The 115,343-nt window shown below is 32.0% G+C and carries 112 protein-coding genes and 1 tRNA gene (2 of these 113 running past the window's edge); 51 read left to right on the top strand and 62 right to left on the bottom strand.

Annotated elements, in window-relative coordinates; translation table 11 throughout:
• A protein-coding gene (locus Q0807_RS05535; RefSeq protein WP_299107334.1) for a YncE family protein crosses the window boundary here: on the top strand, positions 1-15 show its 3' end. 1,047 nt of this gene lie to the left of the window's left edge; only the last 15 of its 1,062 coding nucleotides appear in the window; its start codon lies beyond the left edge, outside the window; it ends in the stop codon at positions 13-15.
• A gap of 81 nt (positions 16-96) precedes the next feature.
• On the opposite strand, the gene Q0807_RS05540 is transcribed toward Q0807_RS05535, so the two are convergent.
• Positions 97-1,524: a S41 family peptidase gene (locus Q0807_RS05540; RefSeq protein WP_299107336.1), complete on the bottom strand. Its 1,428-nt coding sequence runs from the start codon at positions 1,522-1,524 to the stop codon at positions 97-99.
• A 166-nt stretch (positions 1,525-1,690) separates the two neighbouring features.
• On the opposite strand from Q0807_RS05540, the gene Q0807_RS05545 reads away from it, so the two are divergent.
• From Q0807_RS05545 to Q0807_RS05560, 4 genes are read left to right on the top strand one after another with little or no spacing between them, the layout of a single operon-like run.
• Positions 1,691-2,200: an RNA polymerase sigma factor gene (locus Q0807_RS05545; protein WP_299107338.1), complete on the top strand. Its 510-nt coding sequence runs from the start codon at positions 1,691-1,693 to the stop codon at positions 2,198-2,200.
• Positions 2,181-2,678: a hypothetical protein gene (locus Q0807_RS05550; protein ID WP_299107340.1), complete on the top strand. Its 498-nt coding sequence runs from the start codon at positions 2,181-2,183 to the stop codon at positions 2,676-2,678. Before Q0807_RS05545 ends, Q0807_RS05550 begins: the two co-directional genes overlap by 20 nt.
• A gap of 28 nt (positions 2,679-2,706) precedes the next feature.
• On the top strand, positions 2,707-3,309 hold the full coding sequence (locus tag Q0807_RS05555; protein WP_299107343.1) for a DUF4252 domain-containing protein: 603 nt from the start codon (positions 2,707-2,709) through the stop codon (positions 3,307-3,309).
• A 4-nt stretch (positions 3,310-3,313) separates the two neighbouring features.
• Complete coding sequence (locus tag Q0807_RS05560) at positions 3,314-3,859, top strand: DUF4252 domain-containing protein (RefSeq protein ID WP_299107346.1); 546 nt, start codon at positions 3,314-3,316, stop codon at positions 3,857-3,859.
• A gap of 34 nt (positions 3,860-3,893) precedes the next feature.
• On the opposite strand, the gene Q0807_RS05565 is transcribed toward Q0807_RS05560, so the two are convergent.
• From Q0807_RS05565 to Q0807_RS05575, 3 genes are all read right to left on the bottom strand, one after another.
• Complete coding sequence (locus Q0807_RS05565; protein WP_299107348.1) at positions 3,894-4,121, bottom strand: hypothetical protein; 228 nt, start codon at positions 4,119-4,121, stop codon at positions 3,894-3,896.
• Between the two features lie 11 nt (positions 4,122-4,132).
• Positions 4,133-5,476: an adenylosuccinate lyase gene (purB, locus tag Q0807_RS05570; RefSeq protein ID WP_299107350.1), complete on the bottom strand. Its 1,344-nt coding sequence runs from the start codon at positions 5,474-5,476 to the stop codon at positions 4,133-4,135.
• Positions 5,477-5,560: 84 nt separating this feature from the next.
• The gene (locus Q0807_RS05575; protein WP_299107352.1) at positions 5,561-6,124 is read right to left on the bottom strand and encodes an adenylosuccinate lyase; all 564 of its coding nucleotides are present in this window, start codon (positions 6,122-6,124) and stop codon (positions 5,561-5,563) included.
• A 39-nt stretch (positions 6,125-6,163) separates the two neighbouring features.
• Here Q0807_RS05575 and Q0807_RS05580 point away from each other — a divergent pair, with 39 nt between their 5' ends.
• Together Q0807_RS05580 and Q0807_RS05585 are read left to right on the top strand one after the other, a co-directional pair.
• Positions 6,164-6,637 (top strand): heme-binding domain-containing protein, encoded by a 474-nt coding sequence (locus Q0807_RS05580; protein WP_299107354.1) that lies wholly within the window; start codon positions 6,164-6,166, stop codon positions 6,635-6,637.
• An 87-nt stretch (positions 6,638-6,724) separates the two neighbouring features.
• Positions 6,725-7,957 carry a glycosyltransferase gene (locus Q0807_RS05585; protein WP_299107357.1) on the top strand — a complete coding sequence of 411 codons (1,233 nt, stop codon included), beginning with the start codon at positions 6,725-6,727 and terminating at the stop codon, positions 7,955-7,957.
• 164 nt (positions 7,958-8,121) lie between these two features.
• Here Q0807_RS05585 and Q0807_RS05590 read toward each other — a convergent pair whose 3' ends face one another.
• From Q0807_RS05590 to Q0807_RS05620, 7 genes are all read right to left on the bottom strand, one after another.
• Positions 8,122-11,688: a T9SS type A sorting domain-containing protein gene (locus Q0807_RS05590; RefSeq protein ID WP_299107360.1), complete on the bottom strand. Its 3,567-nt coding sequence runs from the start codon at positions 11,686-11,688 to the stop codon at positions 8,122-8,124.
• Positions 11,689-11,938: 250 nt separating this feature from the next.
• Positions 11,939-12,826: an RluA family pseudouridine synthase gene (locus tag Q0807_RS05595; RefSeq protein ID WP_367180237.1), complete on the bottom strand. Its 888-nt coding sequence runs from the start codon at positions 12,824-12,826 to the stop codon at positions 11,939-11,941.
• A gap of 194 nt (positions 12,827-13,020) precedes the next feature.
• Complete coding sequence (locus tag Q0807_RS05600) at positions 13,021-14,517, bottom strand: peroxiredoxin-like family protein (RefSeq protein ID WP_299107362.1); 1,497 nt, start codon at positions 14,515-14,517, stop codon at positions 13,021-13,023.
• Positions 14,518-14,559: 42 nt separating this feature from the next.
• The gene (locus Q0807_RS05605) at positions 14,560-15,297 is read right to left on the bottom strand and encodes an SDR family oxidoreductase (RefSeq protein WP_299107364.1); all 738 of its coding nucleotides are present in this window, start codon (positions 15,295-15,297) and stop codon (positions 14,560-14,562) included.
• 4 nt (positions 15,298-15,301) lie between these two features.
• A complete protein-coding gene (locus Q0807_RS05610; RefSeq protein ID WP_299107366.1) occupies positions 15,302-16,105 on the bottom strand; it encodes a haloacid dehalogenase type II in 804 nt (267 codons plus the stop codon).
• A 50-nt stretch (positions 16,106-16,155) separates the two neighbouring features.
• Positions 16,156-16,758, bottom strand: coding sequence for a TetR/AcrR family transcriptional regulator (locus tag Q0807_RS05615; RefSeq protein ID WP_299107368.1), 603 nt, complete (start codon positions 16,756-16,758; stop codon positions 16,156-16,158).
• Positions 16,759-16,855: 97 nt separating this feature from the next.
• Complete coding sequence (locus tag Q0807_RS05620) at positions 16,856-18,112, bottom strand: hypothetical protein (RefSeq protein ID WP_299107370.1); 1,257 nt, start codon at positions 18,110-18,112, stop codon at positions 16,856-16,858.
• A 202-nt stretch (positions 18,113-18,314) separates the two neighbouring features.
• Here Q0807_RS05620 and Q0807_RS05625 point away from each other — a divergent pair, with 202 nt between their 5' ends.
• Complete coding sequence (locus tag Q0807_RS05625) at positions 18,315-18,764, top strand: hypothetical protein (RefSeq protein WP_299107372.1); 450 nt, start codon at positions 18,315-18,317, stop codon at positions 18,762-18,764.
• The gene (locus Q0807_RS05630) at positions 18,764-18,964 is read left to right on the top strand and encodes a helix-turn-helix transcriptional regulator (RefSeq protein WP_299107374.1); all 201 of its coding nucleotides are present in this window, start codon (positions 18,764-18,766) and stop codon (positions 18,962-18,964) included. Before Q0807_RS05625 ends, Q0807_RS05630 begins: the two co-directional genes overlap by 1 nt.
• A 24-nt stretch (positions 18,965-18,988) precedes the next feature.
• On the opposite strand, the gene Q0807_RS05635 is transcribed toward Q0807_RS05630, so the two are convergent.
• Positions 18,989-19,666: an NAD-dependent deacylase gene (locus Q0807_RS05635; protein ID WP_299107376.1), complete on the bottom strand. Its 678-nt coding sequence runs from the start codon at positions 19,664-19,666 to the stop codon at positions 18,989-18,991.
• Positions 19,667-19,777: 111 nt separating this feature from the next.
• On the opposite strand from Q0807_RS05635, the gene Q0807_RS05640 reads away from it, so the two are divergent.
• Complete coding sequence (locus tag Q0807_RS05640; RefSeq protein ID WP_299107378.1) at positions 19,778-20,431, top strand: RNA methyltransferase; 654 nt, start codon at positions 19,778-19,780, stop codon at positions 20,429-20,431.
• A gap of 19 nt (positions 20,432-20,450) precedes the next feature.
• On the top strand, positions 20,451-21,329 hold the full coding sequence (locus Q0807_RS05645) for a YegJ family protein (protein ID WP_299107380.1): 879 nt from the start codon (positions 20,451-20,453) through the stop codon (positions 21,327-21,329).
• Positions 21,330-21,372: 43 nt separating this feature from the next.
• Here the strand turns inward: Q0807_RS05645 and Q0807_RS05650 are convergent, their stop codons facing one another.
• The 7 genes from Q0807_RS05650 to Q0807_RS05680 all read right to left on the bottom strand — a co-directional run bounded on the left by Q0807_RS05650 (position 21,373) and on the right by Q0807_RS05680 (position 28,822).
• Entirely contained in the window at positions 21,373-22,176 is an 804-nt protein-coding gene (locus tag Q0807_RS05650; RefSeq protein WP_299107382.1) for a carboxypeptidase-like regulatory domain-containing protein, read from the bottom strand.
• Between the two features lie 187 nt (positions 22,177-22,363).
• Positions 22,364-24,253, bottom strand: coding sequence for a DEAD/DEAH box helicase (locus Q0807_RS05655; protein WP_299107384.1), 1,890 nt, complete (start codon positions 24,251-24,253; stop codon positions 22,364-22,366).
• A 345-nt stretch (positions 24,254-24,598) separates the two neighbouring features.
• Positions 24,599-25,225 (bottom strand): hypothetical protein, encoded by a 627-nt coding sequence (locus Q0807_RS05660; protein WP_299107386.1) that lies wholly within the window; start codon positions 25,223-25,225, stop codon positions 24,599-24,601.
• Between the two features lie 127 nt (positions 25,226-25,352).
• On the bottom strand, positions 25,353-26,708 hold the full coding sequence (locus Q0807_RS05665) for an FG-GAP-like repeat-containing protein (RefSeq protein ID WP_299107388.1): 1,356 nt from the start codon (positions 26,706-26,708) through the stop codon (positions 25,353-25,355).
• Positions 26,709-26,982: 274 nt separating this feature from the next.
• Entirely contained in the window at positions 26,983-27,546 is a 564-nt protein-coding gene (locus tag Q0807_RS05670) for a carboxymuconolactone decarboxylase family protein (RefSeq protein ID WP_299107390.1), read from the bottom strand.
• A gap of 62 nt (positions 27,547-27,608) precedes the next feature.
• Positions 27,609-28,172 carry a TetR/AcrR family transcriptional regulator gene (locus Q0807_RS05675; protein ID WP_299107392.1) on the bottom strand — a complete coding sequence of 188 codons (564 nt, stop codon included), beginning with the start codon at positions 28,170-28,172 and terminating at the stop codon, positions 27,609-27,611.
• Between the two features lie 77 nt (positions 28,173-28,249).
• Complete coding sequence (locus Q0807_RS05680) at positions 28,250-28,822, bottom strand: non-canonical purine NTP diphosphatase (protein ID WP_299107393.1); 573 nt, start codon at positions 28,820-28,822, stop codon at positions 28,250-28,252.
• Between the two features lie 69 nt (positions 28,823-28,891).
• Here Q0807_RS05680 and Q0807_RS05685 point away from each other — a divergent pair, with 69 nt between their 5' ends.
• Both Q0807_RS05685 and raiA read left to right on the top strand, forming a co-directional pair.
• Positions 28,892-29,887: a DUF4421 family protein gene (locus Q0807_RS05685; RefSeq protein WP_299107394.1), complete on the top strand. Its 996-nt coding sequence runs from the start codon at positions 28,892-28,894 to the stop codon at positions 29,885-29,887.
• A gap of 154 nt (positions 29,888-30,041) precedes the next feature.
• On the top strand, positions 30,042-30,341 hold the full coding sequence (raiA, locus tag Q0807_RS05690) for a ribosome-associated translation inhibitor RaiA (protein ID WP_299107396.1): 300 nt from the start codon (positions 30,042-30,044) through the stop codon (positions 30,339-30,341).
• 37 nt (positions 30,342-30,378) lie between these two features.
• On the opposite strand, the gene rlmH is transcribed toward raiA, so the two are convergent.
• Positions 30,379-30,852, bottom strand: coding sequence for a 23S rRNA (pseudouridine(1915)-N(3))-methyltransferase RlmH (rlmH, locus tag Q0807_RS05695; protein ID WP_299107398.1), 474 nt, complete (start codon positions 30,850-30,852; stop codon positions 30,379-30,381).
• A 176-nt stretch (positions 30,853-31,028) separates the two neighbouring features.
• Here rlmH and nadC point away from each other — a divergent pair, with 176 nt between their 5' ends.
• Together nadC and Q0807_RS05705 are read left to right on the top strand one after the other, a co-directional pair.
• The gene (nadC, locus tag Q0807_RS05700) at positions 31,029-31,886 is read left to right on the top strand and encodes a carboxylating nicotinate-nucleotide diphosphorylase (protein ID WP_299107400.1); all 858 of its coding nucleotides are present in this window, start codon (positions 31,029-31,031) and stop codon (positions 31,884-31,886) included.
• Positions 31,887-31,941: 55 nt separating this feature from the next.
• Positions 31,942-32,928: a YihY/virulence factor BrkB family protein gene (locus tag Q0807_RS05705; protein ID WP_299107402.1), complete on the top strand. Its 987-nt coding sequence runs from the start codon at positions 31,942-31,944 to the stop codon at positions 32,926-32,928.
• On the opposite strand, the gene Q0807_RS05710 is transcribed toward Q0807_RS05705, so the two are convergent.
• The gene (locus tag Q0807_RS05710; RefSeq protein ID WP_299107404.1) at positions 32,921-33,655 is read right to left on the bottom strand and encodes a LytTR family DNA-binding domain-containing protein; all 735 of its coding nucleotides are present in this window, start codon (positions 33,653-33,655) and stop codon (positions 32,921-32,923) included. The two genes, Q0807_RS05705 and Q0807_RS05710, sit on opposite strands and share 8 nt — an antisense overlap.
• A 1-nt stretch (position 33,656) precedes the next feature.
• Complete coding sequence (locus Q0807_RS05715; protein ID WP_299107406.1) at positions 33,657-35,444, bottom strand: histidine kinase; 1,788 nt, start codon at positions 35,442-35,444, stop codon at positions 33,657-33,659.
• Positions 35,445-35,613: 169 nt separating this feature from the next.
• Here Q0807_RS05715 and Q0807_RS05720 point away from each other — a divergent pair, with 169 nt between their 5' ends.
• The 6 genes from Q0807_RS05720 to priA all read left to right on the top strand — a co-directional run bounded on the left by Q0807_RS05720 (position 35,614) and on the right by priA (position 41,013).
• Positions 35,614-36,147 (top strand): hypothetical protein, encoded by a 534-nt coding sequence (locus tag Q0807_RS05720; RefSeq protein WP_299107408.1) that lies wholly within the window; start codon positions 35,614-35,616, stop codon positions 36,145-36,147.
• A gap of 19 nt (positions 36,148-36,166) precedes the next feature.
• Positions 36,167-36,601 (top strand): hypothetical protein, encoded by a 435-nt coding sequence (locus Q0807_RS05725; RefSeq protein WP_299107410.1) that lies wholly within the window; start codon positions 36,167-36,169, stop codon positions 36,599-36,601.
• 17 nt (positions 36,602-36,618) lie between these two features.
• Positions 36,619-37,461, top strand: coding sequence for a tetratricopeptide repeat protein (locus tag Q0807_RS05730; RefSeq protein ID WP_299107411.1), 843 nt, complete (start codon positions 36,619-36,621; stop codon positions 37,459-37,461).
• A gap of 18 nt (positions 37,462-37,479) precedes the next feature.
• On the top strand, positions 37,480-38,019 hold the full coding sequence (locus Q0807_RS05735) for a DUF6252 family protein (protein WP_299107413.1): 540 nt from the start codon (positions 37,480-37,482) through the stop codon (positions 38,017-38,019).
• Positions 38,020-38,134: 115 nt separating this feature from the next.
• On the top strand, positions 38,135-38,560 hold the full coding sequence (locus Q0807_RS05740; protein WP_299107415.1) for a DUF2147 domain-containing protein: 426 nt from the start codon (positions 38,135-38,137) through the stop codon (positions 38,558-38,560).
• The gene (gene priA, locus Q0807_RS05745; protein ID WP_299107417.1) at positions 38,560-41,013 is read left to right on the top strand and encodes a primosomal protein N'; all 2,454 of its coding nucleotides are present in this window, start codon (positions 38,560-38,562) and stop codon (positions 41,011-41,013) included. The genes Q0807_RS05740 and priA overlap by 1 nt, the downstream gene beginning before the upstream one ends.
• A 76-nt stretch (positions 41,014-41,089) precedes the next feature.
• On the opposite strand, the gene Q0807_RS05750 is transcribed toward priA, so the two are convergent.
• Positions 41,090-41,785 (bottom strand): LytTR family DNA-binding domain-containing protein, encoded by a 696-nt coding sequence (locus Q0807_RS05750; protein ID WP_020894444.1) that lies wholly within the window; start codon positions 41,783-41,785, stop codon positions 41,090-41,092.
• A 213-nt stretch (positions 41,786-41,998) separates the two neighbouring features.
• Between Q0807_RS05750 and rpsF the strand changes: the two genes are divergently transcribed.
• The 5 genes from rpsF to Q0807_RS05775 all read left to right on the top strand — a co-directional run bounded on the left by rpsF (position 41,999) and on the right by Q0807_RS05775 (position 44,611).
• The gene (gene rpsF, locus Q0807_RS05755; RefSeq protein WP_299107424.1) at positions 41,999-42,349 is read left to right on the top strand and encodes a 30S ribosomal protein S6; all 351 of its coding nucleotides are present in this window, start codon (positions 41,999-42,001) and stop codon (positions 42,347-42,349) included.
• On the top strand, positions 42,349-42,648 hold the full coding sequence (rpsR, locus tag Q0807_RS05760; RefSeq protein WP_173280593.1) for a 30S ribosomal protein S18: 300 nt from the start codon (positions 42,349-42,351) through the stop codon (positions 42,646-42,648). Before rpsF ends, rpsR begins: the two co-directional genes overlap by 1 nt.
• A gap of 12 nt (positions 42,649-42,660) precedes the next feature.
• Entirely contained in the window at positions 42,661-43,122 is a 462-nt protein-coding gene (gene rplI, locus Q0807_RS05765; RefSeq protein ID WP_299107426.1) for a 50S ribosomal protein L9, read from the top strand.
• Positions 43,123-43,218: 96 nt separating this feature from the next.
• Positions 43,219-44,091 carry a glycerophosphodiester phosphodiesterase family protein gene (locus Q0807_RS05770; RefSeq protein ID WP_299107428.1) on the top strand — a complete coding sequence of 291 codons (873 nt, stop codon included), beginning with the start codon at positions 43,219-43,221 and terminating at the stop codon, positions 44,089-44,091.
• Between the two features lie 46 nt (positions 44,092-44,137).
• The gene (locus tag Q0807_RS05775) at positions 44,138-44,611 is read left to right on the top strand and encodes a DUF6495 family protein (RefSeq protein WP_299107430.1); all 474 of its coding nucleotides are present in this window, start codon (positions 44,138-44,140) and stop codon (positions 44,609-44,611) included.
• Between the two features lie 187 nt (positions 44,612-44,798).
• Here the strand turns inward: Q0807_RS05775 and Q0807_RS05780 are convergent, their stop codons facing one another.
• A complete protein-coding gene (locus Q0807_RS05780; protein WP_299107432.1) occupies positions 44,799-46,040 on the bottom strand; it encodes an ABC transporter permease in 1,242 nt (413 codons plus the stop codon).
• 257 nt (positions 46,041-46,297) lie between these two features.
• On the opposite strand from Q0807_RS05780, the gene hisS reads away from it, so the two are divergent.
• On the top strand, positions 46,298-47,977 hold the full coding sequence (hisS, locus tag Q0807_RS05785; RefSeq protein WP_299107434.1) for a histidine--tRNA ligase: 1,680 nt from the start codon (positions 46,298-46,300) through the stop codon (positions 47,975-47,977).
• A gap of 209 nt (positions 47,978-48,186) precedes the next feature.
• On the opposite strand, the gene Q0807_RS05790 is transcribed toward hisS, so the two are convergent.
• On the bottom strand, positions 48,187-53,127 hold the full coding sequence (locus Q0807_RS05790) for a LamG-like jellyroll fold domain-containing protein (RefSeq protein WP_299107436.1): 4,941 nt from the start codon (positions 53,125-53,127) through the stop codon (positions 48,187-48,189).
• Between the two features lie 378 nt (positions 53,128-53,505).
• Between Q0807_RS05790 and Q0807_RS05795 the strand changes: the two genes are divergently transcribed.
• The 4 genes from Q0807_RS05795 (at position 53,506) to Q0807_RS05810 (ending at position 57,892) form a co-directional block, all read left to right on the top strand.
• Positions 53,506-53,652, top strand: a complete 147-nt coding sequence (locus tag Q0807_RS05795; RefSeq protein ID WP_299107438.1) for a hypothetical protein — start codon at positions 53,506-53,508, stop codon at positions 53,650-53,652.
• A 158-nt stretch (positions 53,653-53,810) separates the two neighbouring features.
• On the top strand, positions 53,811-54,173 hold the full coding sequence (locus tag Q0807_RS05800; protein WP_299107440.1) for a hypothetical protein: 363 nt from the start codon (positions 53,811-53,813) through the stop codon (positions 54,171-54,173).
• Between the two features lie 582 nt (positions 54,174-54,755).
• Positions 54,756-56,333: a T9SS type A sorting domain-containing protein gene (locus Q0807_RS05805; RefSeq protein WP_299107443.1), complete on the top strand. Its 1,578-nt coding sequence runs from the start codon at positions 54,756-54,758 to the stop codon at positions 56,331-56,333.
• A gap of 113 nt (positions 56,334-56,446) precedes the next feature.
• On the top strand, positions 56,447-57,892 hold the full coding sequence (locus tag Q0807_RS05810) for a hypothetical protein (protein ID WP_299107445.1): 1,446 nt from the start codon (positions 56,447-56,449) through the stop codon (positions 57,890-57,892).
• A gap of 199 nt (positions 57,893-58,091) precedes the next feature.
• Here the strand turns inward: Q0807_RS05810 and Q0807_RS05815 are convergent.
• Positions 58,092-58,165, bottom strand: a tRNA-Met gene (locus tag Q0807_RS05815).
• A 183-nt stretch (positions 58,166-58,348) separates the two neighbouring features.
• On the opposite strand from Q0807_RS05815, the gene Q0807_RS05820 reads away from it, so the two are divergent.
• Both Q0807_RS05820 and Q0807_RS05825 read left to right on the top strand, forming a co-directional pair.
• On the top strand, positions 58,349-58,741 hold the full coding sequence (locus tag Q0807_RS05820; RefSeq protein ID WP_299107447.1) for an START-like domain-containing protein: 393 nt from the start codon (positions 58,349-58,351) through the stop codon (positions 58,739-58,741).
• 67 nt (positions 58,742-58,808) lie between these two features.
• Entirely contained in the window at positions 58,809-59,660 is an 852-nt protein-coding gene (locus Q0807_RS05825; protein ID WP_299107449.1) for an aminotransferase class IV, read from the top strand.
• Between the two features lie 36 nt (positions 59,661-59,696).
• On the opposite strand, the gene Q0807_RS05830 is transcribed toward Q0807_RS05825, so the two are convergent.
• From Q0807_RS05830 to Q0807_RS05850, 5 genes are all read right to left on the bottom strand, one after another.
• Positions 59,697-60,251 carry a YqgE/AlgH family protein gene (locus Q0807_RS05830; RefSeq protein ID WP_299107451.1) on the bottom strand — a complete coding sequence of 185 codons (555 nt, stop codon included), beginning with the start codon at positions 60,249-60,251 and terminating at the stop codon, positions 59,697-59,699.
• Between the two features lie 250 nt (positions 60,252-60,501).
• A complete protein-coding gene (locus Q0807_RS05835) occupies positions 60,502-60,774 on the bottom strand; it encodes an HU family DNA-binding protein (RefSeq protein WP_020894395.1) in 273 nt (90 codons plus the stop codon).
• A gap of 196 nt (positions 60,775-60,970) precedes the next feature.
• On the bottom strand, positions 60,971-61,930 hold the full coding sequence (gene fmt, locus Q0807_RS05840) for a methionyl-tRNA formyltransferase (protein ID WP_299107454.1): 960 nt from the start codon (positions 61,928-61,930) through the stop codon (positions 60,971-60,973).
• Positions 61,927-63,822, bottom strand: coding sequence for an ATP-dependent DNA helicase RecQ (locus Q0807_RS05845; RefSeq protein WP_299107456.1), 1,896 nt, complete (start codon positions 63,820-63,822; stop codon positions 61,927-61,929). The genes fmt and Q0807_RS05845 overlap by 4 nt, the downstream gene beginning before the upstream one ends.
• A complete protein-coding gene (locus Q0807_RS05850) occupies positions 63,822-64,364 on the bottom strand; it encodes an ATP-binding protein (protein WP_299107458.1) in 543 nt (180 codons plus the stop codon). The genes Q0807_RS05845 and Q0807_RS05850 overlap by 1 nt, the downstream gene beginning before the upstream one ends.
• A 170-nt stretch (positions 64,365-64,534) precedes the next feature.
• Here Q0807_RS05850 and Q0807_RS05855 point away from each other — a divergent pair, with 170 nt between their 5' ends.
• The 4 genes from Q0807_RS05855 (at position 64,535) to Q0807_RS05870 (ending at position 70,419) form a co-directional block, all read left to right on the top strand.
• On the top strand, positions 64,535-64,828 hold the full coding sequence (locus tag Q0807_RS05855) for a DUF493 family protein (RefSeq protein ID WP_299107460.1): 294 nt from the start codon (positions 64,535-64,537) through the stop codon (positions 64,826-64,828).
• Positions 64,829-64,917: 89 nt separating this feature from the next.
• Entirely contained in the window at positions 64,918-65,577 is a 660-nt protein-coding gene (locus Q0807_RS05860; RefSeq protein WP_299107462.1) for a DUF4290 domain-containing protein, read from the top strand.
• A 5-nt stretch (positions 65,578-65,582) separates the two neighbouring features.
• A complete protein-coding gene (gene murA, locus Q0807_RS05865; protein WP_299107464.1) occupies positions 65,583-66,899 on the top strand; it encodes a UDP-N-acetylglucosamine 1-carboxyvinyltransferase in 1,317 nt (438 codons plus the stop codon).
• A gap of 316 nt (positions 66,900-67,215) precedes the next feature.
• Entirely contained in the window at positions 67,216-70,419 is a 3,204-nt protein-coding gene (locus Q0807_RS05870) for a T9SS type B sorting domain-containing protein (protein ID WP_299107466.1), read from the top strand.
• 191 nt (positions 70,420-70,610) lie between these two features.
• On the opposite strand, the gene Q0807_RS05875 is transcribed toward Q0807_RS05870, so the two are convergent.
• From Q0807_RS05875 to Q0807_RS05965, 19 genes are all read right to left on the bottom strand, one after another.
• On the bottom strand, positions 70,611-70,973 hold the full coding sequence (locus Q0807_RS05875; protein WP_299107468.1) for a nuclear transport factor 2 family protein: 363 nt from the start codon (positions 70,971-70,973) through the stop codon (positions 70,611-70,613).
• A 166-nt stretch (positions 70,974-71,139) separates the two neighbouring features.
• A complete protein-coding gene (locus Q0807_RS05880) occupies positions 71,140-72,444 on the bottom strand; it encodes a deoxyribodipyrimidine photo-lyase (RefSeq protein ID WP_299107470.1) in 1,305 nt (434 codons plus the stop codon).
• A 51-nt stretch (positions 72,445-72,495) separates the two neighbouring features.
• Positions 72,496-72,957: an SRPBCC family protein gene (locus Q0807_RS05885; RefSeq protein WP_299107473.1), complete on the bottom strand. Its 462-nt coding sequence runs from the start codon at positions 72,955-72,957 to the stop codon at positions 72,496-72,498.
• Positions 72,958-73,012: 55 nt separating this feature from the next.
• Positions 73,013-73,477: a TspO/MBR family protein gene (locus Q0807_RS05890; RefSeq protein WP_299107475.1), complete on the bottom strand. Its 465-nt coding sequence runs from the start codon at positions 73,475-73,477 to the stop codon at positions 73,013-73,015.
• Position 73,478: 1 nt separating this feature from the next.
• The gene (locus Q0807_RS05895) at positions 73,479-73,649 is read right to left on the bottom strand and encodes a Lacal_2735 family protein (protein WP_299107477.1); all 171 of its coding nucleotides are present in this window, start codon (positions 73,647-73,649) and stop codon (positions 73,479-73,481) included.
• Positions 73,650-73,655: 6 nt separating this feature from the next.
• The gene (locus Q0807_RS05900) at positions 73,656-74,144 is read right to left on the bottom strand and encodes a glutathione peroxidase (protein WP_299107479.1); all 489 of its coding nucleotides are present in this window, start codon (positions 74,142-74,144) and stop codon (positions 73,656-73,658) included.
• Positions 74,145-74,175: 31 nt separating this feature from the next.
• On the bottom strand, positions 74,176-74,862 hold the full coding sequence (locus tag Q0807_RS05905) for an SDR family NAD(P)-dependent oxidoreductase (RefSeq protein ID WP_299107481.1): 687 nt from the start codon (positions 74,860-74,862) through the stop codon (positions 74,176-74,178).
• A 2-nt stretch (positions 74,863-74,864) separates the two neighbouring features.
• Positions 74,865-75,092: a hypothetical protein gene (locus Q0807_RS05910; protein ID WP_299107483.1), complete on the bottom strand. Its 228-nt coding sequence runs from the start codon at positions 75,090-75,092 to the stop codon at positions 74,865-74,867.
• 3 nt (positions 75,093-75,095) lie between these two features.
• Positions 75,096-75,785 (bottom strand): GTP cyclohydrolase I FolE, encoded by a 690-nt coding sequence (gene folE / locus Q0807_RS05915; RefSeq protein WP_299107485.1) that lies wholly within the window; start codon positions 75,783-75,785, stop codon positions 75,096-75,098.
• Between the two features lie 55 nt (positions 75,786-75,840).
• On the bottom strand, positions 75,841-76,113 hold the full coding sequence (locus Q0807_RS05920; RefSeq protein WP_299107487.1) for a TIGR03643 family protein: 273 nt from the start codon (positions 76,111-76,113) through the stop codon (positions 75,841-75,843).
• The gene (locus Q0807_RS05925) at positions 76,110-76,541 is read right to left on the bottom strand and encodes a hypothetical protein (protein ID WP_299107489.1); all 432 of its coding nucleotides are present in this window, start codon (positions 76,539-76,541) and stop codon (positions 76,110-76,112) included. Before Q0807_RS05925 ends, Q0807_RS05920 begins: the two co-directional genes overlap by 4 nt.
• Positions 76,542-76,643: 102 nt before the next feature.
• The gene (locus Q0807_RS05930; protein ID WP_299107492.1) at positions 76,644-78,137 is read right to left on the bottom strand and encodes a cryptochrome/deoxyribodipyrimidine photo-lyase family protein; all 1,494 of its coding nucleotides are present in this window, start codon (positions 78,135-78,137) and stop codon (positions 76,644-76,646) included.
• Positions 78,127-79,659, bottom strand: coding sequence for a cryptochrome/photolyase family protein (locus Q0807_RS05935; protein WP_299107494.1), 1,533 nt, complete (start codon positions 79,657-79,659; stop codon positions 78,127-78,129). Before Q0807_RS05935 ends, Q0807_RS05930 begins: the two co-directional genes overlap by 11 nt.
• A 25-nt stretch (positions 79,660-79,684) precedes the next feature.
• On the bottom strand, positions 79,685-80,992 hold the full coding sequence (locus Q0807_RS05940) for a DASH family cryptochrome (RefSeq protein WP_299107496.1): 1,308 nt from the start codon (positions 80,990-80,992) through the stop codon (positions 79,685-79,687).
• Positions 80,962-81,111, bottom strand: a complete 150-nt coding sequence (locus Q0807_RS05945; RefSeq protein WP_299107498.1) for a DUF2256 domain-containing protein — start codon at positions 81,109-81,111, stop codon at positions 80,962-80,964. The genes Q0807_RS05940 and Q0807_RS05945 overlap by 31 nt, the downstream gene beginning before the upstream one ends.
• A complete protein-coding gene (locus Q0807_RS05950; protein WP_299107499.1) occupies positions 81,108-82,526 on the bottom strand; it encodes an SDR family oxidoreductase in 1,419 nt (472 codons plus the stop codon). The genes Q0807_RS05945 and Q0807_RS05950 overlap by 4 nt, the downstream gene beginning before the upstream one ends.
• The gene (locus Q0807_RS05955) at positions 82,526-83,164 is read right to left on the bottom strand and encodes a flavin reductase (RefSeq protein ID WP_299107501.1); all 639 of its coding nucleotides are present in this window, start codon (positions 83,162-83,164) and stop codon (positions 82,526-82,528) included. The genes Q0807_RS05950 and Q0807_RS05955 overlap by 1 nt, the downstream gene beginning before the upstream one ends.
• A complete protein-coding gene (locus tag Q0807_RS05960) occupies positions 83,165-84,475 on the bottom strand; it encodes an AarF/UbiB family protein (RefSeq protein WP_299107503.1) in 1,311 nt (436 codons plus the stop codon).
• 5 nt (positions 84,476-84,480) lie between these two features.
• Complete coding sequence (locus tag Q0807_RS05965; RefSeq protein WP_299107505.1) at positions 84,481-85,137, bottom strand: TetR family transcriptional regulator C-terminal domain-containing protein; 657 nt, start codon at positions 85,135-85,137, stop codon at positions 84,481-84,483.
• Positions 85,138-85,408: 271 nt separating this feature from the next.
• Between Q0807_RS05965 and Q0807_RS05970 the strand changes: the two genes are divergently transcribed.
• Positions 85,409-86,254: a DUF2911 domain-containing protein gene (locus Q0807_RS05970; RefSeq protein WP_299107508.1), complete on the top strand. Its 846-nt coding sequence runs from the start codon at positions 85,409-85,411 to the stop codon at positions 86,252-86,254.
• Between the two features lie 72 nt (positions 86,255-86,326).
• On the opposite strand, the gene Q0807_RS05975 is transcribed toward Q0807_RS05970, so the two are convergent.
• The 4 genes from Q0807_RS05975 to Q0807_RS05990 form a co-directional block, all read right to left on the bottom strand.
• Entirely contained in the window at positions 86,327-87,304 is a 978-nt protein-coding gene (locus Q0807_RS05975) for a Gfo/Idh/MocA family protein (RefSeq protein WP_299107511.1), read from the bottom strand.
• The gene (locus Q0807_RS05980; protein WP_299107513.1) at positions 87,304-89,112 is read right to left on the bottom strand and encodes a sodium:solute symporter; all 1,809 of its coding nucleotides are present in this window, start codon (positions 89,110-89,112) and stop codon (positions 87,304-87,306) included. The genes Q0807_RS05975 and Q0807_RS05980 overlap by 1 nt, the downstream gene beginning before the upstream one ends.
• Positions 89,113-89,292: 180 nt before the next feature.
• Positions 89,293-91,812: a PIG-L family deacetylase gene (locus Q0807_RS05985; protein ID WP_299107515.1), complete on the bottom strand. Its 2,520-nt coding sequence runs from the start codon at positions 91,810-91,812 to the stop codon at positions 89,293-89,295.
• A 123-nt stretch (positions 91,813-91,935) separates the two neighbouring features.
• Positions 91,936-92,808, bottom strand: coding sequence for an AraC family transcriptional regulator (locus Q0807_RS05990; RefSeq protein ID WP_299107517.1), 873 nt, complete (start codon positions 92,806-92,808; stop codon positions 91,936-91,938).
• A 198-nt stretch (positions 92,809-93,006) separates the two neighbouring features.
• Here Q0807_RS05990 and Q0807_RS05995 point away from each other — a divergent pair, with 198 nt between their 5' ends.
• Positions 93,007-93,594: a hypothetical protein gene (locus Q0807_RS05995; protein ID WP_299107519.1), complete on the top strand. Its 588-nt coding sequence runs from the start codon at positions 93,007-93,009 to the stop codon at positions 93,592-93,594.
• Positions 93,595-93,748: 154 nt separating this feature from the next.
• On the opposite strand, the gene Q0807_RS06000 is transcribed toward Q0807_RS05995, so the two are convergent.
• The 7 genes from Q0807_RS06000 to Q0807_RS06030 form a co-directional block, all read right to left on the bottom strand.
• Positions 93,749-94,972, bottom strand: a complete 1,224-nt coding sequence (locus Q0807_RS06000) for a DUF4272 domain-containing protein (protein ID WP_299107521.1) — start codon at positions 94,970-94,972, stop codon at positions 93,749-93,751.
• Between the two features lie 67 nt (positions 94,973-95,039).
• A complete protein-coding gene (locus Q0807_RS06005; protein ID WP_299107523.1) occupies positions 95,040-95,765 on the bottom strand; it encodes a siderophore-interacting protein in 726 nt (241 codons plus the stop codon).
• A 235-nt stretch (positions 95,766-96,000) separates the two neighbouring features.
• On the bottom strand, positions 96,001-97,293 hold the full coding sequence (locus tag Q0807_RS06010; RefSeq protein ID WP_299107525.1) for an OsmC family protein: 1,293 nt from the start codon (positions 97,291-97,293) through the stop codon (positions 96,001-96,003).
• 80 nt (positions 97,294-97,373) lie between these two features.
• Complete coding sequence (locus Q0807_RS06015; protein WP_299107527.1) at positions 97,374-97,943, bottom strand: Crp/Fnr family transcriptional regulator; 570 nt, start codon at positions 97,941-97,943, stop codon at positions 97,374-97,376.
• Positions 97,944-98,078: 135 nt separating this feature from the next.
• Entirely contained in the window at positions 98,079-98,882 is an 804-nt protein-coding gene (locus tag Q0807_RS06020; protein ID WP_299107529.1) for a GEVED domain-containing protein, read from the bottom strand.
• A gap of 84 nt (positions 98,883-98,966) precedes the next feature.
• Entirely contained in the window at positions 98,967-99,389 is a 423-nt protein-coding gene (locus Q0807_RS06025; protein ID WP_299107532.1) for a hypothetical protein, read from the bottom strand.
• A 396-nt stretch (positions 99,390-99,785) separates the two neighbouring features.
• Positions 99,786-100,349: a hypothetical protein gene (locus tag Q0807_RS06030; RefSeq protein WP_299107534.1), complete on the bottom strand. Its 564-nt coding sequence runs from the start codon at positions 100,347-100,349 to the stop codon at positions 99,786-99,788.
• 141 nt (positions 100,350-100,490) lie between these two features.
• Here Q0807_RS06030 and Q0807_RS06035 point away from each other — a divergent pair, with 141 nt between their 5' ends.
• From Q0807_RS06035 to Q0807_RS06045, 3 genes are all read left to right on the top strand, one after another.
• Positions 100,491-102,107: a CTP synthase gene (locus Q0807_RS06035; protein WP_299107536.1), complete on the top strand. Its 1,617-nt coding sequence runs from the start codon at positions 100,491-100,493 to the stop codon at positions 102,105-102,107.
• 123 nt (positions 102,108-102,230) lie between these two features.
• Positions 102,231-104,141 carry a membrane protein insertase YidC gene (gene yidC / locus Q0807_RS06040; protein ID WP_299107538.1) on the top strand — a complete coding sequence of 637 codons (1,911 nt, stop codon included), beginning with the start codon at positions 102,231-102,233 and terminating at the stop codon, positions 104,139-104,141.
• A 187-nt stretch (positions 104,142-104,328) separates the two neighbouring features.
• Positions 104,329-104,646, top strand: coding sequence for a GNAT family N-acetyltransferase (locus Q0807_RS06045; RefSeq protein WP_299107895.1), 318 nt, complete (start codon positions 104,329-104,331; stop codon positions 104,644-104,646).
• A 66-nt stretch (positions 104,647-104,712) separates the two neighbouring features.
• Here Q0807_RS06045 and Q0807_RS06050 read toward each other — a convergent pair whose 3' ends face one another.
• Positions 104,713-105,693 (bottom strand): fasciclin domain-containing protein, encoded by a 981-nt coding sequence (locus Q0807_RS06050; RefSeq protein ID WP_299107540.1) that lies wholly within the window; start codon positions 105,691-105,693, stop codon positions 104,713-104,715.
• Positions 105,694-105,757: 64 nt separating this feature from the next.
• Between Q0807_RS06050 and Q0807_RS06055 the strand changes: the two genes are divergently transcribed.
• From Q0807_RS06055 to Q0807_RS06095, 9 genes are all read left to right on the top strand, one after another.
• Entirely contained in the window at positions 105,758-106,468 is a 711-nt protein-coding gene (locus tag Q0807_RS06055) for a toxin-antitoxin system YwqK family antitoxin (protein WP_299107542.1), read from the top strand.
• A 271-nt stretch (positions 106,469-106,739) separates the two neighbouring features.
• Positions 106,740-107,927 (top strand): tRNA 2-thiouridine(34) synthase MnmA, encoded by a 1,188-nt coding sequence (mnmA, locus tag Q0807_RS06060; protein ID WP_299107544.1) that lies wholly within the window; start codon positions 106,740-106,742, stop codon positions 107,925-107,927.
• A gap of 106 nt (positions 107,928-108,033) precedes the next feature.
• Positions 108,034-109,656, top strand: a complete 1,623-nt coding sequence (locus Q0807_RS06065) for a S8 family serine peptidase (protein ID WP_299107546.1) — start codon at positions 108,034-108,036, stop codon at positions 109,654-109,656.
• Positions 109,657-109,828: 172 nt separating this feature from the next.
• Positions 109,829-110,770: a nitronate monooxygenase gene (locus Q0807_RS06070; RefSeq protein ID WP_299107549.1), complete on the top strand. Its 942-nt coding sequence runs from the start codon at positions 109,829-109,831 to the stop codon at positions 110,768-110,770.
• 120 nt (positions 110,771-110,890) lie between these two features.
• Positions 110,891-111,943 carry an acyltransferase gene (locus tag Q0807_RS06075; protein ID WP_299107551.1) on the top strand — a complete coding sequence of 351 codons (1,053 nt, stop codon included), beginning with the start codon at positions 110,891-110,893 and terminating at the stop codon, positions 111,941-111,943.
• A 235-nt stretch (positions 111,944-112,178) separates the two neighbouring features.
• Entirely contained in the window at positions 112,179-112,697 is a 519-nt protein-coding gene (locus Q0807_RS06080) for a DUF3124 domain-containing protein (RefSeq protein ID WP_299107553.1), read from the top strand.
• A complete protein-coding gene (locus tag Q0807_RS06085; RefSeq protein ID WP_299107556.1) occupies positions 112,698-113,306 on the top strand; it encodes a MarC family protein in 609 nt (202 codons plus the stop codon). It abuts the gene before it with no gap.
• 87 nt (positions 113,307-113,393) lie between these two features.
• A complete protein-coding gene (locus Q0807_RS06090) occupies positions 113,394-114,236 on the top strand; it encodes a hypothetical protein (RefSeq protein ID WP_299107559.1) in 843 nt (280 codons plus the stop codon).
• A gap of 71 nt (positions 114,237-114,307) precedes the next feature.
• Positions 114,308-115,343: the 5' portion of an MATE family efflux transporter gene (locus Q0807_RS06095; RefSeq protein ID WP_299107561.1), read on the top strand. It continues 347 nt past the right edge of the window; the window shows 1,036 of its 1,383 coding nt (coding positions 1-1,036); its start codon is at positions 114,308-114,310; the stop codon falls past the right edge of the window.

Consider the following 115,343-nt stretch of genomic DNA (forward strand, 5'->3'; position numbering starts at 1 on the left):
ATTTATTTCAATTAATAGAAAACCTTAGTATAATAGTATAAAAAAAAGCCGCTTTCTTAGCAATAGAAAGCGGCTTTTTTATTCAGTATATTTCCTTTAATCAATAAACATATCTTGTTCAAAAGGTGCTATTTTTTGTTTCACTTCTCTAAGTTTATAAACCTCGTTTGTTTGATTAGAAGATCTATCTGCAAAAGTTATATTTTGAATAGCAGCGGCTAATAAAGGCTCGTTGATATCTCCAAGAATACCAAAGTTACTAGGTGATTCTGTAAGTTCAATATCTGGTAATAAACCAGTTCCTGGTACTAACTCATCATTTACATTAGTAGAATTAGCAATAAGAGGTTGCATAGCATAGGTGTGACCAAGGTTTATACCTTCTTGAGTAAACAAAGTAGGCGAATCATAAATTGTACTTGATGCTTGTGTTTTTCCTACAGTATTTTCTCCAATAACAATGACTTCGATGTATGGTTTTAAACTGTTTATAACAAGTTCACTGGCTGAAGCTGTTCTTTTACTTGTAGTTAAGACATAAACCTTTGATAGGTTAAGACTATTTATAGAACCACCACCAGTAATTGAATTGGTAAATAAGTAATTGGTGTCACGACTTTGTAAGTTTTCATTATGAAAGGTTTTAGAAAAGATATCACCAGTGTTTCCACCTGTTACCATACTGCCTAAATAAGCCGCAGTTTGTACAGAACCTCCTCCATTATATCTTAAATCTATAACAAGCTCTGTTACACCAGCAACATTAAATTCACCAAACGCATTATTTAAAGCATCATTAAATCCACCATTAAATGCATTATACATTAAATAACCAATTTTAATTCCGCTTATATCTAAAACTTCGGTTTTGTGTATAGGGTTCTCTGTGTATGTTACTTTTGTTAAACTAGCACTTTCGGAATTCAGCGTTACGGTGTCATCAGCAGTTTCTGTAGTTCCGTTAGTATCGTAATCAGCAAAATTTAAGGTGTAATCGTTAGTAGTTAATAAATCAACGTAGTTACTAGAGCTAAGGTTTTGACCATTGACAGCTCTAAAGATTTGTCCTCGTTCTAGTCCTAAGTCTGAAGCCACACTATTATTAAGTACTAAAGTTATTGCTCCAAAAATTTCAGAATCACTTCCTGGTACAAAATATAAGTTATATTCAATCCCATTACTAAGTGTTATGCCATCTAGTAAATCTTGTAATTCATTATAGTTACTATAAATTCGGCTAAATCGATCTACTGTATTTGGTAAATATTTTAAGGTTTCAAATAATTCTTCAGGCGTATCGTAGTCATTTAAATATTCAGTGTATTCAATATTTGTTGTAAATCTATCATCTGCCAAATTCGGAATTTCGGGCTTGTATAAATAAACAGCATTCATTCCTTTCCAAACAAAATCATTAAGCTCTAATGTGCTGGAAGGGATAATATTATCATCTAAATCATCAAAGCAACTTGTTACCGAAAAAAGTACAATACAACTAAGCAGTAAAATTTTAATTTTTTTCATAATCTCTTTTTCTTTTTTAATAGCAATTCTTTACATCTAACTGTAAAACTCTAAATTTACTCACAATATTATAAAAAATTGAAATCTTTGTAACAAAAGATAAAGTGGCTCGTCGTAATAATGAAGGCGAGTAATAATCAACTTCACCAACCAACCAAAAAAAGTAATGAAGCAGGCAGATTTTGTAAATATTGTTATGCCTTTTAAGGATAAAGTATTTCGTTTAGCAAAGCGACTACTAGTTTCTAGGGAAGAAGCTGAAGATGCTACGCAAGAAATACTGTTGAAATTGTGGAAGAATAATAAAAAAATTGAAGACTATAAAAATGTAGAAGCGTTTTCAATGACCATGACAAAGAATTTTTGTCTAGATCGACTAAAATCGAAACAAGCGCAGAATTTAAAAATTGTTCACAGTAATTATACGGATAACAATTCGTCGCTACAAAAACAAGTTGAAGCAAAAGATAGTGTGGATTGGGTTTCTAAAATAATGGAAGACCTACCAGAGCAACAAAAAATAATAGTGCAATTAAGAGATATTGAAGAATATGATTTCGCAGAAATAGCAAAGATGCTAGATATGAATGAAACAGCAATAAGAGTCAATTTATCTAGAGCACGAAAAACAATAAGAGAAAAATTAACTAGTACACATGGATATGGTATTAAATAATATAGAAGAATTAGTAGAAAAGTATAACAATGCTGAGACTACACTTAAGGAAGAAGCGCAATTAAAAGCGTATTTCTTAAGCGACGATGTAGCACCACATTTAGAACATTACAAACCAATGTTTCAATACTTTTTAGAATCAAAAAAAGAGCAGTACACCAAAGACGTTCCATTAAACACTAAGAAAACAAAATTGTATCAATGGATTTCTGTCGCAGCTGTGGCTGTTTTAATGCTTGGGATATTTATTCCTAATTGGAATAGTGGACCAAAAACTCTAGCGGATTATACGCCAGAAGAACAGAAATTATATTTAGAGACAAAGCAAGCGCTCGCCTTAATTTCTAATAATTTAAACCAAGGCTTGCATGGAATGAATGCGCTCGATATGGCTGGAGACAACTTTAATAAAGGAATGGGAAAAGCCAATTACATCGCAGTGTATAGTAATACAACAAACAAATTATTAAAGAATTAGAATCATTAAATATTAAAAACAAGAAATTATGAAAAATTATAAATCGTACTTAAAAATGGGTAAAAAAACAATTCTGATAGCTGTATTAATGCTATCAACGTTAACATCATTTGGTCAGACGGCAATTGATAAACTAGAAGATAAAGAGAATATTACATCTTTTATTCTAAATCAAAAAATGTTCAGAATGTTGGCAACAATGGGAATGAATGTTGAAGATTCTGAAGGCAAAGAATACGTTGAAATGGTTAATAAAATAACTGGATTAAAGGTGTTTACAACTGGTGATGAAGCGGCATCAAAAAGCATGACGAGTACAGTTGCTAGTTATTTAAAGTCTTCAAAATTAGAAGAGCTAATGCGCTTTAAAGATGGTGACCAAACGGTTAAGTTTTATGTGAGAGAAGGTAAAGATGAAAACCATGTTAAGGAACTATTAATGTTTATGACAGGATTAAACGATTTTACAGATGAAGAAGGTGTAAAAATAAACGGTAAAGAATTTAAGTTTGAAACTGTCGTTATTTCTTTAACAGGTGAGATAGATTTAAGACAAATATCTAAAATTACAAGTCAAATGGATATTCCTGGAGGTGAGCAATTGAAGAAAGCAGGAGAAAATAAAGATTAATATTATGATACAATCAATCAAAAAATCAATAGTAGTGTTGCTTCTGATTACAGCTTTTACGAGCTGTAATCAAGGACCAACATTGCAAACCTACTACGTAGATAATGAGTTAAAGCCAGGTTTTGTCACGTTTGATATTCCTAAAAGTATCGTTGAGGTAGAAAAATTAGATATGACTGAAGAGCAAATGGAAGCTTATAAGTCTGTAGATAATTTAAACGTACTTACTTTTTTGAAAGAGGATACTGAAGCTGAAGACTACAAACTAGAATTAGAAAAAGTAAATTCCTTATTAAAGAACCCTAAATACGAAGAGTTGATGCGTGGGGGAAATTCAAAAGATGGAAAATTTGTGGTGAAATTTTTAGGAGATGTAGATAATATTGAAGAACTCATCATTTTTGGTAGTGCCAATAATAAAGGCTTTATGATTGCTAGAATTATAGGTGATGATATGAATGCCGGAAAATTAATGTCCTTAGGTACTGTTTTAGATAAAGCAGATATTGATGAAGGTCAACTTAGTTCACTTAGAGATTTTTTTAAGTAAATAATTTAAATAAACTGACAATTTTATTTAAATGTTAATGTGAATCGTCTTGAAGCTTGTCTTCAAGACGATTTTTTTTATGTTCATTTTTAAAGGCGTAGCCTATCGCAACAGCTAATAAGCATCCAAAAAGTAGAAATATAAGGAGTTGTACTATGAAATTATTAAGAATATCAAATATACCTGCTATAAAGAAGCTAAATGCAATTATTGAAACACAAGTTAGTGCAATGCCGTCTTTAGTTTTAGGTATAAATTTCACAGTTTTAAATATTAAATACCAGTATAATTACTTGGTGTAATAGCTTTTAGTTCAGTTTTAATAGCCTCTGAAACCTCTAAGGTATCAATAAAATTTGAAATAGAACTTTGCGTAATCGCTTCGTTCGTTCTTGTTAAACCTTTTAAAGCTTCATAAGGGTTTGGGTAGCTTTCACGTCTTAAAATCGTTTGAATTGCTTCTGCAACCACAGCCCAATTATTTTCTAAGTCTTGTGCAAATTTAGGTTCGTTCAATAATAATTTACCCAAACCTTTTACAGTAGATTTAAATCCGATAATGGTATGACCAAATGGTACACCAACATTTCTTAAAACCGTACTATCTGTTAAGTCACGTTGTAATCTAGATATAGGTAATTTTGCAGAAAGATGCTCAAAAATAGCATTAGCTATACCTAAGTTTCCTTCACTATTTTCAAAATCAATAGGATTTACCTTATGTGGCATTGCAGAACTGCCTACTTCACCAGCTTTAATTTTTTGTTTAAAATAATCCATAGAAACATAAGTCCATATATCTCTATCTAAATCTATTATAATAGTATTGATACGTTTTAAGCCATCAAATAAGGCAGCAGCATGATCGTAATGTTCTATTTGAGTTGTCGGAAAAGAATGTTGTAAGCCTAATTTTTCTTGAACGAATTTTGTTCCGAATGCCTTCCAGTCAATATTAGGATAAGCCACTTTGTGAGCGTTAAAATTTCCTGTTGCACCACCAAATTTTGCTGCACTTGGTACATCATTTAGTAAATTAAATTGTTCCCTCATTCTCACCGCAAAAACACTAATTTCTTTACCTAAACGTGTAGGTGAAGCTGGCTGACCATGTGTTCTTGCCAGCATTGGTATTGCTTCCCAATCTTTAGCTAAGCCTTCAATTTTTTCTAAAAGCTCAAAATACTCAGGGACATAAACATCATTCATAGCATCCTTAATACTTAAAGGAATTGCTGTGTTATTAATGTCTTGAGATGTTAATCCAAAGTGAATAAACTCTTTATAGGCTGATAACTCTAAAGCATCAAATTTATCTTTAATAAAGTACTCAACTGCTTTTACATCATGATTGGTAACTTTTTCAATCTCTTTAATTGCAGAAGCATCAATAGCAGTAAAGTTTTTATAAATGTTTCTTAAGTCTTCAAAAATTGAATGATCTACCGATGCTAGTTGAGGTAATGGTAATTCACATAACGCAATAAAGTATTCGATTTCTACCAAAACACGATATTTAATCAGTGCTTCTTCAGAAAAATAGTCTTTTAATTTTTCTACTTTAGATCTATATCTTCCATCGATTGGAGAAATTGCATTAAGAGGTGAAAGTGCCATTTTATTTGATTTTTTTGAAGCATCAAATATAATGAAGATTGTTCGGAGTTATGGGTTTTGAGTAGAGAGTTTTTTAGTCTTTAATCATTTCTTTATCTTCTTCAAAATTTGTCTTGCTCTAGCTTTAAAGGCGGCACTTTGAAATTGAAAATCGCGTTCTAAAATGAGCGTTAATTCAGGGTAAATCCAATCATATTCTGTTCCTAATAAATACAAACTGACCATACTATAAGCTTTTGCGGCTACTTTTTCATCATTAATCATCCAGTCAAAACAAGCTTCAATAATTTTTTCTTTGTGCTTTTCGGTGAGATGAGCTTTAATTAAATGGTCGGTTTTGCCGTAATTAGTTTTTGTAATGTATTCACAGACTTTAGCTACAGGTCTTACGGCAGAATCTAAGTGAACCTTATTTATGTGCTCTGTAAACGTATCTAGAAAAGGAATTATAGCTTCTAATTTTTTACCACACATAAACTCAAAAACCCAAGCAGCTCTGCACGATATTTTATCATTTACATCAAAAAGAATTTCTAGAAGTGGTACAACTAATTCCGGATTGTCAATAACGAGGTTAGCGTATTTCAATCGTTTGTCTCGCGAATGGTTAACGTAGTTTAATTCTTTGTAGAGTTCTGCTTTGGTCAAAAGAAAATGATTAAATTAGACGTCTAAAATTAATAAAAAATGAAGATCATAAAGAAAATAGTACTCTTACTTTTAGTGGTATTTATAATTGCTCAGTTTTTTGGACCAGATAAAAACGAAGGAGATTTCTCTTCTGTAGAAGCTTTTTATGCAGATACTAATCCACCCGAAGGCGTTAAAATGATTTTAACGAATGCCTGTAACGATTGCCATAGTGATAGTACGCGATATCCTTGGTACAACAATATTACACCAGTTAACTATTGGCTAGCTGAGCATGTTGCGGATGGAAAAAAACATTTTGATGTTTCTAAATGGAATGATTATAGCGATAAGAAAAAAGACCATAAACTCGATGAGTTAATTGAAATGGTAGAGGAGAAAGAAATGCCTTTAGATAGTTATACATGGACGCATGGTGAAGCAAAATTATCGCAAGATCAAATTGATTCTGTGATTACTTGGGCAAAAAAGGTACGTTTAAAATATGCGTTTTTAGAGGAAGCTCAATAAACACATAAAGCTCAGTTTATAAATCCCAAATTCCAAAATCAGTCTTATTGGAGTTTGGGATTTTAGTTTTATCAATTATAATTTGTCATGAAAAAGAAGTTACTCGTTATTGGTTTTGTTTGGCCAGAGCCTAAAAGTTCTGCAGCTGGTAGCAGAATGTTGCAGTTAGTTGTGCAATTTCAGAAACAAGGTTATGAGGTGACGTTTGTATCTGCAGCAAAAACGTCTAATAATACGTTTGATTTAAGCAGTATTAATGTTGAAACACAACCTATACTTTTAAACGATTCTTCTTTTGATGAATTTATAAAAGACTTAAATCCAGAAGCTGTGTTGTTTGATCGCTTTATGACCGAAGAACAATATGGATGGCGTGTTGCGGAGCAATGTCCTGATGCGTTAAGGTTATTAGATACTGAAGATTTTCACGGCTTAAGAAAGGCTAGGGAAGTAGCTTTAAAACAAAATGAATCTGTTTCTATCTCACATTTGCAAAATGAGATTACAAAACGCGAAATTGCAAGTATTTACCGATGCGATTTAAGTATAATGATTTCTGAAGCTGAAATAGAGATACTAACAGAACACTTTAAAATAGATAAAAGTTTACTCTATTATTTACCGTTTTTATTAGAACCAATAGAACAAGACGCTATAAACAAATTACCAATTTTTGAAGCACGACAACATTTTGTAACCATTGGTAATTTTCTACATGCACCAAATTACGATGCTGTTTTATATTTGAAACAAACCATTTGGCCATTGATAAGAAAACAATTACCTAAAGCCGAATTACATATTTATGGTGCTTACGAATCTCAAAAAGTAACCCAACTCAACAATAAAAAAGAAGGCTTTTTAATTAAGGGATTTGCAGAAGATGTTAATGAAGTGATGGAAAACGCAAAAGTATGTTTGGCATCGTTGCGTTTTGGTGCAGGACTAAAAGGTAAACTTGCAGATGCTATGCAGAACGGAACACCTACCGTTATGACTAACATTGCAGCCGAAGGCCTATTTGGTGATTTAGAAGCAAATGGTTTTATAGAAGACCAACCTGAGAATTTTGCTGAAAAAGCGGTTTTACTTTATAATACTCCTGATATCTGGAAACAAAAGCAACAAAACGGTTTTGATATTTTGAAACAACGGTTTAATCGATTAGATTTTGAAACTGATTTTGCTGCGCATATCATATCACTTTGCAAGAATCTAAAAACACATCGCGAACAGAATTTTATTGGTCAATTGTTGATGCATCAAAGTATGCAGAGTACAAAGTATATGAGTAAGTGGATAGCGGCTAAGAATGGGTGATTTTTTTGGACTTTCGTTTAATGGTTTTGTGTATGGTTAGTTGCGTGGTTAAGCAACTAAATTAGCAAACTTTCACGACTTGCGAAAATTCCGCAGGAATTTTCGCAAGTCGTGAAGAACCTAGCAATTAATTATACACGGCGTTGCCAATAGTGTTTTATTATCTATTGTCTAATAATTTTTTTTCTTTCGTATGATTGATTATTAAATTGTAATTCAATTATATAAATTCCAGATTTGAAGCCTGACAAATTTATAGAGTCTGTATTTGTACTTGAATACAAAAGCTGTCCTAAGTTGTTAAATAGCTTAACTTTCTCAATTGAATTATTTGAATTTATCCATAAAAGATTTTTGGTTGGGTTTGGAAATAATGTTACTGTTTTAATACCAAAGTCGTTAATATTTAAAGCTTCTACAATTTCCGTAGCAGCTGTATTGGTCGTTATTGGTGGGTTTAAGTCAAAGAAAATATCCGCTGTATTGTAAAAGATATCACCTATCGCAACATTATCCAATGGCTTGATTTTATAGGCAATATAACCATGCGAATTTATTTCATCACTTGTACTGTCTGGCAAATTGATAGCATCAAAAATAAAGCTTACATCGCTGCCATTTACGATTTCCACACGACCATTATGGCTTAGACTTTCCAGTTGCATGGTGGTCCAATCGAGTTTGGCATCCAATACGTTTTCCACACGAACATTGATGGCACTTGCGGTTCCTGTATTTTGAAAACGAATAAGGTAATGCAGGTATTTATCAGTATCTTCGATCAATATCTGTTCACCTTCCAGGCAAGTAATATCATTTGGGTCGTAAGAACCTATTACTGTTTGCTCTAGTGTAAATATATTGTCGTTGTCGGTCTCATCACCAGCAACTGGGTTTACCGTTGCAGTCGTTGCCAAAATGTCGTCTATGTTAGTGGTTGGTGGTTCATAAACATTAAAAATCAAAAAAAATGTCCGCGATTCGAATAGCTCCAGATTGGTGTAATTAAAAGTTAGTGTATTTGCTGTTTGCGAATTTACAGTTTGCGTTGCATACTGAAAATTTAATTTAGAATCATTAAACTGAAATGTCACGTTTCCACTTAATTCCGTAGTACCTTGATTGGTATAGGTCAATTCATATATTGTATCAAAACCTGGCCTTGGATCTTCTAATATTGGGTATACGCTGATACTTAAATCATTAAATGTGCCATTAGGTGTTATGCAAAAATCCACATTATCTGTATTTCCGAGACCTAAAAAATCAGAAATTTGAGAATGTGGTGAAATGGTAAAATATGGCAACTGTTCTTCATTGATAAGCTCAGTTGTAAAACTTCCTTCACTTGGGAATAACTGAAACACTCCGTTTGGCAATGTGAACGTAGAGAATACGTCTGAACCATTAGTAGTAGATACCAACATATGCTCTAAAGGTGTATCAAGAGAATCGCAACCATCATCGTCTGTATCATAAGTGACACTACCATTAATTTGATTGGCAGGTAAACCGATATTTTTATACCAAGCGATTTTATCTTCAAGAAAAGCAGATACTACCACATCCATTTGTCCATCTAGATCAACATCCAATAAATGAATATCAGTTAAAGATCCAATGTCTTCAGCTATAAGTTGTTTGCTCCCAAAATTGCCTAAACCATCAATATTTTCATAATAAAAGATGTCGTCATATGCTGTATTCGATGATCCAGCCAATATATCGATATCATTATCGTTATCAACATCTACTCCATAACCAATTGAGGTCGCCAATTCCATCGTTGAAGATACTGCGTTGGGTGGTCCGAAATTTGCCTGACCATCCAAATTTTCGAACCATAATACTTTTACACTCCCATACATATTGGTTACAATCAGGTCTAAATCGCTATCGCCATCTATATCTGCTGCAGAAACTGATTCTGCACCATCTACAGCTGTTGAAATAATCTGCTGACTACCAAATGTCCCTTGCCCATCTAAGTTTTCATACCAATCTATGGTATCATTATGTTGAGATGAGGACAGTACATCCAAATCGCCATCACCATCCAAATCTCCCAAACTAACAGACGACTGGTTACTATCATCTGCATCCCAAGCAATTTCCTGCAGCGCACCAAAAGTACCTTGGCCATCTAAATTCTCATACCATACAATACGAGATACATAATCTGATGTAGCAACCAAAACATCAGCATCTGTATCACCATCTAAATCTGCTGCTGTAATATAAAAGGCACTATCCAAATTCACGTCAATGGTATATTCTATATCAAAATCACCTTGACCATTCATGTTTTTATGTAATAACACCTTACCATCAATACTAGAGACAGAAAGGACATCACCATCACCATCATCATCAATATCGACGACAAAAACAGATTGTGGTGCATTGCCAGCCATTGAAATGATTTGTTGATAATCAAAGTTCCCCTCACCATCACTATGTTGGAACCATGATACCTTATCATCAACTGCCGAAGTAGCTACAATATCCATAATGCCATCACCATTAACATCAGCTGGATAGATTGAGGATGCGCCATGCGCACTATATGAAACCATGCGCTCCAAGCTAAAATCTCCCAAGCCATCTAGGTTTTTGTACCAAACGACCTTATCGTCATCTGAAAGAGATGAGGAAAGCACATCGTTATTTCCGTCGCCATCAATATCAAAAGACACTACAGCTTGTGCTCCTATCGTATTGTTGGTAATGACTTGTTCAGCACCGAAATTGGCTAAGCCATCCGTATTTTCATACCAAGCAATTCTATTATTACCATTAGAAGCCGAAAGCACATCTATGTCGCCATCACCATCAAGGTCTGAAGCATAAACGCCTCTGGCACTATCAACATTTGAAGCAATAAGCTGTTGTGTACCAAAATTTCCAAGACCATCTGCATTTTCATACCAAGCAATCCTATTACCGGAAGCCGATAACACATCCATATCACCATCTGAATCTAAATCTATTGCAAAAACCTCTCTAGCATCAGTTACGGTATCTGAGATTATTGTTTCTGCACCAAAAGCTCCTTGGCCATCAATGTTTTCGTACCAAGCTATAGTATAATCGGTGTTTGATGCTGAAAGTATATCCATATCACCATCACCATCGATATCTATAGAAAATACTGAATATGCACCATCGGCATTGGTAGTGACGATTATTTCGGAACCAAAATTACCTTCACCATCCAAATTTTCGTACCATGCAATTTTATCATCATTTCTGGAAGCAGACATAACATCCATATCACCATCGCCATCGACATCGCTCACATAAACCGATCGCGCATTATCTGCATTTGTGGTGATTATAATTTCTGAACTAAATTGTCCTTCACCATCCAAGTTTTTGTACCAAGCAATCTTATCATCATTATAAGATGCAGACAGAATGTCCATATCACCATCACCATCTAAATCTGCACTAAACACAGAAATCGCGCCATTGGCACTACTTGAAATCACTTGTAACCTACCAAACTTGCCTAAACCATCTAAATTTTCATACCAGGCAACTTTATCGTCACCACTAGATGCCGATATAACATCCAAATCACCATCACCATCCAAGTCTGTTGCCTGGATACCTATTGGATTATCAGGGAAATATGTGTTATCAATTATAACGTTTTCCTCAAATAAAATCTGCCCAAAGCCAAATTGTAAATAGAAGATAAAAAAAGTTATTAAATAATGCTGTTTCATAATAATTTTAAGCTTTATTGAAGTGATATAGTTTATAATATTTTTTAAAATCGTAACAATTATTTTTTTGATATACATTTTAGCTCGATTAAATCGACATTTAGGTTTTTGAAAAACCTCTGTTAAGTTCGAGCATTGTTGGCAATGGTTCGATGATATAAAAGCGTTTCAATGTTTTATATCATACGTTAAACGAAGTTAGGGTTTTAAATCTACAAAGTCAAGCACTAGCTTTCTTACTAATGGTAAATTAAATGGAGCTAAATATCTTCTTAAACCGCTCAGGTAATTCACTTTTTAAAGACGCTTTTTCATTTGTAAATGGATGTGTGAAGTCTAAAGAACAAGCATGAAGATACATACCCTTACCATTTAAAATTAAATTTTCAATACCATAATCCTTATCGCCTAAAATTGGGTTTCCCATTTCAGATAGATGAATTCTCAATTGGTGTCGTCGTCCTGTTAATGGTTCTAGATGCACTAAGTTGAGTTTGCCAAAGCGTTGAGATAAAACTGTTTCTTCAACTTTATATTTAGATTGTGAGGACTTATCATCCACATCAGAAGTGATGATACCTTCAGTATTAGTCATATCACCAATAGTTATGGCAACGTATGTTTTCTTAATGGTTTTGTTTTCAAATTGCTTGTTTAAAGCTCTTATGCTGCTGCTTGTTTTACCAACTAATAAAAGACCTGTGGTTGCAAAATCTAAACGATGAACAGGTTGTGGTTTTGTAGCATCTGGTAGGCTACTTGGTGTTATGTTCTGAACCAATGCATTGGTAATGGTTTTAAAGTGATTACCACTTACCAAAATACCTGCAGGTTTATGGATTACAGCTAAATAGTCATCTTCATAAATGACCTTAAGTTTAAAGATTAACCTTTTCTTAGGTGTAACATGTTTTGGAATAGATAATGTAATGGTTTCACCTCCTTTTATAAATGTGGCAGAGGTTGCAATTTCACTATTAACCGAAATATAGTTTTTCTTTAAGGCTTTCTTTAAAGCAGACTTTGTAGCACAAGCGTCAAAAATCCCAACACCATATTCTTGAAGTCGAGTAGGAGTTGAACGTTTAGGGACACTATGGGTTTCGGTTAGTTTAATAGATTTTAGAATAAAGACAATGTTATTTCATTGCATAAACGAAGTTAGTTGAAAAATTATGAACGCCTTGGTTCTCTTTGTTTAATTAATGTAAATGTTGTTCTTGAATTTAACAGTTTGGAGATTAACCATAAAAAAAGCCATTAAAATAAATTAATGACTTTTTTAGTAAACAAAAACAAACTATTAATAAACAATGTATTTAAAAAGTCATCTTAATTAGATGCCTTTAAAAATGCTGTAATCTCAGAGGGTTCAGCTCTGTTTCGATAATCGGTATCTAAAAATGCGTATTCAATTTTTCCTTCTTCATTTATTATATAAGTTGCAGCTAATGGCAGTTCATTAGAAGCATCACCATTGTGTTTATTTAATTCAAATGATTTGTTGTAAATATTGGCAACATCATCTGTAAGTTGAAATACAATGCCATAGTCTTTTGCTACTTTATTACTAATGTCACTTAACACTTCAAATTCTAAATGATGCTTTTCTTTGGTGCTAATAGACTCATCTGGTAATTCTGGTGTTAAGGCTAGTAGGTTTGCTCCACTGGCTTTAAAATTTGATAATTCTTGTTGTAATTGGTTTAAGGTTAAATTACAATAAGGACACCAACCACCTCTATACCATGTTAACACTACAGGTCCTTTTTTTAAGTAGTCTTCTAATGTAACCGATTCACCTAAAGCATTTTTTAAAGTAAAGTTTGGTGCTATATCACCAACATTTTTAGCTTTACTTAGGATGTCGCTGTTTGCGACGTCAGCAAATCCTTCGTTATAGATTTTTTTTTTAGTGTCGTCTGCGTTTTTTTCAAAATTGGCCTTTTTTTCTTCTAACTGAGATTTTAAAGAGGCCGCAGTATTATCTTTCATAGTATTTTCTTTTTTAAAGTCTTCCTTTTTTAAATTATTGTTGAATTTAATGTTAGTCCAAGTGACATAAATCCAAGGTTGGTCTGATACCTCTGCATCCCAATTCGATTTTTTATATTGTCGCTTTGTTGGAATTAATAGGTCATCAATTTTTTCATATTCTAGTTCCATTAGAAATGGCGTTTCCATTACACCAAAGTCAGCCACAGTAAATAAAAATTGGTCGACTAAGCCTGTTGCTTTATTTATGTAGAGTTGATAAATATCTGTAGGTTTATCGTTTTCTGAAACAAAAGATACTTTTACGACATCGTAATCCTTTCCGTTAATTGTTTTATCTCCTAAATGTTCATAATTTAAACCTGGATCTAAAAGTTTTTGAAACATGGAAAACCAATAAAAATTTGTTGGTCTATTAAAAGCGACTCTTTTTAAATACGCTTCGTCATTTAAAACGCTACCGTTATGCTTAAGCCAGTATTCATTTCCGTCCCAACCTTGTTCAATAGATCCTTCAAGATTAGCTAATGTTCTTTCGTGTTGGTTATATAAACCATAAGATAATTCACCATCGAAAATATATTTTTCTGTGGTACTATCTGTCTCTCCTGCAGGTGTTTTGTACGTGTAGGTATAAACAACATCTTTCTTATTAAGAAGTGTTTGATAATTCCCAGTTTTTTTTGTGAGGTTGTAAACTAATTCATGTCCTTTATTATCAAATGACATGGTTTCCGTTTTAACGATTTCTGGCTCTGTTGAAGTTGGCTTTTTAGTATCGTTACAAGATGCTAAAACAACGCAAAGAATAAGTGTAAAAATGTTGGCTTTCATATATTATTTTAAAAATTGAATTTTAATATTTTTCTATTAATTCTAAACTAAAGCACCATTTGCTCCTATAACTTGGCCAGATATCCATTTAGAATCATCACTTGCTAAAAACACAGCAACTTTTGCAATATCTAATGGTTTGGCTAATCGGTTAAAAGCATTCATGCTGCTCAGTTTATCAATGAATTCTTGTGATTTTCCGTTTAAAAATAATTCTGTTTCTGTAGCTCCAGGAGCCAACGCATTTACGGAAATACCTCTACCAATTTCTTTAGAATATACACGTGTCATTTGTTCTACAGCAGCTTTAGATGCAGAATACAAAGCGTAAGTAGGAAACATTAATTTCACTGTGCTAGATGATATATTTATAATATTACCATTATCTGCTAATTTGTGATAAGCTTCTTGCAATGTATAAAATATACCTTTTACGTTAATATCGAATTGTTTTGTAAAATCATCTTCAGTATTATCCTTAATGGCTTTACTAATCATAACACCTGCATTATTGATAAGCACATCCACTTTTCCGTATTTAGAAATACTTTGATCAAACAACTGTGTAACATCGGCTTTGTTGCTTACATCGGCTTTTATTGCTAAAGCCTTTCCGCCTTCACTTACAATAGTATTAACTGTTTGCTCAGCTTCTTTTGTACTGTTTGAATGATTAACAATAACAGTCGCACCATTTTTTGCTAATTGAACAGCGATTTCTTTTCCAATACCTCTAGAAGAACCGGTAACAATAATCACTTTGTTTTCTAATTTTTCCATACGTTTATTTTATAGCAATTAACTTTTCTGCAATGCATTTTAAATTGGGTTCAGCAATTTCTGGAGTAGGTGCTAATGGGTATTGTTGTGCACCTGGTCGACTGACAAAAGCACCTCTCCAGTTTGCCCAAAGCGCACCAGCGATGTCCCAACCATGTGCAGCGACTAATAAACACTCATTAGGTTTTACACCCATTGTTCTCGCTGCCCAATCGTAGGCGTCTGTATGTGGTTTAAATTTTCCGATATCTTCAATACTTAGGCGCTGATCAAAATAATCTAATAAGCCTGCATTTTTAAATTGTGTTTCTACGCCTATATTAGATGAATTTGTAAATGAAACAAGTTTGTAACCTGCCTTTTTTAAATCGGTTAAAGCTTGTTTAACTTCAGGATGTGCAGGAATTGAGCGTAATGGTCCTAAAATCGCTTCTTTAGCTTGGTCTTCAGTTAAGGTGATACCGTGGTTTGCAGCAACCATTTGTAAGGCTGCAGAGCCAATAATCCCAAAATCATTGTATTGTCTACCAACTGTGGTTACCAATGAATATTGCAGCATTGTAGTAAACCATAATGGTAATAAATCGCTTCTGTTTCCTAAAACCTTTCCAACACTTTCTTTCATTGCTGTGAGATCTAGTAAAGTTTCATTAACATCAAAAAATAGAACTTTTGGTCTTGTCGTTGTATTATTCATAACTTTTTGTTCTTTTTTGTTTGCAGAAAATCCGAATTGTGGCAGTGTTGCTCCTGCTAAACCTAGCATTGCTGATTTTTTTATAAAGCTTCGTCTGGTATTGATATTCATCGTTTTGGGGTTTAAACATACTATTTAGTATGTTTATAGTTAAAAAAATATTATGCTTTTAATTGGTCTATGTATAACGAAAGCCCATTAATATATTCATCAAGAATTTGGTCATCGTTATATAATTTTCTAATACCTCTTACACCTTCAAACGAGCTAATTAAATAGGTAGCAATGGCATTGCTAGAATAAGATTTATTGATGGTGTTTTCTTTTTTTCCACGTTCTAATAAGTGGACTAATGCAGCCTTCCATTCTTCAATAATGCGTTTTAATGCGATTTGATAAGCTTCCTCTTCATCAGCAATTTCATTAATGAAATTATTCATAGGACAACCATGTTTCTTAGCGAAAAGTGAAAATGATTTTAGTCGTCCAGAAAAAGTGCTCTCTAATATATCTAAGACATTCCCATCTTGGTATAATGGTGTGATCATACCATCATAAACACGTTTTTGTAGTGTTGAACTAATAATTTCTAGTCCGAGGTCTTTTTTACTTTTATAGTGATGATAGAAAGCACCTTTAGTAAGGTTGGTAGCTTTCATAATTTTGTCTACACTAGTAGTTTTAAAACCGTTTTGATAAAACAATTTAAAGGACTCGTCTAGAATTAACTGCTTGGTGAGTTCTGATTTTTGTTTTTGCTCCATACACAAATATAATATAAAAAATACTAGACGGTATGTTTTTAAAATTTTTAACTATTATTTAAGATTACGAATTCATGCAAAGCTTAAAGGATAAGTATTACTTCATCTCATAAATAGGAACTGATGCTTTAGAATCTGAAATTAAAATAGCATAATCTAGAAAATCTAAAGTCGACATGCCTTTTACAGCTTCACTATTAGAAGCTTCATCTTGCATAATAACTTCTATTAAGTCTGGCTCATTTGTGAAGTAAGGTGAATCTGATTGGTTTAATCTAAACAATGTTTTATCTGATATTTTTGTATCCTTTAAATTTTGAATTCCTCTGAAGTATTCTTTTTCATAATCGCCAATACCAAAACCAGCTTCAATTGAATAACCAGAATAATCCCCGTTTTTATCATACTGTTCTGACCAAAAGACTTTGCTGTCAGTAAAATATCCAATTACTGAGATGATTTTTTGTTTTGGATAAATTTTGTTTTCTATAAGTCTTGCATATAGGGAAGGATAACCATCTTTGCCTTCTCTAGATTTTTCAAGATGAAAAAAACCAACACGCATAAATTGAGGATTATTGCTAAAATTGTATTCAGATTTAAGGGTTAAATAATTATCGTAAATGATTTGTTCACGTTCTGGTTGCTCTTCAAAGGAGTGTTTGATATTCTTTAGAATCATTTCAAACACTTCTACATTTTCAATTTTTGAAGTGTAGCGTTTTTTATCGTTTTCGTAATCAGTTATTAATTCTTTTAAATTTTTATTGACTAAATTCGGTTTGTCAATGCTGTAGTTTGTTGTATCTGCTGCAATTGTTTGTTTTAAGCGTCTAATAGGTTGTAGTTGGTTATCTTGGTCTTTTATTAGTTCAACGATATGTTTAGTAACATATTTATAATTTCTTATCCATTCAATTCCTAGAATTTTTAGTTTTTTAGTTTTAGGAAGCCTATCATTTAAATGTTTGATTTGTTTCCATTTTTCGTAAACTTCAATGGTTCTTTCTTGAGTAATGTGATAACCGTTATAAATAATTAACTCCTTTAATAGTGTAGTGTCACCCGTTTCTAAAAATTCATTATAATAATAGGCTGTGCTATAATCTACTTCAGGTAAATAATACTTTATGGTTCCGTTTTTAGTGAGCGCATTAAGTAGTTTTATTTCTACATTTTCAGTTTTGGCACTACCATGATAAGCACCAAACCCTATTATATTAAAATTTTTTTCAGGAAAATCAAAGTCTTGTGATGTCAGATCAAATCTGTTTTGTTCTAAATATGATATTTTGGTTTCTTTACAAGATTGTAAAATAAGAATCGAAAACAAGAGGGTTACAAATTTGCTCATAGTTGTATTTTGTTATTAAGATAGTTTTCATTTAGTAATGTTACAGTGATTTTTATTTATATACTGTTTCTGTTGTATCGTGATTAAACAAAATTAACCCAAAATATATTTTAATTAAATAATTTGTTTTATATCTATATGTAAAGTATATTTGACATATAGTAAAATATATTTTACTTAATGTAAATTTAATTTGTCAATTATGAATACAGAGAAAATTATGAATTGTGAGCGTAAAAGCTTTCAGAAGATTATTAAATTTAGATTACCACATCGATTTATGATGATTGGTATCTCTATTGTTTTATTATCTATTGTGGGTATGTTTGTGCGTGCTTTTGCGATGGAAGGTGATTCAGACTGGTTAAAATTACTATTACAAAAAACACTTTTAGTAGGTATGCTTATTATGTCAATGTCTAAAGATAAAATAGAAGATGAGATGACAGTAGCTCTAAGGGCACAGTCTTATGCAATAGGCTTTGTTGTTGGCGTTATTTATGCTTTGGTGATGCCTTATGTTGAATTTGGTGTTTCTAATTTAGTACACTCAGGAGGTGAGAATTTTAAAAACTTAGGCGATTTTCAGGTGCTATTATTTATGCTCATGATTCAGCTTATGTTTTACCATAACTTAAAGCGTTATAGATAATGGAAAATACTATAAAAATAGAACGTGCTATTTTAAGTTTAACACAAGATGATTTAGCGAAACGAATTGGTGTATCTCGCCAAACTATAAATTCAATTGAGGCCAATCGCTATGTACCTTCTACGGTTTTATCATTAAAATTATCTAATGTTTTTGGTAAACCCGTAAATGACTTTTTTAAATTGAATGCTGAGGATTAGTGTTTTTTTACAGCTAACACAGTTTTAAGATTCTAAAATCTTAATTAATTCTTCCATGCCTTCCGTTGCAGATTTAGTAATCACAGTAACCATTCCACCACTTTTAATAGCTGGTTTAGGATCTATATAGTAAATAGGCGTGTTGGGTTGTACATAATCTATTAGGCTTGCAGCAGGATAGACTTGCATACTTGTGCCAATAATAACTAGGATATCTGCAGCATAACAGATTTTAACCGCAGTTTCAATTTCAGGTACAGCTTCGCCAAACCAAACAATATGAGGCCGTAATTGATAACCTTTATCGCATAAGTCGCCAAGGTTTAAATCTTCGGTCCATTCTCTAATAGCGTTGTCGTTTCCTGTACTTCTAATTTTTCTTAATTCACCATGTAGATGAACAACATCAGTACTGCCAGCACGTTCATGTAAATCATCAACATTTTGCGTTACAATAGTTACTTTATATTGATCTTCAAGATTGGCTAAATCTACATGTGCTTGGTTAGGTTTTACGTCTTTTAATTGTTTTCGTCTTTCGTTGTAGAAGTTTAAAACTAATTCCGGATTACGAGCAAAACCTTCAGGAGAAGCCACTTCCATAACATCATGTCCTTCCCAAAGTCCATCTGCATCTCTAAATGTTTTAATACCACTTTCGGCACTCATGCCAGCTCCTGTTAATACAACGATATGTTTCATGCCTTAAAATTAATATATTTTCAGTCATTTATATGGAACCAAATGACTGAAGAATTCATTTGTCTTAAAATTCTTCGCTTTGCTCTGAATGACATTTTGTATTTTTGAATCATGCAAGACCTTAAACTTTTAGAATACTTAGAAACGTTTTTAACTGAAAATAGGAGAGATCGTTTTAAAGAAATATTGCCATATCGTACTAAACACTTTACAGTAGCAACAGAAGATGTATATCAATTGCATAATACAAGTGCTGTGATGCGCACTTGTGATGTGTTTGGAATTCAAGAATTGAACATTGTAGAAGAAGTGAATTCTAAAAGCATAGACCGCGAAATTGCCATGGGTGCGCAAAAGTGGGTTGATCTTAATCGTTTTCAGTCTATTACAGATTGCATTAATGATGTTAAGTCAAAAGGGTATCAAATTGTGGCTACAACGCCTCATATGGATGATTGCGAATTAATAGATTTTGATATTACTAAAAAGTCGTGCTTTTTCTTTGGACGAGAATCCCAGGGTTTGTCTCAACAAGTATTAGACCAAGCAGATTGTTTTCTAAAAATCCCAATGGTTGGGTTTACGGAGAGCTTAAACATTTCGGTTTCTGCAGCAATTATTCTTCAGCATGTTACAGCACAATTAAGAAAGTCTGCAATAGACTGGCAATTAACAGATGAAGAAATTATAGAAAAACGATTCGATTGGATTAAAAAAACCATCAAGGATTATGACGCTATTGTAGAGCGTTATCATTCAAAATAATATAAATATTAGCATAAATATGGGCTTACTAAATAGATTATTCGGTAAAAATAAAAATATAAGAAAACGCGAGGGGAATCCTGATGTTTACGATATGCCAGACGAGAACGAACGCATGAATTGGGCCATGGAGAAAGCAAGATTAACTTTACATTATTTTGAAGAATGTGTAGCCAACCCTAAAGAAGGCCAAAGTTATATGTCTTTAAAAGCTAGAATTGAGGACAACGGAAAAATTGAGCATATATGGTTAATGGAGCCTAGTTTTGATAATGATGGCAATATTTTTGGTAGAATAGGAAACGAGCCTATTGATGTCACTAATGTGAAGATTAATGAAAATATTGGTATCACAATTAGTGAAGTCTCAGATTGGATGATTGTTGAAAATGGAAAGTTAATTGGAGGTTATACTATTAGAGCAATTCGCGATGGAATTGCCCCATCTGAATTAGCTAATTTTGATAAGAGTTTAGGAGGAATGTATATTGATGAAGGGGAAGATTATTTTGAAGTAAATTTTGAAACTCCAGAAGGAGCTATTTTATCGCTTGAAGAAGCGTACAATAATGATGATTTAGAAGCAGCTGTTAATAGTAAGAATTTTTATAAAGAAGCCGAATTTATGCTTCAGAAAACGGTGAAGTTTGAAATAGATGAAGATTTAATTACAAAAACGGCTGATTTATTAAAACTATCATTTGAAAATAGTATGAATGATGAAGGCATGCCAAAATTTACAGGTATAAAAAGAGCTTTTAGAAGACAGTTTATTACAGACAATCATTGTCTTGTTACTGAAATTTGCTTTTATCCTGATGGTGGAAAATCCATTGAAAAACTAAATACTTTTAGAGATAATGATGAATGGAAAGTATTAGGGTTTTCAGAGGAGTAGAATAAGAGTTAAGATAAAATTCTATAGAAAAAAAGATTAATACTTAATTCTTACCGCTCTTCTTACGCTCCTTACTACGTTTAATAACCTTGTATTCTTCATAACATTCACTAATCGCATCTAAAATTTGAAGATCGTTAGCTGTGTTTATAAAGTCTTTAGAATAGTCACATTGGTTAACAATTTCGTCTAAATCATACTTAGTAACCTGAAGTAGTACCAATAACATTTCTCTATCAAAACGTTTTGCTAATTGATTTCTAATTTCATCATCCTCCTTCATTTTCTTTAACTTATGCATTTCGTTGGGCTTTTTGCCAAACATATTGTATAAGAAATCTGCAGGATTAAAAATTGCACCCAATACCTTAGTTGCTATATTAGGTTTACCAGCTTCGTAAGCTTGACCTGGTAAGCCAGAAATACGATAACGATTATTACTTGTCACCGGAATTTGTTCCATGTCAACTTCTAAATAACCTGTTAATTCTAGTCGTTTTACTGTAACTTCTTCTAGCGCTAATGCTAATTCTGTCATTTGAATTTCAGTATCACCAAATTTTAACCAGTCATTAGTAACACGCACTCTTATAGATTTGTAGCCTAAATACGACAAATGAAGTGTATCGTTAACATTCGCTTTAATTTCAAATTCACCTTCATCATTAGAAGCGGTTCCCACAACTTGGTTGATATTTACAATGTTTGCTTCACTTAACGGAAGTTCTGTAGACGCGCTAACTAATGTTCCTTTAACGGTAGTTGGCGTTTTTGTGGCTGTGCTGTCTTGACTATAGCTTTGAACTGTAGTTAAGCATAATAATAATAGAATTAATAAATATCGCATGTACTTGTGTTACTTTGTAAAGGTAATAAACTAAACGGATTTAACATATGGCACCTTTATTTTTGACTTAATATTAACTTTTTACTTGTTTTTGAGCTCGGACAAAAAAAATCCAAAACCTAAAGTAAGACTTTAAGTTTTGGATTTTGTTGTTATTTATATTGAGATTTAATGCGTGTTTTGCAGCTTAATCTCTTCGTCTAGAACGTCTTGGTCTTTCTGATGAAGATCCACTAGATTCTGAACGTCTGTCTCCACCTCTAGAGTCACTTGATCTTCTGTCACCTCTATCGCTAGAACGTCTGTCACTTCTGTTACCTGATCCTGAACCTCCAGAAGAGCGTCTATCACTAGAGCGTCTGTCTCCTCTATCTTCTCTTCTGCGGTTTCCACCACCTCCAGAGCGTCTATCACTACCACCACGACTTCTTCCGCCACTTCTGCCACCACGACTTCCGCCACCTCTGTTTTCGCTGACTTCAACGTTTACAAAACGACCTTCATATTTATAATCGGTAAAGAATGCTAGTATTTTTTCTTTTAATTCATTTTCAGTATTAAAGAAAGAGAAACTTTCCTTAACATCTACTTTAAAGACATCATCACGTCCCAGTTCTAACTGCTCTTTTAAGAAATCTTTCATCTTCATCCAGTCAAATCCATCTTTACTACCAACGTTTATAAAATAACGTGTGTCGTTAGATGATTTTCCGTAATCGCGTCCTCCACCATCTCTATCAGATTCTCTAACTTGTACAGAACCTAAATCTTTAGACTTCTGGTAATAATTAAAGAAACGGTTAAATTCCGCAGAGAAGAATTTCTTGATTAATTCATCTTTATCAGTGTCTGCAAATAATTCATTAATTCTTTCTAAATGCTTATCAATTTCGTGATTGGTTTCAGTAACATGCACTTTATTCGCTAAAGCCATTAATTGTACTTCAACAATATCGCTTCCAGATGGAATATCTTTCTTCTCAAATTGCTTTTTAATAATACGCTCAATACCTTTAATCTTTCTTACTTCACTTTTAGAAACAATAACCATTGAAATACCAGTTTTACCAGCACGACCAGTTCTACCTGATCTGTGAGTGTAAATTTCTGGTTCATCAGGTAATTGATAATGTATAACGTGTGTAATGTCATCTACATCAATTCCACGAGCAGCAACATCTGTTGCTACCAACATTTGAATTTGTCTGCTTCTGAAAGATTTCATAACAATATCTCTCTGGTTTTGACTTAAATCGCCATGTAAAGCACCAGCAGAATAACCGTCTTCAATTAAAAGTTCGGCTACTTTTTGAGTGTCTCTTTTTGTACGACAGAAAATCACAGCAAAAATTTCTGGATTAGCATCTGCTAAACGTTTCATCGCTTGGTAACGATCTCTTGCATTTACTAAATAATATTCGTGAGATACGTTATTAGTACTTTCATTTTTATTACCTACTGTAATCTCCGTAGGGTCTAACATGAATTTTTTTGCAATGGTTGCCACTTCTCTAGGCATAGTTGCAGAAAATAACCATGTGTTTTTATCTTCAGGTGTATGAGAAAGGATATCAGTAATATCTTCCTTAAAGCCCATGTTTAACATTTCATCAGCTTCATCTAAAACGCTGTATTGTATTTTAGAAATGTCCACCATTCTACGGCTAATCATATCTTTCATACGTCCAGGAGTTGCAACAATAATTTGTGCGCCTCTTTTTACAGCTCTTGCTTGATCGCTAATACTTGCACCACCATAAATGGCAACTACGTTTAGTCCTTTGCAATATTTACCGTAAAGTTTTAATTCGTTTGTAATTTGTAAACAAAGTTCACGAGTAGGAGATAAGATTAAACCTTGTGTGGTTCTGCTATCAATATCTATTTTTTCTAACATCGGAAATCCGAATGCTGCGGTTTTCCCAGTGCCAGTTTGCGCCAAAGCCACCAAATCGATGTCTTGTTCTAATAAAAGTGGAATTGCTTTTTCTTGTACTTCACTAGGTTTTTCAAAACCTAAATCTGTAATTGCGCGTAAAAGGTCTTCATTAAGACCGAGTTCTTTGAATGTGCTCATTGTTGAGTATATGTATTCGATTATGTTCTGTTGGTGTTACAAGAGAAGCGAATCGACATACTAAACACTTAAACTTCTAGGTAACACATCCTCACTCTGAGGAATATAAAAATCCTTACATGGATTTTTTTTTTGCAAGGTGCAAAGGTAGGTTAATTTATTTAATAAACAATTTTATGTTTTATTTGAAGAATTTGAGTGTATTTATCTCATGGTTTTATCTTTAAATAGATTCTGTTTTTTAATTATAACTCGAGGAAAATTTATGTATTTGTGGGATTCCGCGTCTCATCATAATTTTTTAAAGGATATGAGAATTGTTGGTTTAAGGTGATTTTGCTATTTCTATTTAATGTGAATGAATTTTTCAGATGCTTTTATTAAGCTATCATATTTTTTAATAATATTTTCTAATGTTTTAATATCTGGTTTCTCGTTATTTTGATAATTTCTAATCATTGACTCAGTTACGTATAGTTTCATTAAAATTAATTGGTCGTCTAAGGCTTTTGATTTTTTTGTTATTATTTTTTGTTTTTCTACTAAAGCTTCAATTTTCTTTTTATAATTAGTTTCTATAGTATTAAATGCGGCTATTGTTGATTCTTTAAGAAGAGAATCTTTAATTCTATTAGCATAAGTTTTGGCACTTGCATAATATCTGGCATTAACGCTTACATATTGAGAGTACTCAGAAATACTATCATTTTCTATTTCACCCATTTTAATGATTTCTTTGTGAAGTTTTTCTAGATTAGCGTTCTTGTCCATAGCTTCTTTATATAACTGCGAGATTATATCAGAATCATATCTTTTAGAGAATGAAACACTCTTATAGTTTGATTCATCATCAAGTACTTCTGGTGTTTCATTTTGTACTTCTTGTGTTGTAGGAGTTTTGTTTGCCGATTCATTAATACAGCTAGTTATTAATACTTGTAATAGAAGTAATTGAAATATTTTTCCTTTCATATTATTTTATAGTTTCTTAGTTCTATATTGGCTTGGTATTGTTTTACTTTAAAAAGACAATAAATCTACCTGTTGTCCTTTGGTTATTTTTTTGAAGTATTTTCTTATTGCTTTGTGGATGGTAGTTTTATATTTTATAAAATTTTATAGTTTTATAAAGGTTCTTTTTTGATAGTATATTAATAAAATACATTCCTGCTTCAAGATTACTTACATCTACTATATTTTGGTTAGAATTAGTAATTATTTGTCCAACGGTATTAAAGATATTTATTTCTATAACATCAGTATTTACAGAAATACTATCAGATGTTGGATTTGGATAAATTTTTATTTCATTTTCATTATTATAAGTTTCAACACTTAAAGGACTTTCATTAGATATGTATCCTAGGTTAAACAAATTATTTGTAGTGTTTAATCCGAGCCAAATAATATCATTATCTCCATCATTATCTAAATCATCTGAATAAACGATTTTATACACATAGGAATCATCTATTAATATTGAATTACCAAATACACCAGATTGGTTATTCGCTTTCCAATATAGGTTAGCGTCGTTATTATCAATATAAAGTATATCATAAAAAGCGTCTGTATTTAATTTAGAATGATGAAATTGTGATAACGGTACATCTACATTATTAATTTGAGAAACTGTATATATCTTATTAAATGTATTTAAATTATTATTAAAAAAGTCTATGCCTTGGTTAGCTAAAGGGTTACCAGCTATAACATCGATATCTCCATCATTGTCAATATCAAAAGAGCTAAGAAATAAACGAATACCATCATTAATAATAACTGTTGGTGAATTAAAAGATCCTGTTGTATTGTTGGTAAATAATTCCATACCAAAAGTACCGGTATTAAGAATTAAATCCTTAAAACCATTTCCGTTAAAGTCAGCAACAGTCATAGAATAATACTCGGTAGCACTTTCAATTAGAATTGGTGCTGTAAAAACGCCAGTACCATTATTTTTACACATTGTGATTTTAGTATCACTATTAGTAACAACGTCTAAATCTCCATCATTTTCTACATCTATAAGGAAAGATTTGAAGGCTCCAAGTGGTAAATTGCTATTTAGTACAATTTCGGACCAAGTTAAACCTCCGTTATTATTAATAAAAACACTTACACTACTATTGTTATCATTATTATTAGTTGCAAGTAAATCTATATATCCATCTCCATTTACATCTCCAAAATTTAAATGGTAAGGTGCTGTAAATGCTGATGTAATACTTTGTGAAGCGGAAAAGCTAGTTCCTAAATTTTTGTACCAAACTATATTGTTAGAAAAACTACTTAATATAATATCTTTTTTGCCATCATTATCTACATCAAAGGTTACAATATTTCTTTTGTTAATTGAAAAACTATCATCAATTATGATTGGAGAACCAAACTGAGCATTTAAATTAAAGTTTATAAAGAATACAAAAATGCTTAGTAATTTTATGATTTTCATATAGTGTGTTTTTAAGATGGCTGACTTTTACTGATAAAAGTCGGTTTCCATAATTAACATAAGACAAAAAGCGAAGTTAGTTTTTTGAAAGCATATTGTCAAATAGTACAGAATTAAACGGTAATTTGTTTTTAAACAAAGCTTTATGGTTGTTACAACTTAAAACTTTATATAAGGTAATGTAAAATGACATCTTAACAGGAGTATAAATAAAAACCTTCCATATAAATGGAAGGCTTAAAGCAATCAATCAAAATGTGATTCTTACTAGTAATTAAGAATTCACAGTTTCTTTAGACCATGCAAATTTTTCAAAAGGGGCATCTACAGGTGTGCTGGCAATGTGATTTGTATAATTGCTTATTGTTTTTTGAGATAAACCTAAGATGATATCTAAAACATGTTTTTCTTCATAACCTGCTCCGTAAAAAGCATCCAAATCTGCTTGAGAAACGTTACCACGATTTCTAACAATTGTTAAAGTCATAGTACGTAAAGCTTCTAATTTTGTGCTTTCTAAAGGTGTTTCATTACGTAAAGCTTCTGTAATAGCATCATCAACTTTCATCATTTTGGCAATGCCTGTATGTGCAGGAACACAGTAATGACATGCGTGCTCTACATTAATAGCTTGCCAAACAACAGTTAATTCTTCTTCGTTGAATGAAGATTGAGTGAATAACTCATGTAATGTCTGGTATGCTTGTAAAAGTTGTGGTGAACCTGCTAAAACGCCATGCAAGCCAGGAATCATTCCGTAAGCTTTTTGAGAGTTTTCTAGTAAAGGTTTTGCTTCAGAAGGAGCAGATTCAATGTTGTGAATTTTTAATGTTGTCATAATTTTTGTTTTAATGTTAATTATTTCTAAACGCTCGTTTAGTTATTGTGTAAAAAAAATGTTTATAAATTTGTGAAGGTCATTTCTATATAATCTTCAATTTCTTGTTGTGTGTTAACTCTCGCGGCTGCGGCTAAACCGTGTTTTGCTAATAATAAATAGTTAGCCTGTTTAATCACTGTTTGCTCATCTTTAGATGCATCCATTTGTAATTTTTCAATAATAATGGATTTTAAATTGTCCATAAACGAATTCATTTGGTCTTGAATTAATTCGTCTTCATTTTCAGAAAACTCATTATAAGTGTTGGTTACAAAACATCCTTTTAAGTTGTCGTCTTTAAAATTAGAAGTTACAGAATCGTAGAAAAATTGTTTAATATCTTCAACACCTTTAGTTCCGTTTTTAAATTTCTCTAAAACAGCATGCACTCTAGATTTGTATTGTTTTAAACTTTCAAGAAATAAACCGTGTTTATTACCAAAACTAGAATATATAGAGAACTTGTTAATGCCCATTTCTTGTTCTAGCATTTGCATGGAAGTACTCTCATAGCCATTTTTCCAAAAAAGATTCATTGCTTTTTCGAGAACTTCCGCTTCGTTATATTGTTTTTTTCTTGCCATTATTTTAAATACAAGACAAAACTAAACGATTGGTTAGTAATAGAAAAGTGTTTTAACATTTAATTTTGATTATTGTATTATTTATTTAAAAAATCAACGAGCTGAGTCACTGCTTTTCCACGATGACCAATTGTGTTCTTTTCTTCTAAAGAAATTTCAGCAAATGTTTTCTCACAACCTTCAGCTTTAAAAACAGGATCGTAGCCAAAACCACCTTCACCATGTTTTTCTTCTGTAATTTCCCCTTTACAGATGCCTGTAAAAGTGTGTAGTTTCCCGTTAAGGTGTAAGGCAATTACAGTCTTAAATTGTGCATTTCTATTGGGTTTGTTTTTTAATTCTGTTAGTAGTTTATTTGTATTATCTTCTGCATTACGTTGAGGTCCTGCGTAACGTGCAGAATAAACACCTGGTTCTCCATTTATGGCTTCTACTTCTAAACCTGTATCATCAGCAAAACAATCGTAACCGTAATGCGCTTTAAGGTATTCTGCTTTTTGTATCGCATTTCCTTCTATAGTGGCTTGTGTTTCAGGAATATCCTCAGTACACGCAATATCTTTTAAACTTAAAAGTTTGATATGTGGCGGAACTATAGCTTGTACTTCTTTTAGTTTATTCAAATTATTTGTGGCGAAAACGAGTTGCATAGTTTCTTTTTATAAATGAATTCAATGTATTTTAGCTATTGTAAAAATATGAATCTAATTACATAACTATTGTCAAATCAAAAAAATATTGAAAAAGCCTTTATTATAAGGTTTCTTCTTCTTTTAAGCTTATGTTTTTCTAGCATTGCAATATATGCTCAAGATATGGAAGACTTGGATTCCTTATTGGTAGATAGAGATTTAGATAATTATTCTGTTCGAGTATTTACAAATTTTAAGTCTAACAAATTTAGTGTTCAAAACGATGACTCAAAGGTAAGATTTGTGCCTAATAATAGACATGGATTAGGTGTTGGAGTTGCTAATAAAAAAATCATTTTAGACATTGCATTTAATATTAAAAATGCGAAGAAGGAAGCAACTAAAAAAATTGATTTACAAGGCACAACAATTATTAAAAACAGACATTACGCTAATATTTATATACAAACTTATAAAGGTTTTACAGCCAAAAATAATTTTGATGAAGATTTTGAGTTTAGAAGCGATTTACGTTCTACGAGTTTCGGTTTAAATTATTTATACACCTTTGATGATATTGAATTTTCGTATGCTTTGCTAAAAGCAGGATTGGCTGAGAAGAAAAACGAAAACATTTTTATTACTGGAGGTATAGGTCTTTTTACTGGGTTTGATTATTTTTCTTCAGGGTCTAGCATTTTAACAGAAGATACAAAGCCTTATTTTAATGAAGAAGCCGATATAAAAAGGTTTCAAGGTTTTACTGTTGGTGTTCTTGCTGGATTTATATCGTATTTTAAACTGCCAGAAAACATTACTGCAACTGTTAATATAATGCCAGGAATGGGATTAATGTATAAAAAAAATACTTTACAAGATGGTCATTATAAACCCGAAAACCCAATGCTTTATAAATTAGATTTCTTAGTAGGTTTAGGTTATAATTACGATAGATATTATGTCAGTTTAACTTATAGTAACGGATTATATACCACTGATTTTGATTATGATAATAGATACCGTTTAAACCTTACCAATGCAAAATTAGCGATTGGCTACAGGTTTAAAAGTAGAAATAAATAATGATTATTTAATTCGAAGATATATTCAATATTCTATTTATTTAGATACAAGTGACTTAAAAATTTTATCAATTATTTATGATATTTATCAGTCAGAAAATTGGCATTAATCTTTATCTTAGACAAAAGAATTATTAATTAAAACTAGATAGATTATGACTGTGAATTTTCAATACGTAAACATAGATACAAGCGAAACGCTTTCTGCATTAACAGAAGAAAAATTAGAAAAACTAGCTCAAAAATTTGAGTTTTTAATTTCAGCTCAAGTATATTTTAAGCATGACGAAAAAGACCATGAAACTGGTAAAATTTGTAATATAGAATTAAGCTTACCAGGACCACGTCTTTTTGCAACGTCTAATAAAAAGAATTACGAAACGGCAATGATTGAAACTATTAAAGACTTAGAGCGCCAACTTAAAAAACGTAAAGAAGTTTTTAGTACACATTAATAAATACTGACGTTTGATTGCAGAGGGTTTGTAGTTTTTAGCGATGATGATAAGGTTCATTTCTAAGAATTGTAAACCCTCTGTATAATTGTTCTATAAAGAATAGGCGTACCATTTGATGCGAAAACGTCATTTTAGATAATCCCAATTTTCCGTTTGCTCTATTGTAAACCGCATCGGAAAATCCATAAGGTCCACCAATAACAAAGATTAAAGTTTTTATCCCAGAGTTCATGTGTTTTTGCAAATAGCCAGAAAAAGCAACAGAGTCAAATTGCTTTCCGTTTTCGTCGAGTAGGACTAATACATCAGACGTTTGAGTTTTTGCTAAAATAAGTTCTCCTTCTTTTTCCTTTTGTTGGGTTTCAGATAAATTTTTGACCTTTTTTAAATCAGGAATCACTTCAAAGTCAAACTTTATATAAAAGCCAAGACGTTTTGTGTAATCTGCAATTAAAGCAATTAAGTTTTTATTATCGGTTTTACCTATGGCTATGAGTTTTATATTCATTGTTTTGTCACTTATGAGTGATTCTTGTTTTTTGCGCAATTGTATTGAGAAGTCTCTAGTTAGATGGTTCTCTACACAAATTTATTCGTTTTACTCATAAATTCACTCGAACTGACCATAGATTTATTTAAATTTTCAAATTTCAATCCCTATTTTTACATCAAATTAGTATTTATATGATTTCAAAAGCACAATTCGATAAAGAAATAGAATTAATAATCTCTAATGCTATCAGAGAAGATGTTGGTGATGGTGACCATAGTTCATTAGCTTGTATTCCTGCTTCAGCTCAAGGAAAAGCGAAATTATTAGTTAAAGATAAAGGGATTATTGCAGGAGTGGAGTTTGCAAAGCAAGTATTTGCTTACGTTGATGCTGATATGAAAGTAGAAACTTTAATTGAGGATGGTAGTAGAGTAAAACATGGTGATATTGTGTTTTATGTAGAAGGAGCATCACAATCGATACTAAAAGCAGAACGTTTAGTGTTAAATGCTATGCAACGTATGAGTGCAATTGCTACTAAAACAAGAGAATTTGTAGATATTTTAGAAGGCACAGGAACCAAAATTTTAGATACCCGTAAAACAACACCTGGTATTAGAGCGCTTGAAAAATGGGCTGTGAAAATAGGTGGTGGTGAAAACCATAGGTTTGCTTTGTACGATATGATTATGCTTAAGGATAATCACATTGATTTTGCAGGTGGTGTTTCTAAAGCTATTAATTTAACTAAGCAATATTTAAAGGATACTAACAGAGATTTAAAGATTATAGTTGAAGCTAGAAATCTTGAAGAAATTAAAGAAATTTTAGATTGTGGAGGTGTTTATAGAATTTTAATTGACAACTTTAATTATGAAGATACAAGTAAAGCTGTAAAATTAATTGGCGACCAATGTCTGACAGAATCTTCTGGTGGAATTAATGAAAATACATTGAGAAAATACGCAGAATGTGGTGTAGATTTTATTTCATCTGGTGCGTTAACCCATTCAGTTTATAATAAAGATTTAAGCTTAAAAGCAGTATAGAACAATAGGTTGTTATAAAGCTAAAGGTTGTTTGCCAAAAGCTAAAAGCTAAAACATGACTAAACACATAGAAGATAAATTAGATAAGATTCCGGTTTTAAATATAATTGTACGCTTTTTTAAGCAGATTAGATTACCAGGATTCGAAGGTTTATCTATTTATGATTTGTTGGAGTTATACGTTATGGGAATTGTTAAAGGTGCTTTAACCACAAGAGCAAGTGCTATTGCTTTCAGTTTCTTTACAGCCATATTTCCGTTTTTATTATTTGTGATTATTTTAATACCTTATATTCCAATAGATAATTTTCAGGCTGAATTTTTAGATTTTCTAAACTCTTTTTTACCACCACAAACCTCAGATTTTTTCTTTTCTAATATTTTTGAAAATATAAATGGAAATGGAGGAGGACTCTTGTCTTCTGTGTTTTTGTTATCTATGTTATTAATGGCAAATGGTGTCAATGCAGTTTTTTCTGGTTTTGAAAATTCGTACCATGAGCAACTTACGCGTAACGTTTTTAAACAATATATTTTTGCATTAGGGATTGCTTTAATTTTAGCGATTTTAGTTTTGTTGACTGTTGCTTTTTTAGGGTATTTTCAGATATATATAATAGAACCTTTGTATGAAAGTATCAATAAAGAAATGGTGTCTGAGGACAATTCTGGTGTCGGTTGGGTGATTTTTGCTAAGTATATGTTTTTTGTTGTAATGACTTATTTAGCAACAGCTACCCTTTATTATTTTGGTACTAGAGAAGGACGTAAATCTAGATTCTTTTCTGTAGGTGCTTTATTAACCACCCTTCTTATCATTTTAACGTCATTTCTCTTTGGAATTTACATTAATAATTTCTCGCAGTACAATGAGCTATATGGTTCAATTGGAGGTTTGTTAATTCTACTGCTTTATCTATGGCTCAACTCTAATATTTTGCTTTTAGGTTATGAGTTAAATGCTTCACTTCAATTTTTAAGAAAACACCCTAAGGCTAAGAAGGCATTTAAATTGAAGGATATTGAGGATTTAATTAAATAAAATGTTTCAAAAACGCTTCTCTTTTTCTCACTGAAATTGGAACTTGGGCATCGTTAGACATAAGTACATAACTTTGCTTTCCTTTAAAGTATTTTTTAACATGTTCTAAATTAATTAGATGCGATTTATGTGTTTTAAAAAACATGGTGTCATCTAGTAAATCCTCATAAAACTTAATAGGCTTAGAAACCATTGTTTTTCCACCTTTTGTAAAAATATGAGTGTAGTTTGTATCTGCTTCTAAATGAATAATATCTTCAATTTTTAATGTTTCGAATCCAGTTAAAGACGGAATTGTAATAATTTTTTTTTGATTTGATTTTAGATTTTTAAACAAGTTCTGGAGTTGTTGCTCCATACTTTGATGTGATATGTTTTCTTTTAAACGTAAAATAGAAGCATTAAAATCATCTGAATCAATTGGTTTTAATAAGTAGTCAATGGCACTATATTTAAAGGCTTTAATAGCATAATTGTCAAAGGCAGTTGTAAAAATCACCTTGAAATTAATAGTCCCTATTTGTTGTAAAAAATCAAATCCGGTTTTATCATGAATTTTAATATCTAGAAAAACTAAATCTGGTTGTTGTTGAGGAACTAGTTTTAAAGCATCAGAAACGTTATCAATAACTTTGAGAACATTAAACGTGTTTGGATGTTGCTCAATGAGGCTTAAAATACGGTCTGAACAATGCTTTTCATCATCTATAATAATAGTGTTTATCATTTTAAAAAGCGAGTTGTATAGGTAGTGAAACGTTTATTCTTGTACCTTCAGTTTTGTCTATTATTTCAATATTTCCGTTGGTGTTTTTTAATTTATTTATAATTTCAATTCTACTTTTAGTAATTGACATTCCCATAGATTTATTATCTTCATTAGTCTTATTTGTTGCCGATTTTTTTCTGCCAATTCCATTATCATCAACCCTACAAATAAGCATGTTGTTTTCCGTTTTATAAACGATTTTTAATTGGCCCAAATTATCCTTTTGTGACAATCCATGTATGATGCTGTTTTCAATAAAAGGCTGTAAAATCATTGGAGGAACCAAAATGTTATCTTCATCTAAATCAGAATCTATTTTTATAGTATAATTAAATTTATTGTTGAAGCGTTTACGCTCAATATCCATATAGGTTCTTAGTAGTGAAATATCTTCACTTAGCAGTATTTCCTTTTTTTCTGAATTCTCTAAAGTCAGTCGCATTAGTTTGGCAAATTTGCTCAAATAATCACTAGCAGACTGTGTGTCGTTTTTAAGAATATAATCACCAATAGAGTTTAAGGAGTTAAAAATAAAATGTGGATTAATTTGAGAGCGTAACGCTTTTAATTCTGTATCTGATACCTTAGCATTAAACTCAGCTTCTTTAGATTTTGAAACGGCTTCTTGTTTTCTTCGGTATAAAATAAAACCAATTATTGAGGCTAATACAAGTCCAGAACCTCCAATGATAGATGTGTTTTTTATGGATTTTTGTCTTTCAATTTCTATTTGAGCAATGGCTTTATCTTTATCAGCTTGGTATTGAATTTCTTTTCTTGAAATTTCAAGCTTTTGGTCAGCATTGATTAAGCTATCTCTTAATATTATATGCTCTTTATATGTAATTAATGCGTTTTTATAATCTCCTTTTTCATTATATACGTTTGCTAATGTTGCCAACGCACTGTTTTTTGTAGATAAAGTTTGGAGTCCTTTATTTAGTTTTAAGCTATTGGTTGCATAGTATTCTGCTTTTTCAATATCGTTATTTTTTAAATAGACTTCTGCTGCATTTGTATAGGCTGTAACGCGTAGACCTTCAATGTTATGGGTTTCAATTAAATCTAAACTCTCGTTCATTGTTGTTAAGCCATCTTTTAAAAAACCAGCATTAGTTTGTATTAAACCTAGATTAGTTTTAATATTTGCAATGTATAACGGACGATTAATCTGTTCTGCACCTACAAGAGCTTTTTTATAATAATATATAGCCGAATCTAATTTTTTTTCTTCACCAAAAACGTTAGCAATATAAAATTCTGTATTGAATTTACTTTTGTTTTCTGGGTTATGCAATAAGGCTTTAAAACTTTTTAGAGCTTTGTTGTATTCTTGTTGTTCTAAATATATAAGCCCAATATTAGTAAGTACTCCAACTACATATTTTTGAAATTTTGGTTCATTTTCAAATACGGCATAACTCTTTTGGTAGTAAGCTAAACCTTCTACTGGTTTAGATTGAAAGTAGTGTTTAATTATCCCTAAATTATTATAAGATATGCCAATGCCTTTAGGATAATTAAGTTGCTCAGAAATCTTTAAGGTTTTAAGATTGTATGCTCGCCAGGTACTATCTGTTGGAGTTAAAAACATTTTTCTTGCAACATACTTAATTCTAAGGTTTACATAATTAGTGTCTTGTGTTTTGTAATTATCGATAACATTTTCTAACGAGTCTAGCATCTTATTCTGAGAAATACAAAATAGTGAAGTCATTAAAAAGAGGATGGTTAGGAGTCTTCTCATTTATAATTTTGGTTAATAGCTAGGTTAAAAATAGTAATTATAAGTCAAAAAAACGCTACAAGTTAAACGTTAATATATTCAGAACCAACGATAATAGGTTGTCTGTTGGTTCTAAACGAGATATGAAGTTACTTTAAATTATTAAACAAATAGTAAACCAATTAGAATTATGAAAATAAATAGCTTTGGCAATTTTTTTATGCTCGCTTTATTTGTATTACTCTCCATTAATTGTTCAAGTAGTGATGATTCGGATTCTGATGTTTTTGGGTCAATTCAATTATCAGGAACAGATACTTCGTTAATCGGAACCGCTTTAGTTGTTGGCAATATTGATTCTGACGCTTTAGATACAACAGGTACATCTAGTTCAGTAGTACTTTTAGATAAAAATACAACGATTGAAAACGGAGAATTAGAATCTTCAGATTATGCAAATGCCTTTATTATTGTTGCCGCACAGTTTGATGCTGATGACAATGCTTCAGCAGAAAAAACAATTTCAATGACCATTTTAAAAAATGGAGTTGAGTATAGATATGTCTGTGCTACACCAGCAATTAGCGCTGCAAATAATACAGATTGCGGTTCTGGTTTTAGCGTAGATAAAGTAAACAAACAGGTGTTATTTAGTAATACAACGGTAATAAATGTAGACAATGAAACCATTTTAACTATGGATGGTATTATAAATTATGATTAAGGTATTAAAATCTCTCAATATGAAAACAATTAATTCAAAATCGTATAATCTAATCGCCTTTTTTTTAATGGTTATGTTTCTTTCTGTGAGTACCGTTTGGTCGCAAGAAAATAGGCTAAAACCACCAAAACGAAGCTCTAAGATTAAAAGCGTAGATAATTTTGTAAATCATTCTTTTGAACTTTATCATAAGGTGTTTGTATACGATAGTTTAACAAAAGCAGGCGTAGAAGTACCAGTAGAAATTGAAGATGAATTGATAGAACGTGCAGAACGAAATGTTGATAGTCTATGGCAAGAAGTCCCAGATATTGTAGATGATATTAGTGATGCTTCTTTTATGAAACAAGCTAAGGCTACGCTAAATTTAAATCGTTCAAAAAAAGCGTTAAGGTTTTGTATGACAGCTGTTAAGACCTATTTTGTAGGCACAAAAGATGAAGAGGAAGACTAATTTTAATTAAAAATTAAATGAAAACTAATATCATTTATATTCTTTTAGTATTGAATTTATCATTTGTTAATGCGCAAAATTATAAAAGCGCTTTTAGGTCAGATGTATGTAATTGTTTAGAAGAAGAAAGTCTAAAACGCGTACTTACAGAAAATGCATTTAAAAGGTGTTTAAGAGAAACATTGCCTAAATATGCCACACAAATTGATGCATCTATTATAGAAGAAGATACACAGCAAAAATTTTTAAAAGGTCAATTAGCGCGTAAAGATTTATTATTAGCAATGCCTTCAGAATTAATATATAGCTGCGATGTTTATTACAAACATATTAATTTTTTAAGAACCAGTAGCTTACTCATTATGCGCGAAAATGCTAAAGAAGATGAAATAGAAAAATACGACCAAATGGTAGCATTAACGCCAAGTGCAACCGCTTATTTTATGAGAGCAAAAGTACATTTTAAGTTAGGAAACATTAAAGAAACAGAAGCAGATATAGCTAAAAGTTTAGAATTAAATCCAAATAGCGAAAATACAATTTCAACCAGACATGAACTCATGTTATTGGCATGGGTATTAGAAGAGCAAGAACGCTACAAGGAAGCCATTGAAATTTACGATAAAGTTTATTTTGGAGCATTAGATTCTGAGGTCGCAAAATTAAGGGCTTTAGCAGATAAAAAATCTGGTGGGACAATAGCTAATATTCCAGTCAATGTCACTGTAGAAAACAAAGAAAATTCAAATGTAAATTCTAGGATAAAAACTGTTAAAGTTAATAGAACGGACAATAAATCAACGCCAAGTACTAAAGTAAAAAAAGACTCGGCTTCACTAAAAAAAATATTTAAATTATAAATTCTAACATTTTGCATTATGAAAAAAATAGTACTGTTCTTATTGGCCATTACATTAATTAGTTGTGATGTAGAAGATGCTGTTAACCAATTTATTGAAGATGCAGGTGTGGTTAAAGCAGATATTAATGGAGTAACAAAAACATGGGAGTTTGGACCTAATTCTTTAGGTGCTTTACTAAGTACGGAATCTGTGGGTACAGAAACTATTTATGCCTTTAGTGTAGCAGCCTCTACAGATGGTGTTTCAGATAATTCAGAAACTACTGCTATTGGAGTGGTTGTTTTTATTGATAGTCCAGAGGATATCATATCTGGCGCAACATTTACTTCGTCTGCCGATTTAATAGTTGGCTCATATGCATTTGAAAGTGATAATAGCACTACAAATATTGATGCAGATCAAACGGTAAGTGCAACATTGCATATTTCAGCAATTAATGCATCTGCAGAAACAATTTCTGGAACATTTAGTTTTAAAACTACAGATGACGATACTAATATAACGTACAATATTACCAACGGAAGTTTTTCAGAAATTCCTTATTACAACGACTAATAAATATTAAACTTTGTAAGCCACATGCTTTTTTAAATCGAAAACCATCTCATAAAGGGATGGTTTTTTAATTAAACCTATTACTTTTGGTATACAAAGCTTTTAATTTTTAATTATGAATAAAAATATTTTAGTACTTTTTTCAGTTTTCTTTATGTTTTCATTTCTTTCAGCGCAATCTGTTTTAGGTAAATGGAAAACCATAGATGATAGTACAGGAAAAGCAAGGTCTATTATTGAAATTTATGAAAGCGATGGAAAAATATATGGAAAAATTATAGAATTAATAAATCCAAAATCCAATAACCCACTTTGCAATCAATGTAAAGGTGATAAAAAAAATCAACCAATAATTGGGTTAATTATTATTGATGGTTTGTCTAAGAATGATGACGTTTACGAAGATGGTACCATTTTAAATCCTGAAAACGGAAAAACATACGATTGTCGTTTAAAATTTGAAGATGATGAAGACACTTTGCAGGTAAGAGGTTATTTAGCTTTTTTCTATAAAACTCAATATTGGAAACGTATTAAATAATGCTACATTTTATAGACGTCATTCTACCAATTCCGCTTCAAAAGGCATTTACATATCATATTACCGAAGCAGAATCCCAATTCCTAAAACCTGGAATGCGTGTGGCTGTTCCATTTGGTAAAAGTAAAATTTACACAGCTTTAGTGTATACAATTCATCAAAATCCACCAACGGCTTATGATGCTAAAACCATTCATCAAATTTTAGATGATTCGCCGGTAATTACAAAAAATCAGTTAAAACATTGGGAGTGGATTGCAAATTATTACATGTGTAGTATTGGTGAAGTTTTAAGAGCAGCAATGCCAAATGCTTTTTTATTAGAAAGTGAAACGGTCATCTCTAAGAATGAAAAAGTAACTATTAACGAATCGGAATTAAAAGATGAAGAATTCTTGATATATGAAGCCTTACAACGTCAATCGTCTCTAAAAATTAGTGATGTAGTTTCTATACTAGATAAAAAGCGTGTATTGCCTATTATCAATGGTTTAGTAGAAAAAGGCGTTTTAAATCTACAGGAAGAGCTTTACGAAAAATATACACCAAAGCTGGTGCGCTATGTAAAGTTGCATCACAATCATAAATCGCAAGAAAAGCTTCAAGAATTATTAGAAGAATTAAGTAGAGCTCCAAAACAAAGAGAGGTTATTTTATCGCTTTTTACAATGGAAGCTTCAATAAAACAACCAATTAAAGTTTCAGATTTATCTGAGAGAAGTGGTGCATCCACTAGCATTATTAAAACTTTAATTGATAAACAGATTCTAGAAGAATATCATATAAAAGTTGATCGTGTTCAATTTGATGGAGAAGGTGATGCAGCTGCTAAGCGATTAAGTGAAGCACAACAAAAAGCATATGATGAGGTTGAATCTATTTTTGAAGAAAAGTCAGTCGCCTTATTGCATGGTGTTACATCGTCGGGTAAAACCGAAATTTATGTGCAGCTGATTCAAAAACAACTAGAAATAGGAAAACAAGTGTTGTATTTATTGCCCGAAATTGCATTAACAACGCAGTTGGTGAATAGACTTCAAGATTATTTTGGAGAGAAAGTAGCTGTTTTTCATTCTAGATATTCTGGAAACGAAAGGGTAGAGGTTTGGCAAAATATGCTCAATAACTCCGAAAAAGCACAAGTAGTAATTGGTGCACGTTCGTCTTTATTATTACCATTTCAGAACCTAGGATTAATTATTGTAGATGAAGAACATGAGTCGTCTTACAAGCAATTTGATCCAGCGCCACGTTATCATGCTAGAGATGCAGCTATTGTTTTAGCCAATATATTTAAAGCAAAAACGCTATTAGGTTCTGCAACACCAAGTTTAGAAACTTATTTTAATGCTAGCCAAGGTAAATATGGTTTGGTAGAATTAAACACACGTTACAATAACGTGGTAATGCCAGATATTGAATTGGTAGATTTAGCAGATAAGTATAAGCGAAAACGCATGAAAGGTCATTTTAGTGACAGACTTATAGAAGAAATGACTGAAACTTTAGAAGAAGGGTTTCAGATTATTTTGTTTCAAAACAGAAGAGGGTTTTCGCCTATTATAGAATGTACAACTTGCGGAACATCGCCTCAATGTCCTAATTGTGACGTGAGTTTAACGTATCATCAATACAGAGATCAGTTGCGTTGTCATTATTGTGGTTACAATTCGGCAATGCTTAAAGCGTGTCAAGGTTGTGGAAACTCTACTTTAGATACTAAAGGTTTTGGTACAGAGCAAATAGAGCAAGAAGTAAAAACGTTATTTCCAGAAAAAAAAGTCGCACGTATGGATTTAGATACTACGCGAGGAAAATACGGCTTTGAAAAAATAATAAATAGTTTTGAGCAACGTGAAGTTGATATTTTAGTTGGTACACAAATGTTAACTAAAGGGTTAGATTTTAGATTTGTAAAATTAGTTGGTATTATGAATGCCGATAATTTGCTCAACTTTCCAGATTTTAGGGCACATGAACGTAGTTATCAATTAATGGCACAGGTTTCAGGTAGAGCAGGACGAACTGATTTGCGAGGAAAAGTGCTGATTCAAACTTACAATCCACATCATAACATATTGCAGCAAGTTTCTACAAACTCATATAAAGAAATGTTTGCAGAACAAATGAACGAGCGTTATAATTTTAAATATCCACCAATATATCGATTGATAAAAATTACGTTTAAGCATAAAGATTATAATCGTGTAAATTTAGCTGCAGATTGGTACGCTAAATCTTTAAAACAATATTTTAAATCTAATGTGTTAGGTCCAGAATTTCCACCGGTATCAAGGATAAGAAATTTATATCATAAAAACGTTTTGGTTAAAATTCCACATCAACAATCATTAGTTAAAACAAAAGAGGCTATTAAGAAAATCGATAATAGTTTTAATTCTGTTAAAGAATTTAGACCAGTAAGGGTGGTGATTAATGTAGATAATTATTAAAACCAAAAAATCCTAAGCCGTAGCTTAGGATTTTTTAAAATTATAATGTAATGCTTAAAGTATAAATGTAAATGTTCTACATGTTATTTAAAGCATCAACTAATTGAGTCTTTTTATTTCGACTCAATGGAATTTCGTAAGCGCCAACTTCAACATTCTTACTGTTGAATCTGTCTATTTTATCAAGATTCACAATGTAAGATTTGTGGATTCTCAAAAATTTACCTTCTGGTAGTTCGCTTTCAAAAGCTTTCATTGTAGATAAAACTACAAGACTGTTTTCTTCTGTAACTACTTTTACGTAATCACCAAGTGCTTCAATCCATTTAATATCCTTAATATATACTTTACGTTTTTTAAGGTTGCTTTTTACAAAAATATGTTCACCATCCGTTTCATTAAAATCTAATTTTAATTTATGCTGCTCAATAGCTTTTTCTACGGCAACATTAAAACGTTCTTTAGTGATAGGTTTTTGAAGATAATCTGTGGCATCATAATTAAATGCCTTAAAAGCATATTCGGTTTTACCAGTAACAAAAATAATTTGGGGTTTGTTGTTGAGTACATCTAGCAACTCAAAACCGTTTAATACAGGCATCTCTATATCTAAGAAGATAAGATCCACTTTATGTGTATTAAGACCGTTTTTAGTTTCTAACGCACTGCTGTACTCCGCAATAAGGTTAAGTGAGGAATGGTTCTCAATTAACTTTACTATAGAGAGGCGCTGAATCGCAGAATCATCAACAACTACACAGTTTAAAGTCATAACATTATTAATTTTAGGTTAAGATATCGACAATAGTACGATAAATTCGGTTAAAAAACAAATTTTACCGACAAACCGTAAAAATTAACATAAACATTTGTGGTTTTTAGGGAGTTATATAGGTGTTATAAAAGTAGTTGTAAAACTTGTTGTCAGTTATGGAATAAATATGTATTTTTGCAGCCGTTTTAACAATAAACAAAATTATTTATTATGAATCATTATGAAACTGTTTTCATCTTAAATCCCGTTTTATCTGAAGATCAGATAAAGGAGACAGTAAAGAAATATGAGGATTTCCTCGTTTCTAAAGGTGCTAAGATGATATCCAAAGAAGATTGGGGCTTAAAAAAATTAGCTTATCCAATTCAAAACAAAAAAAGTGGTTTTTATCACTTATTTGAGTACACTGTTGCTGGAGAGGTAATTGAGCCTTTAGAAGTAGAATTTAGACGTGACGAACGTTTTATGCGTTACTTAACTGTGAAATTAGACAAACATGCTATTTCATGGGCTGAGAGAAGAAGAGAGAAACTTAAAGTTAAAGCAAAAGCAAAAGCGTAATTATGTCATCTATAGAACAACAAGCAAAAGGAAAAAAAGACGGAGAAATCAGATATTTAACACCGTTAAATATTGAGACGTCTAAGACTAAAAAATATTGTCGTTTTCAGAAATCTGGAATCAAGTATGTAGATTATAAAGATGCAGATTGGTTATTAGGTTTTGTTAACGAACAAGGTAAGTTATTACCGAGACGTTTAACAGGAACATCTTTAAAGTATCAAAGAAAAGTATCTGTAGCGGTAAAAAGAGCTAGACATTTAGCTTTAATGCCATACGTAGCTGATTTATTAAAATAAAACATCATAACAATGGAACTTATATTAAAACAAGACGTTGAAAATTTAGGATTTAAAGACGATATTGTATCTGTTAAGAACGGTTATGGTAGAAACTTTTTAATTCCTCAAGGACAAGCTGTAATGGCTACTTCTTCTGCTAAAAAAGTGTTAGAAGAAACTTTAAAGCAAAGAGCTTTTAAAGAAAAATCTATTATTGCTGAAGCTGAAAAAACTGCTGATGCTCTAAGAGGTTTAGATATTAAAATTACAGCTAAAGCTGGTACAGGTGCAACTGCGGGAGATAAATTATTTGGTTCTATTACCACTATAGATTTAGCTGCTGCATTTAAAAACGCTGGTCACGATGTTGATAAGAAATTTATTTCTATCAATGGTGGTAACATTAAGCGTTTGGGTCAGTATGAAGCTGCAATAAGATTACACAGATCAGTAACAGTTGATTTATCTTTCGACGTTGTTGGTGAAGCATAGTCTTTATTAAAATAATTTTTAAAACCGTTTAGTTTAACTAAACGGTTTTTTTATAACTTTTTTTTAAACCTAATAGGTATTAATAGTTGACTTAATATGAAACATTTTCTTCTAGTTTTTATAGTATGTGCTTTTTTTAGTTGTAAATCAACTACAGAACAAGAGGTTACAGCTAATGTTGAGACTTCTCAACTCATTGAATTGTTTAAGGCTTCACATTCCGATTATCCAAATATTAGTGTGCATCGTGGAGGTAAAGGATTGTTAAACTATCCTGAAAACTGCTTAGAAAGCATAAAGTTTATCAACGATAGTATTAATGCGATATATGAAGTTGATGTTGCGCAAACTAAAGATGGTCAGCTTATATTAATGCATGATAACTCAATAGATAGAACCACAACAGGTACAGGTAAAGTAAGCGACTTAACTTATAATGAATTAAAAAACTTTAATTTGGTGGATGACTATGGAAACGAAACAGAATTTAAAATTCCATTATTTTCAGAATTACTTTTATGGTGCGATAAAAATAATGTCATTCTTACTATTGATATTAAACGCAGCGTAAAACAAGAAGATGTGATTAAAGCGTTACGCGATGCAAATGCAGAAGATGTAAGCATAATAATAACTTACAATGTAGAGCAAGCGAAAACAGCTTATCAATTAGCACCAGATTTATTATTATCTGTTTCAGCAAGAAATAATGAAGAATTTGAAAGGCTTTTAGAGGCTGAAATTCCAACAGAAAACATGTTAGCTTTTACCGGAACACGACTTTCAGACGTATCTTTATTTAAACGTTTGCATGATAATAATGTGGTTTGTATGCTTGGGACTTTAGGTAACTTAGATAAAAGTGCTGCAGCAAAAGACGATGAGCTTTATATGCAATGGAAAGATCAAGGCGCAGATATTATGGCAACAGATAGACCTTTTGAAGCTTTTGAAGCTATAAATAATTAAAAAAATAGATTCTGAAACAAGTTCAGAACGACAAAACAATGTTGAAATGAAATATTCAAGATTAACAAAAGAACAATTTGAAGAATTACACCAAGAATTCATCAACTTTTTAGCAACCCAATCAATAACAGGTGATGAGTGGGAAGAAATAAAGAAGAATAAACCAGAAACAGCAGAACAAGAGCTAGATGTTTTTAGCGACTTAGTTTGGTTAGGAGTTTTACAAAAAGTTGAATTTTTAGAGCACATTTCTCCACAACAAATTCACTTGTTTCAATGTAATGAAAAGAACATGCGTTTAATTGCGTTAAGAATTGATAATGAGCGTGTAGATTTTACAACTAAAGAGGGATTTAATTGGTTAAGAGATAATCTATTATCTGATTCAGTTGAATTTTTTAATGCGAAAAAAGACTATTCTGACGATAAGTATTTAGATATTTTTAAAATGATTCAGTCTGGTGCGAATATTACAAAAGGAGAGTTGTTTAATTATTTTGCTAATTTGGTAAAGGGGTAAAAGATTCTGTAAGATATAGTCTTTAGATTTTAGAAAAAAGAGAAAAAGAATTAAGGTAAAGTTCTGTTTTTGAGCAATTAGTATTGAGTATTGTCCACTTTTGAGGGGACTTTAAGGGTGTTATAAATAGATTAAACTTTATAAAACTCTCTACAATAGTTATAAGATTTCTGTCTTCGCAGGAATTCTACTCATAACGTAAACTCTCAATAGGATCTAATTTAGCAGCTTTAGTCGCTGGATATAAACCAGAAACTACAGCAACAATAAATGCAATACTCGTTGCCCAAATCATTGCAACCCAAGGTGTAGAAAATTCTAGTTCAAAACCGTTGGCAACTGCCCAACCTATTAAAACACCGAGAATTATTCCTAAAATACCACCAAGTTGTCCAATGATAATAGTTTCCATAAAAAACTGAAATGCAATTGTTTTGCTTTTGGCTCCCAGAGCTTTTCTAACACCAATTTCTCTAGTACGTTCACTAACAGAAACAAGCATAATATTCATTAAAGCAATTGTAGATCCAAATATGGTAATTATGCTAATAATCCATGCGGCAAGATAAAGTGCGGAAGTATTTTCTGCGACTCTATTTAGTAAATCATCACTACGTTCAATGCCAAAATCGTTGTCTTCAACTGGGTTAAGACCTCTAATATTTCTAAAGGTTAAAATTGCTTCTTGTTGTGCAGCTTCGAGCATATCAGTCTTATCTACTTTTACACTCAAACTATAATTTATATTGGGATTTGTAAAAATGGAACGCGCTTTCTGAATAGGCATAATCACTCTTAAATCTTGATTATTTCCAAACGTAGATCCTTTTTCTTTTAAAACACCAATGACTTTAAATTTAGAACCCCTAATACTTATGGTTTTATTAATTGGATTTTCTTCGGTAAACAATGCCTTTTGTAAATCGCTACCAATCACACAAACGGTATTACTGTTTTCTACATCAAATACATTTAGTGAGCGACCATTTTCAATTTCTAAACCAGAATTTTCAATGTAATATTCATTGGCACCTAAAACAGCAACTTCTGGATCTGTTTTTTCATTGTCGTATTTAACCTCAGCAGCATAGGTTCCAAAAAATGAGACTGCTACTTTAGTAAAGGGGAAATCATAATTATCTTCAAAATCCTTAACATTTCTGTAATTTATAACCGGATTTATTTTTTGTCGTTCTCTACTACTTTGACGTTGATTGGTGAATTCGTAACGCTGAAAATTAAACGTATTAGAACCCATTGAAGAAAAATTACTTGTAATTGTATTCTCTAATGCAGAAACACCACTCAAAATCCCTACCAACGCCATTATACCAATCGCGATGATTAAAACCGTTAAAATAGTACGTAATAATTGACCTTTAATAGAGTCGAAGGCAATTCTAATATTCTCTCTAGCTAATGAAAACATAGTTTTTTTGTCGCGTTAGTTGGGTTGTTTTACGTATAAGACTACTTAATCCGTATAAAGTTACTATAAAATCCAATTATCTTAGTCAGACCTCTGAAAAATATAATATTTTTGTGATTGATTTTAAAGCGCTGTCACTTTGAGCGCAGTCGAAAAGTATTGGTAATAAATACTTAAAAAATCAATTTGACTGCGCTAAAAGTGACAAAAAGATTATAGTTTCACTAAAATAGATTCCTGCTTTTGCAGGGCATATTATGGCACAAAAACCAAGCATCCCAAAAGGTACAAGAGATTTTAACGCAGGAGACGTAGCAAAACGTTCTTATATTATGGAAACCATAAAAGAACAATTTCAAATTTTTGGATTTCAACCTATAGAAACACCAAGTTTTGAGAACTCGGATACCTTAATGGGAAAATATGGAGATGAAGGTGATCGCTTGATATTTAAAATTTTAAATAGTGGAGATTATTTGAAAGACTTAAAAAATAGTGTAGCTAATTCAGCTATCATAAATATTTATTTTTCAGAAATTATAGATTCATTGGAGTCATTTATAAAGGGTGAAGAGAATTTGAGTTATGATGAGTTTTTAGAAAGTATTCTTGCTTTATATAAAGAAATTGATATTGTTGAAAAGAAAATATTAAAGGACTTTTTTATTGAAAGAGAAGATACCATTCTTAATTTTTTTAATGAGAATAAAAATATTGATACAGTTGAATCATTTTCGAATCAGATAGAATTTAAACGAGGTATTTATTTATCCTTTTACAAAATTTATATAAATCATTTAGATTTATTAAATTCTTCAAAAGCAGCTGGTAAGATTTCAGAAAAAGCATTACGTTACGACCTTACAGTACCTTTCGCACGTTACGTTGTGCAAAATCAAAACGATATAGAATTTCCGTTTAAACGTTATCAAATACAGCCCGTTTGGAGAGCAGACCGTCCGCAAAAAGGAAGGTTTAGAGAGTTTTTTCAATGTGATGCAGATGTGGTAGGTTCTAAATCTTTGTTTCAAGAAGTAGAATTTGTTCAACTTTATGATGCCGTATTTTCAGCTTTAAAATTAAAAGGCGTTACTATTAAAATCAATAACCGTAAAATCCTATCTGGTATTGCTGAAGTCATAGGAGCACAAGATAAATTGATTGATTTCACTGTTGCTTTAGATAAGTTAGATAAAATAGGCGAGGAGAAGGTAAAAGAAGAAATGCGAGGTAAAGGTATTTCTGAAGATGGTATTTCTAAACTTCAACCTTTGTTTACGCTGAAAGGTGATTTTGGAAATCAAATAGAAAGTTTAAAATCTATTTTAAGTACTTCTGAAATTGGATTAAAAGGAATTGAAGAATTAGAATTTATAAACACAGCTATTTCAAGCTTAAAACTAAAAACAGCAACGCTACAACTCGATGTTACTTTAGCAAGAGGTTTAAATTATTATACAGGTGCTATTTTTGAAGTCTCTGCACCAGAAGGCGTGAAAATGGGATCCATTGGAGGAGGAGGTCGTTACGATGATCTTACTGGAATTTTTGGCCTTAAGGATATGAGTGGTGTAGGTATTAGTTTTGGTTTAGATCGTATTTATTTAGTGTTAGAAGAATTGAATTTGTTTCCGGATACTATTACAGATTCTACAAAAGTATTGTTTATTAATTTTGGCGATAAAGAAGCTATGTACAGTTTAGGAGCTGTAACGCAATTGAGAGAAGATGGTATTAAAGCAGAGCTATTTCCAGATGCCGCAATTTCAGGTAAACAAAAGAAAAAACAAATGAATTATGCGAACCGTCGTAACATTCCGTTTGTAGTTTTAGTTGGTGAAGAGGAATTAAATTCGGGTGTTTTTACATTAAAAAACATGACTACTGGAGAGCAAAATACAGTTGCGCTGCCTGAACTGACTAACCTATTAAAATAAAGAAAGTCTCAATTGTTTTACAATTGAGACTTTCTTACCAACTAACTTATACAAAATAAACAATAAGTCTATAATCTGATTTTATTTTACTTGTGTTCTAAAATAAAGCTGTGGCAAAGGCTGTGCTTGAACTTTATTGTTTTACAGGCAAAATATTATTTGAATTATGTAAGACTCATTTTAGCATTTATTCGGTATAAAACAATTTATTATTCTATTATAATTTTTTTAGTTACTAAAGAACCAGTTTTGGTTTTAAGTTTAATAAAGTAAGTTCCAAAACTGATATTTTTTATTTCGTATTCTGAATAGTCATTTAGGGGAATATCATCATTTGTATAAACCGATTGTCCTAGCATGTTATATAAAGTGAATGACTTAATAGCTGTGTAATTAGGATTAACAATCACGATTTTGTCAATGCTATTGGAGTACAAGATATCAATACTTGTTGCAATGTTATCTTCAATACCTAAAGCATCAGCCGCAGTATCAAAAGTAATTTCAAAACGGTTTAGATGTTCACCTGCAGATAAGATGACGTCGTAATTACTAGCTCTTAAATCGTGATAAATTTCTAATTCATTATCATGTAAATACACATTAAAATCATTTGGTACATTTTCTAGTTCGTCTATGTTTATAGTATTTGTGCCAGCTGTATTTGTTTTAATTCCTAATGGATAAATGGCAGAGGTTTCGGCATTATTACTTCCTTGTATAATGAAGGCTTGGTCATTAATTGTCCAGTACATATCATCAACCTGATCTTCGTTTAATAAACCATCATAAGCCCAATCGACATCTTGAGTTGCATTCTCGTCAATAGTTAATAATAACTGGCGTTTTATGGTGTTTACAGAGTTGAAGCCTATTCTAAATTTCATTCTAAGATCTTCCTCTTCAATATCACCATCAGTTCCTCCAATACTTGGGGTTGTATTTGTAAGTTCACTTCTCATAAAAACAGAAGTGCTATTTTCTTTTTTGAATATACGTTGACCATTGTTGAAATTAATGGTTCCTGAATTTTCTCCAATAACAAAGAAACCTTGACCTACAGGAATATAACGACCTGGTTTTTTTGTAGGTGTGCCACCTGAAGCAATATCAGGATGATTATCTGCTTTATAAGCGGCAGCAACAGCACCTGAATAATTGTAAGTAGCATAACCACCTTGGTATTCTTGAGAAAGATGAGAACCGCCTCCCCAATGTTCCCAGAAATAAAGTGTTCCACTAATTAATGGAGAACCATCTGACATTGTTGTATCGTCAAAACTTAGTTCTAGACCATTGTCACTTATAAATTTGTCTGCATCAATAGCTGATGGGTAAGGGTTTCCTACCAAATAATCGTTATTTGCAGCCAAAGTAAGATTAATGTCTCCATTGTTAGGTTGACCAGAAAAAACATAGTTTTGAGGAGTTGTAATAGAACCAGAACCTGGACCTTTCATTGTAAAACCTTCTCCAGGATATATTTTTCCTGTTTTTCTGACGTGTTGCCAAGAAGAATAATCACCACTTGTGTGGTTAGCAAATTTCCATATCCAATAATCTGCAATTTTAATAGGGCTTGTTGCTGCACCATCATATCCAGAGGATGAAAAGTTAATCGCTGCTGGCGCTTCTGCATTGGTACCATCTAGCATAACGTCGGTAATTCTAAAATTTAATGCTGTAGAGTTTTGACGTTTTACGGGCGATGACCAATAATTGTAGGTATATGTATCTGAGGTGCCTTGCTGATCACGTTCAATTTTACCTTTACTTGTGTCATCAAACATACTATCTTCTCCTTGTATAAGTTGAGATTCGCCTTCAAGGTCAATAAAACCATCGAGTTTTAAATACCAAGATACATTAAGCTCAGAATCGTTAGTGACATTGTATTCTATAGGATTATTGCTCGCATCCTTTTCGTCTATAATTAACCCTAAATGCTTTTGTCTGTTATTAAAAGTAACGTCATTGTGCTGCACTTTTATAATAGACCAATCATAAGCTATTGCATCTTCTCCATCAATACCATCGGAAGCTATAGTAACAGCATCTGCGAGATTGCCAACTTGCTGTGTAATAAACGGCATTGGTGCAGATTGAGTATCAATTTGTTTAATATTAAATAGTTGGGCTCCTACACCAGTATCAATAGATGATGTGGTTAAATTGTCTGTAATAGCACCTTTAATATTGTCTAAACGGTAATATTTTATAAGATTAGACCATGCTAAAGGAATGATATGGTCTTTGTCAATAAAGTTTGTTACCTCTCTTGGAATTACCTTACCAATTATGTTAGTACCATTAGATTCTATTTCTTGATAAACAATTTTTTGAATTTCATTATCAGAAAGAGCTTTGTTAAAAAGTCTCACTTCGTCTATATGACCTTTAAAAAACCAAGGAGTTGTATTATGGTCTCTTCTCCCAATATAAAAAGGTGTTGTGTCTGTATTCAGATTACCCGTTACTGATCGGCTTCTAACGTTTTCTCCATTAACATAAATGTTAAGGTTTTCTGTGATGCTACTGTAAGTCGCAGCAATATGAACCCATTTATCAGTAGGTAAGGGTACGGTGTAAAACAAATTAGTTGAGTTTGCTCTAACCAATAAGCGCTTGTTGCCGAGTAGCCTAAAGTAAAAGTTATTCTGACCAAATATCACCTGATTACCAATTCCCGAAGGATCAATTTTTATCCATCCCATTAATGAACTTTCTTGCCAATTGCTTATTAAAGGTTCATCTTGGATGTAATCATTTCTACCATCAAAATAGAGTTGAAGTTTTCCATCTAAATCTCTAGGAGAGCCAAATAGCGTGTGGTCTGTATCGAAATTATCCAATAACCCATCACCATCCGTATCGGAATTACCGTCAATTATACCATCATTATTGGTGTCTAAACTAGCGTAAAGTGTATTTGCGATATCAAAGGTACTAGTTACATTGTTATAGGTATCTATATAATCTGGTAAACCATCGTTATCAGTATCTATAACATAAGATGCAAAATCAGTACCTTGATTTGAGTTGCCATAACCTGCAGACATATCTGAGCCATTATTATAGTCATAGATATCTAAAATTCCATCCGCAAAGTATTCTAATACACCATCAGAGTTAAAATCTTTTTCTCTTACAGCATCAGTATCTGGCCCATCACCTACACCATCACCATCAATATCACCATCACCATTTTGAAAATTTGCATCAGCAGAATTTCCTGCTCCAGATTCGTCCACATCAAAAATACTGTCATTATCACTATCTAAATCGAGATAATTAGGTACACCATCATTATCAGAATCTAAGGGAGTTGCACTTTCTGTAGCATCATGCATACCATTGTTATTAGTATCTACCATTGTTGAAATAACACCAGAGCCATTAGTGAATGAACCATAACCGGCTTCAACAGCATCAGGTATTCCATCATTATCACTGTCTAAATCAAAAACATTAGCAATACCATCGTTATCAGTATCACATAAGGTTTGTGTAATATCTATATCATCTATCGCTAAATCGTTTCCAAATCCTCCTAATTGATTGTTATAAAAGAATACATTAAATTCACTCACAGGAAAAGTAAGATTAGCCGTGAAATTATGCCAGCTAGCTGCAGGATTACCATTTATAGAAGGTGGAATGTCGCCTGTGGTAATAGCAGCAAGTAGATTATTGTCTAAATCTCTAAACTCAACTTTAATTTGTGGTCGTAACCTCCCATTAATTCCTGGGGCTGATGTGGTATCTAAATTTAAAACCCAAAAACTATAAGTAACCGGTACATTAGGTAATGCGCCAACAATACTTGCAGTATAAAAAACACCTGGATCTATGGCTGCATTAAACATTGCCATTCTACCATTTGTGTCGCCTGGTGTGTGATCTTCTCCTGTATACCAATATTGATCAGCCCAAGAGGCAACCTCTTCGTTTGGTGTATCATTATGTCCATCACCATCAGCTGCTTTATAATATACAGTGTATTTTCCGTCGCCAAGATCAGCGTTGCCGTCACAACTGCCAGAACCGTCTTCATAGCAATAGGTAGTGAGTGCATCGTAAGTTGTATTAATTTGTGTTCTATTTCCTGCACCGAAAGTTTCTTTAAGGAACTTATAGTTTGTAGAAACTGATATATTAGAATTTTTACAGGCTAATTCTTCTTCAAAATCTGGAATTCCATCATTATCATCATCGCTATCATCATTGTCTAAAATGCCATCACCATCACTATCAAAGAAATTGATTGTTGCTTCGGCTTGCAGTTTAAAAGTAAATGGATTCTCGTCGGCATCATTATTGTTGATAGTTACTGTAGTTGCAGAAATACCAGAAGATATAGAGTTAAACTTAATTGAAAACGTTGTTGTTCCGTTTGCGGATATGTTGGTTGAGTATGGCGTTCCAACTATGGAAAAATCAGTTGTGTTACTCAGACTTATGCCCGAAATAGATAAAGTAGAATTACCAGAGTTTTTAATTGTAAACGCTTTAGTGATTGTTGTATTAACTGCAACAGAGCCAAAATCGGTGCCGTTTAAAGTTTGTGCAGAAGTGCTGCCATCTGCAATATCGTTAGAAGATCCGCTAACATTTATTTCTGGTGTACTGGGATAACCAGTAATAACAATATTATCAATGTACATTTCTCGCCAAGCAGAGTTCGTTCGGATTCTAAATTTTGAATTTGCAGAAAACGAATAGGTACTATTATCTATTAATATATGTGCAGAATAATTGATGTAATTATCGTAATCAGGAAATTGATAATATCCTATTTGTGTCCAACTTGAACCACCATTGTTAGAATATTCTACAAAATAATGCTGATGCCACCAGAAGTTATTAAACCTAAAGTCGAAAGCTATAGAAGCTGTACCGTAAGGTGTTAGGTTAATACTATTTGAGTAAGTCGAAGAGTTACTTCCAGAATCATATTGGAGTTTAACACCTTTACCTGAGCCAATTGGAGTGGAGTTAGATAAAAAGGCATTAGAACCACCATCATTCCAGTTTCCCCAACCAGAACTAAAGTTGTCTGTAGTTAGTGTTGTTTGTGCTGATATACAGTAGCTAAAAACTATAAACGAGCAAAATAATGCGCGCTTCAAAATATTGACCGTGCTGATCATGTAGGTTAAATTTAGTTTGGGACTAATTTCTTCGACAAACGTACATTAATTATCTTTAAAAAGCAAATAAATCCGATGAAATACACTATAATATGAAATTACTGTGCTTTGTTACCATGATTTCGATATATTAATTGGTCTAGTGGTTGGAAATTAGAAAGTATATGACCATTTATTCCTTTTGAATTTACATAAGCCTCAGCAAAAAGATTGGTTAAAAAAAGCATTAATATGGGCTAAGTTAGTTAAGGTTACCAAAATTTTACTGAATTGTTAAGAGAATGCTAAGTCTTTGGTTTTAAGGTTTTTTTAGCATTATTACAAAATCCAATTAGGGTTTTTCCATCGTATCTTTAGTAACAATAAAATACATGTGCTATGAAATCATTAGAAGAATTAAAAAACAAACTACAGCAATTTAAATTTGGCCAAGCAAAAAAGACGCAAAAGAATCAGAATACTAAAGCTAGCACTTTAATAACTAAGTCGTTTTCTAATGATGAGGATTTATTTATGTTTATATAAGTAATTACTTCTTCAATTTTTATAAGATTACGAGTATAGGGTAGTGGTATTATGTATAGTTGAGATCTGTATTGAGCTAAGATTCTAAAAATAGATATGTCCTTTTTATTTAGAAGCTATAATATCTGCTAGCTTTGTACCAAACAGATTAAATATCCATGATTATAAATGAATTGGTTGGTAGTTTCAACATCACAGGAAGGAACCAAGATGAAGAAGGCATAGCTTATAAAGGTATATTAGAACTTTCTATAGACCAGAACAACAGAATTAATGCAAAATGGCTTATTAATAATAGCCAGGCGCAATTTGGAACAGGCTTTTTTAAAGATAACATTTTGGTGATTAACTTTAATTATAAAGGTGATAACACTGAAACTTATAAAGGTGTTGTTGTTTATAAATGCATGACGAAAGATGTGTTGGATGGCTTTTGGTCAGAGAAACATGGAAATCCGCTTTATTTGGGAACTGAACGCTGTTACAGAATAGGCACTCAAAAAAATGAAATGCTTAATTAAGAGATATTCAGTATATACGAATTCACGTTTTAGTAATTTGAACTCATTTTTGAGTAAAAAAAGTATAATCACCTCTTAAAAAACGACTTAAAACCGTCTAATTTTTCTAATATATTTCATAATTACACTGACGTTAAAACTTAAATCGTGGTTGAAATCACTAAAATTGACGAAATGACGATAATTTATGTAAGAAAATAACACAAGTGATTTATTTTATTTTTGTATGTATTTTATTACAAAATCAAGTTTCCTATTATTTTTGTTTCAGCGCGCTAAAAATTCTAATTTATCGAAATAATTCTTAAAATTATATTTAATTTCAATGGTAAGGTTAGTCCTCGTTTTTATAAATTTTTAGGGTATTAATCGCACAATGTTATTCAAATTTTATCATTGAAATGGTAATAAGCTTTTAAGCTAATTTTAATGATGTAGCTTACAAAATTAACTTTTGAATTATCCTACAAATACGTTTGTTTTTAATCGAAAGAATACACTATTAATTCATCGAAATTTTAAAATAAATATCTGATAGTTAGGAATTAATACGTTACTTGCGAATCCCTAATCTTATTAAACATGAAAATCATTTACCCTACGCTGTTAGCGCTGGTTTTTGGTGTAAGCACCAATGCTCAAGATCTAACAAGTACAATGCACGTTAGTGCAGGTACATCAGTCTACGTGTCGTCAGCGACAACCGTTTCTGCTGAACAAATCAATTTAAAATCAACCTCTAATCGTTTTTCCACATTATATCTCAATGAGGACTTAGATGCGTCACTCATCGTTAATTACGATCGCTATGTGAATGTCATCGGTTCTTCGGGGCAAAATGGTGGCAACGATTTAATCTCCATGCCAGTAAAGGCCTCAGGAACTGTTACGGTGAGTGATTTTTTAAACTACACAGATGGTACAACTGCCAATGCTTTGGTCATTCCGAGTTCACCTTCAGTGACAACGCTTTATGCTTTTGGACCTTATAGTAATACCACGCAGAATTATATAAATTATAACACAGCAACAGATGCTAGTATAGAACTTAAAAGAGGTGCTGGTTATAGAGCTGCAAGTTACACTGGGCAAACAGTACGCTTTACAGGTACAGTATCTACAGTAACGGAAACGGTAGATATTACTACGGATACCAACCGATGGAATTTGGTAGGTAATCCTTACCCAACATATATAAATTCCCTTCAGTTTTTATCTCAAAACTCAGCGGTTTTAGATCCAGATGCAACTGCAATTTACGGTTATAATAGTGGTACTAATGTTAGTGTTGGTCCAGGTTCTTTTGGGAATTTTACAGTTATTAATAACTTAACGAATAGCAGTGTAAACATTTCTCCTGGTCAAGGGTTTTTAGTAGCAAATAACCCTAGTAATGCTACTGGTCAAATAAGTTTTACAACGGCAATGCGAACTTTAACAGGTACCGACGATTTTATTTTAGGAAGAAATGCCAGCCAAAATGAAATGTTGCGTTTGCAAGTTGAAAATACTTCAACAACATATGCCACAGAAATTTACTTCAATGAGAATTCTACCCTTGGATTAGATCCAGGATATGATGCCGCACTTTTTGATGGTTTTAATAACAATTTAGTATTGTATTCTCATTTAGTAGAAAATAATCTTGGTCGCAGTATGTCCATACAAAGTCTTGGTTTTGATAGCCAGAATGATGTTGTTATTCCTTTGGGTCTAAAAGCTAATCAAGGAGAAGAAGTTACTTTTAGTATAGAAAATAGTTCATTATCAGATATGTATGATGTGTATTTAGAGGATAACCTCACAAATACATTCACATTATTAAATACCAACGATTACAGTATAACACCTAATGCAAATATTGATGGTACTGGACGTTTTTATCTTAGAATAGGAATTCAGTCACTCTCTATGGATGACTTGCACAAGGAGAGTTTACAAATTAAAGCAAGCGAGCAAACCGTCTATATCAATGGATTGCTTTTAGCAGATTCGCATGTTTCAATTTACGACATTCAAGGACGTTTAATTTCAACGACATTTCTAAAGGAAGGCTCTAATTCAAATACAATTGAAGCCAATAACCTAAGCAGCGGAATCTACGTCGTTAAGTTAAAAAATGAAGCGCAAGAACGTACTACTAAAGTAATTCTTCAATAAAAAATCACACATTTTAAATTTATAAGTAATGATGATAATGTAAAAGTTATTATCAGGATGCATGATATTCATTGCCATTCCAAATTTTTATTAACCTCTCAATACCCTAACCTATGAGACATTTTAAATTATTAGTATTTAGCCTATTAGTTACCGGATTATCCTACGCACAAGTAGGTATCGGTACAGAATCTCCAGACGCGTCGTCTTTATTAGATTTAAGTTCAACATCACAAGGATTGTTAGCTCCAAGAATGACAACCTTAGAACGTACAGCAATTGCTAGTCCTGCAGAAAGCCTTATGGTTTTCGATACAGATGAAGCTGCTTTTTTCTATTATAATACAGCATCAACTTCATGGATTGAATTAGCAAACAATACAAGTGTTAAACGAGATAACTATAAATTAATAAAATCTGAAGCGGATTTAGCGCCAGAATTAGCAGCTGGTGGTTCTAGTTATTTATTAGATACAAATACATTGTATGAAATAAATGGGACTATAGTATTAACAAATCCTATTAACCTAAATAATGCCTATATCTCCGGACAAGATGTCGGTGAAGATATACTGACTTCATCTGGTGTTATTTTTGAAGGCAATACAGGCGGAAGTATTAGAAACCTAACTTTAAAAGGCGCAAAAGCTTTTAATATTACAGGTCCAGGTATAGCATCTAGTTCGTCCCTTATTGTTCAAAATCTTATTGTAGACGGAATGACTACAAGTGTGGGTTCTATTTCTGGTATAGGCTTATACTTTGGTAATATTAATCAGTATATAAACAATGCAGATGGTATTACGTTTTCAAACATTGGAAATTTATTATTAAATACCCAAGGATGGTTAAGCAGTAATGAAGGAACTTTTGAAACTTTTACTGGCAACTTCGGGTTTATAGAAAAAGCGAGTGGTTTTAGTACTGTAAATGGTTCAGATGTAGCCTTAGACGTTAGTGATCCAAGTCTTAATGTAGGTGAAGCCGTTTTAACAGGAACCGTGTTTTCTGGTACAACATCAAATGCTTCAGGATATATTAATGGCTATAGTACAGGATCATACGATGGTTATTATTTTAGTGCAGATTGGACTGTAGATTCTCCAGGGATTCCTTTAGAAAGTGACGCAGTAGCTACAGGAGATATTAATTTAGATAAAGCAGTAGGTAGTGGAGAATTAACAACTTTTTCGGGTACAAGTACAGCATCTAGAATTAAAGTTGCAGGAACCACGACATCTAATAATTTACTTCGTTTTACTAGAGATGGTGACAATAAGATTATCTATAAAGGACATAAAACCAGGTATTTTCAAGTAGCTAGTTCTGTGTCTTATCAATCATCTTCTAATTTTATATTGATTCTATATATTGCTAAAAATGGTGTGGTTATTCCAGAAACTAAAGTTTATGGCTATTACACAGGTTCTGGAATTTTAGCTTTACCGGTTATTGGTACAGTAGAATTAGAACAAGATGATTATATAGAGATTTACGCAGAGCGTTATTCTGGATCAGGAAATATGCTAACCGTTTCTTTTAATTTAACGGCTAGATAAAACAAGGCTTTTAGAGTCTAAACATTTTATTAATTTTTTAAGGTTAAAACCTTCAGTCTTTAGATTGAAGGTTTTTTTATTTCTAATCAAAATTTATATGCTACTGTTAAGAGCTTTTTTTAAGCTTTTGCACGTTTAAGCGCACTTCAGTGCAAGGCATAAAAAAGTCCAGCACTTTCGTGCTAGACTTTTACTCTTGTAGCGAGAACGAGATTTGAACTCGTGACCTCTGGGTTATGAATCCAACGCTCTAACCAACTGAGCTACCTCGCCATTTTCAATTACCTTGCATTTGTTTTACAATATTAATTTCAAAACCTTGTGCGTAATTGCGGCTGCAAATATAAAAACAAATTCTATCACAGCAAACAATAAAAACTAAAAAAAATAATTTTAATTTAATCTTCAAATCTCAGCCATAAAATGTATATATTGAGCACATAATACAATGCATTTATGGACGATAAAGTAAAATTTGAAATGGAGTTTGTGATCCAAGCATCACCAGCACTACTATATACATATATATCAACACCTTCGGGCTTATCTGAATGGTTTTCAGACAACGTTAATTCTCGTGGAGAATTCTTTACTTTTATTTGGGATGGCTCAGAAGAGCAAGCCAAATTATTAAGTAAGAAAACAGGAGAACGTATTAAGTTTAGATGGGTAGAAGACGATGAAGATGGTGCGTCTTATTATTTTGAAATCAGAATTCAGGTCGATGAAATCACAAAAGATGTCTCTTTAATGATTACAGATTTTGCTGAAGAAGATGAAATTGAAGAAGGAAAAATGCTTTGGACCAACCAAATCGGAAGTCTTAAACAAGTTTTGGGATCAAGATAGCTAGTAAATAGTTATTCTAATATATCTTTGTCTCGATTTAATTTTAAAACTAAATCGAGATTTTTTTATGGTAAATTTTAATGGTTCACTGCTTTCTGAAGCAGATTCTAAACTTACGGTTAATAACAGAGGTTATAAATATGGCGACGCACTTTTTGAAACTCTAAAAGTAGTTAACGGCAAAATATTCTTTTGGGAAGATCATTACTTTAGGTTAATGTCTTCTATGCGAATTCTCAGAATGGATATTCCAATGAGCTTTACCATGGAATTCTTAGAATCCGAAATATTAAAAACCCTTGAAGCTAATAACCTATTGCAAGCTTCTGCTCGTGTAAGACTTAATGTAGACAGAGGTGAAGGTGGTAAATATACACCAACAGAAGAAGCAACGGTTCATTACAATATTAGCGCAGAAACACATCTAAATCCGTTTTATACTATTGATGGAGATACCAAATATTTGGTTGATTTATACAAGGATTATTTTGTAGCACCAGGATTGTTGTCTGGCTTAAAGTCTAACAACAAAGCCATACAAGTTATAGGGAGTATTTACGCTAAGGAAAATGATTTTGATAATTGTTTGGTATTAAACACTAACAAAAGTGTCATAGAAGCCTTAAATGGGAATTTATTCATTGTTAAAGATGGGAAAATAAAAACACCACCTTTAGAAGATGGTTGTCTTAAAGGTGTAATGCGTAAACAAATTTTGGAGTTATTATCTAAAGACGTCAACGTTTCCATAGAAGAAGCGTCTATTAGTCCGTTTGAACTTCAAAAAGCAGACGAGTTATTCGTCACTAACGTAATTAAAGGTATTATACCAATTACAAAATATCGTAAAAAAGAGTTTGGAAATGAGTTTGCACAGAGTTTAGTTAAAAAACTGAATGCAAAGCTGAGGTTGGTTTAGTCAGTGAAATCCGTGGTCTAAGTAGTTCTAAGTTATTTAATTATAACTAGGATTCTCAGGTGCATTAGACCAAATACTATAATCACCACCAAGTTCTAACATTTTATCGCGCCAAAAAGAATTACAAGGCTTAGATATAATCTCTTTATTATAGATATTTTCAGAAACTAACCATGCGTTAGATTTAAGTTCATTGTCTAATTGTTGCTCATCCCAACCAGAATAACCTAAAAAGAAGCGAATATCGCTAGTTGAAATTTCGCCTTCGTTTATAAGATCAATAACCACAGAAAAGTCTCCTCCCCAAAAAATACCATTAGATATTTCTACACTATTGGGAATAAGCTCTGGTGATTTATGAATAAAATACAAATTATCTTGTTCTACAGGACCTCCATTATATACAGGAAATTCAGATTCGGTACCTTCAATAAGGTCTTTCAAATTATATTCTAAAGGTTTGTTTAAAATAAAGCCAACAGAACCCATGGCATTATGGTCCGCTAAGAGAATCACAGCACGATTAAATGAAATATCACCGATAATGGATGGTTCAGCAATAAGTAAATTGCCTTTTTCGGGTTTGTTCATTTTAGTTTTTCTGTTTTAAAGATTACTAAATCTATGTTTTTTTTGTTAAAAAAACAACTAATTAGGCTTTAATATGCGACATAGCTTAAAAAGATAGCTTTATATCGGGTTTGTTTTAGCTTGGGTAATTATTAAAAAGGAGAAAGAAAAGTGTCCAAGTTTAAAGGTGTAAGAAGAAATATTTAAAAACAGGCACAAAAAAAAGCCTACTCAATGAGTAGGCTCTGTATTTTTTTAAACAAAAAATGTCTTAGTTTACTGCGCTACTTAAGTCAGAACCTGCCTTAAATTTTACTACATTTTTAGCTTTAATTTTGATAGTCTTACCAGTTTGTGGGTTTCTTCCATCTCTTGCAGCTCTTTTAGAAACTGACCAAGAACCAAATCCTACTAAAGATACTCTGTTACCTTTTTGTAAAGATCCTTCGATATCAACTAATAAAGAGTCTAATGCTTTTTTTGCTGCTGCTTTAGTAATTCCAGCATTCTCTGCCATTCCGTTGATTAAATCTGTTTTGTTCATAAATATTAATTTTAAATTGTTAAAAATTTGATTTTAAAAATTGTGATGTTAAAATCTGTAGACAAAATTATTAGGAATATTAAGCTACGCAAGGAATAGCGTGGGAAAATCGGATTTTTGTTAATAACTTGGGTCATTTGTTAATAAACACGATGCATTTTGTCGGATTTTTTGTAAAACCAATGATAATAAGGGTTTACAGCAGTTTTGCTGATTCAGAAAAATTGTATCCATTTAAAAGTGATTTCACTTCCATTTTTCGCTTTCCAGGTAACTGAATTTCTAAGACTTTTACGTAACCACCTTTACATGCGACCTTTAGCTCGTCTTTGGTTGTTATTAATTTTCCGGCTTCAAAATTATGTGCTTCTTCAACTTTTTCTACACCATATATTTTTACAGATAATGGTTTTTCTTCTGCGTTATCTAACAAACACCAAGCTGTTGGGAATGGGTTTAAACCTCTTACCTTATTATATATAGAGTCTATAGGTTGCGACCAGTCAATTTTACAATTGTCTCTATTCAGTTTATAAGCCGTTTTTAAATCTTCGGTTTGTGGTTGTATTTTAGTTTTAACGGTATCGTTTTCAATTTGTTCAACCGTTTTAATTACTAAAGCACTTCCTATACTCATTAAGTCGTCATGTAATTCGCCAACCGTTGTTTTGTTTCCTATGGCAGTTTCTTCACTCTTAATTATGGCTCCAGTGTCAATTTTTTCATCTATAAAAAATGTCGTCACGCCAGTTTTTGTTTCACCATTAATAATAGCCCAATGGATTGGTGCAGCACCTCTATATTGCGGTAGTAACGATGCATGAAGGTTAAATGTGCCATATTCTGGCATCTGCCAAACTACTTTTGGTAACATTCTAAAAGCAACAATGATTTGTAAATTGGCATTTAAAGCCTTTAATTCTTCTATAAAAGATTCTGCTTTTAAGTTCGTTGGCTGTAGAATATTTAAATTGTGTTCTAAAGCAAATTCCTTAACAGCAGATGCTCTTAGTTTTTGCCCACGACCTGCAGGTCTGTCTGGCGCAGTAATAACACCAACTACTTTATAATTATGATCAATAAGGGCTTTTAGCGTAGCAACGGCAAAATCTGGCGTTCCCATAAAAACTATGCGTAAATCACGTTTTTCTGTCATATAAGTGTGTAAGTATTAATTGGTGTTAATTTTATTTTTTTGAGTTCTATTAATTCTGAAAGACTATCTAAAAGTGCTTTTTCAGAACATTTAATTTGAAGTAATAATTGTCGCGAAGATAATGCTTCAGGTCTTAAGGCTTTTATAATTTGAATTGAAATAGCATCGTTTGAATTATTTTCTATGCTTAAAGCTTTAGCCACACAAACAGAACATATACCGCAAGGCTGCTTCGACTTTTCTCCAAAATAGTTTAGAAGTTGCAGACTTCTGCAAACCCAATCATTTTTAATATAGTCTGAAACCGATTCAATTTGTTGATGTTTTAAGGTGTGTTGTTGCTCTATGGTTCTGGCAATAGGGTTAATGGTAATATCATCTTCACGCGGTTTTAAAAACGTAATTTCAGAATCGGTATTAGCCATTTGTAAACTAATCACTTCGTCTTTTTCTAAACGTTGTAATTGAGCTATCACTTGTTTTTCGGATAAATTAGATTTTTTAATAACCAAGCTAAGGTTCACTTTAGTTTCATAATCAAATATACCACCATATGTTCTAAGCAGTACTTTTACCAAAATGTTTAAATCCATATGTGTTTCTAAATATTGAAACAAAACGGCATTGGTCGATACAAACTGAATTTTAGTCCTAAAATTAAAATGCTGTGTAAGCGTAATAATTGTATTTCGGTCTAACAGCAATAAGGCATTATAAGTAATACTAGCACTTAACTTATACTGATTGCAAAAGGATTTAAAATCGAATTGATGCAAGGTGTCTTCGCCTTCTCCATAAGAAATTTGAAAATAATTACATAGCTTATTGTAAACCGTTTTTACAAAGGCTACGGACGGTAACGTATTTAAAAATTGACTTCGTAAATGATTTTCATCGATATGCTGCTTTAAAATAATGGCATGTGCTAATTCACCATCTCTTCCTGCACGTCCAGCTTCTTGGTAATAACTTTCTAAACTTTCTGGTAAATTAATATGAATAACAGTTTTTACGTTAGCCTTATCAATTCCCATCCCAAAAGCTGTAGTGGCTACCATAATATCTATCTGTCCGTTAGTCCATTGGTACAAACGTTCTTGCTTTTCTTTATTGGTAATGCCACCATGATAAAATGTAGAAGAAAACCCTTTTGCCTTTAATAAATTATGAATATCAGTTGTGGCACGTCTATTTCTTACATATATAATAGAGGAACCTTTGTGTTTTTTTAATAAGTGTTCTAGTTGAAATAGTTTATCGTCAGTATGAATAACATCATAGGCTATATTAGGTCTTGCAAATGAAGCTTTAAAGATTTTTGGGTTTATAAAATCTAGATTCTCCACAATATCATCAACCACATTATGTTTTGCGGTGGCCGTTAAGGCGATACAATTAACATGCGGATGTAACTGCCGCAGTGCTACAATATTTTTATAAGCTGGTCTAAAATCATTTCCCCATTGACTGATACAATGCGCTTCATCAACGGCAATTAAATTCACTTTCATTTGTTGAATACGCTCTTGCACCAAGGTCTGTTGTAAACGTTCTGGTGAGAGGTATAGAAACTTGTAATTACCGTAAATGCAATTGTCTAATTGCGTATCTAAATCTTTATAAGACATGCCAGAAGTCAGCGCAATCGCTTTTATACCTTTTTCTTTTAAGGTATTCACTTGATCTTTCATTAAAGCAATTAAAGGCGAAACTACGATGCAAATACCTTCTTGTATTAAAGCTGGAATTTGGAAACAAACCGATTTTCCGCCTCCAGTTGGCAATAACGCAAAGGTATCTTCTTGGTTTAAAACCGAAGCGATAATCTCTTCTTGTAACGGTCTAAAAGATGTATGTTGCCAATACCGTTCTAAAACTTCTATAGGATGCATTACTGCAAATTTAAGGACTCTAAGATAAAGTTTGCTCTAGTTTCAACTTTTCCGAAGGGGACATCAATTAAATCGTAACCAAAGCGCTTATATGTATTTAATAAATGCTGATGAATTTCAATAGCTTCTTCAAAGTTTTCATAACGTTCATTATCACTAGTAAAAATCTCTTGCCAAGGTGCTAAAACAAAGATATTGTCGTATTTGTGATTTTCGCAAGCTTCTGTAAAATGACTAGGGTAGGTGTCACCAATATAATCCATATAAGCGATGACATCAGGTATGCCTCTGTCTAAAAAAACGACTTGTTCAGTTTCTTTAAATGCATTATTAAATTGTTGAATTCTACCGTCTAAAAGCTTTTTACTGAAGAGAAGCGGTTCTGTTAAAAACATCTGCTCTATACCTTCTTTTCTGGCTTGTAAAGTAATTTGTCTAGAGATTTCATCATAACAAATAAAACCACGCTTTTTTAATTCGTTTATGATTGTGGTTTTTCCAGTTCCTGGACCACCTGCGATGACGACTTTTTTTGAATTCAAATTGTTTATTAATTTTGAAATAATACAGAGGATAAAAATAAGGGAATAAATAGAGAATATAAAAATCCTTATTATATTTTGATTGTTCATAGATTATACAAAGGACAGTTTGCTTAATTTTTATCATGTTTTAAGTTTTAAATGTATCTTTGTAACTCTAATATTATATTATGGATAGTTCTAAAAAAACAGACGAATTTTACGAAAAATTAAAATCTCAATTATACGATACAGCCCTTTGGCCATCAGAGTATTTATATAAATTTATTGTCCTTACGGAAGGCTCAGGAGTGAATCATATTGAAGCACTTTTTGACAATTTAGGTGCTGTTATTACAACAACAGAATCTAAGAATGGAAAATACACAAGTGTTTCTATTAACGTAAAATTGAAAAATCCAGAAACCGTAATAGCTAAGTATAAAGAAGTAGCTGAAAACGTTGAAGGCGTAATTTCTTTATAATTTTATAATAGGCTTCGTATTTTTTTGTACTTTGCAACAAAACCTAGAGACTTCGGGTTTTACAACAATATACTACACACTTTACAATTTTGATTGACGATTTAGAATACAACACAGAGCGCGAGCATTTAATTATACCAGAATATGGACGTCATCTACAAAAGATGATTAATCACGCTAAGACTCGCGAAACTAAAGAAGAGCGTAATAAACTAGCAAATGCTATTATTTCCGTAATGGGAAATCTGCAACCTCATTTAAGAGATGTGCCAGATTTTAAGCACAAATTATGGGATCAGCTATTTATAATGGCAGATTTTGATTTTGATGTAGATTCACCTTATGGAGAACCTTCAAAAGAAGAAATTGAGGCAAGACCAGAACCGTTAAAATATCCGCAGAATTTTCCAAAATATCGTTTTTATGGTAATAACATAAAGACTATGATTGATGTTGCTGTGAGTTGGGAAGATGGTGAGTTAAAGGAAGCTTTAACGTACACGATTGCTAACCACATGAAAAAATGTTTCCTTAATTGGAATAAAGATACTGTTGAAGATAGTGTTATTTTTAATCATTTATTTGAACTTTCGGGTGGTAAATTAGACTTAAAGGAAAGTGATGAAAATCTTACAGATTCTACAAGTTTAATGCGTACAAAATCTAAGTATGGCGCAAAAAATAATTCTAACAAAAAGAATAGCAATTCTAACAAGAAGAAATATTCTAATAACAGAAAACGTTACTAAAACGTATGAGTACATTTAAAATTGAAGGTGGTCACCAACTAAAAGGTAAAATTCAGCCACAAGGAGCAAAAAACGAAGCTTTACAAATCTTATGTGCAGTGCTATTAACTGCCGAAGAAATTCAGATAGATAACATTCCTGATATTATTGATGTCAATAAACTCATTGCTTTATTAAAAAAGTTGGGTGTTAAAATCAATAAAATAGCTAAAGGGTCTTATACTTTTAAGGCTGATGATGTTAATTTAAAATATTTAGAATCTGCCGAATTTAAAGAAGACGGTAAAGGTTTAAGAGGTTCTATTATGATTGTAGGACCATTATTAGCGCGTTTTGGTAAAGGATATATTCCAAAACCAGGAGGTGATAAAATTGGACGTCGTCGTTTAGATACACACTTTGAAGGTTTCATTAGTCTTGGTGCAAAATTTCGTTATAACAAGGAAGACTTGTTTTATGGCGTAGAAGCAGATAAGCTAAAAGGAACTTATATGCTTTTAGATGAAGCTTCTGTTACTGGTACTGCAAATATTGTAATGGCTGCTGTTTTAGCAGAAGGTACAACTACAATTTATAATGCCGCTTGCGAACCGTATTTACAACAGCTTTGTAAAATGTTGAATCGCATGGGAGCAAAAATCTCTGGTGTCGGTTCTAATCTTTTAATTATAGAAGGTGTAGATGTTTTAGGTGGTACAAATCACAGAATGTTACCAGATATGATTGAGATTGGTAGCTGGATTGGTTTAGCTGCGATGACAAAAAGTGAATTGACCATTACCAATGTAAGTTGGGATGATTTAGGTCAGATTCCAAATGTTTTCAGAAAAATTGGTATTACAGTTGAGCGTCAAGGTGATGATATTCATATTCCAGCTCATACAGATGGTTACGAAGTACAAAGCTTTATCGATGGTTCTATTTTAACGATTTCAGATGCGCCATGGCCTGGATTTACACCAGATTTGGTAAGTATTATTTTAACGGTTTTAACGCAAGCTAGAGGAGAGGCTGTTGTACATCAAAAAATGTTTGAAAGTCGTTTGTTCTTTGTTGATAAACTGATAGATATGGGCGCAAAGATTATTCTTTGTGATCCGCATAGAGCAACTGTTATTGGTCATGATTTTAAGTCCACATTAAAAGCGACAACGATGACGTCTCCAGATATTAGAGCTGGTGTTTCTTTATTAATTGCGGCTTTATCTGCAAAAGGAACTTCTATTATTCATAATATTGAACAAATAGATCGTGGTTACGAAAATATCGACGAACGTTTAAGAGCTATAGGCGCGAAAATTGAACGTGTAGAAGGGAATTGAAATTATAATATATTAACAATATAAGAGGCCTCATTTAATGAGGTCTTTTTTTGTATTAAATTGGTTTTATTAACACAATGACATAGTCTTAAATTGTAACTTCAAAAGTTTTTGTCCTTGTATTTATTTTATGATAAAATAGTTTTTTTAACTTTAGTGCTTTAAAATCGGTGATCCATCGGTTATATTGTTAATTATATCGGATGAGTTGAAGGTTAAATATAGATTAATCTTATCTTACTAAAAACTGTGAAATTTTAATTCAATGTATCCCGTTTTCCCTCTAAAATGCTACATTCTATTTTGTCTTTTTTTAATGAGCCAGCTTGTTTGTGCACAATTGAATGATTTTAATTTTTCAGTTTCTACAACAGATGAATCCTGTTCTAGTAATGGTTCTATTTCAATGAATGTTTCAGGTACCACATCTGGTTCCGAAATCACTTATATCCTCTTTTTATATCCAGATATTGATACACCAATAGCACAAACTTCAGCAAATACATTTAGTAGTTTAGAAAGTGGTAATTATTTGGTGCAAGCTATACAAACATTGAATGAATTACAAAACTCGCAAAGTGCTGACGCTACAGTTAATAATGTCATTTCTGTTTTAGATTTTGAAGTCGGACAGGGTTTTAGCGGAGAATGTAATGGTATAAGTTTAGTTGTTAACGTGCTATCAGGCAATGCGCAATCTTTTGAAATAATATCTGGTCCGGTAACTGCACCTTTACAATTAGATAATAGCTTTAGTGACCTTACTGAAGGTACTTATGTTGTTCGTGTTTTTGATGATTGTGGCAATGCTTTATCTAAGACCTATACGTTATTACTTAGTGATAGTACATTTACATTGTCTGCCATTGAGCAGCCTAATGTTCTCATTAGTTGTGAAGAAACCACTATAAGTCATGCTATTGCAGCAGGTGTAGGGAGCGAACTTTCTTATCCAATAACTGTTGATTATACTGTAAGTCTTTTAGACGGAAGTGAATCAACAAGTTTTAGTCAAACCTATGAAAATGGTTCCGAAATGGAACTCGAAATATCAGAAACTGTTGCGAATTATGATGACCAAGCTTTTATGATAGAAACTGTAGTGCAAGATGGATGCGGTGATATTGTTACAAACACGGAAGTTATAAACCCGTTTCCACAAGTGACTTTAACACCTGTTGCAAGTGTTTGTGGTAGTGATTTAATTATAGTCGTGGCTAATATGGTACCTCCTTATATTTTAGAATTTATTGAAGCTCCAAGTGAATTTGATCCATTAGATTATAATGATAATGAAGGCGTTTACACGGACCCTGTAATTGTTTTTGAGGAAGAAGATTTGGGCTTACCTTATGGTATATATAGTGTTAGAGTTGTAGACGCATGCAATAGAATTGGCTTAGCTACAATTGAGTTAATTGAGCAACCAATAGAACCAAGTATATCTGCAACAAATGGTGGTTGTGATTCACTTACAGGTGAATTGTCTGTAAGTATCGCAAATAGGGAGATTGTGTACGCTGTATTTAATGAGGCTCCAGCTACTTATGTAAATGTAATACCTGACGATATCTCTGCTTTTATTGAAAACGGTTCCTTAGAAGCTGATGCGCTTCCAAAAGGCACTTACATTTTAGAAATGATAGATAATTGTGGTAAAGTTTATAATGAAGAAATTGTAATTCCAGATTTCGAGGAATATCCGCTTAATGTTGTAACATCTGTTAGTTGCAATTCAGATACTGGTAGTCTGAGAATCGCAGGTTCGTATGGAACAATTACCTCCGTTTTTATTGTTGAAGCACCTAGTGCGTTTTCTGAGACGTTGCCCTTTGATTATAGTTCTGCAATTTTACCTGCAGGAATTTTCTTTGTTAATGATCTACCAGAAGGAAATTACACAGTTGAATTTACCGATAGTTGTGGTAATGAATTTGTGTTTAATCAAAATATAGAAAGTTATAATTTTAATAGCGACGATTTAATTTATGATTTACAAAGAAATTGTGGCTCTTTTGATTTAAGTATAATGGATACTGACGATTCAGTTGTCAATCAATCCTATTGGTTTCAAAAGTACTATCCAGAAAGTGATGTTTGGGGACATCCTGATACTGGTGTTATTTATACAGAAGGCGAGTTACCTAATTCTTCAAATTCTATTTCTATTGAAAATGGCGAGAGCCTTCTTAATATTTTTTTTATTGGAACATTTAGAATTATAAAAGCATTTCAATCTAATAATAATCCAAATATGGATGACTATTGTTTTGACATCTTTGGTGAATTTGAAGTAGGTTCAGATTTAATTATAAATGATGTGTTTAACCTTAATTGTGAAGGAGGATCAGGACCATCGGATATTTTGGTTGATGTCATTGGTGTGCCTCCATATAATTTTTCTATTGTGTCACCTATATTTATAGATAATGGTAGTAATAATATCTTTACAGATTTAAGTCCTGGTATTTATGAAATAAGAGTGGAAGATGTATGTGGTAGTATTGAAGGCATTACAGTTAATACATTAGATTTACTTCCATTAGTAAACCTAGGTATAACGCCAGATTTGGTGATCTGTAATGAAGTGTTTGGGGCTCAAGCCGTTTTTGATTTATCACAACAAAATGCACAGTTGTTAGGTAATCAAAATCCCGAAAGTTTAACAATCACTTATCATTTATCTCAAAGCGATGCGGATTCTGGTAATAATCCTATTTCAGAAAGTTATGAGAATGTCATAAATCCGCAGACTATTTACGTTAGGATGATTCACAATACATTAGATATTTGTTATGAAACGGGTACTTTTCAGCTCATAGTTGGCTCGATTCCTCAGTTAGGCTCAGATGAGACCAGGACTATTTGTGAGGATAATGCTCTGTTATTGACAGCAGAATCAGGATATTCTAGTTATTTATGGTCTTCTGGTGAAACGGCTAGAAGCATAGTTGTAGAAACGGCAGGCTCATATTCGGTTACAGTTTCAAATGATTATGGTAGTTTTTCTTGTGATGCAACAAAAACTTATACTGTAAACGTTTCTAGTGTTGCTGATATTTCTGCCATTGTATCTGAGGACTTTACTGCTAATAGTAATTCAATAGATATTGAAGTATCTGGTCTTGGTGACTATGAGTATTCATTAGATGGTTTAAGTTATCAGCCAGAAAGTGAATTCATCAATTTATCCTCTGGAAATTATACGGTTTTTGTTAGAGATAAAAATGGTTGTGGTGTAAGTACAAAAGATATTTCCTTATTAAATTATAAAAGGTTTTTTACACCGAATGGAGATGGAGATAATGAGTATTGGCACATTTCTGGAGCAGAATTAGAGCCCGATTTACAAGTCTACATTTACAGCAGATATGGAAAGTTATTGACTAGTTTTTTTGGTGATCAAATAGGCTGGGATGGAAGTTATAATGGTAACCTTATGCCTACTAGTGATTATTGGTTTGTTGTAGAGCGCACTAATGGATTAATTCATACTGGTCATTTTACTCTAAAACGATAATATTCATTAGTATAACAAATTCTAATACGTTGTTTAATACTTAAAATTTTAAGTTAAGTATTGAGTTTTTATGTAGGTATAAATAGGAGTGTATAATACTATGATTTTATAGCATCATATCTATGAATTGAAACAAAAAAACTTCAAGTTTAATTTGAAGTTTTTTATTATATAATTTCAAAAGGTTTAGTTTATTCTAATGAATATAAAAATTGCTCAGATGTTATTTTTCCATCTGTAACTTCAAAAACTGCAATTTCTTCCATTTGTTGTCTTCCTCTATCTTTAAAAGTAAGATCAAAGTGCATCTTGGTAGAAAAATGATTTCCTGCTACAATAGGAGCACTGATAGAGCTGCTATGAACTTGTTCTACACTATCTAGCCATTCCTTGTTTTTGTTCCAGACGTTTTGTTTTCCAGTAATACTTTCTCCAGGCATGCCAGGCATTTCTTTGCTTACTACATTTTCTGCGTAAAGCTCATTAATGCAATCAAGATTTTTACCTTGCTCACACATTTCTTTCCATTTTTTAGCAACTCCCCAAGTATTCATAATTATCGGTATTTTAAATTAGTGCTTTAAAGTTAATGAAAACTTTTACTAAATTAAGTAAATGATAACTACGTTTTTAACTTTTTAATTAAATATGGACTAGTAGTTTTTTAAAAGGATTAAAAATTCTGTAATGAGGTTGCTGTTTTGTTTTAGGATAAAATAATTAATTCAATGCAGCTTTATAGGTTTCCAAACAACGTTCTCTTGCTATTTTGTGTTCTACAATAGGTTTGGGATACGTAAGCTCTTGAAAATCTGGAACCCATTTTTTTATGTATTCTAAGTTTTTATCAAATTTTTGAATCTGTGTTGTAGGATTAAAAATTCTGAAATAAGGCGAAGCATCTACACCAGAACCAGAAACCCATTGCCAATTACCAACATTACTTGCCATATCATAGTCATGCAGTTTTTCTGCAAAATAGGCTTCTCCTAATCGCCAATCCATTAGTAAATGTTTACAAAGAAAACTACCAACAAGCATTCGTACTCTATTGTGCATAAATCCTGTTGCATTGAGCTGACGCATGCCAGCATCTACTAAAGGATAACCCGTTTCTCCTTTACACCATGCATTAAATTCACCTTCATTATAACGCCATTCAATACGGTCGTATTTAGGTTTAAATGCTTTGTCTTTTGTGTGTGGAAAGTGCCAAAGAATTTGAGTAAAAAACTCACGCCAAATGAGCTCTTGCCAAAATATTTCATTCTCTTCAGCAATGGCTTTTTTTACCATTTTTCTAATACTTACAGTTCCAAATCTTAAATGCGGACCTAAACGAGACGTAGAATCTTGTGCTGGAAAGTTTCGGGTAGCTTCATAAGTTTGAATTAAAGTTGGCGTCACATCATAATCCGCTATATCTTGATTCGATTTTTCAAAACCAATATTGGCTAAAGTTAGATTAGGTAATTTGGTATGTTCTATTAAATTATTTAAATAAGAATTGGTATAGAAAATCTCTAAATCAATAGTCCTGAATTTTTCTTTCCATTTACGCATATATGGTGTGTAAACCATATATGGCTTTCCGTCCTTTTTGACAATATCGCTCTTTTCAAAAATGACTTGATCTTTATACGTTTTAAATTCTATTTGATGTTTTTCTAAAAGTGTTTTAATTGCATTATCACGTTCGGTAGCATAAGGTTCATAATCGTGATTTGTATACACCTTATCAATATCAAAGTCTGCAATTAACTGTTTATAGATATCAATTGGTTCGCCTTTGTACAAAGCAATACTGCTTTTGCCCTCATCCTGTAATATCTGTCTTAAATTTTGAAGTGTTTCATGAATAAAAGTAACACGAGCATCATCTTTAGGTAATTTATCCAAAATTTTATCATCGAATATGAAAATAGGAAGCACTGGATGTTCGTCTTTTAAAGCTTCAAAAAAACCAAGATTGTCATCTAATCTTAAATCTCTTCTAAACCAGAAAATGTTTATTTTTTTATTCATAATGTATGCTGTAATTTCAATTTTAGACTATAAAGATTTGTTGCGAACGATTTAATATTTTCCAAATAACTCTTCTAACTTAGTTGTTCTGTATTTAAATATTTCTTCCAATTTAGGCTTTACTAATATAGGGTGCACAAGTTGACCTAAAATTCCCATAGGAAGTTTATAATCTATAATATCTTCCATTTCAACACCACCTTCAATTTCCTTAATAAAATGTTTGTGATGCCAAAGCGCATAAGGTCCAAAACGTTGTTCGTCTACAAAATACTCCTTGTCCTTTACATGCGTAATTTCAGTAACCCATTTTGTTTTTATCCCTAAAACAGGTGTAACAATATATTGAATAATTTGACCAGGAAACATTGGTCTGTCTGCACCAGAAAGAATATCAAAACTCATATAATCTGGTGTGATGGTTTTTAAGTTAGCAGGACTAGATAAAAATTCCCAAGCTTGTTCTATAGAGATTGGTAAATTTTGTTTTTTGTGTAACGTATATATTTTCATGTGGTAGTTAGTTAAAGTGGATAAATGGTAAACTTAACGGTTTATACAGTAGATGTTAATTATTAAAAATAACATAACCATTAAGCGATGTTGCAATACATAACCAAACGATGTAAGGCAATAATAAATGCTTTATGTTGCTTAATTTATCGTCACCAAACGTGATAAAGAAATAGATGATAAGCAGGGTTAGAGCTATAATATTTACAAATGCCAATGTTGTGAGGTGCTGATTAAAAAAGAGATAATTCCAACTCACATTGAGTATTAAGGCTATAACATATAGTGTAATTACAAATTTTGAATTTCGAATTGAAAACAAGTAACTGAGATAAATTGAAAAACATATCATTATTAAAGTCCAAGTCGCACCAAATGCCCAACCTGGTGGTGTCCATGGTGCTTTATTTAAATTGGTGTACCATTCTCCTGTTACAGCGTCTCCCATAAACCAACTTCCGAGAGCAAGACCACCAAAATTGATAATAAGAAATAATATAATAAAGTATATTGTCTTCAATTTAAGATGCTTTTAGTTGTTCAATTTTATCCATTATTAATTGGGCTTCAGCATATTTTTTGTCGCTCTCGCTTCTGTTGCTAGAAGAGAGCTTGTGCCAATCTGCCATTAACTTTTTATATTGCTTTTGAAGCTTTTCTATTTCCGAAGGTTTTTTAAACAGTCCAAACATAATTTTTTATTTTAAATATTTTGTGATTCTTGAGCTTAGTGGTTTTGTAATTGAGAAATAGTAATTTAAAAAATCGCCGTTTTCATCAATTAAGTATTTCTGAAAATTCCATCTTACGTTAGAATTTTGCTTTCCATTAAGTGATTTCTTAGTAAGCCACGCGTATAATGGGTGTTGTGTATCTCCTTTAACATCAATTTTTTCTGTCATTAAAAATGAAACACCATAATTAACTTCACAAAACTCTTGTATGTCGTTAGCGCTTCCTGGTTCTTGGCTACCGAATTGATTACATGGAACGCCAACAATAACTAAAGACTCTTTGTAAGTGTCTTGAAGCTCCTGTAGTTCTCTATACTGAGGTGTAAATCCACATTTAGAAGCAACATTTACAAACAGTATTTTTTTACCTTTAAAGAGACCTAAATCAATCGGATTACCCTGAAGGCTTTTAATCTTTATATCGTACACGGATTGCGTAGCAGTTGCTATCATATCATTAATTTTAAAATAATTTATATGTGTTTTACAATTTGAAACTTACGATTCCGCAGTCCATTTCAAATATTTGTCCTGACATAGAAGCGGCTTTTTCTGATAATAGAAAACCAGCCATATCTGCAACTTCTTTAGGTTGTAAATATTTTTTAAGCGGATGACGTTCATTCATATTATCAATCATCCTTTCATTACGTAGTAATTTTGATGCCAACTCAGTGTCAGTTACTGTTGGCGCAATCGCATTTACGCGTATGGTTGGTGCTAATTCTGCACCTAAAGATTTGGTTAATCCTTCAATTGCAGATTTTGATGCTGCAACACTTGCGTGAAAAGGCATTCCTAATTTTGCAGCTACTGTACTAAATAGTACAACGGAAGGCTTATTTCCATTTTTTAAAGCAGGAATGTATTTTTGAATCGCTTTAACTGCTCCAATGACATTAATGTCAAAATCATTTTTAAAATCATCAACACTAAGTCGGTTAATCGGTTTTAAGTTAATGCTTCCAGGACAATAAACTAATCCATCAGCTTCATCAACTTCGGGTAATTCATCAACAAGAATATCACAGCTATAATGTTTTAAATTAGGATGCGATTCCTCTGGTGCTGTCCGACTAATATTCACTATTTCATCATAAGAAGAAAGCAAAGATGAGATAATTGCATTACCAATACCTTTGCTTCCTCCAATAACAATTAATCTACCCATAACTATGATGCCGTTAAAGGTCTTCCTTTAAGTCGTTTTTCTATTTTTTGTTTTATAGCCGTCAAACGCTTCATTAGATCCATTAATTGAGCGTCTTTTTTCTCTTTATATAATTCGTTGACTTCTAATATTAAATCTTTAGCTTCTCTTGCTGCTAAAATTCTATCACTTGTTGTTTTAAATGAAAACTTTCTGTTTTCAAATTCTAAAGCTTTTTCTACTGTATCCATAGCTTAATTATTTATATAATTTTGTAATTCTAAAATTTTTGAGGCATCATTAAATTCACCTCCATAAAATGTTGTTACTGTTGTAGAAGTATCATCTTGTACACCTCTAGATGAAACACATAAATGCTTGGCATCTATGATTACGGCAACGTGTTCAGTTTCTAAAACTGACATAAGTTCGTTAGCAATTTGATTTGTTAAACGCTCTTGAACTTGAGGTCGTTTGGCGTAATATTGGACGATTCTATTTAACTTTGAAAGTCCAATTACTTTTCCAGATGATTTGTATGCAATATGTGCTTTTCCTATGATTGGTACAAAATGATGTTCACAATTAGAGTAGAAGGTAATATTTTTTTCTACTAACATCTGATTATATTGATATTTATTTTCAAAAAGTGCCATTTTAGGCTTGTTTTTTGGATCTAAACCCGAAAATATTTCTTCAATATACATTTTTGCAACACGATCAGGTGTGCCTTGAAGTGAATCATCGGTTAAATCTAAACCCATTACATCCATTATTTCTGAAAATAAAATTGAAATGCGTTTTTTCTTTTCTTCATTAGACATATCAAAAGCATTTGGCTTCATTGGTGTGTCTAAACTTGTAAATAAATGATCGTCTCCTATAGCCTCTGTTGTGAAACCATTAAGTTTTTCATTTGTTTTGGAAGTCGTTTCAGTATTCATAAAGTCTTTTTAATGTGCTGTCTTTAAGTACTCCAAACTTAAATCAAAGCACGGTTTAACGTTTTGAAATAGAGTTATTTGATATTGTTCTTTGTCTAGAGCATTTAAATCTGCCTTCGTCAAACGTTCTTTTTTTACTGTGTTTAGTAGCTCTGCCTTGTACTCTGGCTCTCCATAATCTGAAGCTACTTGGTTTTAATTCGCGTCGCATTAAATTAATAACCTCTTGTTCTTTTAATTTGAATTGAAATGTAATTGCATCAAAAGGTGTTCTATCTTCCCATGCCATTTCAATAATTCTGTCAATGTCGTTTAGCTCTAAATTCATAGCTCTTGAGGCATTGCGTAAAGCATGTCGTACTTTACTTTTTGGTCCATCAACTTATCAAAAAACTTCTTATTCTCTTTAAAAGTTTTATTAGCTCTAAAATGCACAAATTTTCCTTGTGCATGTATACTAGACCCATTGATTTTATATATAACGAGATGGTAATAAGGTATTATCCATGTAAAATTTTGTAATCCTTTATTAATTCTAATTAATATACCTTTTGGTCTCAATTCAATATTTCCATAATTAATATCAGACACCAAATTCATCATCGATTGCATATTTGGACTCACTTCGTCAATTATCATGCGTTTAGAACCTATACCATTCATTTTCAATTTCTGTACCAAACTAAAAGGACTGCCAACTAAATCGGCAATGATTTGCTTGTGCTCAGGATTGTTATGTGTGGTATTTAATATCATATATCATCAAATATATAAAATGTTTAACTATTTATAATAAATGTTAAACAAAAATTAACAGATAATTATGACTATGGAATTTGTTGTGTATTGGAATAAAAATCAATCACTTCTGAACATACGCTTCCTATCTTGTAAAGTATGTCGTTTTAATATTCTGAAACTTTCACTGATGACTTCTGTATCTTTTTTCATGTTCCAAAGAATATCACTAGCACGTTTACGATTTTCCTTTATGTCTACTATTGGCATTGGATAATCTTCACCAAGTTTAAAGTTGTAAAAACCCTGTTCTAGTTCTGTCATTAAATAAGGTTCATGGATAAAAGTTGTATCTAAATGTGCTAATTCTGGAACCCATTTTTTAATGAATAAGGCATCTGGATCGTGTTTTAATCCATTAACTGTAGGATTGTAAATTCTTAAGTTATTAATACCAGTTTCGCCTGCTTGCATTTGTAATTGTGGAAAATGAATGCCAGGTTCGAAATCTAAAAATAGTTGTGATAAATGTGTAGTTGCAAACTGCCAAGGTTGCCATAGAATGTGTGTAAAGAAAGATGCCAACATGGCACGCATTCTAAAATTAACGTAACCAGTTTCAATTAAACAACGCATTGAAGCATCTACTAATGGGAAGCCAGTCTGACCTTCTTTCCAAGCATTTTGGTAACTTATAGATAATGTTTTTTTTAGTTTATGATAGCCTTTGTTTACACTTGCGTTTTCCATGGTATGTTCCATTTCAAACTTTTGTATAAAATGAGCTTGCCAGCGTAAACGTGATATAAAAGGACCAATATGTTTAGGTTCCGATGTTTTAGCTTTTAATTGCTGAGCTTTTTGAAAAACTTGTCTAATTGATAAATTTCCCCAAGCAATATACGGCGAAATACGGCTGCAACTGCTTCTCGAAGCTTCAGGTTTTGAAATATTAGACATGTAATCTTTATGTCGACTTTCAAAAAATGAATTTGCGTATTTCCAGCCTATAGTTGTTCCGCCTTTTTGAAATTTTGTAGCTTCAGGTGTGTGCAAATCTGTTACGGAAAACAATTGTTCTAAGTGTTCAATTTCTGAAATATTCAACAGTTGATTTTCTAAAGGTTGAAACATTTCTAAATGACTCGTCATATAGGTTTCCCAATTTTCAAACCAATAGTCTCTGTTTACAATGCCACGTTCAACACCATTGTTCTTAGATTCTTCCCAGGTTATAAAATTATTTCTGCAATAGCGAATAAATTCTTTGTCTCTATCGTAGGTCACTAATAAGCCTGTTTCAACATGAGAATAAATAGTTTTAATTCTATAAAATTCTTGTAATTGATTAAACGTACTTGAAATGTCGCTAGTAACGGTTAGAACTTTAGAATTATATACTGATAGTTGTTTATTAATATCTTGAATAGATTCTTTGATGAAATTAAAATGACGTTCGCTATAATGCACGTCGTTTAATAATAAATGCTCAAATATATATATAATAAGCGTGCGTTTACCAGATTTTAAAGCATTAGAAATAGCTTCATTATCCTGAAGTCTTAAATCGCGTTTTAACCATACGACATTGATATGTTCTCTATTAGTATTCATCTGGGTTTTCTATAATGGAAGCGGCGCGTTCTTTCATATTATTGAGTTGACTTTTGTCCATTTTGTCTAATAAACTATACATCATTGCCATGCGTCTATTATTTCCTAAAATAGAGCGTTTATCATCTAAGAAATTCCAATACAAGCTATTAAAAGGACACGCATTTTCTGTTATTTTTTCTTTTTTGTTGTAATGACATTTATCGCAATAGTTACTCATTTTATCAATGTAACTACCTGAAGATACATAAGGTTTTGTGGCAATTTTTCCGGCATCAGCAAATTGACTCATACCTCTGGTATTGGTTAATTGTACCCATTCTATAGCGTCTGCATATATACCCAAATACCAAGCATCTACTTCGTCCGGATGAATTTGAGTTAATAAAGCATAATTGCCAGTAATCATTAAGCGTTGTATGTGATGTGCATATGCATTATCCAAGGAATTATTGATACTCTGTTTTAGGCAATTCATTTTTGTGTTGCCTGTCCAGAAAAAGTTAGGAAGTTTGTTGGTGTTTTTTAAGTGATTTTCAGATTTATAATCTGGCATTAAAGTCCAATACATTCCTCGCATATATTCTCTCCAACCAATAATTTGTCTCACAAAACCTTCAACTTGAGAAATATCGATTTCAGATTTATGGTCGTAATAATAATCAATAACTGCATTTACAACCTCTTTTGGACTTATCAGTTTTATATTCATGGCAAATGATATGCGCGAATGAAATAAATAAACTTGATCTGTATGCATGGCATCTTGGTAATCACCAAACCTAATTAATAAATGCTCACAGAAATAATTGAGTTGCTCAAGTGATTGTTCCCTGTCTACAGGATAACTAAAAGTGTCTGTTTTAAAGCGACCAATTGTTTTTATGTCGGCTTTTTCTATGTCTGACACAATTTCTGAAACATCATTAATAAACCATTTGTAATGTGGGATTTCGGGCTTGCCTTTCCATTTTTTTCTATTGCTTTTATCGTAATTCCATTGACCACCCTCAGGTTGTTTGCCTTCCATAAATACCTCGTGTTTTTTACGCATGTTGCGATAAAAATTTTCCATGAGATACGTCTTTTTACCTTCAAAGAATTCTTTTAATTCATATCTAGAAGTGTAAAAATGTTCGGAATCATAAGTATTTGTTTCAATGTTTAATGATTTGCAAAACGCAGTGAGTTGTTCATCTAAGCGGTATTCATCAGGTAATTGATATTCAAAAGATTCAATAGTATGATCTTTAATTAATTTTGAAAGATTATCGACTAAACTCTGAGTATTATTGGTGTCATTAATTTTGAAGTAAATGACGTTGTGTCCTTGCGACTTTAGTTCTTCAGCAAAACTTCTCATTGCAGCAAAAAAGCCAATGACTTTTTGAATATGATGTGTTACATAATCGGTTTCTTGTCGCATTTCAAAAAGGCAATAGGTAACGTTCTCGTTGGTTTCTGAAAACCATGAATGCTGAGAGTTAAGTTGGTCGCCTAATATGAGTCGTAATGTGTTCATTGGATTCTGCTATCTTTTTATACCATTAAAATAAACTAGGTTGTAACCATAGGTTTCTAAATTTTCCATTGGCATCATAACGGTCTGCTTGCAATTCTACATTAAAAGTACGGTCCCTTGGGTCATTGCCAACTCCAGCAACATACATCCAATTGCCATAATTACTATGTACATCATAATCGAGTAGGAGCGATTCAAAATAGGCTGCACCAATGCGCCAATCGAGTTCTAAGGATTTTGCAAAATAGGATGCAACATTCTGTCGTCCTCTGTTGCTCATCCAACCTGTATTTTTTAATTCGAGCATATTGGCATTTACAAAATCGGATGTTGTTTCTCCATTAATCCAGTTTTGAATAGAATTCTGGTCAGTTTTCCAAGTATAATCTTTTTGAAGAATGCCTTTTAATTTGAAAATTTGGTTGCTATGTTTTAAGGAAATATATTTAAAATAATCGCGCCAAATCAATTCAAAAATTAACCAATAGGTCGATTCGTTTTTGAAATGTTCTTCTTCAAATTTTTTGATGTTCCAATAAATCGTTCTTGCAGACAAACTCCCGTTAGCGAGCCATGGTGAAAATTTCGAACTGTAATCTTTACCAACCAAACTATTTCTGGTCTTCTTATAATATCCTAGTTTTTTAGTGTTGAAAACATAATCTTGAAGACGATTTATGGCATGAGTTTCTCCACCTTGAAAAGGAAATGCAGAATGTGTGTGGTGATCAAAATCTTCAAATCCTAAGTCGTGGAGTGACGGAATTTTGGTGTTATTCTCTATTCGATTGTCTTCTGAGTATTTTGATATGTTTAACTCTGGACGAATGTCTACATGTTTTTCAAGTTTTTTTTTAAAGACTGTAAATACTTGTGGTGTATCAGAAATTTTAAAATTAATATCATCAGGATGATACAAAAACTTATTGTAAACAGAATGCCAGATACAATTTTTACATTTCGATTTTACAGCATTTTCTATAGTTAGCTCTTCTGAGGTCCATTCCTTTTGAAGAAAAACAGTATTAATATTGTATTCTGTAAATATGTTAGGAATGATATCCTCTGGTTGCGCATGAAAAACTAATAATTCTATATTTAGTTTATTGAGTTGTGCTTTTAAATCCGTAACCGTTTCAATTAAAAATCTAGCTCTGTGTTTTTCCGTTTTCTTAAACCCAAATTTATTAAAAGCAAAGGGTCGTGGGTCAAAACAATATACAGCAATAAGTTGGTTACTGTTTTTTTGAGCTTCAAATAAAACGGCGTTATCAATGGTTCTTAAATCATTTCTAAACCAAACTAAATTGTTATTGTTTTTTGTCTTTTGCATTTTTCGCTACAATGTTTTACGTCGTTCCAATTGTTTTCCCATTTTTTACGCCAAGAGAATGGTCGGTTGCAAACAGGACATATTTTTGTTGGAAGATTTGCTTTTTTTACACCTTTCATTTTTTTGATAAGGCGTTAATCATGCCATTAAATACAAAGGCATGAAACGGTAATACAGAATACCAGTACAATCGTCCCCAAAGACCTTTCGGTCTAAAAACGGCACGTTGGTGTAATTGGCCTTTCACAATTTTAAACTCTAACCAAGCCTCACCAGGTAAACGCATTTCTGCAAAAAGCAGAAGTCTTTTTTCTTCTTTGCTAGCATATAAAACACGCCAGAAATCTAGAGCATCACCAGCTTCTAAATGGGTGTCACTTGTGCGTCCACGTCTTAAGCCTACACCTCCAAAAAGTTTATCCATATAACCTCTAATTTTCCAAAGACCATTAAAACTGTACCAGCCGTTTCGTCCTCCTATGCTCCAAATTTTATTTATGGTAAATTCTTCATCAGTGACAGGTCGTTTTTTTTCATCTGTAAAACAACCGTATTGTGGTAGTTCAATATGTTTAGATAGTTGGTCTTTAAAGCGTCCGCTACTTACAGCATCTTTCCAACTAGATATTACAGCATTTTGTTCTATTTTCTGAAAAGCTAAATCCACAGCTGTTTTATAATCCATGGGGTTTATGCCAATAATTTCATTGATATTACTTGCTTTGCCTATGACTTCAACTTTCATACTATCGACTAAGGCAGCTGCTAATTGAAAGGATGTTGATGTTACAAAATATAGCCAATACGAGGATAGTTTTGGGGTTAAAACCGGAAGTGTAACGATATAACGTTTTAATCCTCTGACTTCTGCAAATTGCAAAAGCATTTGTTTGTAAGTCAGTACTTCTGGACCAAAAATATCGTAAGCATTATTGTATAATTCTACTTTGTCTAATCCACCAGCTAAAAAGTTTAAAACATCTCTAATGGCTAAAGGTTGTGTTTTGGTGTTGAGCCATTTTGGAGTAATCATAAAAGGTAGTTTCTCTACGATATCTCTTATGATTTCAAAAGATGCGCTTCCGCTACCAACTATAATTCCCGCTCTAAAGGTTGTTAAGGCGTAAGATTTAGATTTTAATGTGTTTTCTACTTGTAATCTCGATTTTAAGTGTTTAGAAAGTGAAGCATCATTTACGATGCCACTTAAATAAATCACCTGTTTGCATTGCGTCGGTTCTACAAGATTTTTAAAGTTTTGTGCACATTGTCGCTCTAAATCTTCAAAATCTTCCGAATCTGTAGACATAGAATGAATTAAATAATAAGCTGCGTCTATGTCTTTAGGAATCTCTGCGGAATCTGGTTTTAGAAAATCGACTTTTATAAATGAACACAGTGGATTATCTTCAATCTCATCTGGAATACGACTTAAATCACGTACACAACACACTAACTCGTGTTTGTCTTCGAGAAGTTGTAGCGCTAATCTTCTAGCGATGTAGCCTGTGGTACCTGTGATTAATATTCTCATTAGACATTTGTTTTTGTGAATTCAGATTTTGGTCTTTGGTAATCTAAACGTTTTTTTAGTTTTGGGATTCCATATCCATCTAAACCATTAATTGTTGCGATATGTCCTTTGGAGAGGTTAACAAAACCGTCTGGTTCAACTAAAGCATCATTAATGAATAGCTTTTCAATTTTTCCTATAACAAGTATCGTATTGTTTGCAGCAATAGGATATTCTTCAACGTATTGCATTGCCATTTGTACAGGTGAGTTTTTTACAAATGGTGCTAAAAATTCATCTTTATAATCTTCGGTTAAACTTGTGGTATCAAATTCAGAAATGTCCGAATCATATTTTGCAGATGTGTGATGTGCATCTTCTATAATTTCAGAATGAATATGATTAATCGTGTATTTTCCTGTCGCTTTTATATTAGAATACGTGTTCCGCATTACAGTTGTTGGCCTTACAAAGAAACCTAACAATGCAGGATTAGAACCCAAGTGTGTTATAGAACTAAATATAGCAACATTACTTAATCCGTCTTGGCTTTTTGTGCCAATTAAATTTGCAGATTTATAACCCGAACAACTATTAATTAAGTTAATTCTATATAAATGCTCCATTTGGTCAATATCTTCACTGCTAAATTCTAACATTTAAAGATTTTTGAAATTGTTTATTTGTACGTTTTTAGACTTTAAATCGAACATTAAATTATACAACCCAAAGAAGGTTCTGTTAATGTAAATAAAGTGTTTAGAACCTCTATTACCATTCATGTTTCTAAGCTCAGAGCTTTTAGAATAGCGTTGTCCCATATCTGATATTTGATTAAAAAAATCAGGATTTGAAAAGTCGAATTCTTCTTCATGAAATGGTTTTGTGAAAAGGCTTAACAATTCATGAAACATAGCACTAAAGAATTTTATTTCTTCTTCGGAATCGTCTGTTCTTAAAATTTCTAATTCATAGAGTTTTTCTGTAAATAGCTTAGGGTTTTCAATACATTTTTTTTCTGCTAATTCAAAATACGGAATGTAAAAATCTTCAGGAATCGTTTTCATACAACCAAAATCGAGAGCAATTAAATCGCCAGATTCTGATATTAAGAAATTACCAGGATGAGGATCAGCATGCACTTTACGAAGGTTATGAATTTGAAACATATAGAAATCCCAAAGTGCTTGTCCTAATTGATTAGAAAGGTCTTGATTTGTATTATGTGCTACAAATTCCGAAAGGTGTTCACCTTTCATATAATCCATAGTTATGATACGTTCTGATGAGAACTCCTCGTAGTATTTAGGAAATTTAAGATTTGGAATATGCTCACAAGCTTCAACTACAGCTTTGCTTTGTTCTATTTCTAGAATGTAATTGGTTTCTTCTGTGAGTTTGTTTTCAACTTCTTTAAAATATTTATCAGAATCTTTTCCTTTAATATTAAACATTTTAATAGCAATTGGTTTTACCAAAGCTAAATCTGAAGCAATACTTTCCGCAACTCCAGGATATTGGATTTTCACAGCAAATTTTTTCCCATTCTTCTCTGCAATATGGACTTGGCCAATACTAGCAGCATTTACTGAAGTTGCGTTAAAAGTATCAAATATGTCTTCGGGATGTTTTCCAAAGTATTTTTTAAATGTTTTTATAACCAGAGGAGGCGATAATGGTGGAACAGAAAATTGAGATAATGAAAATTTCTCTACATAAGCTTGTGGCAATATGCTTTTTTCCATACTTAACATTTGCGCTACTTTAAGTGCGCTTCCTTTTAAAGTTTTAAGACTGTCGTAAATATCTTCTGCATTATTTTTGTTGAGACGTTCTTTGGCATCTTCTTTAGAATTTACCATTTTGTCACCATAATACTTTAAATAATTTACGCCAACTTTTGCACCAGTAGAAACCAACTTAGTTGCTCTAGAAATTTTAGTAATCGGTATGCTGTCTATAGTTTTCATAAGCTCTATTTGGTTTGCATTTTTTCTTTGTATAAAAATTTACCAAAGTCAATAATGCTTTTTAAAGGTGTTGTGTCTATTAAATCGAAACTTGTTTTTAACGATTTTTCTATAAAAATATCGGTCTTTTCAAATGAAGACGAGGAGTCATCCATCCAAAATTTTAATGTTACAAGTAATTGAATCCATGCAGATTCCTTGAGTGCTTTGTTTTGAAACTTCTCTAGCTTTTCTTGTTTTAAATCAATAGTCTGAATGTCTAAATGTGTTACATAGTTTGTGAAACTGTGTTTTAAATGTTTTAAGACTTTTAAAGTTTCAAGTTTATTAGGGTTTGCATTTAAAGCATGTACTACATAACTTCTATTTGCTGTTAATATCTCAAAGAAGGTGTAATAGAAACTTAACATTTTGTTTCTGGCATCGAATGCATTATAATCTTCACTTTTCTCTAAGTTAGAAATAGTGTGGTCAAAAAATATTTTGAATATAGATTGTTCTAGAGCTTCAAAGGAACCAAAGAACTCATAGAATTTTTGCTCTTCAAAATTATTGTCTTTCGCAAATGCATACACAGATTTTGGCTTGTGGTTATGAGTTAAAACATAATCCATGTAAAAATCTATTAAGTCAGATTGTTTGATCGCTTTTTTCTTAGCCATGATAACTTCTTTTAATAATTAGTGTAAAGATAAGTAATGTTTAACTATTTAAAATAAAAGTTAAACAAAATTTAACAGGAATTTATTGCTTTAATATAATCTAAGTGAAGATAAGGATTAATTAAAGGTAATGTGTTACGAAATGTTTGCTGTTATTCAATTTGAGCCTTAATACAAAATAGTAGGCATTTTAAGTTTTTATTAACATAGACAGCTTCGCTTTAGACGTAATTTTATACCCATTACAAATAAACACTTAACACTATAATTTATGAAAAAGTTAGTACTATTTACATTTGCCTTAACCTTAATGTTTTCGGTTAATGCACAAATTGAAACACCACAACCAAGTCCTGCAGCTAAGCTTGAGCAAGTTGTTGGATTAACAGATGTCGCGATAGAATATTCGCGTCCTGCTATGAACGGAAGAACAATTTTTGGAGATCTTGTGCCTTATGGGAAATTATGGAGAGCAGGTGCTAACAAAAATACGATGGTAACATTTAGCGATGCTGTAGTTATTGGAGGAAAAGATTTAAAAGCTGGTGCTTATGCCATTTTCGTTACACCTTCTGAAAAATCTTGGGAAGTAATTTTTTATAACGATACTAATAATTGGGGAACACCAAAGGAAATAGATGAGTCTAAAGTAGCAGTGCGTGTTACAGCAGAAGTATATCCTATTGAAATGGATATTCAATCTTTTACAATTTCTGTAGATGATATTACAACGAACTCTGCTGTTATAGGTATGATGTGGGAGAAGACTTATGTAGGTGTAAAATTTGAAGTGCCAACTGATAAAACAGTTACAGCAGCAATTGAAAAAACAATGGCAGGTCCTTCTGCTAACGATTACTATGCAGCAGCAGTTTACAATTTAGCTGAAGGTAAAGATATTAAGCAAGCTAAAGAATGGATTGATAAAGCGATTTCTATGATGGATAATCCACGCTTTTACCACTTACGTAAGCAATCTTTAATCTATGCAAAAGCAGGAGATAAAAAAGGTGCTATTGCAATAGCAAAAAAATCATTAGAAGATGCTAAAAAATCTGAAAATGCTGACTACGTTAAAATGAATGAAGATTCTCTTAAAGAATGGGGAGCAAAATAATATAGATTATTTGAGTGTTTTGCACTTAAATTATTAGAATAAAAGCGTGACTCATTGAGTTGCGCTTTTTTATTAGAAATATTCTAAGCCTATTAATTTCCTAACTTTATCTAAAGTGCTAATTAACTGTTTACTTTTCTCAAAAGACATTATATCACTCTCTTTTTTATTGGTTCTGATTAAGTGATTGAAATGTTCTATTTCGTAACTATAGCCAATGGTTTTGTAGTTGAACGTTTTTAGTTCTGTATTTCCATAATTATCAGTTAATATTACAGTTGAAGGCTCATGGAACCTTCCGTTTATTTTAATACTACCATGTTCGCAATAAAAGATTGCTTCGGTATTTGTTTCTTCTAGTAAAGTACTTTTTAAATATGCTTTAGCTGAATTGTAATTAAATATGATATCGCATTTTGAATCTGCTCCAGATGCAAAAAACTCGGCATTAGCTTCAATAGAATTTGGTTGACCTAATGCAGAAAGTGCTGCAATAATAGGGTAGATGCCAATATCTAGTAAACTTCCACCACCAACAGATTTATCGAAAACTCTAGAGGTTTCGTTATAGATTGGGTGAAATCCAAAATCGGCTTCAAGCTTTAAAATATTACCAAAATGTTTTTGTTCTAATAAATCTATTACAAATTGAAAATGTGGCAGAAAAACGGTCCACATGGCTTCCATAAGAAGTGTGTTATTTTCTTTTGAAAGTTGAATCATCTCTTCAACTTCTTGCAAATTCATTGCAAATGGTTTTTCGCATAAAACAGGCTTTTTATGATTTAAACATAATACAGTGTGCGCTTTATGAAAACTGTGAGGTGTCGCAATATAAATGGCGTCAATGTTATCATCTAATACGAGTTCATCGTAACTTCCGTAGGTGATATCTGCGTTAAATTCTTTTCCAAAGTTTTTTGCTTTTTCAAGATTTCTAGAAGCAATAGCATAAAATTTAGAATTTGAAACCGTATTTAAATCCGTTGCAAATTTGGCGGCAATTTTTCCAGCACCAATAATTCCCCAATTAATAATTTTAGAATCCATTAAGCTACTTTTTTAGGCGATAAGGCTTGTAGGATATTTGCTATAAAGATGACAACAGCACAACCAAATAGATTGAGCCATAAATAAGGCATCCAATCAAACCACCAGCCCATAACAACAATTGCTTGGGTGATTAAAGCACCAATAAATACAGCATTTCCTTTTATATATTTAAAGAAGAAAGCTAATAAAAAGATTCCTAAAACATTACCATAGAAAATAGATCCAATGATGTTAACAAGCTGAATTAAATTTTCTGCAAGGTCAGCAAAACAGGCAATAATTATTGCTACAATTCCCCAACCAAGTGTAAATAACTTGGTCATTTTAACCATGTGGTCGTCTCCTTTTTCTTCTTTAAGATTTCTACCGTATAAATCAATAGAAGTAATAGTTGCTAATGCGTTAATTTCTGAAGCCGTTGAAGACATCGCAGCAGATAGAATAACTGCAAGTAATAAACCAATAAGTCCTGTTGGGAGTTGGTTTAATATAAACCGAATGAACATATAATCTCTGTCATTGGTCTGTGTGTCTTTTGCTGAATCTTTGTAAAGTGATGAAAGTGCTGCAGATTTAGTAATATAAGCTTCACTTTTTTGATTCGCTTTTAAACCTTCAACTTCTTTTTGCAGCGTATTGTATTCTGCCGTATAATCTGAGTCGACAGCCTTTTTAATTAAAAATTTAGATTCTAAACGATATGTTTTTTCAATACTATCGAGTTGAAATAATTCGTGTTTTAAACTGTTGTCTTCAGTTTTAGATAGTGCTAAACTTACTCTTTGTTTTTCTGCGAATAAGACAGATTGTTTATCTTGAAGTGCTCTATAATCATCACCGTATTCTGAAGCTAAAACGGTTTGTGTTGAAGCATCTATAAAGTTTAAAGGCGAAGGGTTAAATTGATAAAAAACAAATACCATAACACCAACCAGTAAAATAAAGAATTGCATAGGTACTTTTAGCACACCATTAAACAGTAGACCCATCTGCATTTCTTTCATGGATTTACCAGAAAGGTAGCGTTGTACTTGGCTTTGGTCAGTCCCAAAATAAGAAAGCATTAAAAATGTACCACCAATTAAACCAGTCCAAACGGTATATCTATTTTCTAAATCGAATGAAAAATCCAAGACTTCCATTTTACCAGAAGCACCAGCAATATTGATGGCATCTGTAAATGAAACTTCATCCGGAATTAAATTAATGGTAATAAATAAGGCAGCTAACATACCAGCAAAAATCACAAACATTTGTTGTTTTTGCGTAACAGTTACGGCTTTTGTTCCGCCAGAAACTGTGTAGATAATCACTAAAACACCAATGACGATGTTGAGTGTTACAATGTTCCATCCAAGTACTACAGAGAGAATAATAGCAGGAGCAAAGATGGTAATACCAGCCGCTAAGCCACGTTGAATTAAAAATAGTATGGCTGTAAGACTTCGAGTTTTAAGGTCGAACCTGTTTTCTAAAAATTCGTAAGCCGTATAAACTTTAAGCCGATGATAAAGCGGGATAAATACCAAGCATATTATAACCATAGCAATTGGGAGTCCAAAATAAAATTGAACAAATCCCATGCCATCAGAGAATGCTTGACCTGTTGTAGAAAGGAAAGTTATTGCACTAGCTTGTGTAGCCATTACGGATAATCCGATGGTCCACCATTTAGAAGAATTACCTCCTTTTATGTAGTCTTGCGCATTTTTTTGTCCTCTAGTTTTCCAAGTTCCGTAGCCAACAATAATAGCTAAGGTTGCTATTAATACTGTCCAGTCTTTCCAATCTAAAAATTGAGGCATTAATTAAGCAAATGAGGCTGTGATAAAGTAAAATATAACGATATAAAGTGCATTTGCTATTAAAACAGCAGTGTACATTTTATTCCATTTTTCTTTTTTCTGAGGGAAATTTTGATCTTGCATTTTTGTTAGTTTTAGTTAGTTATCAGTGGTTGTGTAGGTTGTTCAGCCAAAAAAACGTCAATTTTTAAATGAGGGATTATCGGTTTTTTTAGCGGATAGTAAGTTAGCAAATAATCTGTAAGAACCAAGTACTCCAGCCGGAAATTCTCTAAAAAAGCTCAATCCAGTGTAGATATAATTACCTTTTCCATAACTCGCAACAAGTAATGCGCCTTCTTTAGAAGTTTCACCTTTATCGTTAGAGGCGAGTAGTGGTGTAAATTCTTTAGACCATTCATTTGGGAAGTATAAACCGCGTTCTTGTACCCAGCCCTTAAAATCTTCCTTAGTGATTTTGTTTGGGTAATTTAAAATAGGATGATTTGGCTCTAAAATTCGTACTTCTGCATTTTCGTCTGTAACTCTATCTCTAGATAATTTTAAATTGTAAGGTGCAATATTATCTACTTTAAGTCTTCTGTTAGTATTGTATTGAATGATTAAATTTCCGCCTTCTTTAACATAGTCTAGCAAGAATTTTTGCTTAAACTTTAATTCATCTACAATATTGTAAGCTCTAATACCAACAACTATAGCATCAAAATTAGTAAGATTTTCTGGTGAAATTTGTTCGGGTTTAATGATGGTAACGTTATAGCCAATTTGTCTTAAGCTTTCTGGTACAACATCACCAGCACCTTCAATGTAACCAATGTTATTACCTCGTTTTTTAATGTTTAATCTAACCACTTTGCTTTCGCTTGGGATTAAAACGGTTTGAAACGGAATATGAGCATAATCGATTTCTATAAGTTCATCAGTGTAAAATTCACCATCAATATTTACCATTGGAGTAATAAAACCTTCACTCTGATTTTTTGGAGGAATAACAGTGAATACCACTTTTTGAATATCACCCTTATTAACGATTTCAATTTTTTGTTTTTGCGGAAATACTTCCCAACCATTAGGATATGCTAATTGCACATAACCTTCTATAATATCTTTACCAGCTTTTACGGTAACTTCAATTTCTTTTTGTTGGTCGTTTTCAAAAATGTAGACTTTATCGCTTAAGCTTGCTGAAACAATAGGTACAATTTCAAAAGGTCTATACAGTTCGCCTTTTTCTGGTTTAGAATATCTGTAAATTACAGGCTTTGTAAAACTTATTGGTGTGCCAGCAATCATTAAATTAAAATCTACAAAAACGGTTCTTGGTGTTTCTGGTAAGCCTATTAATTCTTGATTCTCTACATTGTACATGCCTAATGTACTTTTCTTGTTTAACCAATAAGGCGTTGTGTAATTACTGTTAGTAGGAATTGTAATGGATTCTTTAAAATTCAATTTTTGATTAGAAGCTAAAGCCATATTTTTAGAAATCCCTTTATTTAAGGTAGATAACTGATATGACGTTAAATCAATTTTAGCAGAACTACGGTTTAGAACTTCCATGTTTAAAATAACCTCAGAGTTTGGTGCTGCGTTTGGAGTGTTAGCTGAAACTTCGAGATATAAACCTGTACAGGCTTCAATAATGGTTTTAATTTCTTTTATTTTAACAGTTTTCCAGTGTTTATTATCTAATTTTTGAATTAATTTATAAGCTTCTAAAAGCTCTGGTAAATGTGAAGCAGGATTTTTGAAATTGAAATTGTTTTCAACTGATTTTAAAATCTCTTCAATAGGTTTTCCGCCTTTAACTCTGTTCCAAGATGTGTCGATGCCTTCAAAAATATTATCTTTTTTATCAAGAGGTTGTCCCTTTAAAAATTCGATATATTCTTGTTGAGAACCACGTAGCGATAAACGTCCAAAACCTTGACAAAGGTGTTGACTACTTGCTAAAGAGGCAACTTCATTGTTAGACATGCCTTTGCTTGGGTAGTAAACACCAACATCGAAATTGAGCATATTGGTTTTATCTACTTTATCAAATTCTTCCTGACTTCCATATCTCCACCAAGATGTATTGTAGAATAAACGTTTTGGTTGCCAAGTTTCTGTCAACTCTAATTGGCTAGAATATTTGGTGGCATCGTTAGCTAAATCAAAAGCTTCTAAACTTAAAATAGCAGACGTTGTATGATGTCCATGCGTTTGTCCTGCACGTCTATGATCAAAACGATTAATAATGACATCTGGTTTAAACTCACGAATCGCCCAAACCACATCAGCAAGAACTTCGTCTTTATTCCATATTTCTAAAGTTTCATCCGGATGTTTAGAATAGCCAAAATCGTTAGCTCTAGTAAAACGTTGTTCACCTCCATCTATTCGTCTAGCAGCTAGTAATTCTTGTGTTCTAATAACGCCTAAAAGTTCTCTTATTTCTGGGCCAATAAGGTTTTGTCCGCCATCACCTCGAGTTAACGATAAATATGCTGTACGTGCTTTAACTTCGTTAGACATGTACGAAATTAGACGTGTGTTTTCATCATCTGGATGCGCTGCAATGTATAAAACCGAACCTAAAACATTAAGTTTTTGAACTGCTTCATAAATTTCAGAAGAATTATATTTTTTTGGTTTTTGTGCTTGTAATGAAACAATAGAGCTTATAAAAAGCAATAGACAAAGTCTAAATTGGTACATGAGGTATGTTAGTTAGTTGTGCCTCAAATATAGAAAAGATACATAGCTACATAGCTAGTTTTAGTTTTTTTTAACGTTGTAAATTGTTTTGTTTTTATCTTAATTATAATTTTAAAACATAAATTATTGAACTAGCTTCTTTAAGTTACTTCTGTATTTAGAAGCACTTTCTCCTGTAATCTCTTTAAAGACTTTATTAAAATGAGAAAAACTATTAAATCCACATTCATAACATATATCAGTTATGCTCATATCGCTTTCTTGCAATAATTTGGTAGCATGTACAATTCTGTATTCATTAACGAGTTTTGTAAATGTTTTTCCTGTTATCTTTTTGAAAGATCTACAAAATGCAGGAACCGTCATACTTACAGCATCTGCAATTTCTTCTAACGGAATCTGTCTTTTAAAATTATTGTTGACATGTCTATAAATGATATCCATTTTTGCAGTATCCTGTGGTTCTACTTCAAAGTTAAAACCTTCAGGATTTAAAACTCTATATTCGTCTGTAACGGATAATGCATGAAGAATATCTAAAAATTTGATGACCTTATGATAGCCATCATAATTCACTAAATCTTCTATTTTAGGGCCAAGTTCCTTTTTTATCTTCGGATTAAATAATAAACCCTTATTCGCTCTTTCAAACAGGTTATTGATGTCTTTCATTTCTGGAATGTCAAAAAATGAATCTCCCAAAAATTCTCTTTTAAACTGTACAATGGTTTCTTTTCCATTATTTGTAATACCATCTGTAAAACCTTTGTGAGGAATATTTGCTCCTATTAATAGAAGCTGACTATTATTAAAGTAAGAAATGTGGCTTCCAACATGTCTTTTACCATGTCCTTGATTAACATAGTGTAATTCTATTTCTGGATGAAAGTGCCAAAACGCCGTTTTACTATCTAAACGTTCGTTACGTTGTACTACAAGAATTGAACTTCCAAATTCAGAATTTAGCTTTTTTAAAACAGGCTTTTTAATAATCATTGCAAAAATTTTATGCAAAGATAATTCCTTCTTAGGAGATATTATACTCAAATCTAACTTAATTATACTCTATATTAACATGTTGTTGGTTTCGATGTTGTGTTTTGGGTAATTTAGAGTATAAATTGGTCAAATCTGCTGTTTTTTAACCTTCTAATCCCTTGTAAATTTGTAGTATAAATATTAAAACAATATATCATGAAAAATATACTTAAAAACAGTTTAGTAATAGTAGTTATGTTTACTACATTATTCGCAAATGCAAATTCATCGTTAAGAACTTCTAAGGATGCAACTAAAACAATCTTAACATTAACAAATGTTATTAAAGGAAATGAATTACAAGTTAAAGATGCCTTTGGTGTTACTTTATATAGTGAGATGATTAAAGATTCTGGAGATTATATTAAAGGATTTGATTTAACTGAGCTTCCTAATGGAGATTATTATTTTGAGCTAATACAAGATTCAAAAATTAAAACGATGCCTTTTTCAGTGGAAGCTAACAAAGTTACGTTTGTAAAAAATAATGAGTTAACGATTTTTAAACCAGTTGTTAAATTAGAAGAAAACTTAGTTTATATCTCAAAATTAGCTTTAAATGAGCAATCTTTAGAAATAGAGGTGTATTTTGATAATGACGGTTACAACTTATTACATTCTGAAACAATTGAGGGAATTCAAGACATTAAGAGAATGTATAAATTAGATGAAACTAAAAAAGGAAATTACAAAATAGTTACTAAAACTGATGGTAAGACTTTTGTAGAGTACGTTAGCTTATAATAAAAAAATACGACTAGTTTATTTTAACTAGTAGACATAATCATAACCAAATCAGTAGGTCGGAAAAGATAATCTTTTCCGATTTTTTTTATGCTATTTCTATTCTATATTATTAAAAAGTGAATATAAATAGTTGATATATGTACCTTTAATTTTAAGTATCGCAAGTCACATCATCCCAATCTGAATTCATATAATTTATGAGCCAATTAAGTGTGTAATGCCTTTCGTAAACAACACCACTGTTGACCTCTGTAATTTGTCTTCCGTTTATTCTGGCATCAACACAAGCCCAATCTAATCTGTAATACAAATCATTTACGTTTAATATTTCGGCTCTAGTTCTTATGTTTTTATGAGCGTTTATAAAGTCATTTGGGTCTTTGTCATTATCGATAGGATAATTTTCTATTGGAATATTATTTAAGTCAGCCATTTCATTTGGAAAACCTAAGTTATCAACAATGTTTAAAGCCCACATTAATGTCCAAATACCTTCGCACTTCCATGTTTCCTGACTTTTTTTCTGGTCTGTTGGGTCTTCTAAAAAATCTATTTCTTTGGGTGTTACTTTATCCCATAAATTGAAATGTTTTAAAATTTCTATGGCTTTGTCACCTGTAATATTATTGAATGCTACTGAATTCGTAATGGTCAATACAGATAATCTTTCAGAGATTTCTTTAGCTGTTCTAATAGTGGTATCAATCTCGCTTTCTATACAAGGAAGGTTGTAATTGATTTTAACTTCATGTTGTTCTAAAATAGTTTCATTTTTAGATTTACGAGATACTTGGTCTTCAGAAAGTTCAACTAGTTGAGCATCGTAATATTTAGAATCTATGGAAACGTTTAAATCTTCAATTTCGCAATTACCACTTGGGTCAATAATTAAATTAAGATTGGTATCTAAAAAATGTTGATTACCTGATTTAGAAATTATAGTATTTGGTTGTGCGAAAATAATAGGGTCAAATGCTTTTGCTAATTGCCTTATAATCTCTTTTAGATTTTTGGTTGTGCCTTTTTCTTGAATAAATGAGAACTCAGAATTTAAAGTCTGAACTTTACGAAGTAATAATTCCTTTACTTTTTCATTGTTTGTTGGTAAGGAAGATACAAAGCCATAAAGTCCTTTTAAGTTTTCGTTTAATGGGCAATCTTCTGTGTCATGAATTTGATAATCTGTTTGCAGCCGTTCTCTGTAAGAAACTTTTAGGAAAGCGTCAGAGGAGAATAGGCCACCTTTTGTTTTTATTTCTACAACTTTAAAATCATCTATTTCTGAAAATGAAATTTTTGCTTTAGGAATATTACTTTTAAGCGTTTCTACTATTTTTTCTAATCCTAATTGGTGTGAGTAAAATGTGCAAATCATTGGTTGTATTTTCTTTCAACCTCTATAGTAAGAAAACTTGTTGGTTTAAACAAACTAACTATTTAAATTATTCCAATCCTTTTTTATTTGGATTCCAAAATGGTTTAGTCTTGATTTGCTCCGTTTTCCAATTTAGGTTTTTTCTAAAATAATTATTTAAAGCGATACATGTTCTGCTGTCTCCAGCGATATAAACCATTTTTCGACCTTGCATTTTATTAATTAGACCTTGAAGTTTGTCAATTATTTCGTTGTGTGGGTTTTGTTGCATTTGGTAAAATTGAAATGGTTTTGTACCGTCCACATCTGTGAATAATTCATTAATGTTTTGACTGTAAATTATACCCTCTACGTGTTTTTCTTTAGGTAGATTTCTATTAATTATATAGAGATGAGACAATGCAGATAAATCACCAATCATTAAATAACTATCTGCCGATTGGTCTATTGTAAATTTTCCTTTTTTCCATTTAAAGTGAATTGTATCTTGAGGTTTGCAGTTTTCAACCCACTTTGTTCCTATGCCATTACCATGTGTCGCAATGGCCAAATCCATTGTTTTATGATTTCTGTCAATATCCCAAACACTATAACTTCTTACTTTATCCTTCATGGGAATATCATTTTTCCCGATACCTACTCCTAATCTTAAAAAATGTCCAGGAATAAATTCAACATTGCTTATACTATCACTTTCTATTCTGATTTTATAAGCGGATTGAGACAGCTTTGTTTTTTGTGTTATTATTCCTTTTTCAAGCACTTTTTTCATTATAGATTCAACTATTCCCATTATCTGTTTTTTTTATTTTTGTTATTCAATAATTTTATAATGTGTTTGACACAAAATTCCTTTTAAAATATTTGGAAAACATTGATAAATGATAAAATTATTCATTACATAAAGAAAGTAAATTATATTGATTGTTCTTTAAATAAGAGGTAAGACCTATTCTAATTAGGTAGTTTTAAAATAGATCTTATTGATTTTATTGGCTGTATACTAATCAACATATTTATTGAAGCTATTACTTAATAATTTTTCCGTTTAGATAAATGCTTGTTTCCATTTCTGTTTCATAAGCTATTCCCTCACCAGCAAAACAGCAACGTAAAGCCTGAACAGCAAACTGATTTACTAAGTTTTTATCTGCATCACTTTTAACGATGATTCTTGTTATAACTTCAGTCATTTCTCCTGTCATTGTTGGTGTCATAAAATTATTTTCTCGGTAATTAAATTGATGTTCAACTGCAAAATCATCGATTTTAATACCTTTTTTCTGAAAATACATCATGTTTGGATTCAGCTGACTCATTAAGCAAAATGATGTTCCTAAAGTGAAATACTCTCTAGAAGTTGGTGCTGCATTTGTGCCTTCGTAACCATGGCTGTCATCTGCATAAAGTTCCCATGTTTCATAATTTGCTGTTAATGATTTTGCTCTGATTCTATGTAAATATGGACGCTCAGTATCATTTGCAGATTCTGCGATACCTATTTCAGAGAAGACTATTTCTTTAGGAGCGTTATTCATATCCATATCAAGATCTGCTTTTACTTTTATGGTCTCCAACTGTAAAGCAGGAGTCGTATTGGTAATAGTGCGTCCATTATTGGTAGAAACTGGTGAAGAGACTTGGCCTGGTTGGGCAGCTTGTCCATCCCATTCATCACCATTAATTACATTTGCAGCGTCAATTTTGGTTGTGTTTGCTAAAGCTTCACCAATAGACCATGCTCTAATAGCCATTTCTTTTAACGCTTTTATCTTTTCTGGTGATTCATCACTTTTTATAATAATATTTGTAACTACTTTATCTGTAAAACCTGCCCAGTTATCAGTCATAATATCGTTCCATCTAAAAAAAAATTCTGTTTCAACTTTTACATCTTCAACTTCCAATCCCATTATTTGAATACTTCTTTCGACCTGAGTTAGAAGGTCTGAAGTTGCTCCAGCTGTAAAGTACGTTAGTGGGTTTGGTGCACTCTGAGGATTGCCACCTTCATCACTTGTCATTTGCCATGCACTGAAATTGTCTTCACCTATGGTTTTTACCACACCTTTTTTTAGAAAAGGCTTTTCTTTATTCAAAACTCTTTTTGCCGAAGTCACAACATTCTCAGTAATAGCACCATTTACAGGTGTTGCTTTTGTAGGATAAAATGTTGTTGGCTGGTTAAAATTATCAACCTGTTTTACTACTTTATATTCTTTTGGAACTTGGTTTGCATCATCTTGTGCATATAGAACTCCACTTCCGATGAAAAGAGCTGTAAGCAAAGCTATAGCTCTAGTGTTTTTTATTGTTTCCATTGTTCACTTATTTAGATTGTTAATGAGTAACAAAGGTGAAGTACAATAATTTCAAAAACATTGACAAATGATAAATAAAATCACTTTTTAGCTTTTATTCTGCTTAAACTCTCTTGTGTAATACCAAGAAAATGAGATAAATTTTTATTTGATAAACGTTGAACTAGACGTTTGTCGTTTTTTAGTAAATAGTCATATCGCTGTTTTGCGTCTAACCTTAAAAAAGTTTCGATGCGCCAGTGATTATTGAGATATGTAATTTCAAGCATTTTTATGTAAAAATCTTTAAAAAGGGAGCTCTTGCTAAGTTCTAATTTAAAATCAGTATACGAAATAGCTAACAATTTAGAAGGTTCAACTACAGTAATATACTCGTTAGAAGACGTCTGATTTATAAAACTGTGTATAGATGAAATTAATTGATTTTCAAAAGCTACATATCGTATGGTTTCTTGCCCATTAGCATCAATGAAATTTGCTTTTAGACAGCCTTTTATAACAAAATATAAATAACGACAAACGTTACCATCTTCAATCAGAACTTCACCTTTTGAAGCTTCAACATATTTAAAATGTTTTACAACTTCAGAAATTTCATCTGTAGTACATGTAAATTTATTTGTAAAAAAATGTTCTAAACTTTCAGTCATAGTAAATGTCTAAATACTAACTTTTAAAATGTTATGTAATAAAAACGTTATCTTACTAAGGTACCTAAAAAATAACGTAAAAAAAAGAGGAATAATCATTACAGATTATTCCTCTTTTCTTTAATTGAAAACAGATTACTGTTTAATGGTTTTAAAACTATATTGTCCTTTGTCTGAAAATAATTTAACAATATAAGGACCAGAAGTAAGTGTTGATAAGTCTAATTGAAATTGATAAGCATTAGTTTGCTTAGAATACATATTCTGACCTAATAAATTATATATTTTCACATAGCTAATTTCTGAGTTGTATTCAATATTTAGTATGTTCTTTACAATCGTAGGATATACAGATAAAGCGTTTGTGTCAAACTCACTAGTGCTCAAGCTTCCAATTGCTAAAGTAAAATCGATTGCTTGTCCATAGCCTTGTTGAACACCCATTCCAAAAGGGTCAAACGAAATTGCACAAGGGTCTATAATAGCTGTAGAATCAGAATCAGTATATGTTTTTGTAACTCTAATACGTGTAGTGCCAGCAAGAGCATCTGAAGGCACTGTAATATCCATTGAAACTGAAGTTCCGTCGCTACCTGTTGTGTTTGTTAATGTTCCGATAGCGTAAACTTCGTTAGCATCATCTAGAATATCGTTTTGATTCCAGTCTATGAATGCAACTATATTAGTATCAAAATCTCCATAGGTATTACCTTCAACGGTAATAGTGTTAACACCACCAGGTGTAACATTTGCGATAATAGCAGTTTGGTCAATAAGAAGAGAGGCTGAATCTGAATTAGTAATAGAGGTTGTATCAAAAGTAATTGAAGTGATCTCTTCAATAGTAGCACCTGGAGTGATGTCACAGTATGGATCAGGAAATGTTTGCGCTTGTGTTGAGATAGTTAAAAGTAAAAATGCTAGAGTAATTTTTTTCATATTGGTTATGTTTTAAGTTAAGCATGAAGTTAGTGAATATTAAACTCAAAAAACTTTAAATATTAGACTTTAACAAATTAATATTTAGTTATTTACATATTTTTTTATACGTCTTTGTAAAGACCATATACAAATTAAATAAAACCAAATCATAAAAAAGGTTTCGAATTTTCTGTGTGTAGAATAGTCATTATTCTTTTCAAAATTCACTAAACTATTTGTGCTAATTATCATTAGCATAAAACCGCAAAACATGGCTAATAAATGAAATGGCATTAATAGTGTAAAAAATGAAAGTGTAAATAATTCATATAGAAAGTAAACAATAGGGTAAATTGTGATTAGCCCAATAATCCGTAGTTTTAATTTGTTAGAATTCTTGTTCGTTTTATACTCTAACTGATAGTAGATTGAAAATAGCCAAATGTAAAATGGAAGTCCGAAAAGAAATAAAAAGAACATTTTACGAGGTGATTGTTCTAAAAACCATTTTGTGATATTATTCATATTACCCTAAATTATAAGGGAAGTTGCAAAACCTAAAACAAACAACGCTGAGATAAGTAGATATGTAATAAAAGTGTTTCTTGGGTATTTTTGCTTTATGTTTCTACTCGTTTTTTTGTTAATGAAAATTAATTCAACAATCCAACCCAAGGTATAAATAACGTTCAATAAAAACCCAATGATAATGTAAATAAGCGGAATAGTTATATAACAAATATAGAAGCTTAAAAGCCCAACAAGTAACATGACAATGTTATAGGGAATTCTTCTTATTTCCCACCACAGAATTATTTCCCACCATTTTTTGTCAGTTCTATCTGTTCTGTGAAATTTCATTAATTTTTTAAGTTGGTTTTTAAATTTAGATAAAATTAAATTCGGTGTAATTATAGAAAATTAAGTACTCATATTAGAGATACATTCTTCTCTAATTTTCCATATCTCATCAAAATTAAAAGGGATGTTTTCATTTTCAATCCAAGACCTAATAAATGCTTTATGATAATCAACTTTAAATTCAATAACCTGATAAGATTCAATTTCTTGCTCTAAAAGGATGTCATTTTTTATATGGTTAAAGTTAGCATGGCGAGAGGTGTAATCTTCGTATACGCCAGCAACAGACAAATAGCAGTGGGCTTCTGGCATATAATCGAGATTATTATCAATGAGCACATTTCCAATTTTTGGTGTATTTAAAGCATTCATTTTATAAATGCCAAGTATCAGTTTTATGTTTGGTAAATTGTTTAAATCAGCAGCATGTTTTAAAAACGCATGTTTAGAACTACAAGAACCTTTGTTCTCGGTAATTACGAGAGAGAAATCTGTTCGGTTACTGTTTCTTCCGTAGGGTAAATGTTTAACGAAATCCGTTAATTGAGCCCATGTAAATAGGCCTTTTTCTGCGAATATTGAAGATAAGTTATTGGAGGTTTGTAGTTGAAAATCGGTTGTCATTTATAACGCTTTGGAAGTCGTCAACTAAGTTCGGCAATTTTCATCAATATTCCTCAGAAAAAATAACATATCAACAAACCATAAACAAATAGGGAATAAGTCATTAAATTTCGTAATTTTGCCTGCGTTTAAAAACGTATCATGACCACAAACCCTAAATATATTTTTGTAACAGGAGGCGTGTCTTCTTCTCTAGGAAAAGGCATTATAGCTGCATCTTTAGCTAAACTTCTACAAGCACAAGGTTACAGAATTACCATTCAGAAATTAGATCCATATATTAATATTGATCCAGGAACTTTAAATCCATACGAACATGGCGAATGTTATGTCACCGATGATGGTGCTGAAACCGATTTGGATTTAGGACATTACGAACGTTTTTTAAACGTACCAACTTCACAGGCTAATAATGTTACAACTGGTAGAATTTACCAAAGCGTTATCGACAAAGAAAGACGTGGTGAGTTTTTAGGTAAAACCGTACAAGTCATTCCACATATTACAGATGAGATTAAACGAAGAATTCAAATTCTAGGTAACTCTGGTGATTACGATATTGTAATTACTGAAATTGGAGGAACCGTTGGTGATATTGAGTCTTTACCATACATTGAGGCTGTTAGACAATTAGAGTGGGATTTAGGCGAACACAACACTTGTGTTATTCATTTAACCTTAGTGCCTTACTTATCTGCTGCAGGAGAATTAAAAACAAAACCAACCCAACACAGTGTAAAAACATTGATGGAAAGTGGAGTACAAGCAGATATTTTAGTTTGTAGAACAGAGCATAAACTAAACGAAGGTTTAAAAACCAAGTTAGCTCGTTTTTGTAATGTAAGAAAGGAAGCTGTTATTGAATCTATTGACGCATCTACAATATATGATGTACCTAACCTAATGTTAGAAGAAGGTTTGGATAAAGTGGTTCTAAATCAATTACAACTTAAAAGTGATGTGCCAGATTTAACAACTTGGAATACATTTGTAAAGCGTCATAAAAATCCTAAAAGTGAAGTTACTATAGGTTTAATTGGTAAATATGTAGAGCTTCAGGATTCTTATAAATCTATTCTTGAAGCCTTTATACATGCAGGCGCAGAAAATGAAGTAAAAGTCATTGTAGAGCCTATTCATTCCGAATATTTATCTGAAAGTAATATAGAATTTAAACTCGGACATTTAGATGGTGTTTTAGTGGCTCCAGGTTTTGGAGAACGTGGTATAGAAGGTAAGATTGATGCAGTTCGTTATGTAAGAGAAAATAATATTCCGTTTTTAGGAATTTGTTTAGGAATGCAAATGGCAGTAATAGAATATGCTAGAAATGTCTTAAATCTTAAAGATGCAAATTCTGTAGAAATGGATGAAAACACATCAAATCCAGTAATCAACTTAATGGAATCTCAAAAGGATGTTGTTAATAAAGGTGGAACCATGCGTTTAGGAACATGGGATTGTAAAATTGAAAAAGATAGTACAGCATATAAGGTTTATAAATCTGAATTGATTACAGAACGTCATAGACATCGTTTTGAATTTAATAGTGATTACAAAACACAATTTGAAAATGCAGGATTAGTGCCAACAGGGTTTAATCCAGATACTGGTTTAGTAGAAATAGTAGAAATACCAGAAAATAACTGGTTTGTAGGTGTTCAATATCACCCAGAATATAAGAGTACAGTAAAAAATCCACATCCATTATTTGTGGCATTTGTAGCTGCAGCTTTAAAATATAAGAATAAGAAATAATTATTAAACGTGTCACTTTGGCGCAATTTTAACTTTTGGATAGTTTTTTGGGTTGTTCAATTGTTACCATATAAGACCTGTTAGATTTTAAAAACCTGACAGGTCTAAAACTGAAAAATAAACATGGAAGAAAAGAAATTTGACGTTAAATCTATAATTGGGTTTGTCCTTATATTCGGGATTTTGATATTTATGATGTATCAAAATCAACCAACACCAGAAGAGCTTGAAGCACAGAAAAAAGCAGAACAAGAGCAATTAGCAACTGAAAAAAAGGAGAGCAAACAAGAGGAAACTTTAGTTACTACGGCTAACGATTATACAAATACGCAAGCTCTAGATTCCACGGCGAAAGCAGCACTTCAAAGCAAAGTAGGCTCTTTTGCATATTCCTTAACACTTCCTTCTTCTGCAGATAAGCAAACTACAGTAACGACAGACGTTTTTGAATTAAAATTCAATAATAAAGGCGGCCAGTTATCTCAAGTAAAACTAAAGAACTTTGTAGATTATGATTCTGTTCCTATTTATTTAGTAAAGGACAATAACAGTGCTTTTAATATTACTTTTGGTACTTCAGATAATAGAACTTTAAATACGCAAGACTTTCCTTTTCAGCCAACTGTAACTAAAAGTGGTGAAAATACAGTAGTTTCTATGAAGCTTAAAGTTTCTGAAACTGCTTTTTTAGAATACCGTTACGAGTTAAAGCCTAACGATTATATGATTGATTTCTCAATCAAATCTCAAGGTTTAAGTAATGTTTTTAATACCTCTCAACCTATTACTTTAGATTGGAAACAAAAAGGTATTCGTCATGCAAAAAGTATAGCTTACGAAAATCGCTACACAAGATTAACCTACATGCATGATGAAGGTAAGGTTGACAAGCTTTCTCAGACTGGAGATGATGATGAGATAGCGGAAGACGTAGAGTGGTTATCTTATAGACAATTCTTTTTCAGTTCTATTTTGGTTTCAAACGATAGTCCATTTAAAGATGTTGCAATGACATCTAAGAATTTAGTAGATGATGAAGAAATAGATACTTTATTTACAAAAATATATACGTCTAAATTGCCATTAGCATATAATAGTGGTGAATTAAATAAGAGTTTAGGATTGTATTATGGACCAACTAAGGCTGAAACTTTAAAATCTTACGATAAAGGTTTAGAACAAAGTATACCATTTGGTTGGGGAATTTTTGGATGGATAAACAAAATTATCTTTATTCCTTTATTCGGATTTTTAATTCAGTATCTACCATATGGAATTGCAATTATAGTAATGACCATTTTGGTTAAAATATTATTGTCTTTTGTACAGTACAAGCAGTTCTTATCTCAGGCTAAGATGAAAATTTTAAAGCCAGAATTAGATGCTGTTAGAGAAAAGTATAAAGACAATAAACTAAAGGCACAACAAGAAACAATGGCAATTCAGAGTAAAGCTGGTGCTAGTCCATTGAGTGGATGTTTACCAGGTTTAATGCAGATACCTGTATTCTATGCCTTATTTCAGTTTTTTCCAACAGCTTTTGATTTAAGACAGAAAAGTTTCCTTTGGGCAGACGATTTAAGTTCTTATGATTCTATTTTAGAATTACCATTTAGTATCCCTCTATACGGAAGTCATGTAAGTTTATTTCCAATATTAGCTGCAGTAGCCATTTTCTTCTATATGAAGATGACTACAGGTCAGCAAGTAGCATCACAGCCAACGCAAGAAGGTATGCCAGATATGGGTAAAATGATGAAGTATATGATTTACTTCTCACCATTATTAATGTTAGTATTCTTTAATAATTACGCTTCTGGTTTAAGTTTATATTACTTCATTTCTAATTTAATTAGTATTGGTATTATGCTAGTGATTAAAAACTACATTATCGATGAAGATAAAGTATTAGCTAAAATTGAAGTCAGTAAAACAAAGCCTAAGAAACAAAACAAGTTTCAGAAGAAAATGGCTGAAATGATGGAACAAGCTGAAGCGCAAAAGCAAGCGCAACAGAAGGGTAAAAAGAAATAATTTTTATAACCGAATTAAAAAAAGCCTTAACATTTATGTTGAGGCTTTTTTATTTATAAATGTTTAAGTATTAAAATTGATACATGTAATAGAGAAGATATTAAGGTCATTGTAGATGGTCTTAATGCTTATAATTTATAAAAAGTTGCTGCTTTAGCTTCGGTTTGGATACCTTGTAGAATACAATATAAAAGATAATAATGATAAGGTAGTTGGAGGTGTGTTAGCAGGAATAAATTACTGGAATACATTAGAAATTAAAATCCTTTGGGTGGAAGAAAACTTTAGAAAACAAGGGGTTGGTTCAACTTTACTAGTTCATTTAGAAAATGAAGCAAAGAAAAGAGGTACTTCAATGGCAATGGTAGATACTTTCGGTTTTAATGTAGAAGGTTTTTATCTAAAGCATAATTATGAAGTCATAGGAGAATTACAAGGTTTTCCAAAAAATCACAAACGAGTTTACTTTTCAAAAAAAATTATAAAAGTAAAAGCCCAAACTTAGGGTTTGAGCTTTTACAATCTAACTATTAATCAACTTAAAACGAGGTAATCAGCCTCTTTATTTTTTTTACTGTGGTGTTAATATTACTTTGTCAATTACATGCACAACGCCATTCATACTTTGAATATCTACTAACGAAACGATTATGTTACTTACTCTTCCATTAGCATCAGTTAAAGTAAAAGCAGTGTTATCTGCTGTAATATCACCACCAAGAGTTGTTACTGTCCCATTTGGTAGTTGAGAAGACTGCACATTAGCATTTACAATGTGGTATAATAATACTGCATTTACTGTTTCAGTTCCTAAATCAGATAATCCAGATACATTTAGTTCCGTTAATAAATCTGAAAAGGCATCATTTGTCGGTGCAAATACTGTAAAAGGACCAGCTGTAGCGTCAGATACTGTTTCTATGTAAGGTACTGTTGGCGCACCTGTATCAGCATAAACTAAAGCATCTACTAGTGTAGATAAAGCAGGATTTGTTGTTGCAAATGTTGCAATAGTTGGTAACCCAATAACTTCATCAACAATATGGACTATACCATTTGAAGCCATGTTATCCGCATTGTCAACTGTAGAGACTCCATTTAAAACAACACCACTTGTTGTATTAAAGTATAAGCTCAAATTCTCTCCATTTGGACCTGTTGCACCTGTACTAGCGTAACCAGAGCCAGCAGTTACTAAAGCCGCAGAATTAATAGTTTCACCTATAATTACATGGTTTAATAATATGTTTCTTACTAAATCTTCTTCAGTAGTAGATAAATTATCTAAATCTAAACCTGTGGCTGCAAGTAAGTCAGCAAAAGCAGCATTTGTTGGTGCAAATACTGTAAATGGTCCATCACCTTGTAAAGTAGTTACTAAATCAGTTGCTTGTAAAGCTGCCGCAAGAGAAGTTAAATTGTTCGCTAATGCAATGTCTACAACTGTTGTAGTCGTTGTTGTTCCGTTGTCGTCATCATCACTACAAGAAGTAAATGTAATTGCTAATAGAAATACTGCAAGTAATTTGAAGTTTTGTGAAATAATTTTCATTGTTTTGAGTTTTTAAAATTGTTCAACATTCAAACCTTCTTGGTTTGTTTAACAAATATACGATATGGTTAAACAAAAAGTTTACGTCCTTTTCATTTTAACAGTATTTTTAACAACTGTTTATGCTCAAAAATCAGTAAATCAATTCGATAAAGACGGAAAACGTCACGGTATATGGACTAAAAACTACCATAAGACTGACCAAAAGCGATACGAGGGGAATTTTGTTCACGGTAAAGAGGTCGATTCGTTTAAATACTACACATTGTCTTCTGGTAAAAGTGTGCTGAGTGCTGTAAAAGTCTTTAATGAGAACGATAGTATTGCAGATGTTACCTTTATAGCTTCAACTAAAAAGGTAATTAGTAAAGGCAGAATGAACGGTAAGCGCTTTATTGGCGAATGGGTTTTTTATCACAAAAATTCATCAGATGTAATGATTATAGAACATTATAATGACGAAGGCTTACTAGAAGGTGAACGTTTTGTTTATTTTAAAAATGGAAAAGTCGCGGAAAGTGCCAACTATAAAAATGGAGAACTACATGGTGAGTCTAAATGGTTTTCTGAACAGAATGTGTTACTTAGACATGCTCAATACAAGGATGGTCATTTAGAAGGTAAAACCATACATTATGGTTCTGATGGAAAAAAAGTTTCTGAAGGTGATTATATTAAAAGTCAGAAAAAAGGAATTTGGAAGTATTATAAAGATGGTGAACTCACAAAAAAAATAGACCATACCACACAAGAAGTCATATATAAGAAAGAATAGCTTAAAACTATGCTGACAATAGAATTTCAGAATGGCAATCTTAATAGGATTGCCTTTTTTATTTTGTAATTTTGCCGAAGTTTTTTCGAACTAATTATGAAACTAATACTGGTGTGATTGGGTTTGAACAAATTCGTCACTTCGAGTGAAATTCCTTTTTTTTGAATTTTGTATCGAGAAGCAATTAAAGTTATGAAGGTTCTCGATACAATTACGATAAAAGAATTGTAATCACGCGAACTGACGTTCAAATAAAAAGAGATTAATTAATATGAAAAGAGTCATCGTAGGACTTTCAGGAGGAGTAGATTCTAGTGTTGCAGCTTATCTTTTAAAAGAGCAAGGCTATGAGGTTATTGGTCTGTTTATGAAAAATTGGCACGATGATTCCGTGACCATTTCAGATGAATGTCCTTGGTTAGAGGATAGCAATGATGCCATGTTGGTTGCAGATAAATTGGGAATTCCTTTTCAAACGGTAGATTTAAGCGTGCAATACAAAGAGCGTATTGTAGATTATATGTTTAATGAATACGAAAAAGGACGTACACCAAATCCTGATGTACTTTGTAATCGCGAAATAAAGTTTGATGTCTTTATGGACATCGCTTTAGAATTAGGTGCAGATTACGTAGCAACTGGTCATTATTGCAGAAAGGGAACGATTGAAAAAGATGGAAAAGAAATCCATCAGTTGTTAGCTGGTGCTGACGATAATAAAGACCAATCTTATTTTCTTTGTCAATTGTCTCAACAGCAATTAGCAAAAGCATTATTTCCTATTGGCGAATTACAAAAACCAGAGGTTAGAGAAATCGCTAAAGCGCAAGATTTAATTACGGCCGAAAAGAAGGATTCTCAAGGTTTGTGTTTTATTGGTAAAGTAAGATTGCCAGAATTTTTACAACAACAATTAAAACCAAAAGAAGGTGATATTGTTGAAGTTGATTCTGAGTTTGAAATTTACAATAAAGAATTGCCTCAATTCGATTCCAAAGAGAATGAATTAGATTTTTTGTCTAAAAAACCAACATATCATTTAACAGATGGAAAAGTAGTTGGTAAACATCAAGGTGCGCACTATTTTACCAAAGGTCAAAGAAAAGGTTTAGGCGTTGGCGGAACAGTAGAACCTTTGTTTGTTATAGATACAGATGTAAAAGATAATATTATATATACAGGTCAAGGTAAACAACATCCTGGTTTGTACAGAAATGTCTTGTTTGTGACTAACGAAGAATTGCATTGGGTACGCCAAGATTTAGCGATAAGTGAAGGAGAAACTATGTCAGTAATGGCAAGAATTCGATACAGACAAACCTTAGAGAAAGCAATACTTCATAAAGTGGCTTCAGGATTATATGTAGAATTTGAAAACAAGCAATCTGCAATTACAGAAGGTCAGTTTGTAGCTTGGTATATAGAAGATGAGTTATTAGGTTCAGGAGTAATTTCTTAACTTGCAATTGAAGTTTTAATTGAGTTAATTTTATTTCAAGATTTTAAAACTTGAAAGGTTTAGTTTCTTTTACTGACTAAAACTTTAAAACCAAATAAGCAAATCCATGAAAAAAAATTTTACATTATTACTTTTATTTCTTGTAATTGGAAAAGGTTTTTCACAAGAAGATGCATGGATTTATCTCATAGACAAACCGAACGTTGCCGCTTCAATTACTAATCCTATCAGTATTCTTTCTCAAAAAGCCATTGAAAGAAAGCAAAATCATAATATCGCTATTGACGAACGAGATGTGCCTGTTAACGAAACTTATATTTCAGATTTAAAACTTCAAACTGGGATTACAGTAATGGCAAAGTCTAAGTGGTTTAACGCTATTCATGTGAGAGGAACAGAAGAAGATATCAACGCCTTAGCGAATTTAAATTATGTTTACAGTATTGATTTTGCTAATCAAGGTTTAAATGAGGCATCAAGAAACGCTTCCAATTTAAATAAATGGGAAGTAGAAAATGAAACTATCGCTTTTACTTATGGTGATACACAAAACCAAGTAGAAATGATTAATGCAGACAATTTGCATATAGCAGATTTTACAGGCGAAGGTATTACCATTGCTGTTATGGATGCTGGTTTTCCTAATGTAAATACCATGTCTGCGTTTCAACGGTTAAGAGATAATAGTGATTTATTGAATGGTTATGATTTTGTAGATAGAACTTCAGATGTGTATGCATTTACAGGCAATAATCATGGTACAAAAGTATTGAGTACTATGGCCGCATTTGTACAAGATCAATATGTGGGTACTGCACCAGATGCTTCATATTATTTATTTAGAACAGAAGACTCTGGTAGTGAAAACCCTGTAGAAGAGAGTTATTGGGTAGAAGCAGCAGAACGTGCAGATAGTTTAGGTGTAGATATGATTAATACATCTTTAGGATATACTGATTTTGACAATTCTAATTACGATTATACACCTGCAGATATGAACGGACAAGTCACCTATATCACCAAAGGTGCTTCTATTGCAGCAGAAAAAGGAATTTTAGTGGTTGTTAGTGCAGGTAATTCTGGCGGAACAACATGGGAAACGGTTGGAGCACCTGCCGATTCGCCAAATGTTTTGAGTATTGGAGCTGTAAATGCAGATGGAGATTACGTGTCGTTTAGCTCAAGAGGAAGTGCTGCGCAAATCGGTTACCAAAAACCAGATGTTGTTGCTAGAGGAGGACAAGCTTATGTTATAGATGAATTTGATAGTATTGTACAAAATAACGGAACATCATTTAGTGGACCAATTATGTGTGGCGGAATTGCTTCATTATGGCAAGCCATACCAGATGCTTTACCAACCGAAGTTATGGATTTTGTAAGGGAATCGGCTTCGCAATTTTCTACACCAGATGATTTTTTAGGTTATGGTATTCCAGATTTAGATTTAGCGAGAAGTAATGCCTTGTCTTTAGATAACTCTCAAATTGAAACCTTTCGTTTTTATCCAAATCCTGTTTCAACCCAACTAAATATTGAAATGCCTTTAATAGCAAACCAATTAGAGGTTTCTGTTTATAATCAATTAGGTCAGGAAGTGATGAATCAATTGATAACTGAATATTCAAGTTTTATCAATGTTTCAGATTTAGCTTCAGGTATTTATGTAATTAAATTGTCTTCAGCGAATAACTCCAAAGCTTATAAGTTTATTAAAAGTTCTAATTAATACTGAACGTTTAAACGTCAGTTCGAGTGCTTTCGAAGCATGAGAAATCGTATGGAGAACATAGTGGACTAGATTTCCTTAAGCTTAACAAAAATTATCCCCCTTTTCAATCGTAAAATTCACTTGAATTGCCGAAATTTATACTCTATTAGAATAGATATAATTTCGAAACATGGCAAATAGAATCACATCACTTTTCAATATAAAATATCCAATTATCCAAGCAGGAATGATTTGGAATAGTGGCTGGAAACTAGCTTCGGCAGCAAGTAACTCAGGTATCTTAGGTTTAATTGGTGCAGGATCTATGTATCCTAATGTATTGCGAGAGCATATTCAAAAATGTAAAGCAGCAACAGACCAACCGTTTGGTGTTAATGTGCCAATGCTATATCCAAATGTTCAAGAAATAATGGATATCATCGTTGAGGAAGGTGTGAAAGTAGTTTTTACTTCTGCCGGAAACCCTAAAACATGGACCAAATGGTTGCAAGAAAAAGGGATTACGGTTGTGCATGTAGTTAGTAGTGTAAAATTCGCACTAAAAGCACAAGACGCAGGTGTAGATGCTATCGTTGCTGAAGGTTTTGAAGCAGGAGGACATAACGGAAGAGATGAAACCACAACCTTAACTTTGATTCCTATGGTGAAGGAACAACTAGAAATTCCGCTTATAGCAGCGGGAGGTATTGCTACAGGTAAAGCTATGTTGGCCTGTATGGTTTTAGGAGCAGATGGTGTACAAGTTGGTAGCCGATTTGTAGCTAGTGAAGAATCTTCAGCTCACCAAGCCTTTAAGCAAGTGGTTATAGATGCTAAAGAAGGCGATACACAACTCACTTTAAAAGAATTGGCACCTGTAAGATTGGTGAAAAACAAATTCTATAACGAATTACAAGAACTCTATAAAAAAAGTCCAACACCAGAACAGCTCAAAGAATTGTTAGGAAGAGCCAGAGCAAAACGCGGTATGTTTGAAGGCGATTTAGAAGATGGCGAATTAGAGATTGGGCAAATTGCTGGTTTAATCCATGAGGTGAAGTCAGTTGCAGAGATTGTAAATGATATGGTTAGTGAGTTTGAAGAGGCTAAAAAAAATGTAGCTACTTTATAAGTTATTTATTTTGAGATTATCTGTTTGTCTTTTTTTAATGAATGTTACCTGAAATTACGCCTTTATATGGATTGTTATTACTATCATTAGCAATTCAACCTTATGAAGCTAGTTTAAAAAATGATTAAAAAGAAACCAAGACAATCTAATATAGAGTTATTAAGAATTCTCTCAATGTTATTAATTGTTATTTATCATTTTTTAAAACATTCAATTATACCAAATACACCCAATTTAATTTACATAACTAACCCTTTAATTGCAGTTCTACATTCTGGGGTTATTTGCTTCATTCTAATTTCTGGTTATTGGGGAATAAAGTTTTCTTTAAAAGGTTTTGCTAAACTTTTTCTTTATTGTGCCTTTTATTCTGTTATAATTTATGTTATCGCAGTATTGTTAGACCCTAGTATTTGGAATGTATATGAAGGTTTAAGTTTAATTTTACCCATTCAATGGTGGTTTATACCGGTATATATGTGTTTGTATTTATTAACACCATTAATTAATATACCTCTAAAATCTGCCTCTAATCAAACCAAACTATTTTTTATTTTAATTCTAATTTTAGTATCTTTTTGCTTTGGTCAATTTATACCTTCATTAGAATTTGGGAAAAATCCAATAAATTTTATTCTGATTTATTATGTAGGTAATTATCTAAGAACAGGATTAATTTTAGGTAAAAACTATAATGCAAAAAAACTATTAGGTATTTATATTTTATTTGTTTTTCTTCTTTTCTCAAGTATGTTATTTGGATATCTATATATACCTAATGTCGGTAAAATTCTATTTAGACTATTTTATCCTTACAACAGTATTGGTCTAATTATAAATTCAGTTTTATTTTTTCTAATTTTCACAAAAATAAAATTTAGCTCTAAATTAATTAATTGGTTTTCTAGCTCTACCCTGGCTGTGTATTTAATTCATGAAAATCAATACCTTAGTCATTATTTATATGACTTTGTTATAAAATTACAAAACAATATAGATAATTACGTTGTACTTGCTTTTACAATTGTAATTCTTGCTATTTTAGTTTTTGTTGTATCCGTATTAATTGATAAATTAATTTCACCTTTATTTCAAATACTAATTAGGTTTATTACTGAATCTAATATTTTTATTAAAGTAGATGATAGAATACAAGATTTACTGAAATTTTAATACTATCAAATACATTGCAGACACAAAGAAGTTTTACATATTTTATAACAATGTAGCTAAGTATTTTTTGATTTTTAGCTTTTTAATAGCTAATTTCGGTTAACGTTTGATATAAGTTATTAAAAGGGACTCGTATCAATTATAATTAACCACAACTACCCAATTATCTTTAAAATAAATTCTACCAACTAAAATCAATCTATTATCTTTATCTTATAGATTTTACTTTTAAGCTATGAGAAAAATAATACTACTTTCAATATCACTTCTTGGTTTTTATGCTTGTGAAAATAAGATAAACTTAGACCCAGAAGAACCTATTAAGGTCAATTGGAATGAACGTGTTGCGTCTATTTCTAAAGTAGATTCTTTATTAACTTCTGGTCATTCGTATTTGTCTGTGTATTCTCAGATTTATAGTTATTCCCAACACAAAACATATAATCTTACAGCAATGGTGAGTTTAAGAAACGTGAGTATGACGGATACTATTTATTTAACCACTGCAGATTATTACGATACACATGGAACACTTTTAAAAAGCTACATTAAAAACCCTGTGTATTTAGCACCATTAGAAACTGTAGAAATTGTAATAGACGAATCTGATATTTCTGGAGGAACTGGTTCTAACTTTTTATTTGATTGGAAAATACCAAAAGGAGTCCCAGAACCACTTTTTGAAGGTGTAATGACATCTACAGCAGGTCAGCAAGGTTTATCTTTTATAACGCAAGCAAAACGAATTCGCTAAATGGCAGAAATTTTAACTACAATATTTTTCCTTTTTGCCGTGATAGATCCTATAGGTTCTGTACCTGTATTTTTAGAAGCAACAAAAGAATTCGACAATAAGTTTAAGAAGAAAATAGCGCTAAGAGCATCGGCAGTTGCATTCTTAATTTTACTGTTTTTTATTGTAATAGGTCAGCTTATACTTGAAGGCATGGAAGTATCCTTAGATGCGTTTCAGGTTTCAGGAGGTGTAATTCTATTTTTATTTGCTTTAACCATGATATTTGGAGACGGTAAACCAGAGCAAGAAAAGAGTCAAATTTCAGATTATAAACATGTTACTATTTTTCCGGTTGCAATTCCTTCAATTGCTTCACCTGGAGCAATTATGGCTGTTGTACTTTTAACCGACAATCATACTTATACTATTAACGAGCAAATTCTAACAACATTTTTAGTCCTATTTGTAATAGGTATAACGAGTTTAGTTCTTCTGGCTGCAACACGTGTGCAAGAGAGAATTGGGAGTTACGGAATAACTGTGATTAGTAAAGTTATGGGCTTGATTTTAGCAGCATACGCAGTTCAGAATATCTTATCCGGAATTTCAGATTATTTTGCGAAATAGAATAATCAAAACTAGCTTAAGATTATAAATATTATTTTTTCAGGTTTAGATAATATTCCGACTAAAGGTTTAAATACATTCGAGTTTATGAAAAATGGTATTATAATTTTAGTTTTTTTTATTAGTCATTCTTCATTTTCACAAAGTCCTTGGGTAAAAGATAAAGGTGAATTTTATACGCAGCTTACATATACTACAATACCAAATTACACAGATATGTTTGGTGATCCAGACTATTCTCTTTTTGGTGAAATTTCAGATAATACAGTTCAAATTTATGGTGAGTATGGTTTATCAGATAAAACCACTTTAATTTTAAATGTGCCTTTAAAGGTCATTTCAATTGATGGTTATGAAAGTCCATTTATTGATTGTTCTGGTGATTGTTCTGAAGATTTTAATAAAACAGCATTGGGTAACATAGAACTTGGTGTGAAGCATAATTTTTATAAAAAAGATTGGATACTTTCTGGTCAATTTTCGGTTGAAGCTAATACAAGTTCCTATGATGGATTTTCAGGAATTAGAACGGGTTATGATGCCTATTCATTTACACCACTTTTTTTAGCAGGTCGCAGTTTGGGTAAAACGTATTTTCAAAGTTTTATTGGTGCTAATATTAGAACTAATGATTATAGTTCAAACTTTAGGGTAGGAGGAGAATTAGGTCATAAAATAACAAAACGTATTTGGTTAATCGGTTTTGTAGATGTTGTAAAATCACTTAGAAATGGAGACTTAATTTTACCAACACAAAATATGTTTACCGGTTTATATGTAAACGACCAAGAATATGGTGGTTTTGGTTTAAAGACTATAGGTGAGATCACAGATAATTTTGGCGTAAATGTAGGTTTTGGTGGTGCTTTTTTTGGAAACAATGTCGCTAAACAAGTTGCATTAAATTTTGGAGTTTATCACAAGTTTTAATTCTAATTTATCTGCTAAAACTTAGTTTGTTTTATTAAAAAAACTCAAGTCAAAACAACTATTTTTGCACAATGGTTTTAAGTAATTACACTAAAGAATTTAAATATAATCTTAAACTCGCATCACCAGTGATGTTAGGTATGCTTGGTCATACGTTTGTGAGTTTTGTAGATAATGTAATGGTAGGTCAGTTGGGTGCAGCTGAGTTAGCCGCTGTGTCTTTGGGTAATAGTTTTATTTTTATAGCCATGTCTTTAGGTATTGGTTTTTCTACTGCTATTACACCTTTGGTTGCAGAAGCAGATACCGAAAATAATTTCGTAAAAGGAAAATCAGTTTTTAAACACGGACTTTTTCTATGTACAGTTTTAGGGTTATTATTGTTTGTAATGCTCTTATTTGCCAAACCCTTAATGTATGTAATGGATCAGCCAGAAGAAGTTGTAGACTTGGCCATTCCGTATTTAGATTTGGTAGCTTTTTCATTGGTTCCTTTAATTATTTTTCAGGCATTTAAACAGTTTAGTGATGGGTTGTCATTAACTAAATATCCTATGTACGCGACTATTTTAGCGAATTTGCTAAATGTTGCCATTAACTACGTGCTTATTTTTGGGAAATTCGGTTTTCCAGAGATGGGAATTGTAGGTGCAGCAGTTGGTACGTTAATTTCACGTTTTGTAATGGTTGCTCATTTGTGGTGGTTATTAGCAAAACGCGAAAAGTCTAAAGCTTATGTAACTAACATAAAGTTTTTTCAATTAAAAAAGCATCCTATAAAGAAATTGAGCAATTTAGGTTTGCCAAGTGCTATGCAGATGTTTTTTGAAGTTGCCATTTTTACGGCAGCTATTTGGTTAAGCGGAACTTTAGGTGCCAACCAACAAGCAGCCAATCAGATAGCCTTAAACTTATCTTCTATGACATTTATGGTAGCTACGGGATTAAGTGTTGCTGCAATGATTAGAGTAGGAAACCAAAAGGGTTTAAATGACTTTAGGGCATTAAAACGTATTGCAGAATCAATCTTTTTAATTGGCTTTGTTTTCGCAGTAGTTTTTGCGTTGTTTTTTGTAATATTTCATACGTTACTGCCAAATTTATATG

The organism is uncultured Winogradskyella sp., assembly GCF_947495255.1.
Lineage (GTDB): Bacteria > Bacteroidota > Bacteroidia > Flavobacteriales > Flavobacteriaceae > Winogradskyella.

Excerpts from the sequence above, each read along its gene's own strand:
- Q0807_RS05540 (WP_299107336.1), bottom strand. The coding sequence starts at position 1,524 with ATGAAAAAAATTAAAATTTTACTGCTTAGTTGTATTGTACTTTTTTCG.
- Q0807_RS05545 (WP_299107338.1), top strand. The coding sequence starts at position 1,691 with ATGAAGCAGGCAGATTTTGTAAATATTGTTATGCCTTTTAAGGATAAA.
- Q0807_RS05550 (WP_299107340.1), top strand. The coding sequence starts at position 2,181 with ATGGATATGGTATTAAATAATATAGAAGAATTAGTAGAAAAGTATAAC.
- Q0807_RS05555 (WP_299107343.1), top strand. The coding sequence starts at position 2,707 with ATGAAAAATTATAAATCGTACTTAAAAATGGGTAAAAAAACAATTCTG.
- Q0807_RS05560 (WP_299107346.1), top strand. The coding sequence starts at position 3,314 with ATGATACAATCAATCAAAAAATCAATAGTAGTGTTGCTTCTGATTACA.
- purB (WP_299107350.1), bottom strand. The coding sequence starts at position 5,476 with ATGGCACTTTCACCTCTTAATGCAATTTCTCCAATCGATGGAAGATAT.
- Q0807_RS05580 (WP_299107354.1), top strand. The coding sequence starts at position 6,164 with ATGAAGATCATAAAGAAAATAGTACTCTTACTTTTAGTGGTATTTATA.
- Q0807_RS05585 (WP_299107357.1), top strand. The coding sequence starts at position 6,725 with ATGAAAAAGAAGTTACTCGTTATTGGTTTTGTTTGGCCAGAGCCTAAA.
- Q0807_RS05590 (WP_299107360.1), bottom strand. The coding sequence starts at position 11,688 with ATGAAACAGCATTATTTAATAACTTTTTTTATCTTCTATTTACAATTT.
- Q0807_RS05600 (WP_299107362.1), bottom strand. The coding sequence starts at position 14,517 with ATGAAAGCCAACATTTTTACACTTATTCTTTGCGTTGTTTTAGCATCT.
- Q0807_RS05605 (WP_299107364.1), bottom strand. The coding sequence starts at position 15,297 with ATGGAAAAATTAGAAAACAAAGTGATTATTGTTACCGGTTCTTCTAGA.
- Q0807_RS05610 (WP_299107366.1), bottom strand. The coding sequence starts at position 16,105 with ATGAATATCAATACCAGACGAAGCTTTATAAAAAAATCAGCAATGCTA.
- Q0807_RS05615 (WP_299107368.1), bottom strand. The coding sequence starts at position 16,758 with ATGGAGCAAAAACAAAAATCAGAACTCACCAAGCAGTTAATTCTAGAC.
- Q0807_RS05620 (WP_299107370.1), bottom strand. The coding sequence starts at position 18,112 with ATGAGCAAATTTGTAACCCTCTTGTTTTCGATTCTTATTTTACAATCT.
- Q0807_RS05625 (WP_299107372.1), top strand. The coding sequence starts at position 18,315 with ATGAATACAGAGAAAATTATGAATTGTGAGCGTAAAAGCTTTCAGAAG.
- Q0807_RS05630 (WP_299107374.1), top strand. The coding sequence starts at position 18,764 with ATGGAAAATACTATAAAAATAGAACGTGCTATTTTAAGTTTAACACAA.
- Q0807_RS05635 (WP_299107376.1), bottom strand. The coding sequence starts at position 19,666 with ATGAAACATATCGTTGTATTAACAGGAGCTGGCATGAGTGCCGAAAGT.
- Q0807_RS05640 (WP_299107378.1), top strand. The coding sequence starts at position 19,778 with ATGCAAGACCTTAAACTTTTAGAATACTTAGAAACGTTTTTAACTGAA.
- Q0807_RS05645 (WP_299107380.1), top strand. The coding sequence starts at position 20,451 with ATGGGCTTACTAAATAGATTATTCGGTAAAAATAAAAATATAAGAAAA.
- Q0807_RS05650 (WP_299107382.1), bottom strand. The coding sequence starts at position 22,176 with ATGCGATATTTATTAATTCTATTATTATTATGCTTAACTACAGTTCAA.
- Q0807_RS05655 (WP_299107384.1), bottom strand. The coding sequence starts at position 24,253 with ATGAGCACATTCAAAGAACTCGGTCTTAATGAAGACCTTTTACGCGCA.
- Q0807_RS05660 (WP_299107386.1), bottom strand. The coding sequence starts at position 25,225 with ATGAAAGGAAAAATATTTCAATTACTTCTATTACAAGTATTAATAACT.
- Q0807_RS05665 (WP_299107388.1), bottom strand. The coding sequence starts at position 26,708 with ATGAAAATCATAAAATTACTAAGCATTTTTGTATTCTTTATAAACTTT.
- Q0807_RS05670 (WP_299107390.1), bottom strand. The coding sequence starts at position 27,546 with ATGACAACATTAAAAATTCACAACATTGAATCTGCTCCTTCTGAAGCA.
- Q0807_RS05675 (WP_299107392.1), bottom strand. The coding sequence starts at position 28,172 with ATGGCAAGAAAAAAACAATATAACGAAGCGGAAGTTCTCGAAAAAGCA.
- Q0807_RS05680 (WP_299107393.1), bottom strand. The coding sequence starts at position 28,822 with ATGCAACTCGTTTTCGCCACAAATAATTTGAATAAACTAAAAGAAGTA.
- raiA (WP_299107396.1), top strand. The coding sequence starts at position 30,042 with ATGACTGTGAATTTTCAATACGTAAACATAGATACAAGCGAAACGCTT.
- rlmH (WP_299107398.1), bottom strand. The coding sequence starts at position 30,852 with ATGAATATAAAACTCATAGCCATAGGTAAAACCGATAATAAAAACTTA.
- nadC (WP_299107400.1), top strand. The coding sequence starts at position 31,029 with ATGATTTCAAAAGCACAATTCGATAAAGAAATAGAATTAATAATCTCT.
- Q0807_RS05705 (WP_299107402.1), top strand. The coding sequence starts at position 31,942 with ATGACTAAACACATAGAAGATAAATTAGATAAGATTCCGGTTTTAAAT.
- Q0807_RS05710 (WP_299107404.1), bottom strand. The coding sequence starts at position 33,655 with ATGATAAACACTATTATTATAGATGATGAAAAGCATTGTTCAGACCGT.
- Q0807_RS05715 (WP_299107406.1), bottom strand. The coding sequence starts at position 35,444 with ATGAGAAGACTCCTAACCATCCTCTTTTTAATGACTTCACTATTTTGT.
- Q0807_RS05720 (WP_299107408.1), top strand. The coding sequence starts at position 35,614 with ATGAAAATAAATAGCTTTGGCAATTTTTTTATGCTCGCTTTATTTGTA.
- Q0807_RS05725 (WP_299107410.1), top strand. The coding sequence starts at position 36,167 with ATGAAAACAATTAATTCAAAATCGTATAATCTAATCGCCTTTTTTTTA.
- Q0807_RS05730 (WP_299107411.1), top strand. The coding sequence starts at position 36,619 with ATGAAAACTAATATCATTTATATTCTTTTAGTATTGAATTTATCATTT.
- Q0807_RS05735 (WP_299107413.1), top strand. The coding sequence starts at position 37,480 with ATGAAAAAAATAGTACTGTTCTTATTGGCCATTACATTAATTAGTTGT.
- Q0807_RS05740 (WP_299107415.1), top strand. The coding sequence starts at position 38,135 with ATGAATAAAAATATTTTAGTACTTTTTTCAGTTTTCTTTATGTTTTCA.
- priA (WP_299107417.1), top strand. The coding sequence starts at position 38,560 with ATGCTACATTTTATAGACGTCATTCTACCAATTCCGCTTCAAAAGGCA.
- Q0807_RS05750 (WP_020894444.1), bottom strand. The coding sequence starts at position 41,785 with ATGACTTTAAACTGTGTAGTTGTTGATGATTCTGCGATTCAGCGCCTC.
- rpsF (WP_299107424.1), top strand. The coding sequence starts at position 41,999 with ATGAATCATTATGAAACTGTTTTCATCTTAAATCCCGTTTTATCTGAA.
- rplI (WP_299107426.1), top strand. The coding sequence starts at position 42,661 with ATGGAACTTATATTAAAACAAGACGTTGAAAATTTAGGATTTAAAGAC.
- Q0807_RS05770 (WP_299107428.1), top strand. The coding sequence starts at position 43,219 with ATGAAACATTTTCTTCTAGTTTTTATAGTATGTGCTTTTTTTAGTTGT.
- Q0807_RS05775 (WP_299107430.1), top strand. The coding sequence starts at position 44,138 with ATGAAATATTCAAGATTAACAAAAGAACAATTTGAAGAATTACACCAA.
- Q0807_RS05780 (WP_299107432.1), bottom strand. The coding sequence starts at position 46,040 with ATGTTTTCATTAGCTAGAGAGAATATTAGAATTGCCTTCGACTCTATT.
- hisS (WP_299107434.1), top strand. The coding sequence starts at position 46,298 with ATGGCACAAAAACCAAGCATCCCAAAAGGTACAAGAGATTTTAACGCA.
- Q0807_RS05790 (WP_299107436.1), bottom strand. The coding sequence starts at position 53,127 with ATGATCAGCACGGTCAATATTTTGAAGCGCGCATTATTTTGCTCGTTT.
- Q0807_RS05795 (WP_299107438.1), top strand. The coding sequence starts at position 53,506 with ATGAAATCATTAGAAGAATTAAAAAACAAACTACAGCAATTTAAATTT.
- Q0807_RS05800 (WP_299107440.1), top strand. The coding sequence starts at position 53,811 with ATGATTATAAATGAATTGGTTGGTAGTTTCAACATCACAGGAAGGAAC.
- Q0807_RS05805 (WP_299107443.1), top strand. The coding sequence starts at position 54,756 with ATGAAAATCATTTACCCTACGCTGTTAGCGCTGGTTTTTGGTGTAAGC.
- Q0807_RS05810 (WP_299107445.1), top strand. The coding sequence starts at position 56,447 with ATGAGACATTTTAAATTATTAGTATTTAGCCTATTAGTTACCGGATTA.
- Q0807_RS05820 (WP_299107447.1), top strand. The coding sequence starts at position 58,349 with ATGGACGATAAAGTAAAATTTGAAATGGAGTTTGTGATCCAAGCATCA.
- Q0807_RS05825 (WP_299107449.1), top strand. The coding sequence starts at position 58,809 with ATGGTAAATTTTAATGGTTCACTGCTTTCTGAAGCAGATTCTAAACTT.
- Q0807_RS05830 (WP_299107451.1), bottom strand. The coding sequence starts at position 60,251 with ATGAACAAACCCGAAAAAGGCAATTTACTTATTGCTGAACCATCCATT.
- Q0807_RS05835 (WP_020894395.1), bottom strand. The coding sequence starts at position 60,774 with ATGAACAAAACAGATTTAATCAACGGAATGGCAGAGAATGCTGGAATT.
- fmt (WP_299107454.1), bottom strand. The coding sequence starts at position 61,930 with ATGACAGAAAAACGTGATTTACGCATAGTTTTTATGGGAACGCCAGAT.
- Q0807_RS05845 (WP_299107456.1), bottom strand. The coding sequence starts at position 63,822 with ATGCATCCTATAGAAGTTTTAGAACGGTATTGGCAACATACATCTTTT.
- Q0807_RS05855 (WP_299107460.1), top strand. The coding sequence starts at position 64,535 with ATGGATAGTTCTAAAAAAACAGACGAATTTTACGAAAAATTAAAATCT.
- murA (WP_299107464.1), top strand. The coding sequence starts at position 65,583 with ATGAGTACATTTAAAATTGAAGGTGGTCACCAACTAAAAGGTAAAATT.
- Q0807_RS05870 (WP_299107466.1), top strand. The coding sequence starts at position 67,216 with ATGAGCCAGCTTGTTTGTGCACAATTGAATGATTTTAATTTTTCAGTT.
- Q0807_RS05875 (WP_299107468.1), bottom strand. The coding sequence starts at position 70,973 with ATGAATACTTGGGGAGTTGCTAAAAAATGGAAAGAAATGTGTGAGCAA.
- Q0807_RS05880 (WP_299107470.1), bottom strand. The coding sequence starts at position 72,444 with ATGAATAAAAAAATAAACATTTTCTGGTTTAGAAGAGATTTAAGATTA.
- Q0807_RS05885 (WP_299107473.1), bottom strand. The coding sequence starts at position 72,957 with ATGAAAATATATACGTTACACAAAAAACAAAATTTACCAATCTCTATA.
- Q0807_RS05895 (WP_299107477.1), bottom strand. The coding sequence starts at position 73,649 with ATGTTTGGACTGTTTAAAAAACCTTCGGAAATAGAAAAGCTTCAAAAG.
- Q0807_RS05900 (WP_299107479.1), bottom strand. The coding sequence starts at position 74,144 with ATGATAGCAACTGCTACGCAATCCGTGTACGATATAAAGATTAAAAGC.
- Q0807_RS05905 (WP_299107481.1), bottom strand. The coding sequence starts at position 74,862 with ATGGGTAGATTAATTGTTATTGGAGGAAGCAAAGGTATTGGTAATGCA.
- Q0807_RS05910 (WP_299107483.1), bottom strand. The coding sequence starts at position 75,092 with ATGGATACAGTAGAAAAAGCTTTAGAATTTGAAAACAGAAAGTTTTCA.
- folE (WP_299107485.1), bottom strand. The coding sequence starts at position 75,785 with ATGAATACTGAAACGACTTCCAAAACAAATGAAAAACTTAATGGTTTC.
- Q0807_RS05920 (WP_299107487.1), bottom strand. The coding sequence starts at position 76,113 with ATGAATTTAGAGCTAAACGACATTGACAGAATTATTGAAATGGCATGG.
- Q0807_RS05925 (WP_299107489.1), bottom strand. The coding sequence starts at position 76,541 with ATGATATTAAATACCACACATAACAATCCTGAGCACAAGCAAATCATT.
- Q0807_RS05930 (WP_299107492.1), bottom strand. The coding sequence starts at position 78,137 with ATGAATACTAATAGAGAACATATCAATGTCGTATGGTTAAAACGCGAT.
- Q0807_RS05935 (WP_299107494.1), bottom strand. The coding sequence starts at position 79,659 with ATGAACACATTACGACTCATATTAGGCGACCAACTTAACTCTCAGCAT.
- Q0807_RS05940 (WP_299107496.1), bottom strand. The coding sequence starts at position 80,992 with ATGCAAAAGACAAAAAACAATAACAATTTAGTTTGGTTTAGAAATGAT.
- Q0807_RS05945 (WP_299107498.1), bottom strand. The coding sequence starts at position 81,111 with ATGAAAGGTGTAAAAAAAGCAAATCTTCCAACAAAAATATGTCCTGTT.
- Q0807_RS05950 (WP_299107499.1), bottom strand. The coding sequence starts at position 82,526 with ATGAGAATATTAATCACAGGTACCACAGGCTACATCGCTAGAAGATTA.
- Q0807_RS05955 (WP_299107501.1), bottom strand. The coding sequence starts at position 83,164 with ATGTTAGAATTTAGCAGTGAAGATATTGACCAAATGGAGCATTTATAT.
- Q0807_RS05960 (WP_299107503.1), bottom strand. The coding sequence starts at position 84,475 with ATGAAAACTATAGACAGCATACCGATTACTAAAATTTCTAGAGCAACT.
- Q0807_RS05965 (WP_299107505.1), bottom strand. The coding sequence starts at position 85,137 with ATGGCTAAGAAAAAAGCGATCAAACAATCTGACTTAATAGATTTTTAC.
- Q0807_RS05970 (WP_299107508.1), top strand. The coding sequence starts at position 85,409 with ATGAAAAAGTTAGTACTATTTACATTTGCCTTAACCTTAATGTTTTCG.
- Q0807_RS05975 (WP_299107511.1), bottom strand. The coding sequence starts at position 87,304 with ATGGATTCTAAAATTATTAATTGGGGAATTATTGGTGCTGGAAAAATT.
- Q0807_RS05980 (WP_299107513.1), bottom strand. The coding sequence starts at position 89,112 with ATGCCTCAATTTTTAGATTGGAAAGACTGGACAGTATTAATAGCAACC.
- Q0807_RS05985 (WP_299107515.1), bottom strand. The coding sequence starts at position 91,812 with ATGTACCAATTTAGACTTTGTCTATTGCTTTTTATAAGCTCTATTGTT.
- Q0807_RS05990 (WP_299107517.1), bottom strand. The coding sequence starts at position 92,808 with ATGATTATTAAAAAGCCTGTTTTAAAAAAGCTAAATTCTGAATTTGGA.
- Q0807_RS05995 (WP_299107519.1), top strand. The coding sequence starts at position 93,007 with ATGAAAAATATACTTAAAAACAGTTTAGTAATAGTAGTTATGTTTACT.
- Q0807_RS06000 (WP_299107521.1), bottom strand. The coding sequence starts at position 94,972 with ATGATTTGCACATTTTACTCACACCAATTAGGATTAGAAAAAATAGTA.
- Q0807_RS06005 (WP_299107523.1), bottom strand. The coding sequence starts at position 95,765 with ATGGGAATAGTTGAATCTATAATGAAAAAAGTGCTTGAAAAAGGAATA.
- Q0807_RS06010 (WP_299107525.1), bottom strand. The coding sequence starts at position 97,293 with ATGGAAACAATAAAAAACACTAGAGCTATAGCTTTGCTTACAGCTCTT.
- Q0807_RS06015 (WP_299107527.1), bottom strand. The coding sequence starts at position 97,943 with ATGACTGAAAGTTTAGAACATTTTTTTACAAATAAATTTACATGTACT.
- Q0807_RS06020 (WP_299107529.1), bottom strand. The coding sequence starts at position 98,882 with ATGAAAAAAATTACTCTAGCATTTTTACTTTTAACTATCTCAACACAA.
- Q0807_RS06025 (WP_299107532.1), bottom strand. The coding sequence starts at position 99,389 with ATGAATAATATCACAAAATGGTTTTTAGAACAATCACCTCGTAAAATG.
- Q0807_RS06030 (WP_299107534.1), bottom strand. The coding sequence starts at position 100,349 with ATGACAACCGATTTTCAACTACAAACCTCCAATAACTTATCTTCAATA.
- Q0807_RS06035 (WP_299107536.1), top strand. The coding sequence starts at position 100,491 with ATGACCACAAACCCTAAATATATTTTTGTAACAGGAGGCGTGTCTTCT.
- yidC (WP_299107538.1), top strand. The coding sequence starts at position 102,231 with ATGGAAGAAAAGAAATTTGACGTTAAATCTATAATTGGGTTTGTCCTT.
- Q0807_RS06050 (WP_299107540.1), bottom strand. The coding sequence starts at position 105,693 with ATGAAAATTATTTCACAAAACTTCAAATTACTTGCAGTATTTCTATTA.
- Q0807_RS06055 (WP_299107542.1), top strand. The coding sequence starts at position 105,758 with ATGGTTAAACAAAAAGTTTACGTCCTTTTCATTTTAACAGTATTTTTA.
- mnmA (WP_299107544.1), top strand. The coding sequence starts at position 106,740 with ATGAAAAGAGTCATCGTAGGACTTTCAGGAGGAGTAGATTCTAGTGTT.
- Q0807_RS06065 (WP_299107546.1), top strand. The coding sequence starts at position 108,034 with ATGAAAAAAAATTTTACATTATTACTTTTATTTCTTGTAATTGGAAAA.
- Q0807_RS06070 (WP_299107549.1), top strand. The coding sequence starts at position 109,829 with ATGGCAAATAGAATCACATCACTTTTCAATATAAAATATCCAATTATC.
- Q0807_RS06075 (WP_299107551.1), top strand. The coding sequence starts at position 110,891 with ATGATTAAAAAGAAACCAAGACAATCTAATATAGAGTTATTAAGAATT.
- Q0807_RS06080 (WP_299107553.1), top strand. The coding sequence starts at position 112,179 with ATGAGAAAAATAATACTACTTTCAATATCACTTCTTGGTTTTTATGCT.
- Q0807_RS06085 (WP_299107556.1), top strand. The coding sequence starts at position 112,698 with ATGGCAGAAATTTTAACTACAATATTTTTCCTTTTTGCCGTGATAGAT.
- Q0807_RS06090 (WP_299107559.1), top strand. The coding sequence starts at position 113,394 with ATGAAAAATGGTATTATAATTTTAGTTTTTTTTATTAGTCATTCTTCA.